This window comes from Streptomyces sp. NRRL F-5135, assembly GCF_000719775.1.
Classification (GTDB): Bacteria; Actinomycetota; Actinomycetes; order Streptomycetales; family Streptomycetaceae; genus Streptomyces; species Streptomyces hebeiensis.
The window spans coordinates 173,015-288,357 of sequence record NZ_JOHR01000009.1; the positions used below are offsets into that span (position 1 = coordinate 173,015).

The 115,343-nt window shown below is 72.0% G+C and carries 87 protein-coding genes, 4 tRNA genes and 6 pseudogenes (2 of these 97 running past the window's edge); 54 read left to right on the forward strand and 43 right to left on the reverse strand.

The window, feature by feature from the left end; all coding sequences use genetic code 11:
• The 3 genes in view from iolB to iolC are tightly spaced (at most 17 nt apart) and all read right to left on the reverse strand, a layout consistent with a single transcriptional unit that may run on beyond the window.
• Positions 1-705 carry the 5' portion of a 5-deoxy-glucuronate isomerase gene (gene iolB / locus IG02_RS0117715; protein WP_051765207.1) on the reverse strand. Its footprint begins 249 nt before the window's first position, so 705 of the gene's 954 nt are visible here — the first part of the coding sequence; the start codon lies at positions 703-705; the stop codon falls past the left edge of the window.
• A gap of 17 nt (positions 706-722) precedes the next feature.
• Positions 723-1,604, reverse strand: a complete 882-nt coding sequence (locus tag IG02_RS0117720) for a Cgl0159 family (beta/alpha)8-fold protein (protein ID WP_030748397.1) — start codon at positions 1,602-1,604, stop codon at positions 723-725.
• Positions 1,601-2,719, reverse strand: a complete 1,119-nt coding sequence (gene iolC, locus IG02_RS0117725; protein ID WP_051765209.1) for a 5-dehydro-2-deoxygluconokinase — start codon at positions 2,717-2,719, stop codon at positions 1,601-1,603. The genes IG02_RS0117720 and iolC overlap by 4 nt, the downstream gene beginning before the upstream one ends.
• A gap of 139 nt (positions 2,720-2,858) precedes the next feature.
• Between iolC and IG02_RS0117730 the strand changes: the two genes are divergently transcribed.
• A complete protein-coding gene (locus tag IG02_RS0117730) occupies positions 2,859-3,770 on the forward strand; it encodes a sugar phosphate isomerase/epimerase family protein (RefSeq protein ID WP_030748403.1) in 912 nt (303 codons plus the stop codon).
• A 133-nt stretch (positions 3,771-3,903) separates the two neighbouring features.
• Here IG02_RS0117730 and IG02_RS0117735 read toward each other — a convergent pair whose 3' ends face one another.
• Positions 3,904-6,282 (reverse strand): MMPL family transporter, encoded by a 2,379-nt coding sequence (locus IG02_RS0117735; protein ID WP_051765212.1) that lies wholly within the window; start codon positions 6,280-6,282, stop codon positions 3,904-3,906.
• 148 nt (positions 6,283-6,430) lie between these two features.
• On the opposite strand from IG02_RS0117735, the gene IG02_RS0117740 reads away from it, so the two are divergent.
• Entirely contained in the window at positions 6,431-7,132 is a 702-nt protein-coding gene (locus IG02_RS0117740; RefSeq protein WP_030748407.1) for a TetR/AcrR family transcriptional regulator, read from the forward strand.
• Positions 7,133-7,249: 117 nt separating this feature from the next.
• Positions 7,250-7,513 (forward strand): heavy-metal-associated domain-containing protein, encoded by a 264-nt coding sequence (locus tag IG02_RS0117745; RefSeq protein WP_030748409.1) that lies wholly within the window; start codon positions 7,250-7,252, stop codon positions 7,511-7,513.
• A 496-nt stretch (positions 7,514-8,009) separates the two neighbouring features.
• Here IG02_RS0117745 and IG02_RS0117750 read toward each other — a convergent pair whose 3' ends face one another.
• The 3 genes from IG02_RS0117750 to IG02_RS0117760 form a co-directional block, all read right to left on the reverse strand.
• Positions 8,010-9,308, reverse strand: coding sequence for a citrate synthase (locus IG02_RS0117750; RefSeq protein ID WP_030748413.1), 1,299 nt, complete (start codon positions 9,306-9,308; stop codon positions 8,010-8,012).
• Positions 9,309-9,579: 271 nt separating this feature from the next.
• Positions 9,580-11,787 carry an ATP-dependent RecD-like DNA helicase gene (locus IG02_RS0117755; protein ID WP_030748416.1) on the reverse strand — a complete coding sequence of 736 codons (2,208 nt, stop codon included), beginning with the start codon at positions 11,785-11,787 and terminating at the stop codon, positions 9,580-9,582.
• A 9-nt stretch (positions 11,788-11,796) separates the two neighbouring features.
• Entirely contained in the window at positions 11,797-13,248 is a 1,452-nt protein-coding gene (locus IG02_RS0117760) for an MFS transporter (RefSeq protein ID WP_078854572.1), read from the reverse strand.
• A 71-nt stretch (positions 13,249-13,319) separates the two neighbouring features.
• On the opposite strand from IG02_RS0117760, the gene IG02_RS0117765 reads away from it, so the two are divergent.
• Entirely contained in the window at positions 13,320-14,372 is a 1,053-nt protein-coding gene (locus IG02_RS0117765) for a GlxA family transcriptional regulator (protein WP_078854573.1), read from the forward strand.
• Positions 14,373-14,495: 123 nt separating this feature from the next.
• Here IG02_RS0117765 and IG02_RS0117770 read toward each other — a convergent pair whose 3' ends face one another.
• The 3 genes from IG02_RS0117770 to IG02_RS0117780 all read right to left on the reverse strand — a co-directional run bounded on the left by IG02_RS0117770 (position 14,496) and on the right by IG02_RS0117780 (position 17,913).
• Positions 14,496-15,287, reverse strand: a complete 792-nt coding sequence (locus IG02_RS0117770; protein ID WP_051765286.1) for a sugar phosphate isomerase/epimerase family protein — start codon at positions 15,285-15,287, stop codon at positions 14,496-14,498.
• A 185-nt stretch (positions 15,288-15,472) separates the two neighbouring features.
• Positions 15,473-16,765 carry a dihydrodipicolinate synthase family protein gene (locus IG02_RS0117775; RefSeq protein ID WP_234314794.1) on the reverse strand — a complete coding sequence of 431 codons (1,293 nt, stop codon included), beginning with the start codon at positions 16,763-16,765 and terminating at the stop codon, positions 15,473-15,475.
• Positions 16,762-17,913: a Gfo/Idh/MocA family protein gene (locus IG02_RS0117780; RefSeq protein WP_030748429.1), complete on the reverse strand. Its 1,152-nt coding sequence runs from the start codon at positions 17,911-17,913 to the stop codon at positions 16,762-16,764. The genes IG02_RS0117775 and IG02_RS0117780 overlap by 4 nt, the downstream gene beginning before the upstream one ends.
• A 109-nt stretch (positions 17,914-18,022) precedes the next feature.
• On the opposite strand from IG02_RS0117780, the gene IG02_RS0117785 reads away from it, so the two are divergent.
• Both IG02_RS0117785 and IG02_RS0117790 read left to right on the forward strand, forming a co-directional pair.
• Entirely contained in the window at positions 18,023-19,246 is a 1,224-nt protein-coding gene (locus IG02_RS0117785) for a LacI family DNA-binding transcriptional regulator (protein WP_030748431.1), read from the forward strand.
• A gap of 280 nt (positions 19,247-19,526) precedes the next feature.
• Positions 19,527-20,333, forward strand: coding sequence for a sugar phosphate isomerase/epimerase family protein (locus IG02_RS0117790; protein ID WP_030748434.1), 807 nt, complete (start codon positions 19,527-19,529; stop codon positions 20,331-20,333).
• 52 nt (positions 20,334-20,385) lie between these two features.
• Here the strand turns inward: IG02_RS0117790 and IG02_RS0117795 are convergent, their stop codons facing one another.
• The gene (locus tag IG02_RS0117795; protein WP_078854575.1) at positions 20,386-21,378 is read right to left on the reverse strand and encodes an EamA family transporter; all 993 of its coding nucleotides are present in this window, start codon (positions 21,376-21,378) and stop codon (positions 20,386-20,388) included.
• Positions 21,379-21,475: 97 nt separating this feature from the next.
• Here IG02_RS0117795 and IG02_RS0117800 point away from each other — a divergent pair, with 97 nt between their 5' ends.
• Positions 21,476-22,402 (forward strand): LysR family transcriptional regulator, encoded by a 927-nt coding sequence (locus IG02_RS0117800; RefSeq protein ID WP_030748439.1) that lies wholly within the window; start codon positions 21,476-21,478, stop codon positions 22,400-22,402.
• Between the two features lie 135 nt (positions 22,403-22,537).
• Entirely contained in the window at positions 22,538-24,418 is a 1,881-nt protein-coding gene (locus IG02_RS0117805; protein WP_030748441.1) for a glycoside hydrolase family 3 protein, read from the forward strand.
• Positions 24,419-24,669: 251 nt separating this feature from the next.
• Here IG02_RS0117805 and IG02_RS0117810 read toward each other — a convergent pair whose 3' ends face one another.
• The 4 genes from IG02_RS0117810 to IG02_RS0117830 all read right to left on the reverse strand — a co-directional run bounded on the left by IG02_RS0117810 (position 24,670) and on the right by IG02_RS0117830 (position 32,156).
• The gene (locus IG02_RS0117810; RefSeq protein WP_030748444.1) at positions 24,670-26,100 is read right to left on the reverse strand and encodes a S28 family serine protease; all 1,431 of its coding nucleotides are present in this window, start codon (positions 26,098-26,100) and stop codon (positions 24,670-24,672) included.
• Positions 26,101-26,233: 133 nt separating this feature from the next.
• Positions 26,234-26,599 carry a hypothetical protein gene (locus IG02_RS0117815; RefSeq protein ID WP_030748447.1) on the reverse strand — a complete coding sequence of 122 codons (366 nt, stop codon included), beginning with the start codon at positions 26,597-26,599 and terminating at the stop codon, positions 26,234-26,236.
• A 302-nt stretch (positions 26,600-26,901) separates the two neighbouring features.
• On the reverse strand, positions 26,902-30,981 hold the full coding sequence (locus IG02_RS36570; protein ID WP_063756812.1) for an ABC transporter ATP-binding protein: 4,080 nt from the start codon (positions 30,979-30,981) through the stop codon (positions 26,902-26,904).
• A gap of 305 nt (positions 30,982-31,286) precedes the next feature.
• Positions 31,287-32,156: a serine hydrolase gene (locus tag IG02_RS0117830; RefSeq protein WP_037803265.1), complete on the reverse strand. Its 870-nt coding sequence runs from the start codon at positions 32,154-32,156 to the stop codon at positions 31,287-31,289.
• Positions 32,157-32,446: 290 nt separating this feature from the next.
• On the opposite strand from IG02_RS0117830, the gene IG02_RS0117835 reads away from it, so the two are divergent.
• Together IG02_RS0117835 and IG02_RS0117840 are read left to right on the forward strand one after the other, a co-directional pair.
• Positions 32,447-33,604, forward strand: coding sequence for an acyl-CoA dehydrogenase family protein (locus tag IG02_RS0117835; RefSeq protein WP_030748452.1), 1,158 nt, complete (start codon positions 32,447-32,449; stop codon positions 33,602-33,604).
• A gap of 65 nt (positions 33,605-33,669) precedes the next feature.
• Positions 33,670-34,545, forward strand: coding sequence for an acyl-CoA thioesterase (locus IG02_RS0117840; RefSeq protein ID WP_030748455.1), 876 nt, complete (start codon positions 33,670-33,672; stop codon positions 34,543-34,545).
• A 47-nt stretch (positions 34,546-34,592) separates the two neighbouring features.
• Here IG02_RS0117840 and IG02_RS0117845 read toward each other — a convergent pair whose 3' ends face one another.
• Together IG02_RS0117845 and IG02_RS0117850 are read right to left on the reverse strand one after the other, a co-directional pair.
• Positions 34,593-35,372 (reverse strand): phosphatase, encoded by a 780-nt coding sequence (locus IG02_RS0117845; RefSeq protein ID WP_030748458.1) that lies wholly within the window; start codon positions 35,370-35,372, stop codon positions 34,593-34,595.
• 401 nt (positions 35,373-35,773) lie between these two features.
• Positions 35,774-36,361, reverse strand: a pseudogene (locus IG02_RS0117850) (TetR/AcrR family transcriptional regulator); the annotation flags it as partial.
• Positions 36,362-36,563: 202 nt separating this feature from the next.
• Here IG02_RS0117850 and IG02_RS0117855 point away from each other — a divergent pair.
• From IG02_RS0117855 to IG02_RS0117895, 9 genes and pseudogenes are all read left to right on the forward strand, one after another.
• Positions 36,564-38,180 (forward strand): carboxyl transferase domain-containing protein, encoded by a 1,617-nt coding sequence (locus IG02_RS0117855; RefSeq protein ID WP_030748463.1) that lies wholly within the window; start codon positions 36,564-36,566, stop codon positions 38,178-38,180.
• A gap of 82 nt (positions 38,181-38,262) precedes the next feature.
• Positions 38,263-40,311: pseudogene (locus IG02_RS0117860) on the forward strand (acetyl/propionyl/methylcrotonyl-CoA carboxylase subunit alpha); the annotation flags it as partial.
• Positions 40,312-40,532: 221 nt separating this feature from the next.
• Positions 40,533-41,471, forward strand: coding sequence for a hydroxymethylglutaryl-CoA lyase (locus IG02_RS0117865; protein WP_030748468.1), 939 nt, complete (start codon positions 40,533-40,535; stop codon positions 41,469-41,471).
• Positions 41,472-41,478: 7 nt separating this feature from the next.
• Positions 41,479-42,639 (forward strand): acyl-CoA dehydrogenase family protein, encoded by a 1,161-nt coding sequence (locus IG02_RS0117870; RefSeq protein ID WP_030748471.1) that lies wholly within the window; start codon positions 41,479-41,481, stop codon positions 42,637-42,639.
• Between the two features lie 269 nt (positions 42,640-42,908).
• Complete coding sequence (locus tag IG02_RS0117875; protein ID WP_030748475.1) at positions 42,909-43,742, forward strand: siderophore-interacting protein; 834 nt, start codon at positions 42,909-42,911, stop codon at positions 43,740-43,742.
• A 187-nt stretch (positions 43,743-43,929) separates the two neighbouring features.
• Positions 43,930-45,372 (forward strand): pyridoxal phosphate-dependent decarboxylase family protein, encoded by a 1,443-nt coding sequence (locus IG02_RS0117880; RefSeq protein ID WP_030748478.1) that lies wholly within the window; start codon positions 43,930-43,932, stop codon positions 45,370-45,372.
• A gap of 67 nt (positions 45,373-45,439) precedes the next feature.
• A complete protein-coding gene (locus IG02_RS0117885) occupies positions 45,440-46,780 on the forward strand; it encodes a lysine N(6)-hydroxylase/L-ornithine N(5)-oxygenase family protein (protein ID WP_051765291.1) in 1,341 nt (446 codons plus the stop codon).
• Complete coding sequence (locus IG02_RS0117890) at positions 46,777-47,400, forward strand: GNAT family N-acetyltransferase (RefSeq protein WP_051765218.1); 624 nt, start codon at positions 46,777-46,779, stop codon at positions 47,398-47,400. The genes IG02_RS0117885 and IG02_RS0117890 overlap by 4 nt, the downstream gene beginning before the upstream one ends.
• 50 nt (positions 47,401-47,450) lie before the next feature.
• Positions 47,451-49,280, forward strand: coding sequence for an IucA/IucC family protein (locus tag IG02_RS0117895; protein WP_051765219.1), 1,830 nt, complete (start codon positions 47,451-47,453; stop codon positions 49,278-49,280).
• Between the two features lie 97 nt (positions 49,281-49,377).
• On the opposite strand, the gene IG02_RS0117900 is transcribed toward IG02_RS0117895, so the two are convergent.
• Entirely contained in the window at positions 49,378-51,132 is a 1,755-nt protein-coding gene (locus tag IG02_RS0117900) for a beta-N-acetylhexosaminidase (protein ID WP_051765221.1), read from the reverse strand.
• A 235-nt stretch (positions 51,133-51,367) separates the two neighbouring features.
• On the opposite strand from IG02_RS0117900, the pseudogene IG02_RS43900 reads away from it, so the two are divergent.
• The 4 genes and pseudogenes from IG02_RS43900 to glmS form a co-directional block, all read left to right on the forward strand.
• Positions 51,368-52,063 (forward strand): annotated as a pseudogene (locus IG02_RS43900) (DUF4429 domain-containing protein); the annotation flags it as partial.
• 231 nt (positions 52,064-52,294) lie between these two features.
• A complete protein-coding gene (locus tag IG02_RS43905; RefSeq protein ID WP_107055631.1) occupies positions 52,295-52,603 on the forward strand; it encodes an SHOCT domain-containing protein in 309 nt (102 codons plus the stop codon).
• 234 nt (positions 52,604-52,837) lie between these two features.
• The gene (locus IG02_RS0117910) at positions 52,838-53,113 is read left to right on the forward strand and encodes a hypothetical protein (protein ID WP_030748496.1); all 276 of its coding nucleotides are present in this window, start codon (positions 52,838-52,840) and stop codon (positions 53,111-53,113) included.
• 89 nt (positions 53,114-53,202) lie between these two features.
• Positions 53,203-55,035, forward strand: coding sequence for a glutamine--fructose-6-phosphate transaminase (isomerizing) (gene glmS / locus IG02_RS0117915; protein WP_030748499.1), 1,833 nt, complete (start codon positions 53,203-53,205; stop codon positions 55,033-55,035).
• A 112-nt stretch (positions 55,036-55,147) separates the two neighbouring features.
• Here the strand turns inward: glmS and IG02_RS0117920 are convergent, their stop codons facing one another.
• On the reverse strand, positions 55,148-55,726 hold the full coding sequence (locus IG02_RS0117920) for an acetate uptake transporter (protein WP_030748502.1): 579 nt from the start codon (positions 55,724-55,726) through the stop codon (positions 55,148-55,150).
• Between the two features lie 211 nt (positions 55,727-55,937).
• Positions 55,938-56,459, reverse strand: a complete 522-nt coding sequence (locus IG02_RS0117925) for a universal stress protein (RefSeq protein WP_030748505.1) — start codon at positions 56,457-56,459, stop codon at positions 55,938-55,940.
• A gap of 1,593 nt (positions 56,460-58,052) precedes the next feature.
• Between IG02_RS0117925 and IG02_RS0117930 the strand changes: the two genes are divergently transcribed.
• The 3 genes from IG02_RS0117930 (at position 58,053) to IG02_RS0117940 (ending at position 60,117) form a co-directional block, all read left to right on the forward strand.
• Positions 58,053-59,273 carry a GlxA family transcriptional regulator gene (locus IG02_RS0117930; protein ID WP_030748508.1) on the forward strand — a complete coding sequence of 407 codons (1,221 nt, stop codon included), beginning with the start codon at positions 58,053-58,055 and terminating at the stop codon, positions 59,271-59,273.
• Positions 59,274-59,283: 10 nt separating this feature from the next.
• Positions 59,284-59,886, forward strand: a complete 603-nt coding sequence (orn, locus tag IG02_RS0117935; RefSeq protein ID WP_030748509.1) for an oligoribonuclease — start codon at positions 59,284-59,286, stop codon at positions 59,884-59,886.
• 158 nt (positions 59,887-60,044) lie between these two features.
• Positions 60,045-60,117: transfer RNA gene (locus IG02_RS0117940), tRNA-His, on the forward strand.
• 331 nt (positions 60,118-60,448) lie between these two features.
• On the opposite strand, the gene IG02_RS0117945 is transcribed toward IG02_RS0117940, so the two are convergent.
• Entirely contained in the window at positions 60,449-61,498 is a 1,050-nt protein-coding gene (locus IG02_RS0117945; RefSeq protein WP_030748513.1) for a LacI family DNA-binding transcriptional regulator, read from the reverse strand.
• A gap of 354 nt (positions 61,499-61,852) precedes the next feature.
• Here IG02_RS0117945 and IG02_RS0117950 point away from each other — a divergent pair, with 354 nt between their 5' ends.
• The 4 genes from IG02_RS0117950 to IG02_RS0117965 all read left to right on the forward strand — a co-directional run bounded on the left by IG02_RS0117950 (position 61,853) and on the right by IG02_RS0117965 (position 66,818).
• Entirely contained in the window at positions 61,853-63,178 is a 1,326-nt protein-coding gene (locus tag IG02_RS0117950) for an ABC transporter substrate-binding protein (RefSeq protein ID WP_030748515.1), read from the forward strand.
• A 3-nt stretch (positions 63,179-63,181) separates the two neighbouring features.
• Positions 63,182-64,222 carry a carbohydrate ABC transporter permease gene (locus IG02_RS0117955; RefSeq protein ID WP_030748518.1) on the forward strand — a complete coding sequence of 347 codons (1,041 nt, stop codon included), beginning with the start codon at positions 63,182-63,184 and terminating at the stop codon, positions 64,220-64,222.
• A 16-nt stretch (positions 64,223-64,238) separates the two neighbouring features.
• Positions 64,239-65,162 carry a carbohydrate ABC transporter permease gene (locus IG02_RS0117960; protein ID WP_078854577.1) on the forward strand — a complete coding sequence of 308 codons (924 nt, stop codon included), beginning with the start codon at positions 64,239-64,241 and terminating at the stop codon, positions 65,160-65,162.
• 234 nt (positions 65,163-65,396) lie between these two features.
• The gene (locus IG02_RS0117965; RefSeq protein WP_030748525.1) at positions 65,397-66,818 is read left to right on the forward strand and encodes a GH1 family beta-glucosidase; all 1,422 of its coding nucleotides are present in this window, start codon (positions 65,397-65,399) and stop codon (positions 66,816-66,818) included.
• A gap of 299 nt (positions 66,819-67,117) precedes the next feature.
• Here the strand turns inward: IG02_RS0117965 and IG02_RS0117970 are convergent, their stop codons facing one another.
• Positions 67,118-68,575, reverse strand: a complete 1,458-nt coding sequence (locus IG02_RS0117970) for a HAMP domain-containing sensor histidine kinase (RefSeq protein WP_030748528.1) — start codon at positions 68,573-68,575, stop codon at positions 67,118-67,120.
• Entirely contained in the window at positions 68,572-69,348 is a 777-nt protein-coding gene (locus IG02_RS0117975; protein WP_234314795.1) for a response regulator transcription factor, read from the reverse strand. The genes IG02_RS0117970 and IG02_RS0117975 overlap by 4 nt, the downstream gene beginning before the upstream one ends.
• A 78-nt stretch (positions 69,349-69,426) precedes the next feature.
• Between IG02_RS0117975 and IG02_RS0117980 the strand changes: the two genes are divergently transcribed.
• Positions 69,427-70,008, forward strand: a complete 582-nt coding sequence (locus tag IG02_RS0117980) for a hypothetical protein (protein WP_030748535.1) — start codon at positions 69,427-69,429, stop codon at positions 70,006-70,008.
• Between the two features lie 57 nt (positions 70,009-70,065).
• Here IG02_RS0117980 and IG02_RS0117985 read toward each other — a convergent pair whose 3' ends face one another.
• Positions 70,066-70,797 carry a MerR family transcriptional regulator gene (locus IG02_RS0117985; protein WP_030748538.1) on the reverse strand — a complete coding sequence of 244 codons (732 nt, stop codon included), beginning with the start codon at positions 70,795-70,797 and terminating at the stop codon, positions 70,066-70,068.
• Positions 70,798-71,024: 227 nt separating this feature from the next.
• Here IG02_RS0117985 and IG02_RS0117990 point away from each other — a divergent pair, with 227 nt between their 5' ends.
• Positions 71,025-72,527 (forward strand): alpha/beta hydrolase, encoded by a 1,503-nt coding sequence (locus IG02_RS0117990; protein ID WP_030748541.1) that lies wholly within the window; start codon positions 71,025-71,027, stop codon positions 72,525-72,527.
• A gap of 80 nt (positions 72,528-72,607) precedes the next feature.
• On the opposite strand, the gene IG02_RS0117995 is transcribed toward IG02_RS0117990, so the two are convergent.
• The gene (locus IG02_RS0117995) at positions 72,608-73,462 is read right to left on the reverse strand and encodes a spermidine synthase (protein WP_030748545.1); all 855 of its coding nucleotides are present in this window, start codon (positions 73,460-73,462) and stop codon (positions 72,608-72,610) included.
• 124 nt (positions 73,463-73,586) lie between these two features.
• On the reverse strand, positions 73,587-74,039 hold the full coding sequence (locus IG02_RS0118000) for a hypothetical protein (RefSeq protein ID WP_420707765.1): 453 nt from the start codon (positions 74,037-74,039) through the stop codon (positions 73,587-73,589).
• Between the two features lie 270 nt (positions 74,040-74,309).
• Here IG02_RS0118000 and IG02_RS0118005 point away from each other — a divergent pair, with 270 nt between their 5' ends.
• Positions 74,310-75,668 (forward strand): hypothetical protein, encoded by a 1,359-nt coding sequence (locus tag IG02_RS0118005; RefSeq protein WP_030748551.1) that lies wholly within the window; start codon positions 74,310-74,312, stop codon positions 75,666-75,668.
• Positions 75,669-75,873: 205 nt separating this feature from the next.
• Here the strand turns inward: IG02_RS0118005 and IG02_RS0118010 are convergent, their stop codons facing one another.
• Complete coding sequence (locus IG02_RS0118010) at positions 75,874-76,470, reverse strand: histidine phosphatase family protein (RefSeq protein ID WP_030748555.1); 597 nt, start codon at positions 76,468-76,470, stop codon at positions 75,874-75,876.
• Between the two features lie 215 nt (positions 76,471-76,685).
• On the opposite strand from IG02_RS0118010, the gene IG02_RS39465 reads away from it, so the two are divergent.
• The 4 genes from IG02_RS39465 to IG02_RS0118030 all read left to right on the forward strand — a co-directional run bounded on the left by IG02_RS39465 (position 76,686) and on the right by IG02_RS0118030 (position 82,138).
• Positions 76,686-77,750: a phosphatase PAP2 family protein gene (locus IG02_RS39465; RefSeq protein WP_037803412.1), complete on the forward strand. Its 1,065-nt coding sequence runs from the start codon at positions 76,686-76,688 to the stop codon at positions 77,748-77,750.
• Positions 77,635-79,032 carry a hypothetical protein gene (locus IG02_RS0118020; protein WP_420707766.1) on the forward strand — a complete coding sequence of 466 codons (1,398 nt, stop codon included), beginning with the start codon at positions 77,635-77,637 and terminating at the stop codon, positions 79,030-79,032. Before IG02_RS39465 ends, IG02_RS0118020 begins: the two co-directional genes overlap by 116 nt.
• Positions 79,032-80,693 carry a hypothetical protein gene (locus IG02_RS0118025; RefSeq protein ID WP_078854579.1) on the forward strand — a complete coding sequence of 554 codons (1,662 nt, stop codon included), beginning with the start codon at positions 79,032-79,034 and terminating at the stop codon, positions 80,691-80,693. Before IG02_RS0118020 ends, IG02_RS0118025 begins: the two co-directional genes overlap by 1 nt.
• Before the next feature lie 161 nt (positions 80,694-80,854).
• The gene (locus IG02_RS0118030) at positions 80,855-82,138 is read left to right on the forward strand and encodes an AAA family ATPase (RefSeq protein WP_051765295.1); all 1,284 of its coding nucleotides are present in this window, start codon (positions 80,855-80,857) and stop codon (positions 82,136-82,138) included.
• Positions 82,139-82,181: 43 nt separating this feature from the next.
• Here IG02_RS0118030 and IG02_RS0118035 read toward each other — a convergent pair whose 3' ends face one another.
• Positions 82,182-82,661: a VOC family protein gene (locus IG02_RS0118035; protein ID WP_030748571.1), complete on the reverse strand. Its 480-nt coding sequence runs from the start codon at positions 82,659-82,661 to the stop codon at positions 82,182-82,184.
• Between the two features lie 293 nt (positions 82,662-82,954).
• On the opposite strand from IG02_RS0118035, the gene IG02_RS0118040 reads away from it, so the two are divergent.
• The 3 genes and pseudogenes from IG02_RS0118040 to IG02_RS0118050 all read left to right on the forward strand — a co-directional run bounded on the left by IG02_RS0118040 (position 82,955) and on the right by IG02_RS0118050 (position 84,515).
• Positions 82,955-83,302, forward strand: coding sequence for a hypothetical protein (locus IG02_RS0118040; protein ID WP_030748574.1), 348 nt, complete (start codon positions 82,955-82,957; stop codon positions 83,300-83,302).
• Positions 83,303-83,501: 199 nt separating this feature from the next.
• Positions 83,502-84,101, forward strand: a pseudogene (locus IG02_RS0118045) (hypothetical protein); the annotation flags it as partial.
• A gap of 340 nt (positions 84,102-84,441) precedes the next feature.
• Positions 84,442-84,515 (forward strand) — tRNA-Lys (locus IG02_RS0118050).
• Positions 84,516-84,583: 68 nt separating this feature from the next.
• On the opposite strand, the gene IG02_RS0118055 is transcribed toward IG02_RS0118050, so the two are convergent.
• A complete protein-coding gene (locus IG02_RS0118055) occupies positions 84,584-85,267 on the reverse strand; it encodes a class I SAM-dependent methyltransferase (protein WP_199814037.1) in 684 nt (227 codons plus the stop codon).
• 82 nt (positions 85,268-85,349) lie between these two features.
• Between IG02_RS0118055 and IG02_RS0118060 the strand changes: the two genes are divergently transcribed.
• Complete coding sequence (locus IG02_RS0118060; RefSeq protein ID WP_030748581.1) at positions 85,350-85,949, forward strand: helix-turn-helix domain-containing protein; 600 nt, start codon at positions 85,350-85,352, stop codon at positions 85,947-85,949.
• A 27-nt stretch (positions 85,950-85,976) separates the two neighbouring features.
• Here the strand turns inward: IG02_RS0118060 and IG02_RS0118065 are convergent, their stop codons facing one another.
• Positions 85,977-87,269: a M6 family metalloprotease domain-containing protein gene (locus IG02_RS0118065; RefSeq protein WP_420707767.1), complete on the reverse strand. Its 1,293-nt coding sequence runs from the start codon at positions 87,267-87,269 to the stop codon at positions 85,977-85,979.
• A gap of 360 nt (positions 87,270-87,629) precedes the next feature.
• On the opposite strand from IG02_RS0118065, the gene IG02_RS38340 reads away from it, so the two are divergent.
• Positions 87,630-89,750: a putative bifunctional diguanylate cyclase/phosphodiesterase gene (locus tag IG02_RS38340; protein ID WP_030748586.1), complete on the forward strand. Its 2,121-nt coding sequence runs from the start codon at positions 87,630-87,632 to the stop codon at positions 89,748-89,750.
• 115 nt (positions 89,751-89,865) lie between these two features.
• Here the strand turns inward: IG02_RS38340 and IG02_RS0118075 are convergent, their stop codons facing one another.
• Positions 89,866-90,753: a hypothetical protein gene (locus tag IG02_RS0118075; RefSeq protein ID WP_030748589.1), complete on the reverse strand. Its 888-nt coding sequence runs from the start codon at positions 90,751-90,753 to the stop codon at positions 89,866-89,868.
• Positions 90,754-90,951: 198 nt separating this feature from the next.
• Here IG02_RS0118075 and IG02_RS0118080 point away from each other — a divergent pair, with 198 nt between their 5' ends.
• Positions 90,952-91,632: a class I SAM-dependent DNA methyltransferase gene (locus IG02_RS0118080; RefSeq protein ID WP_037803269.1), complete on the forward strand. Its 681-nt coding sequence runs from the start codon at positions 90,952-90,954 to the stop codon at positions 91,630-91,632.
• 76 nt (positions 91,633-91,708) lie between these two features.
• Here IG02_RS0118080 and IG02_RS0118085 read toward each other — a convergent pair whose 3' ends face one another.
• The 4 genes and pseudogenes from IG02_RS0118085 to IG02_RS0118100 all read right to left on the reverse strand — a co-directional run.
• On the reverse strand, positions 91,709-93,157 hold the full coding sequence (locus IG02_RS0118085; protein WP_030748596.1) for a WGR domain-containing protein: 1,449 nt from the start codon (positions 93,155-93,157) through the stop codon (positions 91,709-91,711).
• Positions 93,158-93,284: 127 nt separating this feature from the next.
• Complete coding sequence (locus tag IG02_RS0118090; protein WP_030748599.1) at positions 93,285-94,340, reverse strand: LLM class flavin-dependent oxidoreductase; 1,056 nt, start codon at positions 94,338-94,340, stop codon at positions 93,285-93,287.
• 305 nt (positions 94,341-94,645) lie between these two features.
• Positions 94,646-95,365, reverse strand: a complete 720-nt coding sequence (locus IG02_RS0118095) for an aspartate/glutamate racemase family protein (protein WP_030748602.1) — start codon at positions 95,363-95,365, stop codon at positions 94,646-94,648.
• A gap of 578 nt (positions 95,366-95,943) precedes the next feature.
• Positions 95,944-96,774, reverse strand: a pseudogene (locus IG02_RS0118100) (maleate cis-trans isomerase family protein); the annotation flags it as partial.
• A 255-nt stretch (positions 96,775-97,029) separates the two neighbouring features.
• Here IG02_RS0118100 and IG02_RS0118105 point away from each other — a divergent pair.
• Together IG02_RS0118105 and IG02_RS0118110 are read left to right on the forward strand one after the other, a co-directional pair.
• A complete protein-coding gene (locus IG02_RS0118105) occupies positions 97,030-98,025 on the forward strand; it encodes a D-2-hydroxyacid dehydrogenase (protein ID WP_051765224.1) in 996 nt (331 codons plus the stop codon).
• Positions 98,026-98,041: 16 nt separating this feature from the next.
• Complete coding sequence (locus IG02_RS0118110) at positions 98,042-99,541, forward strand: amidase (RefSeq protein WP_078854605.1); 1,500 nt, start codon at positions 98,042-98,044, stop codon at positions 99,539-99,541.
• 200 nt (positions 99,542-99,741) lie between these two features.
• Here IG02_RS0118110 and IG02_RS0118115 read toward each other — a convergent pair whose 3' ends face one another.
• The gene (locus IG02_RS0118115) at positions 99,742-100,239 is read right to left on the reverse strand and encodes a DUF3830 family protein (RefSeq protein ID WP_030748613.1); all 498 of its coding nucleotides are present in this window, start codon (positions 100,237-100,239) and stop codon (positions 99,742-99,744) included.
• A gap of 237 nt (positions 100,240-100,476) precedes the next feature.
• On the opposite strand from IG02_RS0118115, the gene ehuB reads away from it, so the two are divergent.
• The 6 genes from ehuB (at position 100,477) to IG02_RS0118145 (ending at position 104,522) form a co-directional block, all read left to right on the forward strand.
• Positions 100,477-101,331, forward strand: coding sequence for an ectoine/hydroxyectoine ABC transporter substrate-binding protein EhuB (gene ehuB / locus IG02_RS0118120; protein WP_030748617.1), 855 nt, complete (start codon positions 100,477-100,479; stop codon positions 101,329-101,331).
• A complete protein-coding gene (gene ehuC / locus IG02_RS0118125) occupies positions 101,328-102,002 on the forward strand; it encodes an ectoine/hydroxyectoine ABC transporter permease subunit EhuC (protein ID WP_030748620.1) in 675 nt (224 codons plus the stop codon). The genes ehuB and ehuC overlap by 4 nt, the downstream gene beginning before the upstream one ends.
• Positions 102,003-102,034: 32 nt before the next feature.
• Positions 102,035-102,652 carry an ectoine/hydroxyectoine ABC transporter permease subunit EhuD gene (ehuD, locus tag IG02_RS0118130; RefSeq protein WP_030748623.1) on the forward strand — a complete coding sequence of 206 codons (618 nt, stop codon included), beginning with the start codon at positions 102,035-102,037 and terminating at the stop codon, positions 102,650-102,652.
• A gap of 1 nt (position 102,653) precedes the next feature.
• Complete coding sequence (gene ehuA / locus IG02_RS0118135) at positions 102,654-103,439, forward strand: ectoine/hydroxyectoine ABC transporter ATP-binding protein EhuA (RefSeq protein ID WP_107055633.1); 786 nt, start codon at positions 102,654-102,656, stop codon at positions 103,437-103,439.
• Positions 103,440-103,605: 166 nt separating this feature from the next.
• Positions 103,606-104,364 (forward strand): IclR family transcriptional regulator, encoded by a 759-nt coding sequence (locus IG02_RS0118140; protein ID WP_030748630.1) that lies wholly within the window; start codon positions 103,606-103,608, stop codon positions 104,362-104,364.
• An 84-nt stretch (positions 104,365-104,448) separates the two neighbouring features.
• Positions 104,449-104,522: transfer RNA gene (locus tag IG02_RS0118145), tRNA-Lys, on the forward strand.
• Between the two features lie 109 nt (positions 104,523-104,631).
• Here the strand turns inward: IG02_RS0118145 and IG02_RS0118150 are convergent.
• From IG02_RS0118150 to IG02_RS0118175, 7 genes and pseudogenes are all read right to left on the reverse strand, one after another.
• Positions 104,632-105,831 carry an alginate lyase family protein gene (locus IG02_RS0118150; RefSeq protein WP_030748634.1) on the reverse strand — a complete coding sequence of 400 codons (1,200 nt, stop codon included), beginning with the start codon at positions 105,829-105,831 and terminating at the stop codon, positions 104,632-104,634.
• 88 nt (positions 105,832-105,919) lie between these two features.
• Positions 105,920-106,168: pseudogene (locus tag IG02_RS41620) on the reverse strand (hypothetical protein); the annotation flags it as partial.
• 19 nt (positions 106,169-106,187) lie between these two features.
• Complete coding sequence (locus IG02_RS0118155) at positions 106,188-106,676, reverse strand: phospholipase (protein WP_030748638.1); 489 nt, start codon at positions 106,674-106,676, stop codon at positions 106,188-106,190.
• Between the two features lie 466 nt (positions 106,677-107,142).
• Positions 107,143-107,439: a DUF4190 domain-containing protein gene (locus IG02_RS0118160; RefSeq protein WP_234314797.1), complete on the reverse strand. Its 297-nt coding sequence runs from the start codon at positions 107,437-107,439 to the stop codon at positions 107,143-107,145.
• A gap of 190 nt (positions 107,440-107,629) precedes the next feature.
• Entirely contained in the window at positions 107,630-108,220 is a 591-nt protein-coding gene (locus IG02_RS0118165) for a lytic polysaccharide monooxygenase auxiliary activity family 9 protein (RefSeq protein ID WP_030748644.1), read from the reverse strand.
• A gap of 221 nt (positions 108,221-108,441) precedes the next feature.
• Positions 108,442-110,388, reverse strand: coding sequence for an SPFH domain-containing protein (locus IG02_RS37865; RefSeq protein WP_107055625.1), 1,947 nt, complete (start codon positions 110,386-110,388; stop codon positions 108,442-108,444).
• An 11-nt stretch (positions 110,389-110,399) separates the two neighbouring features.
• Positions 110,400-111,782, reverse strand: a complete 1,383-nt coding sequence (locus IG02_RS0118175) for a peptidoglycan-binding protein (RefSeq protein ID WP_030748650.1) — start codon at positions 111,780-111,782, stop codon at positions 110,400-110,402.
• A 157-nt stretch (positions 111,783-111,939) separates the two neighbouring features.
• On the opposite strand from IG02_RS0118175, the gene IG02_RS0118180 reads away from it, so the two are divergent.
• The 3 genes from IG02_RS0118180 to IG02_RS0118190 all read left to right on the forward strand — a co-directional run.
• Positions 111,940-112,013: transfer RNA gene (locus IG02_RS0118180), tRNA-Lys, on the forward strand.
• A gap of 529 nt (positions 112,014-112,542) precedes the next feature.
• Positions 112,543-114,750 (forward strand): glycosyltransferase family 2 protein, encoded by a 2,208-nt coding sequence (locus IG02_RS0118185; protein WP_420707761.1) that lies wholly within the window; start codon positions 112,543-112,545, stop codon positions 114,748-114,750.
• On the forward strand, positions 114,747-115,343 hold the start of the coding sequence (locus IG02_RS0118190) for a kelch motif-containing protein (RefSeq protein WP_030748656.1). Its footprint extends 1,356 nt past the window's final position; the window shows 597 of its 1,953 coding nt (coding positions 1-597); it begins with the start codon at positions 114,747-114,749; the stop codon falls past the right edge of the window. Before IG02_RS0118185 ends, IG02_RS0118190 begins: the two co-directional genes overlap by 4 nt.

Below are 115,343 nucleotides of genomic sequence, written 5' to 3' on the forward strand. Positions count from 1 at the left end.
GAGGACGTCCGTGCCGCCGGGGCGGGAGGGCGAGACACGCTGGTAGCCGACCCCGCCGCGGTCGATCTCGAAGTAGTAGATCTCCTCCAGCTCGGACTCGGCCCCCGGGATGTGCTCGTCGTGCTTGTGCGGCGGGTAGGAGGACCAGTTGCCGCCGGGGGTGATGACCTCGACGGCGAGCAGCCGGTCGCAGGCGAAGCCGTCGGGCATGGCGAAGTTGTTGACCTGGCGCGAGCAGACACCCGCGCCCCGCAGCAGGACGGGAACCTCCGGCGCGGGGCCGTAGCGAGCGGGGAGTCGTCGCTCGCACTTCGCTCCTGCCAGGGCGAAGCGGCCTCCCGCACCGGAGGCGATCTGTGCGTGGGCGTCGCGGGGCACATAGGCGAAGTCGGTCGCTCCGCCGAACACGCTTCGCCTGCCCAGCAGTTCGAAGAACTCACCTTCCGTGCGCACCGTACAACCGCCCTCGAGGGGCAGGACGATCCACTCGCTGTTTCCGGTCGCCAGCGTGTGGCTGCCGCCGGGCGGGAGTTCGAGAACGCGCAGGCTGCTGTAGGCCCAGCCGGCCCGCTCGGGGTCGATGTCGAGGGCGTACGGGCCACGGGCACCGCTCCCGGCGGGCACGTAGCGGTCGTGCGGCCCGGAGGCCGGGGCGCCGGGCCCGGCCGGCCGGGCCGGTCCGCTCGGTTCATGGACGGTCGTCATGCTCTCTCCCCTACCCTTCACAGCAGTCCCACGGCCGTGTCGACGGCTCCGGCCACGTCACCGTCGACCGGATAGAGCAGCGAGCGCCCCACCACCAGCCCCTGGACGGTGGGCAGTCGCAGCGCCTTGCGCCACCTCTCGTACGCGCCCTGCTGGTCGCCCCCCGTCTCGCCGCCCAGCAGGACGGCGGGCAGCGTCGAGGTCTCCAGCACCCGCGCCATGTCGTCGGGATCCTCGGTGACGGGCAGCTTCAGCCAGGTGTACGCGGAGGTGCCGCCCAGCCCGGAGGCGATGGCTATCGACCGTGTGACGGCCTCGGCGCTCAGGTCCGTGACGAGCCGTCCGTCGGCCCGTCGGCAGATGAACGGCTCGACGAAGACCGGCAGCCGCAGCGCCGCCATGGCGTCGACGGCGCGGGCGGCGGAGTGCAGGGTGGTCAGCGAGCCGGGGTCCGCGTAGTCGACGCGGAGCAGCAGCTTGCCCGCGTCGAACCGGAGCCGGTCGAGGTCCTCGGGGCGGTGCCCCGTGAAGCGGTCGTCCAGTTCGAAGGCCGCGCCCGCGAGGCCACCGCGGTTCATGGAGCCCATGACGACGCGGTCCTCCAGGGCACCCAGGAGCAGCAGGTCGTCGAGGATGTCGGCGCTGGCCAGCACGCCGTCGACACCGGGGCGCGACAGGGCCAGACACAGCCGCTCCAGCAGCTCCTGACGGTTGGCCATGGCGGACCGGCTGTTCCCGACCGCGAGCGCGCCCCGGGCCGGGTGGTCGGCGGCGATGATCATCAGACGGCCGGTGGGGCGCAGCAGGGGCCGCCGGACCCGGCGGGCGGCGGCCTCGGCGACGGCTTCCGGGTGGTGCGCGCGCAGCCGGACGAGCTCGGCGACATCGACGCGGGTCACGCTCCGGCCTCCGGGGCGGGTCCGGCGGCCGGGGAGGTGGCCGAGGGCGCGGTCGAAGGGTCCGCGGGAGCCGGTGCGGCGGCCGGGAGCGGCGCCGCCGTTCGGGCCGGCTCCTGGACCGTTTGCCGCTCCTGGGCCGGGGGCTGATCCGGTCGCTGATCCGGGACCGGGCCGCCCGCGACGACCTGGCCGACCTCGTCGTCGTACGGCATGGCGGAGGAGCAGGCCAGCCTGGCGGCGACGATCGCGCCCGCCGCGTTGGCGTACCGCATGACCCGTGTCAGCCCCCAGCCCGCCAGTAGCCCGTGGCACAGCGCGCCCCCGAAGGCGTCTCCCGCGCCCAGCCCGTTGACGACCTCGACGGGGACGGGCGGGACCTCGGCGCGGGTGCCGTCCCGGTGGACGGCGAGGACGCCCTTCGGTCCCTGTTTGACGACGGCCAGCTCGACCCCGGCGTCGAGGAGGGCCCGCGCCGCCCCGTCCGGATCCCGCTCCCCCACGGCGACCTCGCACTCGTCGAGATTGCCGACGGCGACGGTGGCGTACCGCAGCGCCTCCGCGTAGTGGGCGCGGGCGGCGGAACCGGCGTCGTCCCAGAACATCGGCCGCCAGTCGAGGTCGAAGACGGTGGTGCCCCGGCGATCCCTGGCCCGGAGCGCGGCCAGCGTGGCGGAGCGGCTGGGCTCGGCGCACAGCCCCGTCCCCGTCATCCAGAAGACGCGGGCCGCCCTGATCGCGTCCAGGTCCAGCTCGTCCGGGTGAATCTCCAGGTCCGGCGCCTTGGGCTGCCGGTAGAAATAGAGCGGGAAGTCGTCCGGCGGGAAGACCTCGCAGAAGGTCACCGGCGTCGGGTACGCGTCGACCGGGGTCACCCAGTGGTCGTCCACCCCGAACTCCCGGAGCGCCTGGTGGAGGTAGTCCCCGAACGGGTCGCGTCCGGTGCGGGTGATGACCGCCGCGCGCCGGCCCAGCCGGGCCGCGGCGACCGCCACGTTCGTCGCGGAACCGCCGAGGAACTTCCCGAAGGCGTCGACCTGCGCCAGCGGGACCCCGGTGCGCAGCGGGTAGAGATCGACCCCGATCCGGCCCATGGTGATGACGTCGTGCGCAGGCATGCAGGCCCCTTCGTTCGACCCTTCGGTGCGACGGCCATTGCCAGGTTTAATGCTCCCGGCGGAACCCTGTCAACGCTTTGTCCTTACATTCGGACCAAGGCCTTGACACCTTTTCCGCGGGGCCGGAAAGCTGGTCGGCATGACCTCCTCCGCGCCCTCGCAGAACCGCATCCGGGTCGGATCGGCCCCCGACTCCTGGGGGGTGTGGTTTCCCGACGATCCGCGCCAGGTGCCCTGGCGGCGTTTCCTCGACGAGGTCGCCGAGGCGGGCTACGAGTGGATCGAGCTCGGCCCGTACGGGTATCTGCCGTCGGATCCCGCCCGGTTGGGCGAGGAGACCGGCCGGCGCGGGCTCAAGGTGTCGGCCGGGACGGTCTTCACCGGGCTCCACCGCGGGCCCGCCGTCTGGGAGGAGACCTGGGCGCACGTCTCGGACATCGCCGCGCTCACCCGGGCGATGGGCGCGGACCACCTGGTCGTCATCCCCTCGTTCTGGCGCGACGACAAGACCGGGAAGGTCCTGGAGGACCGCACGCTCACGCCGGACCAATGGCGCGATCTGACCTCTCAGACCGAGCGTCTCGGCCGGGAGGTGCGGGACCGGTACGGGCTGCGGGTCGTCGTCCATCCGCACGCCGACACCCACATCGACACGGAGGAGAACGTCAGCCGTTTCCTCGACGCGACCGATCCCTCCCTGGTCTCGCTCTGCCTGGACACCGGCCACTACGCCTACTGCGGCGGTGACAGCGTCAAGCTGATCGAGACGTACGGCGAGCGGATCGGCTACCTCCATCTGAAGCAGGTGGACCCGGAGATCCTGGCCGACGTCGTCGCGAACGAGGTGCCCTTCGGGCCCGCCGTGGGGCGCGGGGTGATGTGCGAGCCGCCGGCCGGTGTACCGGCGCTGGAGCCGGTACTGGCGGCGGCCAGGCGGCTGGACGTCGACCTCTTCGCCATCGTCGAGCAGGACATGTACCCCTGCCCGCCGGACAAGCCCTTCCCGATCGCCGAACGTACGCGCCGCTTCCTGCGTGGCTGCGGAGTCTGACGGCGGACACGCGATCGCGTCGCCCGTCTCGGCCGACGGGCCCGGTCCCGGACTGCCCCCGAGGACCGGCCCGCCTCCGACTCCAACTCCGCCTTCTACGCCGTCGCCCGCCCCCTGTTCCGCTCGCTCTCGCTCACCTCTTGCTCCGCGCCCCCGACTCCAGCTCCTTGCCCGGTCCGGACGTCCCTTCCGATCCCTCCGGCTCGTCCGAGCCCTGCTGCCCGTCGGACGTACCGCTTGTCTCCGCCCCTCGGCCGTCGGCCTGGGGATGACGCTCCTCCGCCCTCGGGGCGGACTCGCCCTCGCTCAGCCCGAACCGGACATGGAACCGGCGCAACGGGCCCGGCGCCCACCAGGTCGCCCTGCCGGTCAGCTTCATCACCGCGGGAACCAGCAGACTGCGCACCACCATCGCGTCCATAAGCACGGCCAGTGTGATGCCGAGCCCCAGCAGCTTCGTGCTGGTCACCCGCGAGGTGCCGATGGCCACCATGACCACCGCCAGGAGCAGGGCGGCCGCAGTGATCAGCCCTCCGGTGCGCTGGAGCCCGAACGACACCGATCGCTCGTGGTCACCGCTGCGGTCGTACTCCTCCTTGATCCGGGAGAGCAGGAAGACCCCGTAGTCCATGGAGAGCCCGAAGGCCACACAGAACATCACGACGGGCAGCGTCGTCTCTATGTCCCCCGTGGCCGTGAAGGCGAGCGGACCGGAGAGGTGGCCGTCCTGGAAGACCCAGACCACCGCCCCGAACATCGCGGTCAGGCTGAGGGCGTTGAGCACGACCGCCTGGATCGGTATCAGCACGCTGCCGGTGAGCAGGAAGACCAGGAACAGGGTCGCCACCACGATGAGGGCCAGGGCCAGCAGCAGCCGGTCCCCTATCGCGTCCTTGGAGTCGACCAGGACCGCTGCCGTACCGGTGACCGAGGTGTCGAACTCCGCCGGCTCCGCACGGATCCCCCGGACCAGGTCCTGGGCCTCCTCGCTCACGGCCTCCCCCCTGGGCAGCACCGTGAAGTACGCGTGCCCGCCGTCGCCGGGGACGGGGCCGTCGGCCCTCGCCACCCCGGGAAGGGCGGCTATCCGGTCGCGGTAGTCGGCGTACTCGGCGGGCGTCGCATCGCCCTTCGTGAGCACCTGGAGGCCACCACTGGGGTTGCCCGGGAAGTTGTCGCGGATCTCCTGCTGGACGACCCGGGACTCGGCGCTCGACGGCAGCTGCCGGTCGTCGGCCGTGCCGAACTTCACGCCCAGGAAGGGCGTCCCGAGCAGTACCAGCCCGGCCGTGGTGGCGAGGGCGAAGAGCGGGGCCCTGCGCATCACCAGCGCGGCCGTGCGCCCCCACCCCGCCCCGGGCGCCACGGCACCGGACGCCCCGGCGGCACCGGAACTGCCGTCGCCGGCCGCCCCGCCCGCACCGGTGCCCTCGCGGCCCTTGCCTCGCCCGCGGCGCAGCAGACGCCGAAGGTCCAGGGCATTGACCCGGTGGCCCAGCAGCATGAGCGCGGCGGGCAGCAGGACCAGCGCGGCGGCGGCCGCGAGCAACACCACCGCGATGCCGGCATAGGCGAAGGAACGCAGGAAGTACTGGGGGAAGACCATCATGGCGGCCAACGACACCGCCACGGTCAGCGCGGAGAACAGCACCGTACGCCCGGCGGTGCGCAGCGTGGTGCCGACGGCCGCTCTCACCTCGGCGCCCCCGGCCAGCTCCTCGCGGAAGCGGCGCACGATGAACAGGGCGTAGTCGATGGCCAGCCCGAGGCCCAGGGCAGTCGTCAGGTTCTGGGCGAAGATCGAGACCTCGGTGAGCTCGGTGAGCCCGCGCAGCACCGCGTCTGTCCCCAGGATGGCGACGACACCGAGCCCCAGCGGCAGCAGGGCGGCGACCGCGCTGCCGAAGACCATCACCAGCAGCACCAGCGTCACGGGCAGGGCGACCAGCTCGGCCCGCAGCAGGTCCTCCTGGATCGTGGTCTGCACCTCGTGCCGGATGGCGACGGGACCGCCGAACGAGACCTCCACCGGCCCCCGCTCGCCGCGGAAGGCGGGCGCTATCCGGTCCAGGGTCGCGGCGGCGGTCTTCTCGTCCCCCTCGAGCCGCGCGACGACGAGCGCTTGCCGCCCGTCCTCGGCGCGCAGCGAGGGTGCCCGGGTCTGCCAGTACGACCCGACGCCGGTGATCCCCTTCTCCGCCGCCAGCCGCTCGGTGATCCTCTTCGCCTCGGCGGCCACGGCGGGATCGTCCACGACGCGGGTCCCGCTGTCGACGAGCAGCAGCAGATTCGGCTGGGAAGCGGGGAACTCCCGCTCCAGCGCCTTGGTCGCATAGGTCGACTCGGCGTCCGGATCCTCCCAGCCGCCGCTGCTCAGCCGGTCCCCGACGCCGCCTCCCGCGAACACGGCGAGCACCGTGATCACCAGCGCGGCCAGCAAGGTCAGCCTCGGACGCGCGGTGACGAAACGGGTCCACCCCCCGAGCGGCGGCGCCGTGTTGACTTCGGACATGGTGCGGTGTCCCCTTCACCGTGACCCATGTCTCCGCACGGGTCGGCCAGTACCACATAGACTGAAAACACGAGCCATCGCTCGCAATACAAGAATGCGAGTTACCTCTCGCATTTGTCAACGGATCCAGGAAAGCCGGGGGATTGATATGCCGGAGGCGAACAGCGACGACGCCGAGGGCACGCGACGGAAGGTTCCGGACCGCGCCGCCACGACCGCGCGACCGCGCCGCCGCCAGGCGCGCGGCGAGCGCCGCATCGCCCAGATCCTCGACGCCGCGGCCACCGTGTTCTCCACCGCCGGCTACACGGGCGCGAGCACCAACGCCATCGCCCGCGAGGCGGGCATCTCCCCCGGCACGCTCTACCAGTTCTTCCCCAACAAGGAGGCCATCGCCGTCGAACTGGGCGATCAGCTGCTGCGACGCTGGCGCGCCACCTACGGCCGGGCGCTCACACCCGCCCACCTCGAACTGCCCCTGGAAGAGCTGCTGGAAGCGGTCCTGGACCCGTTGATCCGGTTCAACCACGAGAACCCGGCGTTCGGCGTCCTGATGCACGGCCCCGACGTTCCCGGAAAGATCGCGATGGACCACGCGGACCTGCACTCGTCCCTGGTCCCGCAGGTCGAGGGGATCCTGAGCGGCTACCTCTCGGAAGCCTCGCCGGCCGAGGTCTCCCGGATCGCCCGGCTCGCCTTCGCCACCTTCAAGGCCGGACTCGACCTGACCCTCTCCGTCGAGCCGGACGAGCGTGACGCGTACATCACCGAGTTGAAGACCCTCCTCTTCCGCTACCTGCAGCCGCTCGTCGAGGACTGCCGGGCGCGACCCGCCTCATCGACCTTCTAGGCTTCGTTTTTATACCCCCTGGGGGTAAAGTCGAATCCGTGGTTCGGCGCCACCGGGTTCCCGCGACCCTCCGGCGCCCCACAGCCCTCCCCAGCAACGCCCGAAGAGGAGATCACCATGGCCGCCGAGACACAGCCCGAGACCACCGACCGGACCACCTCCCCCGACCAGGTCACCACCGTCTACCGTGTCACCGGCATGACCTGCGGACACTGCGAAGGCGCCGTCGCCGCCGAGATCTCCGAGATCGGGGGCGTGACCTCCGTGCAGGCCGTCGCCGCCACCGGAGAGGTCACCGTCGTCTCCAAGGCCCCGCTGGACGAGACCGCCGTGCGCGCCGCCGTGGACGAGGCGGGTTACGAGCTGGCCGCGTCGGCCTGAGCCGTCCCGCGCCCCGTCGGTTACCAACTCTTTGCACCGAAGAGCCTTCACATGAACCACAAGACCTTCACAAAGAGATCTAGATCACATAGATTGATGGGTAACCATGAGGACAGCTCGCGAGTCTAAGAGGACGATGCCAGAGAACGTCTTGGGGGACGTTCAGCGGCATGTCAGGGGATGTCTTGGGGGACATCCCGGACAAGCGATTGGCCGGGGCACGTGCACCGGGGAGCTTTGAGCGGCCCTCCCGTACGTACCCCGGTCCGACCGCGCGAGTAGCCGTTGCTGGTTACGGCAGACGCCCGGCCCGGATCCCGTGGGGGGAATCCGCTCCGGGGATATGGAAAGCGCCCCGCTCGCCGACCCGTGGGGGGATCGGCGGCGGGGCGCTTTTCGGTGGCCCGGAAGCTCCGGAGGTGCTCGGAGACCCGGAGTACTCACAGACCCGGGGGCGCTCGGAGACCCGGGGGCTCCCAGCGGGGCTCAGAGGTGCTCAGCGACCCTCCACCGGAACGAAGTCACGCAGGACCTCGCCGGTGTAGATCTGGCGCGGACGCCCGATGCGGGAGCCGGGCTCCTTGATCATCTCGTGCCACTGGGCGATCCAGCCGGGCAGCCGGCCGAGCGCGAACAGCACGGTGAACATCTCGGTCGGGAAACCCATGGCCCGGTAGATCAGACCCGTGTAGAAGTCCACGTTCGGGTAGAGCTTGCGCTCGACGAAGTAGTCGTCGGCCAGCGCGTGCTCCTCCAGCTTGAGCGCGATGTCGAGCAGCTCGTCGGACTTGCCGAGCGCCGAGAGGACATCGTGCGCCGCCGCCTTGATGATCTTCGCCCGGGGGTCGAAGTTCTTGTAGACGCGGTGCCCGAAGCCCATCAGCTTGACGCCGTCCTCCTTGTTCTTCACCTTGCGGATGAAGGAGTCGACATCGCCGCCGGACGCCTGGATGCCCTCGAGCATCTCCAGCACCGACTGGTTGGCACCACCGTGCAGCGGGCCCCACAGGGCGCTGATGCCGGCGGAGATCGAGGCGAACATGTTCGCCTGCGAGGAGCCGACCAGGCGCACGGTGGAGGTCGAACAGTTCTGCTCGTGGTCCGCGTGCAGGATCAGCAGCTTGTCCAGCGCCGAGACCACGACCGGGTCCGGCACGTACTCCTGCGCCGGGACCGAGAAGGTCATCCGCAGGAAGTTCTCGACGTACCCGAGGTCGTTGCGCGGGTAGACGAAGGGGTGGCCGATCGACTTCTTGTACGCGTACGCGGCGATCGTGGGCAGCTTGGCCAGCAGCCGGATCGTGGACAGGTTGCGCTGCGTCTCGTCGAACGGGTTGTGGCTGTCCTGGTAGAAGGTCGACAGCGCGCTGACCACGGAGGACAGCATCGCCATCGGATGGGCGTCACGCGGGAACCCGTCGTAGAACCGCTTGACGTCCTCGTGCAGCAGCGTGTGCTGGGTGATCTCGTTCTTGAACGCGGCGAGCTCGTCGACCGTCGGCAGTTCGCCATTGATCAGCAGATACGCCACTTCGAGGAAGCTGGACCGCTCCGCCAGCTGCTCGATCGGATAGCCGCGGTAGCGGAGGATGCCCTGCTCGCCGTCCAGATAGGTGATCGCGGACTTGTAGGCGGCGGTATTGCCGTACCCGCTGTCCAGAGTCACCAGACCGGTCTGAGAACGGAGCTTCCCGATGTCGAAGCCCGTGTCACCGACGGTGCTGTCGATCACCGGGTAGGTGTACTCGCCGTCGCCGTACCGCAGAACTACCGCGTTGTCGCGTTTCTCGCTCACGTCATCCCTCACCGACGTAGTGCCTCTTCTTCGAGGTGCCCTGACTGTCTCTACCATCCCCCATTTGGCTCAGGAGAGTGCACTCGGGGTCGGCCATTTGGCCTTTTGGCGGCACTCAGTGCCGCCAGCCTGCCCATCCTGCCCCCTTCGCCCCGGGTTACGAAAGCCCGCATCACCGTTTCTTCCCAGGCTCGCACTCCGCCGGGCCCCTCGCCCCCGCTCCCCGGGACGGCCCCGGACGGCCGCAGGCGGCCCCGTGCGGCGCTCGCGCTCAGCCCGCGGCGCCCAGACGGTGGGCCAGCGCCGTACAGCGTCTGCCCGCGGAAACCGTCCGTACCGCCTGCCCGATGGCCTTGCGGGAACCGACGAGGACGACGAGCTTCTTCGCGCGGGTGACGGCCGTGTACAGCAGGTTGCGCTGGAGCATCATCCACGCGCCCGTCGTCACCGGGATGACCACGGCCGGGTACTCGCTGCCCTGCGACCGGTGGATCGTCACCGCGTACGCGTGCGCCAGCTCGTCCAGCTCGTCGAAGTCGTACGGCACCTCCTCGTCCTCGTCCGTCCGCACCGTCAGCCGCTGCTCATCCATGTCGAGGGAGGTCACCACCCCCACCGTGCCGTTGAAGACCCCGTTCTCCCCCTTCTCGTAGTTGTTCCTGATCTGAGTGACCTTGTCCCCCACCCGGAAGACCCGGCCGCCGACCCGCTTCTCCGGGAGGTCCGGCCGCGCGGGCGTGACGGCCTGCTGGAGCAGCCCGTTGAGCGCGCCCGCGCCGGCCGGCCCCCGGTGCATCGGCGCCAGGACCTGCACGTCCCGGCGCGGGTCCAGGCCGAACTTCGCGGGGATCCGGCGCGCCGCCACATCGACCGTGACCCGGCCCGCGTCCTCGGTCTCCTCCTCCACGAAGTGGAAGAAGTCGGCGAGGCCCTGAGTGAGGGGCTGCTGCCCGGAGTTGATGCGGTGCGCGTTCGTGACCACGCCCGACTGCTGCGCCTGCCGGAAGATCCGCGTCAGCCGGACCCTCGGCACGGGGCCGCCCTCGGCGAGCAGATCGCGCAGCACCTCGCCGGCGCCCACCGAGGGCAGCTGGTCGACGTCCCCCACCAGCAGCAGGTGCGCTCCCGGCGCCACCGCCTTCACCAGCTTGTTGGCCAGCAGCAGGTCCAGCATCGACGCCTCGTCCACCACCACCAGGTCCGCGTCCAACGGCCGGTCCCGGTCGTACGCGGCGTCCCCGCCCGGTTTGAGCTCCAGCAGCCGGTGCACGGTCGACGCCTCGGCACCGGTCAGCTCGGCCAGCCGCTTGGCCGCCCGCCCGGTCGGGGCCGCCAGCACCACCTTGGCCTTCTTGGCCCGCGCCAGCTCGACGATCGAGCGGACCGTGAAGGACTTGCCGCAGCCCGGGCCGCCGGTCAGGACCGCGACCTTCTCGCTGAGCGCCAGCCGCACCGCCTGCTCCTGCTCGGGCGCCAGCTCCGCGCCCGTACGCCCCGCGAGCCAGGTCAGCGCCCGGTCCCAGGCCACGTCGCGGAAGGCCGGCATGCGGTCCTCGCCGGTCCGCAGCAGCCGCAGCAACTGACCGGAGAGGGACACCTCGGCGCGGTGGAACGGCACCAGGTAGACCGCCGTGACCGGATCACCGCCCTCCGGATCGGGCACCTTCTCCCGGACGACCCCCTCCTCCTCGCCCGCCAGTTCGGCCAGGCACTCGATGACCAGGCCCGTGTCCACCGCGAGCAGCTTCACCGCGTCCGCGATCAGCCGCTCCTCCGGCAGATAGCAGTGGCCCTGGTCCGTGGACTGCGACAGCGCGTACTGAAGGCCCGCCTTGACGCGCTCCGGGCTGTCGTGCGGTATGCCGACGGCCTGCGCGATCCGGTCCGCCGTCAGGAAGCCGATGCCCCAGACGTCCGCCGCCAGGCGGTAGGGCTCGTTCCGCACGACCGAGATGGAGGCGTCCCCGTACTTCTTGTAGATCCGCACCGCGATGGAGGTGGAGACCCCCACGCCCTGGAGGAAGAGCATGACCTCCTTGATCGCCTTCTGCTCCTCCCAGGCGGCGGCGATCCGCTTCGTCCGCTTGGGGCCGAGGCCCGGGACCTCGACCAGCCTTCCGGGCTCCTTCTCGATGATGTCCAGCGTGTCCAGGCCGAAGTGTCCGGTGATCCGGTCCGCGAACACCGGTCCGATGCCCTTGATAAGGCCCGAGCCGAGATAGCGGCGGATGCCCTGGATCGTGGCCGGCAGGACCGTCGTGTAGTTCTCGCACATGAACTGCTTGCCGTACTGCGGGTGCGAGCCCCAGCGGCCCTCCATGCGCAGGGACTCGCCCGGCTGCGCGCCGAGCAGCGAGCCGACCACGGTGAGGAGGTCGCCGCCGCGTCCGGTGTCGACACGGGCGACCGTGTAGCCGTTCTCCTCGTTGGCGTACGTGATCCGCTCGAGGACCGCTTCGAGGACCGCTGGATTGGACATGACCCGACGCTACCGCCCGGCTCCGACAGCCCGTCGCCCCTGTGGACAACTCGGCGTCCGGCCCGGACGCCGCCGCACCACCAGCGCGAGCAGCGCGGCCGCCGCGCACAGCGCGCCCGACCCCGCCCACACCGGGTCGTACGACCCGAACGTGTCCCGTACGACCCCGCCGGCGCCCGCCATGAGCCCGGCCCCGACCTGGTGCGCGGCGCTGACCCAGCCGAAGACGATCGCGCTGTCGTCGCCGTGGAACTCCCGGCAGAGCGCGATCACCGGCGGGACCGTCGCCACGTCGAGGAGTCCGAAGAACACCGCGAACAGCACCAGCGGAGCCCGGACCGTGGCGCTCATCAGAAACGGCAGCACCACCAGCGAGACACCCCGCAGCACGAAGTAGCCCGCGAGCAGCCGCCGGGGGTCGAACCGGTCGGTCAGCCAGCCGGAGCCCACCGTGCCCGCCACGTTGCACACACCGATCAGCGCGAGGACCGAGGACGCCGCGGTCGCGGGCATGCCGTGGTCGTGCGCTGCGGGCGTGAAGCTGCTCCACATGACGCCGTTGGTCGAGGCACCGCACACGGCGAAGACGCCGGCGAGCAGCCAGAAGCCGCGCGTACGCGCCGCGTCCAGCAGGACGCGCACGGTGCGCCGCGCCGCGCCGCGCGCGGGGACCGGGCGGGCGGCGTCCTCCCCGTCCCCCTCCTCGGCGCCGTACGGACGCGACCCGGCACCGTACGGACGTGTCCCCGCGTCGGCCGGACGGTCCGCCATCAGCAGCCTGACGGGCGGGAGCAGGACGAGCGCGGCGAGCGCCACCGCCATCAGCGCCGGGCGCCAGCCGTGGCGTTCGACCACCCAGGAGAGCACCGGAAGGAACGCGAACTGCCCGAACACCCCGGCGGCGGTGAGCACCCCGGTGACCAGGCCACGCCGCCGTACGAACCAGCGCTGGGCGACGACCGCGGCGAACGTCGTCGCCAGCGCGCCGCTGCCGAGCCCGACCAGCAGTCCCCAGCTGAGGACGAACTGCCAGGGGGCCGTCATGACGGTGGTCAGCAGGCCGCCCGCGGCGAGGCAGGCGAGGGCGGCCGGCACGGTCCGCCGCGTGCCGAAACGATCCATCAGCGCCGCCGCGAACGGAGCCGTCAGCCCGTACAGCACCATGTTGAGCGAGACCGCGACCCCGATCGTGGAGCGCGACCAGCCGAAGGCGCCGTGCAGGGGACCGACCAGTGTTCCGGAGAGCGTGCTGAAGCTTCCCGCGGCGACGATCACCAAGGTCGCGGCGAGGGCGACCCACCAGGCGCGGTGCACCCGCGGGACGCGCCCGCGAGGGCCGTGTCCGCCGGGGCCGTCTCCGCCAGGGCCGTCTCCGCCGCGTGGGCGGGTCCCGGGCAGGGACGTTTCCGCGGTGGCCGCCTCCGTCGTGCGCGTCTCGCCTGTTGATCGCGTTGATCCCATGCACTCGACAGTGCGCCCGTCGGTTCGGCTGTTCGAGTTGCCCGACAGTCAGGACGGGAAAGAATCGGGCCATGGCAGCTTCTCGTCGTTCTCACGGTCCTCGCCATCCCGGCCGTCCCGGCCGTCCCGGCCGTCCGGGTTCCCACCGTGTCGCCGTGCTCGTCCGTCCCGGCCTGCTCCAGATGGAGCTGGGGATCGTGCACCAACTGTTCGGCAAGGCCGTGTCCGCTTCGGGCGAGCCGCTGTACACCGTGCTGACCTGCACGCTCTCCCCCGGGGCGATACGTACCGACGCGGATGTCACGGTCAATGTGGCGCACGGCCCCGAGGTGCTGGCCGAGGCGGACACGGTGATCGTGCCGACCTCGGACGAGGACTACACGCCGGGCGACGGACGGCTCGACGCGCCCCTCGCCGCCGCGCTGGGGCTGATCAGGCCCGGCACACGGATCGCCTCCATCTGCACGGGTTCGTTCGTCCTGGCCGCCGCCGGGCTGCTCAAGGGCCGGCGGGCCACGACCCACTGGCAGTCCTGTGATCAGTTCCGCGCGCTGCACCCCGATGTGCTGCTCGATCCCGACGTCCTCTATACGGAGGACGGCGATGTGCTCACCTCCGCGGGCGTGGCCTCCGGGATCGATCTGTGCCTGCACATGATCAGGAGCGACCACGGGGTGGCGGTCGCCAACGCCGTGGCCCGTACCACCGTCGTGCCCCCGCACCGGGACGGCGGCCAGGCCCAGTACATCCGCCGCCCGGTCCCCGAGCCGACGGTCTCCTCGACCCGCAGGGCGCGCGCCTGGGCCGTGGACAACCTCGACCGTCCGCTGCCGCTGCGGGAGTTGGCCGCCCTGGAGTCCATGAGCGTACGGACGTTCACACGCCGCTTCCGTGAGGAGATGGGGCTCTCACCGGCCCAATGGCTGATACGCCAGCGCGTCGAACGGGCCCGCCAGCTTCTGGAGGAGAGCGACCTCCCCGTCGACCGGGTGGCGGCCAACTCCGGTTTCGGTACGGCGGTGTCGCTCCGGCACCACCTCCAGGAGGCCACGGGCGTGACCCCGACGGCGTACAGGAGGACGTTCCGGGGGCCGGGAGAGACCGACCGGGAGGCGGCCGGATGACCGCCGGCCGCCCGGTCGGCCGTACCTCGGAACGAGTTCGCCCCGCGTCGCGTGCGTCACCACGTGCCCACCACGCGTATGTCACCGAACACGCGTCACAATGCGCGCATCACAACGCGCGCGTCACAACGCGTGTCTCACGTACCGCCGCACGACCTCCTGGAGCAGTCGCACGCCGTCCCCCTGCCACAGCCGCTCGTTGAACAGCTCCACCTCGACCGGCCCGTCGTAGCCCGCAGCCTCCACCCGTTCACGCCAGGCCCTCAAGTCGACCGAGCCGTCGCCGAGCTGGCCGCGGCCGTTCAGGACGCCCTCGGGAAGAGGCGTGGTCCAGTCGGCCAGTTGGAAGGAGAAGATGCGCTCCCCCGCGCGGGCGACGGCCGCCGGCGCGCGGTCGTCCCACCAGATGTGGTAGGTGTCCACGACGACCCCGACCTGGTCGGCGGGAAAGCGTTCGGCCAGTTCCAGAGCCTGGTCGAGGGTCGAGACCACGCAGCGGTCCGAGGCGAACATCGGGTGCAGCGGTTCGATCGCCAGGCGCACACCGCGGTCGCCCGCGTACGGAGCCAGCTCGGCCAGCGCGTCGGCGATGCTCTCACGGGCCGCCGCGAGGTCCCTGCTCCCCTCCGGGAGGCCGCCGGAGACCATCACGACGGTGTCCGTGCCGAGCGCCACCGCCTCGTCGACGGCCGCGCGGTTGTCGGCCAGCGCGGCGGCCCGCAGTTCCGGGTCCGTGGCGGTCAGGAAGCCGCCCCGGCAGAGGGTGGTGACCGCGAGGCCGGCGTCCCGCACGAGCTTCGCCGCGGCCTCGACGCCGTACGCCTGGACCGGTTCGCGCCACAGGCCGACGCCGGGCACTCCGAGACGTACGCACGCCTCCGTCAGCTCCGGCAGGGGCAGTTGTTTGACCGTCATCTGGTTGATGCTGAAGCGGGCGAGGTCGCCCGGGGCAACCAGCGCTTCCACGCCACCGTCACCGTCCACGCTCGCCCCCCCCCGGCCCACGTCCGCGTTCGTATCCGAATCCATGTCCGTGCCTGTGCCCGTGTCCGTGCCTGTGTCCGTGTCCGTGCCTGTGCCCGTGTCCGTGTCCGTGTCCGTCAATGGTCCACCCCGTACACCCTGAGAAGGGACGCCATCCGGGCCTCGGCCGCCACGGGATCGGGGAACAGGCCGAGCCCGTCAGCCAGTTCGTACGCCCGCGCCAGATGCGGCAGCGAACGTGCCGACTGGAGCCCGCCGACCATGGCGAAGTGGTCCTGGTGGCCGGCCAGCCAGGCGAGCAGGACGACGCCCGTCTTGTAGAAGCGCGTCGGCGCCTGGAAGAGATGGCGGGACAGTTCGACGGTCGGGTCGAGCAGGTCGCGGAAGCCCGCGACGTCGCCGGTGTCCAGGAGCCGGACGGCCTGCGCGGCCAGTGGCCCCAGAGGATCGAAGATGCCGAGGAGGGCATGGCTGAAACCGCGCTCGTCCCCCGCGATCAGCTCGGGGTAGTTGAAGTCGTCCCCCGTGTAGCAGCGCACGCCGTCGGGAAGCCTCCGACGCAGTTCGACCTCGCGCCGGGCGTCCAGCAGGGAGATCTTGATGCCGTCGACCTTGTCCGGGTGGTCGGAGATGACCTGGAGGAAGGTCTCGGTGGCGGCGTCCAGATCCGTACTGCCCCAGTACCCCTCCAGGGCAGGATCGAACATCGGCCCGAGCCAGTGCAGGACGACCGGTTCCGCCGCCTGGCGCAACAGGTGCGCGTACACGTCGAGATAGTCGTCCGGTGTCTTCGCGGCCGCCGCGAGGGCCCGCGAGGCCATCAGGATGGCCTGCGATCCGGTCTCCTCGACGAGCGCCAACTGCTCCTCGTAGGCGGCGCGTACCGTCCCCAGGTCGTGCGGCCCCGGCGCGAGCTGGTCGGTTCCCACGCCGCACGCGATGCGTCCGCCGACGGCTTCGGCCTCGGCGGCGGACCGCCGGATCAGCTCGGCCGCGCCCGCCCAGTCCAGGCCCATGCCGCGCTGCGCGGTGTCCATGGCCTCGGCCACCCCGAGCCCGTGCGACCAGAGATGACGGCGGAAGGCCAGCGTGGCGTCCCAGTCGACGGCGGCCGGCCCGTCCGGGCTGACGTCGGCGTAGGGGTCGGCGACGACGTGGGCCGCGGAGAAGACCGTACGGGAGGCGAGAGGCGGACCGGCCGTCGATCCACTTGCCGAGCCGCTTGCCGAGCCGACCACCGAGCCGCTCGCCGCCGTGCCGGCCGGGGCGCTCGCCGCCGTACTCGCCGAGCCGCTCGCCGCCGTACTCGCCGGGGCGCTCGCCGCCGTATCCATCAGGAACGCTGCCGGTTCCGATCGGGGGACGTATGTCCTGAATCCGCCATCGGCGGACGGGAGTCGCAGGGTCACAGAGTCAGCTCCGGTACGTCGAAGCGGCGGCCCTCCACTGACGACCGCGTGCCCAGCTCGGCGAGCTGGACGCCGCGCGCGCCCGCGAGCAGGTCCCAGTGGTACGGCGTGTCCAGCGCGACATGGCGCAGGAACAGCTCCCATTGCGCCTTGAAACCGTTGTCGAACTCGGCGTTGTCCGGAACCTCCTGCCACTGCTCGCGGAACGACTCGGTGGCGGGCAGGTCCGGGTTCCACACCGGCTTCGGCGTGGCGCTGCGGTGCTGCACCCGGCAGCGGCGCAGTCCCGCGACGGCCGAGCCGTGCGTGCCGTCGACCTGGAACTCGACCAGTTCGTCTCGGTTGACGCGGACCGCCCAGGAGGAGTTGATCTGCGCGACGGCCCCGCCGGCCAGTTCGAAGATCCCGTACGCGGCGTCGTCGGCGGTCGCCGCGTACGGCTTGCCCCGCTCGTCCCAGCGCTGCGGGATGTGCGTGGTGATGTGCGCCTGAACGCTGGTGACGCGTCCGAACAGCTCGTGCAGGACGTACTCCCAGTGCGGGAACATGTCGACGGTGATGCCGCCACCGTCCTCCGCGCGGTAGTTCCAGGAGGGGCGCTGCGCCTCCTGCCAGTCCCCCTCGAAGACCCAGTAGCCGAACTCCCCCCTTACGGAGAGGATCTCGCCGAAGAAACCGCCGTCGATGAGGCGCTTCAGCTTGAGCAGGCCCGGCAGGAAGATCTTGTCCTGGACCACACCGTGCTTGATCCCGGCGGCATCGGCGAGTCTGGCCAGGTCGAGGGCGCCGTCGAGGTCGGTCGCCGTCGGCTTCTCGGTGTAGACGTGCTTGCCCGCGGCGATCGCCTTCTTGATGGCCTCCACCCGGGCGGAGGTGACCTGGGCGTCGAAGTAGACGTCCACCGTCTCGTCCGCCAGCACGGCGTCCAGGTCGGTGGACCACTCGGTCAGACCGTGCCGTCCCGCCAACTCTTCGAGCGCGTGTTCCCGCCGGCCGACGAGAACGGGCTCGGGCCACAGCACCTCACCGTCCCCGAGGTCCAGTCCGCCCTGCTCTCGGATCGCGAGGACGGAGCGGACCAGATGCTGCCGGTACCCCATCCGCCCCGTGACGCCGTTCATGGCGATCCGCACTGTCCTGCGTGTCACGAAAGTTCCCTCCACAGAGCCGTAGCAAGCGCTTTCTACGGGGTAAAACGCTAGCCTGCGACAGCGGCCGGTACAAGGGGCCGGACCTGATCTCACCCGGAGGAGAGCGATGACAGTCACACTGTCGGACGTGGCAGCCCGCGCCCGGGTGTCGCCCGCGACGGTTTCCCGCGTGCTGAACGGCAACTACCCGGTCGCCGCCGCCACCCGCGAACGCGTGCTCCGGGCGGTGGACGAACTGGACTACGTGCTGAACGGGCCCGCCAGTTCGCTCGCCGCCGCCACCTCCGACCTGGTGGGCATCCTCGTCAACGACATCGCGGACCCGTTCTTCGGGATCATGGCGGGAGCGGCCCAGACCGAGATCGGCGGGCAGGAAGGAGCGGTCGCCCCGGAGAGCGGACGGCAGGGCTCCGCGGCGACGGGCACGGCGGGTGGTACAGCAGGCACGGCAAGCGCGACGGGCGGCACGGCGGGCAGTATGGCGGGCACCGTGGGCGCGGCAAGCCCGGTCGGCGCCGGCCGGGCGGCCGGGCGGGCGGGGAGCGAGAAGCTCGCCGTCGTCTGCAACACCGGCGGCTCGCCCGAGCGCGAGCTGACCTACCTGACCCTGCTCCAGCGCCAGCGTGCGGCGGCGGTCGTGCTCACCGGAGGCGCGCTGGAGGACCCCGGCCACATCGAGGCGATGACCACGAAGCTGGCGAAACTCGCGGACGCGGGGACGCGCGTGGTGCTCTGCGGCCGGCCGCCGCTGCCGGGCAGTGACGCGGCCGTGGCGGCGCTGGCCTTCGACAACCGGGGCGGCGCACGGCGGCTGACGGAGCATCTGCTCGCGCTCGGACACCGCAGGATCGGTTACGTGGCGGGCCCGGCGGAGCGTACGACGACCCGGCACCGGCTGGAGGGCCACCGTGAGGCCCTGGCGGCGGCGGGCGTCCCGGAGGCGCGGGACGCGCAGGGGCGGCCGCTCACGGTGCACGGTCCGTACACCCGCGACGCCGGCTACACGGCGACGCTGGAACTGCTGAGCCGGGCCCCGGAGCTGACGGCCGTGGTCGCCGCGAACGACACGGTGGCGCTGGGAGCGTGTGCGGCGGTGCGCGAACGGGGGCTGCGGATCCCGGCGGACGTCTCGGTGGCGGGCTTCGACGACCTGCCGTTCTCGGTGGACGCGGTGCCCGCGCTGACGACCGTACGGCTGCCGCTGCACGAGGCGGGGGCGCGCGCCGGGCGGCTGGCGATGGGGACGGAGGCGCCGCCGCCGGGCGGGGTGGCGACGATCGGGGCGGAGCTCAAGGCGCGGGAGTCCACGGCGGCACCTCGGCACGCGTGAGGCAGGACGACGTGCTCAGCACGCGTGGGGCAGGACGACGTGCTCAGCACGCGCGAGGCAGGACGACGTGCTCAGCACGCGCGAGGCAGGACGACGTGCTCAGCACGCGCGAGGCAGGACGACGTGCTTGGCACGCGTGGGGCAGGACGACGTGCTTGGCACGCGTGGGGCCGGGTACCCACGTGGCGGGCGGTCGGGCGCGGCACGTACCGGCAGGGTGCGGGATCACGTCGCGCCGCCCTCTTCCCTCCCGGGCCCTCGCTCAGAAAGGATCTGCGCCATGAAATTCGCCTTTTCCACCCTCGGAGTCCCCGGCCTGCCCGTCCCCGAGGTCGTCGCGCTCGCGACCGCGACCGGTTACCAGGGCGTCGAGTTGCGCGGCCATCCCGAGGAGCCCGTGCACCCGGGCATCGGAACGGCCGAGCGTGCCGCCGTCGTGGACGAGTTCCGGCGGGCGGGCGTCGAGATCCTCACCGTCGCCGGATACGTACGGGTGGCGAAGGCGGAGGGGGACGAGGAGGGCACGGACGAGGAGGCGCTGCGCGCGGAGTTGCAGGAGCTGCTGTGGCTCGCCCGGGACCTCGGCGCGGCGAACGTACGGGTGTTCCCGGGCGGCGGCGACCAGGATCCGGCCCACGCGGACGCGGTGGCGGCGCGCCGGCTGGGCGCGGCGGCGGAGCTGGCGGCGGACTTCGGCGTACGGATCCTGCTGGAGACGCACGACTCGCACCGGACGGGCGTGGCGGCGGCCCGGGTGCTGGGCCCGGTGGGACACCCACAGGTGGGGGCGTTGTGGGACGTGATGCACACGTGGCTCGGGGGCGAGGACCCGGTCACCACGCACGCGGTGCTGTCGCCGCACCTGGGCTACGTACAGGTGAAGGACATCGCCTCGGCGGAGGACAGGACACCGCTGGCCCTGGGGGCGGGCGTGCTGCCCCTGGGCGAGTGCCTGGCGCTGCTGGACGACGACAGCTGGGTGTGCTGGGAGTACGAGAAGCGCTGGTACCCCCAGGCGCGCGAGCTGCCGGAGCAGTTGGCGCCCGGCAGGGAACACTTGGAGGGCCTGATCGCCGCGTACCGCTGAGATACGGGGTGCCCGCGCCCGCCCCCGGGGCGGGCGCGGCCCCGCCCGCCCTTCAGGAGTGGCCGGCTCCTCCCGCCCGAGCCGTGGCGGCCTCCCGCTCCCGGCCTCCAGGTCCCTCGGCCTGTTCCCGCGCGCCCTTCCCCTTCGACCGGACACTCCATGACGTGAGCGACCTGAACGACGTAAGCGACGTAAGTGACGTGAGCGACGTGAGCGCCACGCCCCCGACCACCAGGGCCGCCGCGCACCAGCGCAGCGGGCCGATCGGTTCGTCCAGGAACAGCGCCGCCGACGACATCCCGAAGACCGGGACGAGCAGGGAGAACGGGGCCACGGACGAGGCGGGGTGGCGCCGGAGCAGCCAGCCCCACGCGCCGAAGCCGAAGACGGTCGTGACCCAGGCGACGTAGAGGATCACCCCCGCTCCCGTCAGGTCGATCCCCCTGATCGCGGCGGCGTCGGCGTCCGGCCCCTCGAACACCAGGGAGAGACCGAGCAGCGGCAGCACGGGCACGACCGACACCCACACCATGAAGTTCAGGGCGTCCGGCGGGGACGCCTTACGGGTGAGGACGTTCGAGACTCCCCAGCAGGCCGCGGCGGCGATGACCAGCGCGAACGCGGCCGATGACCCCGACACCCCCTCGTCCGCCGCCGCGACCGCGATGCCCGCGAGCGCGACGCCCATGCCCAGCAGCCGCGTCCCGCCCGGCCGTTCACGCAGTACGACCGCCGCGAAGAGCGCCGTGAACACGGCCTGTATCTGGAGGACGAGCGACGACAGACCGGCGTCCATGCCACGGTCCATGCCGATGAAGAGCAGGCCGAACTTGGCCACGCCGAGCGCCAGGCCCACCCCGATCACCCACTTCCAGGCGACCTTCGGCCGCCCCACGAAGAAGACGGCCGGCACTGCGGCGACGAGGAACCGCAGCGCGGAGAACAGCAGCGGCGGGAAGTGGCCGAGTCCCACCTCAATGACGACGAAGTTCACCCCCCAGACGGCGGCGACGGCAACGGCGAGAGCCTTGTGTGTGGCGCGCATACGGAGAGCATCAGCGACCGTGACCATGTAGCACCAGCGCCGACTTCTTCATGATGCAATTGAGCATTGCTTAATCACACTGAAGGAGGGGCTGACCGTGCTCGACCTGGCCCGGCTGCGCGCGCTGCACGCCGTCTCCGTCCACGGCTCCGTCGCCGCGGCGGCCGCGGCGCTCGGCTACACCCCGTCCGCCGTGTCGCAGCAGATCACCAAGCTGGAGCGGGAGACCCGTACGACCCTGCTGGAGCGGCGCGGCCGCGGGGTGGCCCTCACCGACGAGGCCCGCCACCTCGCCACCACGGCGGAGGAACTGCTCGGCATCGTCGAGCGCGCCGAGACCACTCTGGAGGAGCGCCGGGGGCAGCCCACCGGCCGGCTGGTGGTCGGGGCCTTCGCGTCCTCCGCCCGGGGGCTGCTCCCCGGTGTACTGGCCGAGCTGGCCGGGCTGCACCCGACGCTGGACATCCGGCTCAGGGAGATCGATCCGCACCTGTCCGTGGACCTGGTGGCCCGGGGAGTGATCGACCTGGCCGTCGCCCACGACTGGGACATCGCCCCGCTGCCCGCCCCCGAGGGCGTCGAGCAGGCGGTCATCGGCGACGACCTGTGCGACGTGCTCGTCCCGGCCGGGCACCCGTTCGCCGCGCGGTCGCGCGTGCGGCGGGAGGACCTGCCGGGGCAGCGCTGGATCTGCCAGCCGCCCGGCACGGTCTGTCATGACTGGCTGGTGCGTACGCTGCGCGCGGCCGGCTGCGTACCCGACCTCGCCCATCAGGCCGAGGAGAACCACACCCAACTGGCGCTGGTGGCGGCGGGCCTCGGCATCGCCATGATCCCGCGCCTGGGGCGGGGGCCGCTGCCCGAGGGGGTGCACGCCGTCGCCCTCGATCCGGTGCCGATGCGCCGGTTGTACGCCCTGTGGCGTACGGGCGCGGCACGGCGCCCGGCCGTGACGGCCACGGTGGAGACGCTCCGGCGGCACTGGCCGGCGGTGGCGACGGCGGAGACACAGGCGTTGGCGTAGACCGCACTGCCCCCGCCGCGCGACGCGTCGGCGCGTCGGCGGTCATCCCTTGACTGGCACTTACTTTCCTTATATGCGTGGGGCTTTGGAAGTTTTCTTCACTTCCCTCGCAGCGCACGGCCGGAAGGAGCACCAGTGCACGACCGGACCATCCCCAGACGCACCCTCCTCAGCGCGACCGCCGTAGCAGCGGCGGCGGTCGCCGTCACCGCCGTCCCTGCCCCCGCGTCCGCCCTCTCCACAGTCGGCCCCACCGGTCCCACCGGTCCCACCGATGCCGCCGATGCCGCCGGTGCCGCGCGGCGGGACCGCCTCCGCCGGCTCGTCTCGCGTATGAGCCTCCAGGAGAAGGTCGGCCAGGTCTTCGTCATGCGGGTGTACGGGCACTCCGCCACCGCCCCCGACCAGGCCGACATCGACGCCAACCTCGCCGAGATCGGTGTCCGCACCGCCGCGGAGCTGGTGGAGAAGTACCACGTCGGCGGCATCATCTACTTCGCCTGGGCGCACAACACCCGCGACCCGCACCAGATCGCCGGCCTCTCCAACGGCATCCAGAAGGCGGGCCTCGCCCAGCCCACCCCCGTACCGCTGCTGATCGCCACCGACCAGGAGCACGGCATCGTCGCGCGCGTCGGCAAGCCGGCCACGCTGCTGCCGGGCGCGATGGCGCTCGGCGCGTCCCGCTCACCCGCGGACGCGCGCGAGGCGGCGCGGATCGCCGGGGCCGAGCTGGCCGCCATGGGCATCAACCAGAACTACGCGCCGGTCGCGGACGTCAACGTCAACCCGGCCAACCCCGTCATCGGCGTACGGTCCTTCGGCGCCGATCCACAGGCCGTCGCCGACCGGGTGGCCGCCCAGGTCAAGGGCTACCAGGGCGCGGGAATCGCCACCGCGGCCAAGCACTTCCCCGGGCACGGCGACACCAAGGACGACAGCCACTACTCGCTCCCGACCATCCATCACACCCGTGAGCAGTGGACGGAGCTGGACGCGCCGCCGTTCCGGGCCGCGATCGCCGCCGGCATCACCTCGGTCATGACCGCGCACATCGTCGTCCCGGCGCTCGACCCCGACGAGGACCCGGCCACGCTCTCGCACCCCATCGTCACGGGCGTCCTGCGGGAACAGCTCGGCTACGACGGGGTCGTGACCACCGACTCGCTCAGGATGGAGGGCGTCCGCAAGAAGTACGGCGACGACCGCGTGCCCGTCCTCGCCCTCAAGGCGGGCGTCGACCAACTGCTCGACCCGCCCGACCTGTCACTCGCCTGGAACGCGGTGCTGACGGCGGTCAGATCCGGCGAGATCAGCGAGAAGCGGCTGGACGAATCGGTTCTGCGCATCCTCGAACTGAAGGACCGCCTCGGCCTGTTCCGCCATCCGCCCTATGTCTCCCGGACGGGCGTGGACCGGGTCGTCGGCATCCGCGCGCACCTCACCGCCGCCGACCGGATCGCCGACGCGACCACCACCCTCCTGGTCAACGAGGGCAATCTGCTGCCCCTGAGCCGGCGGCGGGAGAAGAAGGTGCTGGTCGTCGGTGCCGACCCGGCCTCGCCCTCCGGGACGACCGGGCCGCCGACCACCGTCCTCGCCAAGGCGCTGACCGAGCTGGGCTTCAGCGCGACCGCGCGGTCCACCGGTACGGCGCCGACCGCCGCCGGGATCGACCAGGCGGTCGCCGCGGCGCGCGGCACGGACGCGGTGGTCGTGGCCACGTACAACGTCTCGACGGCCAGTTCGCAGCGCACGCTGGTGAACGCGCTGGTCGCGAGCGGGGTGCCGGTGATCACGGTCGCCGTCCGCAACCCGTACGACATCGCGTACCTGCCCGGTGTCCGGGCGTCCCTGGCCACGTACTCCTGGACCGATGTCGAACTGCGCGCCGCCGCCCGGGTGATCGCCGGCCGGACCCGGCCCCGGGGGCGGCTGCCCGTACCCGTCCAGCGCGCGGACGATCCCGCGCGGGTGCTGTATCCGATCGGGCACGGGCTCGGCTACCGGTCGTAGCGGCGTGTGGAGCCGGGGTCAGGCGCATGGCGCCGCGGTCAGGCGCATGGCGCCGCGGTCAGGCGCATGGCGCCGCGGTCAGGCGCATGGCGCCGCGGTCAGGCGCATGGCGCCGGGGTCAGGCGCGGGGGGCGGGTGCGGACACGTGTGTCCGTGTGTCCGGGTGTCCGGGTGTCCGGTTGCGTCGGGGTGGTCCGCTGCCGTCGTTCTCCGGCGGCAACGGACCACCCCCGTCCCCCGCTTCCCGCGCGTTACGGCCTCAGCGTCTGACGCCGCTCCAGCTTCTGCCGGTCGAGCTGGGCGTCGAACGGTGACAGCGGCTTCGCCTTCGTCGCGTCCTTCCGCACGGCCTCCGGCGCCACGCCCGCCCAGGACAGGATGCGGGCCGTGGCCTTCGCCTGCTGGTCCGGCACCAGGCCCGCCACGTTGGCGCCGTGGTTGGCGCCCGGCGCGACGTACACATGGCTGTCGCGCGCGCCGTGCCCGAGCCGGAAGGGCTCCGCGCCCCACGGGTCGTTCTGCCCGTACACGAACATCATCTGGTTCGCGTGCCGGCGGACCCAGTTGTCGATGTCCCGCATCGCCGACGGCTCGAAGCGCATCGCGATGTCGCGCGGCACGAAGTTGCGCGGCGGCTGGTAGCCGTACCGGCTCAGGTTGCCCAGGTGCGGCAGCTTGATCGTGGGCGCGCCGAGCTGGGTGCCCGCCTGGTAGTAGTACGGCTGGTAGGTGGCCAGGCCCTGGTCGGTGTACGCGGAAAAGCCCGAGATCGTGTCGACGCTGTCGTAGATCTCCTGGTCGGAGGCGGTGGCGGCGGCCGGGATGCCGTCGCAGTCGGCGAGCAGGCTGTACTGCCAGAAGCCCCAGACGTAGTCGAGCACCGTGGCCTCGTAGGCCTTGTCGAGCGAACCGATGGTGGTGAACGTCGTGCCGTTGGCGTCCGCCCACTCCTGGAACTTCTTCTCCAGCGGCGCGCGCCGGACCAGCGCCTCGCGCTGCACCGCGTTCAGCCGGTCGCGGCACTCCTTGGTGCCGACGCGCTCGAAGAACCGGTCGTACGCCGAGTCCTCGTGGTTCACCACGTCGTTGGGCGCGACGTACGCGACGACGCCGTCCATGTCGTCCGGGTAGAAGCGCTCGAAGTAGGTGGCGGTCATGCCGCCCTTCGAGCCGCCCGTGGCCAGCCACTTCTTGGAGTAGATGCGCTTCAGCGCGGTGAATATCCGGTGCTGGTCACTGGCCGCCTGCCAGATGGTCAGCTTCGACCAGTCGGCCGGCTGCGGGCGCGACGGGGTGAAGAAGCGGTACTCCATGGAGACCTGGTTGCCGTCGACGATCCGGGTCGGCTCGCTGCGGCTCGGGTTGGTGGAGACGTTGTAGCCCCCCGTGAAGAAGACCGTGGGACGGCTGGTGTCCTTGTGCAGCAGCGTGACGCGCTGCTCGAACGTCCCCTTGGCCGGATGCCGGTGGTCCACCGGCTGGGTGTACGTCAGGACGAAGTAGCGGTACCCCTCGTACGGTTTCTCCTGGACGAGTTTCATCCCCGGGATGGCGAGGATCCGGTCCTTGATGTCGGTGGTGTCGGTGCCCCCACCGGATTCGGCGGCGGTGGCCGCACCGGCCGTGGCGACCGTGCCTATCACCAGCACGAACGACAACAGCCATCTCAGCGCCTTGCGCATTCACACTCCCCTGTGTTCATGACAGACGCCGCGAACCTAGCCCGGTCGGGAACCCGCCGCCACCCCTGACCGCCCTTCGGCCCCATGAACCGCCACGTCACAGACGCGGCGGCACGGCGTCAGCACAGGCGCGTCAGCACAGGATCCATCCCGTCGAGCCGCCCTTCCCGGACACGGCCCCCGAGGCCCGTACGCACCGGTTGAGGGCGTGCACCGTGACCGGGCCCGCCTGCCGGGTGAACGTCCCCTTGTCCACCACCGGCGAGGCACCGCGCGCCTGGAGACTGACCGACATCGTCCGCTTCGCCCCCGGCTTCTTGGCCACGGTGATCGCGCAGGCGTAGTCGCGGTTCTTGAAGACGCGCAGCTCACCGGTGGCGAAGCGCACCGTCTGCTGCGGGCGCCCGGAGCAGACGGACATCGCCTCGGCACTGCTCTGCCCCGGACCGGCCAGTACCAGGGCGCCGGCGGTGAGAGGCAGCAGGAGGCCGTACGTCACGCTGCGCGTGACGCCGTGGGCGGGGCCGCCGGTCGTGCGGCTGTCGGTCCCGGCGCGACTGAACACGTGTGCTTCCTTCTCCTGCGGTCAGTTGGGCATACGCGTGCGCGCACACCGCGCACACGTGGACACGCGGGACACGAAGGCGCACGCCTGTACGACGCGCGGGGGCCCGGAATCGGTTGCGCCGAGGCCCCGGCCGACGAGGCCGCGTCGGGGCCCCGGGGACCACGCGGTCGTCCCGCGGCCCGACGGCCCGACGGCCTGGTGGCCTGGTGACCGCGGTCACCAGGCCACCGGACTCACGACACGGCCGCCGGCTCCTCGCACAGTTCGTCGGCGGGCCGCGCCTCGCCGATGAAGCTCCGCCAGAGCTCCGCGTACCGGCCGTCCAGCGCGAGCAGTTCGTCGTGCGTGCCGTCCTCCACGACCCGGCCGTGGTCCAGGACGACCACCCGGTCCGCGCGTGCCGCCGTCGTCAGCCGGTGCGCGACGATCAGGGTCGTGCGCGCGCCGGCGCTCGGTGACGGGTGGGCGGTACGGCGGCCGGTCAGCCGGTCGGTGGCCTGGTTGACCAGCGCCTCGCTCGCCAGGTCCAGGGCCGCCGTGGCCTCGTCGAGCAGCAGGATGTCCGGGTTCACCAGCTCGGCCCTGGCCAGGGCTATCAGCTGGCGCTGGCCGGCGGAGAGGTTTCGGCCGCGCTCGGTCACCTCGTGCAGGTAGCCGCCGTCCAGCGTGGCGATCATGTCGTGGGCACCGACCGCGCGGGCGGCGGCCTCCACCTCGGCGTCGCTCGCCTCCGGGCGGCCGTACGCGATGGCGTCCCGTACCGTACCGGCGAACAGGTACGCCTCCTGCGGGACGACGCCGAGCCGGCGCCGGTAGGAGGTCAGGTCCATCGCGCGCAGGTCGGTGCCGTCGACCGCGACCCGGCCCCGCGAGGGGTCGTAGAACCGGGCGACCAGCTTGACCAGGGTGGACTTCCCGGCACCGGTCTCTCCGACGAAGGCGACGGTCTGACCTGCCGGTATCCGCAGGTCGACGCCGGTCAGAGCGGCCTCGGCGCGCTCGTTCGCAGCGGGGGGTTCCGCGCGCGCCGCCGTGTCGGACGGCTCCGGGCGCGCCGTCGTGTCGGACGCACCGGGGGCCTCCTCGGCCCGGTACGCGAAGTGCACGTCCTCGAACGTGATCTCGCCGCGCAGCGACAGCACGTCCACCGGCTCCCGGGGAGTGGCCGTCGAGGTCGGCTCGCGCAGCAGTTCCTGGATCCGGCCCAGGGAGACGGTCGCCTGCTGGTAGCCGTCGAAGACCTGCGAGAGCTGCTGCACGGGGGCGAAGAACAGGTCGATGTAGAGGAGGTACGCGACGAGCGCGCCGGTGGTCAGCGTCCCGGCCTCCACCCGGCCGGCGCCGACGATCAGCACGGCCGCCGCGGCCACGGAGGACAGCAGTTGCACGAAGGGGAAGTACACCGAGATCAGCCACTGGCCGCGCACCCGGGCCGCGCGGTAGTGGGCGCTGCGACCGGTGAAGCGCTCGACGCCGTCCTTCTCGCGCCCGAACGCCTGCACGATCCGCAGCCCCGACACCGACTCCTGGAGGTCGGCGTTGACCGCGCTGATGCGCTCGCGCGCCAGCTCGTACGCCCGTACGCTCCCCCGGCGGAAGACGACCGTGCCCAGGATCAGCACGGGCAGCGTCGCGAAGACCACGAGGGCCAGTTCGACATCGATCACGAGCAGGGCGACGAGGATGCCGAAGAAGGTGACGACGGAGACGAAGGCGGTGACGAGACCGGTCTGGAGGAAGGTCGACAGCGCGTCCACGTCGGTCGTCATCCTGGTCATGATGCGACCGGTCAGCTCGCGCTCGTAGTAGTCGAGTCCGAGCCGCTGGAGCTGGGCGAAGATCTTGAGCCGGAGCGCGTAGAGGATCCGTTCACCGGTCCGGCCGGTCCTGCGGGTCTCGCCCGTCTGCGCGGCCCACTGGACCAGCACGACCAGCAGACCGAGCGAGGCCGCCGCCCATACGGCACCGAGGGCGAGCCGTTCCACGCCCTGGTCGATGCCGTGCCGGATGAGCACCGGGAGCAGCAGGCCCATGCCCGCGTCCACGGCGACCAGCGCGAGGGCACCGAGCAGGGGCAGTCCGAACCCGCGCAGGAGACGGCGCAGTCCGTACGACTCCTCGGCCGCGACGGCGCGGGCCTCGTCCACGGCGGGGGTGTCGGTGGCCGGGGGCAGGGCCGCCACCTGGGCGAGCAGTTCGGGGGTGGCACCGGCGGTGGCGTCGAGCGCGGCGGGGTCGCGGGGGCCGGCGGGAGCTCCGTCCCGTACCCACAGGGCGGGGGTGACACCGCGCTCGGCGTCGAACTCGGCGTCGATCTCGGCCAGGAGCGCGCGGCCGTCCTCCAGGGCCCTCGCGGGCGGGGCTTCACCCGCTCGGCCGGCCCCGGCAGTGTCGGGCTTCGCGCTGTCGGCCTTCGCGCTGTCGGCCTTCGCGCTGTCGGCCTTCGAGGTACCGGGCTTCGAGGTACCGGGCTTGGTGGCCTCGACTCCGGCGGCCGCATCCGTTTTCTCGGCTTCGTCGGCTTCGTCGGCTCCGGCGGCCACGCCGGGTCCGCCGGTTTCGTCGGACGCGTCCGAGGCGTCGGGGGCGTCGGGTGCGTCGGGCTCCGTGATCAGCCGTCGGTAGAGGGCGGACCGTTCCTGCAACTCCTCGTGGGTGCCGATGTCGGTGAGCCGGCCGCCGTCCAGTACAGCGATACGGTCGGCGAGGCCGAGGGTGGAGCGGCGGTGGGCGATGAGCAGGGTCGTACGTCCGGCCATCACCGAGCGCAGCGCCTCGTGGATCTCGTGCTCCACCCGGGCGTCGACGGCCGAGGTGGCGTCGTCGAGGACGAGCAGCCGGGGGTCGGTGAGGATGGCGCGGGCCAGGGCGATGCGCTGGCGCTGGCCACCGGAGAGCGTGAGCCCCTGCTCGCCGACCTTGGTGTCGTAACCGGCGGGCAGCTCGCTGATGAAGCCGTGGGCCTGGGCGGCCCGGGTCGCGCGCAGGATCTCCTCTTCGGTGGCGTCCGGCTTGCCGTAGGCGATGTTGGCGCGGACGGTGTCGGAGAAGAGGAAGCTGTCCTCCGGTACGAGCCCGATCGCGGCGCGCAGCGAGGAGAAGGTCAGTTCCCGCACGTCATGGCCGCCGACGAGAACCGCACCGCGCGTCACGTCGTAGAAGCGGGGCAGCAGGAGGGAGAGGGTGGACTTGCCGCTTCCGGAGGAGCCGACGACGGCGACGGTCTCCCCGGGCCGTATCTCCAGGGACAGGCCGTCGAGCACGGGGCGTCCGCCCGCGTAACCGAACGAGACGTCGTCGAACTCGACCGACGCCTCGACGTCCGCCGGAAGTTCCTTCGTGCCGTCCTGAAGCGTGGGCCGGGTGTCGATCAGTTCCAGTACGCGTTCGACGCCGGCCCGTGCCTGCTGGCCCACGGTGAGGACCATGGCGAGCATGCGGACGGGGCCGACGAGCTGGGCCAGATAGGCGGAGAAGGCGACGAAGGTGCCGAGGCTGATCTGCCCCCGGGTGGCCAGCCAGCCGCCGAGTGCCAGCATGGCGACCTGGCCGAGCGCGGGGACCGCCTGGAGCGCGGGGGTGTAGCGGGAGTTCAGCCGTACGGTGCGCAGGCGCGCGGCGAACAGCGCGCGGCCGACCTCGCGGAGCTTGCCGGTCTCCTGCTCCTCCTGGCCGAAGCCCTTGACGACGCGGACTCCGGACACGGCCCCGTCGACGACCCCCGCGACGGCGGCCGCCTGGGACTGGGCGTACCAGGTGGCCGGGTGCAGCCTGGCCCGGCTGCGGCGGGCGATGTACCAGACGGCCGGCGCGACGGCCAGGGCGACCAGGGTCAGCGGCGGCGACAGCCAGGCCATGATCACAAGTGAGACGAGGAACAGCAGGACGTTGCCGATGGTCATCGGCAGCATGAAGAGCAGGCCCTGGATCAGCTGGAGGTCGCTGGTGGCGCGGCCGATGACCTGGCCGGTGGACAGGGCGTCCTGGCGGCGTCCGTCGAGGCGGGTGATCGTGCCGTACATCTCCGTACGGAGATCGTGCTGGACGTCGAGCGCGAGCCGGCCGCCGTAGTAGCGCCGTACGAAGGTCAGGGCGTAGACGACGAGCGCGGCGAGCAGCAGGAGGCCGGTCCAGACCGCGAGGGAGCGCTCGCCGGTGCCGATCACGTCGTCGATGACGACCTTGGTGATCAGCGGGACGAGGGCCATGACGGCCATGCCGCCGAGCGAGGAGCCGAGCGCGAGCAGCACGTCACGCCGGTGGCGCCACGCGTATCCGCTCAGCCGCCGGGCCCAGCCCTGCGAGGCGTCCACCGCCACCGCCGGGCCCGGTGGCGTCGAGCCTGGTGCTGTCGGACCAGGCGCCGTCGAACCACGCGCCGTGGAACCGGCCCCCGCCGCGGCTCCGGCGTCGGCCGCCGCTCCCGCTCCCGCTCCCGCATCCGCCACTGAAGCCTCCCGATCCCCCGGCTTACCGTCCTGACCTGCCGAAAGACACCAACGCGGGCCGGGACGGATTTCATCCCGCTGTAACGTTCGACGGCCGAAGACCGGTCGGGAGACCTAGGCCGGATGTGGACGGGAACGAGGCCGTCCCCGCGCGGGACCTAGGACCAGGACTACGAGGCGGCCGCGGTGAGGTCCTTGTGTACGGCTCGGGAGACGGCCTCGATCGTGTTGACGCCGTCCTGCATCGTGTTGTTGTTCTGCGTGAGCACGCTGATGCGGTAGTCGTGGCCCTTGCCGGTGAAGGCGCCGATGCTGTGGACACGCCAGCCCTGGGTATCGCGCTGGAGCCAGCCGTTCTTCAGCTCGGTGGTGGCCGAGGAGGGCGCTCCGGCCGGGACGCCCCAGCGCTGGGACGGGATGACCTTGTGCATCCGGTCCAGGATGAAGGCCCGCGACGCGTCGGTGAGCACCCGGTTCCTGTCGGTGATCAGCGACAGCAGCCGCTGCTCGTCCCCGGCGGTGATCTGGGTGAGGCCCCAGTAGCCGTCCGCGCCCGGAGTGGTGCGGGTCATCCCCGCGGCCTTCAGGAAACCGTTGACCTTCGCCGCGCCCAGTTGCTTCCACAGCTTGGTCGTCGCGGCGTTGTCCGACTTGGTGATCATGGCCGTGGCGAGACCGGTCTCACGCTTGGTCAGCGGGCGGTTCGTCTTCTGCGCGTCCCAGAGCAGGGTCGCGAGGACGGTCACCTTGACCACGCTGGCGGAGTCGTACCGCTGCGTGCCCCGCAGCGCGCAGGTGGTGCCGGTGGTGCGGTCGTCGAACGCGATCGCGGTCGTGGCCGTGCGGTTCTTGAGCGCCGCGTTGATGTCCTTGCTCAGCTTCGCGGCGAGGCCGGCCTTGCCCGAGGTACACGAAACGCCCGGCACGGCGGTCGTCGCCGACGCGGGCGTGGCGCCCGTGACCAGCGACAGGATGACGCCGCCGAGCAGGGCAGCCGAGAGCGGGCCCCGGGCGCGCCGGGCTATTCGGTGGTGAGTCAACGGTGGTTTCCCGCCCTTTTCGTGTCGGAAGGCGCACTTCTCGCCGTGCGCCGGGAGCCATGATGCATATACGTACGCTTCGGCGATATGGCTCGGCACACACTCGGCGCACTCCCGGCACACCAGTCGCTCGCGCCGGGACGGGCTGGTGGAGCCGGTTCCGGCGGCCGGGGGCGGGCGGCGGCGGGCAGGGCGGACGGCTCTGGACACCCTTGCGAACGCCCGGGTAACTTTTCCCTGAGCAAGCGCTTAATCCGTCCCGTTCGCCCGTCGCGAAGGAGCCCTCCGCCGTGCGCCGTACTGTGTACAACGAGGACCACGAGGCGTTCCGGGAGACCCTCCGCGCCTTCATCGAGGCCGAGGTCGTCCCCGTCCACGAGGAGTGGTACGCGGCGGGCCAAGTGCCGCGCGACTTCTACCACACCCTGGGTGACCTGGGGATATTCGGGATCGAGGTGCCCGAGGAGTACGGCGGCGCCGGGCAGGATTCCTTCAAGTTCCAGGCCGTCCTGTCCGAGGAGTGCGCCCGCGCGGGTGTCTCCTTCGGCGGCTCCGGCGTGCATGTCGCGCTCTGCCTGCCGTACCTGAAGGCGTACGCCACGGAGGAGCAGAAGAAGCGCTGGCTCCCCGACTTCGTCAGTGGCCGGTGCATGTTCGCGATCGCCATGACGGAGCCGGGCACCGGTTCCGACCTGGCCGGCATGAGGACCACGGCCCGGCTCTCGGAGGACGGCACGCACTACGTCCTCAACGGCGCCAAGACGTTCATCACCGGCGGTGTCCACGCGGACCGCGTCATCGTCTGCGCGCGGACCGCCGCGGCGACGGCCGAGGACCGCCGCTTCGGCATCTCGCTGCTGGTCGTGGACTCGAGGTCCGAGGGGTACGCGGTCGGCCGCAAGCTCGACAAGCTCGGCCTGCGGACCTCCGACACCGCCGAGCTGTCGTTCACCGACGTCAGGGTCCCGGTCGAGGACCTGCTCGGCGAGGAGAACAAGGGCTTCTCCTACCTCGGCCAGAACCTGCCGCGGGAACGCCTCGGCATCGCCGTCGGCGCCTACGCGCAGGCCGCCGCAGCGGTGCGATTCGCCCAGGAGTACGTCCAGGAGCGCACCGTCTTCGGCAAGCCGGTCGCCGCCTTCCAGAACACCAAGTTCGAGCTGGCCGCCTGCAAGGCCGAGGTGGACGCGGCCGAGGCCGTCGTCGACCGCGCGCTGGAGGCCCACGACCTGGGCGAGCTGACCGCCGCGGAGGCCGCGTCCGCGAAGCTGTTCACCAGCGAGGTCGCGCACCGGGTCATCGACCGGTGCCTCCAGCTGCACGGCGGCTACGGCTATATGAACGAGTACCCGATCGCCCGGCTGTACGCGGACAACCGGGTCAACCGGATCTACGGCGGGACCAGCGAGGTCATGAAGATGATCATCGCCAAGTCCATGGGGCTCTGAGCCGGATACGGAACGCGCGGATTCCGGAATCCCTGCGAACGCGGTGAGCGAGGCGCTGGACACCTATGAGTGAGGCCCTGGACACCCTGCTCGGCCTGCTCGACCTGGAGCCGGTCGAGCAGGACGTCTTCCGCGGCAGCGGCCGCTTCGGCGTCGTCCCGCGCGTCTTCGGCGGACAGGTCGCGGCGCAGGCGCTGGTGGCGGCGGGCCGTACGGTGCCCGAGGACCGTACGCCCCACTCCCTGCACGCGTACTTCCTGCGCCTCGGCGACCCCGGCGCGCCGATCGAATACACCGTCGACCGCGTCCGGAACGGGCGGTCCTTCGCCACCCGGCAGGTCGTCGCGGCGCAGCACGGCCGGCGGATCTTCCATCTGACGGCCTCCTTCCAGCGCGCCGAGGAAGGGCTGGAGCACCAGGAGGAGATGCCGGCGGCACCGGACCCCGAGACGCTGCCGACGGCCGCGGAGACACTGCCGCGGTACGCCGACCGGTTCGCGGATCCGCGCCTGGCGGACCGGGTGCTCCAGGCGTGGTCGGCGGTCGACCTCCGGTATGTGGCGGAGCCGCCGTACGGCACGGCGGGACGGCCGCGCGAGCCGCGTTCGCAGGTGTGGTTCCGTACCGCGGGGAAGCTGCCGGACGATCCGCTGCTGCACGCGAGCGTGGCGACGTACATCTCCGACATGACGCTGCTGGACCCGGTCCTGCTGGCGCACGGCAGGGGCGGCTGGGCGGTGGGGGACGTGGTCGGCGCGAGCCTGGACCACGCGATGTGGTTCCACCGCCCCTTCCGGGCGGACGAGTGGCTGCTGTACGACCAGCGGTCGCCGTCGTCCGCGGGCGGCCGCGCGTTCGCTCAGGCGCGGATCTTCACCCAGAACGGCGAGTCGGCGATCTCGGTGGCGCAGGAGGGCGTGGTCCGGGTGCCGCGCGGCTGAGGAGGGCGGAGCGCGTCACCGCCGTCGGGGCGGAGGCGTCCCGGCGATCAGATCAGCCCCGCCGCGTTCAGCAGATAGGCCGTCATCGGGTCGTAGAAGCGCGGGTCCATGACGTGGTCGTCCAGGGGGACGGTCACCTGGAGCGTGCCCTCCGCCTCGGCGAGGAACAGCGCCGGGTCGTTGCAGTCCGCGTACCCCATGGAGTCCAGCCCTCGCTGGCCCGCGCAGCCCGCCCAGCCGTGGTCCGCCACCACCAGGTCCGGTTGGGGTCTGCCCCCGCGCTCCAGGCCGTCGAGGATCGCCCGCATGGGCTCCGGGGAGTGCGTGTGCCACAGCGTCGCGCCGCGCTCCAGCACCGCCACGTCGGCGAACTGGAAGACCATGCCCTCGTCGGCCATCAGTCCGCCCGGGATCCGTACGATCTCGCAGCCCGCGGCCCGCAGGGCGTCGGCGGTCTGCCGGTGGACGTCCAGCAGCCCGCCCGGGTGGCCGGTCGCGAACAGCACGCGCTGCCGCCCCTCGGCGGCCTTGCGCAGCCGGGCGGCCATCCGCTCCAGCGCGTCGACGGTCAGTTCGGGGTCGATGGTGTCCTGACCCGCCCGGTGCTCCGGGTCGTCGCTGACACCGCACCGTTCGGCCATCACGGCGAGCACGTCCTGCTCGTCGGTCCAGCGGTCGCCCAGTTCCAGCCCGAGCCAGTAGTGGCGGTCGCCGTTGGCGAGCTTGCGGTAATGGGAGAGGTTGTTGTCGCGGGGCGTGGCGACGTCCCCGGCGATGCGCGTGCGGACGAGATGGTCGACGAGGGCGGCGCGGCTGGGTATCGGCATGCGCCCATTGTGCCGTCAGTCGCTCGCACGCCACCGCCCAGTGGCGTGCGACGCCGGCTCCGCCGCACGGCGTGCGCGGCCGTTGACGCGGCGGCGGGGTGGCGGGCGGGTCACACCGATGACTCACCGTCCGAGACGCCCGATCCTCCCGAGGCCCCCGAGACATCCGAGATATTCGATACGTTCGAGACGCCCGGGACATCCGAGGCGCCCGAGGTATCGGATGCCTCGAAGCCCTCGAGGCCCTCGGAGACCTCGTAGACACCGAGGGGCGCGTGGCCCACGGACCCTTCGCGGGCACCCCGGTCCACGGGTTCCGTACGGGCGGCCCGGCCGGCGGCCCCCTCACGCCCGCCACGCACCTTCTCGTGCGGGCGGTGGCTCTCGTGACCGTCCCCGCCCAGGGAGGCGAACGCACCATGGGCGAGCCGGCGCAGCAGGGCCTCCGTCGCCTCGCGGCCGACCGGCCCGCCGCCGTACGAGCCGAGGTGCGGCGTCGAGTTCAGCAGCCCGAACACGGCGTGGACCGCGCCGCGCGCCTGCGCCTCCGGCACGCGCGGGTACAGCTCCCGTACGACCTCGACCCACAGCTCCACGTACTGCCGCTGGAGCTGGCGCACCAGCTTGCGGTCGCTCTCCCGCAGGCGGTCGAGCTCCCGGTCGTGGAGGGTGATGAGCGGACGGTCGTCCAGGGCGAAGTCGATGTGGCCGTCGATCAGCGAGGCCAGAACGGCGGCCGGGTCGCCCTGAGCGGCACCGCGCACCCGCTTCCTGCCGCCGTCCAGCAGCCGGCCGCTGATCCCGACGAGCAGCTCGGCGAGCATCGCGTCCTTGCCCGCGAAGTGGCGGTACAGCCCCGGGCCGCTGATACCCACGGCGGCCCCTATCTCGTCCACCCCGACGCCGTGGAAGCCGCGCTCGGCGAAGAGACGGGCGGCCTGCTTGAGGATCTGCTCGCGGCGGGTCGGGGCGGCGGTCCTGGTGCTCATGGGAAATCATTCTAGACAGAGGTGTTAGCGGTCGTTAACCTGGACAGGAAGTTAACGACCACTAACGCGACGGTCCGCGCGATTCGTGCTGAATTGTGTGGATCCAACACAAATGCGGCACGAATACGGCACGAATCGTGCGGGACGGGTGCGGACGACTCGATCGCGGGACGAGAGAGACGACACAGGGGAGCCACGAGCGATGCAGCAGGCACCGGTGCTGACCAGCGCCGCGGATCCGGCGTCCGCGGCCTGGCGGGCCAACGAGGAAGCGCACGAGGAGCTGGCCGCCGAGCTGCGCGGCCGGCTCGCCGCCGCCCGGCTCGGCGGGGGCGAGAAGGCCCGTGCCCGGCACACCGCGCGCGGCAAGATGCTGCCGCGCGACCGGGTGGACACGCTCCTCGACCCCGGCTCGCCCTTCCTGGAGCTGGCGCCGCTCGCGGCCGAGGGGATGTACGGCGGGGCGGCCCCGGCCGCCGGGGTCATCGCCGGGATCGGCCGGGTCAGCGGCCGTGAGGTGGTGATCGTCGCCAACGACGCCACGGTCAAGGGCGGTACGTACTACCCGATGACGGTGAAGAAGCATCTGCGCGCCCAGGAGGTGGCCCTGGAGAACAGGCTCCCCTGCCTGTATCTGGTGGATTCGGGCGGCGCCTTCCTGCCGATGCAGGACGAGGTCTTCCCGGACCGGGAGCACTTCGGCCGGATCTTCTACAACCAGGCCAGGATGTCCGGCGCCGGCATCCCGCAGATCGCGGCCGTGCTCGGGTCGTGCACGGCCGGCGGGGCGTACGTCCCCGCGATGAGCGACGAGGCGGTGATCGTCCGGGGCCAGGGGACGATCTTCCTGGGCGGTCCGCCGCTGGTGAAGGCCGCGACCGGCGAGGTCGTCACGGCGGAGGAGCTGGGCGGCGGCGAGGTCCACGCCCGGACGTCCGGGGTCACGGACCATCTCGCGGAGGACGACGCGCACGCCCTGCGGATCGTGCGGACCATCGTCTCCACCCTCCCCGCCCGCGGGGAGCTCCCCTGGCCGGTCGAGCCGGTCGAGGAGCCCAAGGCCGATCCCGCCGGGCTGTACGGGGCGGTGCCGGTGGACTCCCGCACGCCGTACGACGTCCGGGAGATCATCGCCCGGCTGACCGACGGGTCGCGGTTCGCCGAGTTCAAGGCCGAGTTCGGGACGACGCTGGTCACCGGCTTCGCGCGGATCCATGGCCATCCGGTGGGGATCGTCGCCAACAACGGCATCCTGTTCTCCGAATCCGCCCAGAAGGGCGCGCATTTCATCGAGTTGTGCGACCAGCGCTCCATCCCGCTGCTCTTCCTCCAGAACATCTCCGGATTCATGGTCGGCCGTGACTACGAGGCGGGCGGGATCGCCAAGCACGGCGCGAAGATGGTGACGGCCGTGGCCTGCGCACGGGTGCCGAAGCTGACGGTCGTGGTCGGCGGCTCGTACGGGGCGGGCAACTATTCGATGTGCGGCCGGGCCTATTCGCCGCGCTTCCTGTGGATGTGGCCCAACGCCAAGATCTCGGTGATGGGCGGCGAGCAGGCCGCCTCCGTCCTGGCGACCGTCAAGCGCGACCAGTTGGAGGGCCGCGGCGAGGAGTGGACTGCCGAGGACGAGGAGTCCTTCAAGGCCCCGATCCGCGCCCAGTACGAGACGCAGGGGAACGCCTATTACGCGACGGCCCGCCTGTGGGACGACGGGGTGATCGATCCGCTGGAGACCCGGCAGGTCGTGGGGCTGGCGCTGACGGCCTGCGCCAGCGCGCCGCTGGGTGAACCCGGTTTCGGCGTCTTCCGGATGTGAGGCGGTCGTCACCGATGAACGGAACGCGGGTGCCGGCTGTGGAAGCGGAACCGATCGAGGGAGCGGAAGAGGGAAGGTGGGCATGTTCGACACGGTTCTGATCGCCAACCGGGGCGAGATCGCGGTCCGCGTCATCCGCACGCTGCGCGCCCTCGGTGTGCGCTCGGTCGCGGTGTTCAGCGACGCGGACGCGGACGCCCGGCATGTCCGGGAGGCCGACACCGCGGTCCGCATCGGCCCGGCGGCGGCAGCGGAGAGCTATCTCTCGGCCGACCGGCTGCTGGCCGCCGCCGTGCGCACCGGCGCGCAGGCGATCCATCCGGGCTACGGCTTCCTCGCGGAGAACGCGGCGTTCGCGCGGGCCTGCGCGGACGCGGGACTGGTCTTCATCGGCCCGCCCGCCCCCGCCGTGGAGCTGATGGGCGACAAGATCCGGGCCAAGGAGACGGTGCGCGCGGCCGGCGTCCCGGTCGTCCCGGGGTCCTCGGGCAGTGGTCTCACCGACGCGGAACTGGCCCGCGCCGCGGCCGAGATCGGCATGCCGGTGCTGCTGAAACCCTCGGCGGGCGGTGGCGGCAAGGGCATGCGGCTGGTGCGCGCGGAGGCGGCGCTCGCGGAGGAGATCGCGGCGGCCCGGCGGGAGGCGCGATCCTCCTTCGGGGACGACACGCTCCTGGTGGAGCGCTGGGTGGACCGGCCGCGCCACATCGAGATCCAGGTCCTGGCGGACACCCACGGGAACGTGGTGCACCTGGGAGAGCGGGAGTGCTCGCTCCAGCGCCGCCACCAGAAGATCATCGAGGAGGCGCCGTCCGTCCTGCTGGACGAGGCGACCCGCACGGCAATGGGCGCGGCGGCGGTGCGGGCGGCCCGCTCGTGCGGATACACGGGCGCGGGCACGGTCGAGTTCATCGTCCCCGGCGACGCCCCGGCGTCATATTTCTTCATGGAGATGAACACCCGCCTCCAGGTCGAACACCCGGTCACGGAGCTGGTGGTGTCCCTGGCCGGGGCGCCCGGTCTCGACCTGGTGGAGTGGCAGCTGCGGGTCGCTTCCGGCGAGGCGCTGCCCTTCGGACAGGACGACATCGCCCTCACGGGCCACGCGGTGGAGGCGCGCCTGTGCGCGGAGGATCCCGCCCGCGGTTTCCTCCCCTCGGGGGGAACGGTGCTGAGGCTGCGTGAGCCGCGGGGTGTCGGCGTACGGACGGACTCGGGCCTCGTCGAGGGCGCGGCGGTCGGCAGTGCGTACGACCCGATGCTGGCCAAGGTCATCGCGCACGGCCCGGACCGCGCCACGGCCCTGCGCCGGCTGTGCGCCGCGCTCGCGGAGACGGTCACGCTCGGCGTCCCGACGAACGCCGGTTTCCTGCGCCGCCTGCTGGCTCATCCGTCCGTGGCCGCGGGCGACCTCGACACCGGCCTGGTGGAGCGCGAGGCGGACACGCTGGTCCCCGGGGAGGTCCCGCCGGAGGTGTACGTGGCGGCGGCGTTGCTGCGCCAGGCGGCGGCTTCCGGCGCGGTGGGCGGGCGCCCCGGCCGTGGTCCGGCGGAGCCGTCCGACGCGGCGCGGCGCTGGGTCGATCCGTTCTCCGTGCCCAGCGGCTGGCGGCTCGGCGGGGAGCCCGCCTGGACCGTCCACCACGCGCGCGTGCCCGGGCACGATCCCGTGACGGTCCGGTTGCGCGGCGGCGCGGTGGACGCCGAGGTCCGGCTCGACGGCGGCCCGGCCGTCCCCGCCCGTCTCCTGCGCACGGGCCCGGCGGACGTGACCGTCGAGTGGGACGGCCTCACCCATGCCTTCGCCCACGTGCCGGGGCCGGAGGGCGTGTGGCTGGGCCGGGACGGCGACAGCTGGGACGTACGGGACCACGATCCGGTGGCGGACGCCCTGCGGTCGGCCGCCGGGGCGGGCGGTGTGGACGCCCTGACCGCGCCCATGCCCGGCACCGTCACCGTCGTCAAGGTGGCTGTCGGGGACGAGGTCACGGCCGGGCAGAGCCTGCTCGTCGTGGAGGCGATGAAGATGGAGCACGTCATCTCCGCGCCGCACGCGGGCGTTGTCACCGAACTGGACGTCACTCCCGGCACCACCGTCGCCATGGACCAGATACTGGCGGCCGTCGCACCCACCGCCGAGCAGGCCCCCACCTCCGAACCTGCCACCGCCACCGCCACCGCCACCGCCACCGCAGCTGCCCCTGTCCCTGAAGCTGCCGCTGCCGCTGCCGCTGCCGCTGCCGCCGAGAGTGCCCCCGTCGCCGACCGTGCCCCGACCGCCGAGGGCGCGCTCACACCCGTCGTGCCGCACGCGGGCTCGCGGGAGGACCCGAGCCCGCGGAAGGAGGAGTCATGACCGCCGGACTGCCCATGGCCGTCCCCGAGCAGGAACTGCCGCCCCGGATCCGGATCCATGAGGTGGGTGCCCGCGACGGCCTGCAGAACGAGAAGACCGTCGTACCCACCGAGGTCAAGTCCGAGTTCATCCACCGGCTCGCGCACGCCGGGCTGACCACGATCGAGGCGACCAGCCTCGTACGCCCCGACCGGGTGCCCCAGCTGGCCGACGCCGAGCGGCTGTTCCCGCTGCTCGACGACCTGAAGGGCGTCGCGCTGCCCGTGCTCGTGCCGAACGCGCGCGGGCTGGAGCGCGCCATGGCCCTCGGCGTCCGCCGGATCGCCGTGTTCGCCAGCGCCACCGAATCCTTCGCCAAGGCCAATCTCAACCGGACCGTGGACGAATCGCTGGCCATGTTCGCGCCGGTCGTCGCCCGCGCCCGCGAGGACCGCATGCACGTACGCGGTTATCTGTCCATGTGCTTCGGCGACCCCTGGGAGGGCCCCGTTCCCATCCACCAGGTGGTGCGGGTCGCCAAGGCACTGCTGGACCTCGGCTGTGACGAGCTGAGCCTCGGCGACACGATCGGTGTGGCCACTCCCGGGCATGTGCAGACCCTCCTGTCCGAGCTGAACGAGGAGGGCGTGCCGACCAATGCCCTCGGGGTGCACTTCCACGACACCTACGGCCAGGCACTCGCCAACACCCTCGCCGCGCTCCAGCACGGCGTGACCACCGTGGACTCCTCGGCGGGCGGCCTCGGCGGCTGCCCGTTCGCCAAGAGCGCGACCGGGAACCTCGCCACCGAAGACCTCGTGTGGATGCTCGACGGCCTCGGTGTGGAAACCGGTGTCGACCTCGGCCGGCTCACCGCCACCAGCGTCTGGCTGGCCGACCGGCTGGGCCGCCCCAGCCCCTCACGTACCGTCACCGCCCTCTCCCACAAGGAGTGACGCACCGATGTCCCTGGACCACCGGCTCTCCGCGGAGCACGAAGAACTGCGCCGCACGGTCGAGGAGTTCGCCCACGAGGTCGTGGCTCCCAAGATCGGCGACTTCTACGAGCGGCATGAATTCCCGTACGAGATCGTGCGGGAGATGGGCCGGATGGGCCTGTTCGGGCTGCCCTTCCCCGAGGAGTACGGGGGCATGGGCGGTGACTATCTCGCCCTGGGGATCGCCCTGGAGGAGCTGGCCCGGGTCGACTCCTCCGTGGCGATCACCCTGGAGGCCGGGGTCTCCCTGGGCGCCATGCCCGTCTTCCGCTTCGGCACGGAGGAGCAGAAGCGCACATGGCTGCCGCCCCTGTGCGCGGGCGAGATGCTGGGCGCGTTCGGGCTGACCGAGCCGGACGGCGGCTCGGACGCGGCCGGTACGCGTACGACGGCCGTCCGGGACGGCGACGAGTGGGTGATCAACGGCAGCAAGTGCTTCATCACCAACTCGGGAACGGACATCACCGGACTGGTCACGGTGACCGCCGTCACGGGCCGCCGGAAGGACGGACACCCGGAGATCTCCGCGATCATCGTGCCTTCGGGCACCCCCGGGTTCACGGTCGCGGCCCCGTACTCGAAGGTGGGGTGGAACGCGTCGGACACCCGCGAGCTGTCCTTCTCCGACGTGCGGGTGCCGGTCGCGAACCTGCTCGGCGAGGAGGGCCGCGGATACGCCCAGTTCCTGCGCATCCTCGACGAGGGGCGGATCGCGATCTCCGCGCTGGCGACCGGGCTGGCCCAGGGATGCGTGGACGAGTCGGTGGCGTACGCGAAGGAGCGGCACGCCTTCGGCCGGCCCATCGCGGCCAACCAGGCCATCCAGTTCAAGATCGCCGACATGGAGATGCGCGCGCACATGGCGCGGGTCGGCTGGCGGGACGCGGCCTCGCGGCTCACCCGCGGTGAGCCGTTCAAGAAGGAGGCGGCGCTGGCGAAGCTGTACTCGTCGACGGTCGCCGTGGACAACGCGCGGGAAGCCACCCAGATCCATGGTGGCTACGGCTTCATGAACGAGTATCCGGTCGCCCGCATGTGGCGGGACTCCAAGATCCTGGAGATCGGCGAGGGGACGAGCGAGGTGCAGCGGATGCTGATCGCGCGGGAGCTCGGTCTGACGAGCTGACACGCCCGAAGCCGCGCGCTCACGGCCGGTATCCGATCGCCCGGACGCCGGCCGCATCCGCCCGCCCGACCGCCGGTGCGACGCGCGGCGGGGCACACCCGAGGTGGGGCACACCCGAGGTGGGGCGGACGCGCGGTGGGGCGGACGCGCGGCGGAGCACACGAGTGGCGTGCACGCGCGGCAGTCCAGAGCCCCCAGGGTCGCAGATAGGTAGGTTAGGCTAACCTACCTTTGCCATCGCTGCCCCCCGAAGAAGGTGAGCCGACCCCATGACGACGGCCATGGCCGCCCCGTTCCGCTTCTTCTCCCTTCAGGTCGTCAGGACGCGGCGCGTCAGCCCGTCCATGGTCCGCGTCACCTTCGGGGGCGAGGACCTCGCCGGCTTCGCCGCCGGGGGCCGCGACCAGAGCCTGTCGCTGTTCCTCCCCCACCCCGGCCAGAGCGAGCCCGTCGTCCCGGTCGAGCACGGCGACGGATGGTGGGCCGCCTGGCGGGCGATGCCGGACGGCATACGGGCCGTGATGCGCTCGTACACCGTGCGGGAACAGCGCCGGAACCCCGACGAGGCCGACATCGACTTCGCCCTGCACGCCGACGGCGGACCCGCCTGCCGCTGGGCGGGGCGGGCCGCGCCGGGCGACCGGGTACTGGTCCTCGGACCGGCCGTCGAGGACAACACGGCCGTCCGCTTCCGGCCGCCGGCCGATGCCGACTCCGTCCTGATCTGGGCCGACGAGACCGCCCTCCCCGCGGCCTCCGCGATTCTCGAATGGCTCCCCTCCGGCATGCGGGCCGATGTCTGGCTGGAAGTGCCGCGCGGTGGCGACCGACAGCCCCTGCGCACCGCCGCGGACGCCCGGATCACCTGGCTGGTCCGGGAGGAGGGCGCGCCCGCCGCGCTCGACGCGATCCGGGCCGCCGAGCCGCGCGGCAGCGCGCCGTACGCCTGGATCGCCGGCGAGTCGGGGACCGTCAAGGCTCTGCGCCGCCACCTGGTGCACGAGCGAGGACTGGACCGGCGCCGGGTCACCTTCGTCGGCTACTGGCGACGCGGGCTGTGCGAGGAGCAGTTGCGGGAGGAGGCGACGAGGGCAACGGCGTAGACGGCGAGCACCCGCGCCCCGGACGCCGCCACGGCGGCGACCCGGTCCGCGCAAGGGGGAACGCCAGGACCGGTCCACACCGGGACCGGTCCACACCGGGAGAGGGAACTGACGGGTCGCCACATTGGCCCTTCAGTTAGGTTAGGCTAACCTAACTTCATCGACCTCACTCCCGGGAGGAACCCGTATGCGTGCGCACCTGCTCAACGACGCCACGGCGGAGCGCTACCGGCGCTCCGTCATCGAAGGAGTCGAGCGGGTGGCGGCGAAACTGACCTCGATCAGAAAGCCGTTCACCGGAGCGACGCCGGACACCCTGGCACCGCTGGTGTCCGCCGTCGATCTGGACCGCCCGCTCGGTGACGCCTCGGCCGCGCTCGACGAGCTGGAGGAGGTCTACCTGCGGGACGCCGTCTACTTCCACCACCCCCGTTACCTCGCCCACCTCAACTGCCCGGTCGTCATCCCGGCCGTGGTCGGTGAGGCCGTGCTCTCCGCCGTCAACTCCTCCCTCGACACCTGGGACCAGAGCGCCGGGGGCACCCTGATAGAACGCCGGCTGATCGACTGGACCGTCGGCCGCATCGGACTCGGCGCGTCCGCCGACGGAGTGTTCACCAGCGGCGGTACGCAGTCCAACCTCCAGGCCCTGCTGCTCGCCCGCGAGGAGGCCAAAACCGACGAGCCGGCGAATCTGCGCGTCTTCGCCTCCGAGTGCGGCCACTTCAGCGTCGAGAAGTCGGCGACCCTGCTGGGCCTGGGCCCCGACGCCGTGGTCTCCGTCCCCTGTGACCGCGACAAGCGCATGCGGACCGTAGCCCTGGCCGCCGAGCTGGCGCGCTGCCGGGACGAGGGCCTGACCCCGATGGCCGTGGTCGCCACCGCCGGCACCACGGACTTCGGTTCCATCGACCCGCTGCCGGAGGTCGCCGCCCTGTGCGCGCAGTACGGCGTCTGGCTGCACGTGGACGCCGCCTACGGATGCGGACTGCTGGCCTCCACCACCCGCCGCACGCTCCTCGACGGCATCGAGCACGCCGACTCCGTCACCGTCGACTACCACAAGTCCTTCTTCCAGCCGGTCAGCTCCTCGGCCGTGCTGGTACGGGACCGGGCCACGCTGCGCCACGCCACCTACCACGCGGACTACCTCAACCCCCGCCGGACGGTAGAGGAGCGCATCCCCAACCAGGTCGACAAATCCCTCCAGACCACCCGCCGTTTCGACGCCCTCAAACTGTGGATGACCCTGCGCGTCATGGGCGCCGACGGCATCGGCGAGCTCTTCGACGAGGTCTGCGACCTGGCGGCCGAGGGCTGGGAGCTGCTCGCCGCCGACCCGCGCTTCGACGTCGTCGTACGCCCCAGCCTCTCCACGCTCGTCTTCCGCTACATCCCCGAGCGCGTCACGGGCCCGACGCTGATCGACCGGGCCAACCTGCACGCGCGCAAGGCGCTGTTCGCCTCCGGCGAGGCCGTCGTGGCAGGTACGTCCGTGAACGGCCGCCAGTACCTCAAATTCACCCTCCTCAACCCCGAGACCACCGTGCGGGACATCTCCGCCGTGCTCGATCTGATCGCCGGCCACGCCGAGCAGTACCTGGGAGAGAACCTTGTCCACGCGTCCTGAGCGCTCCGTACCCCTCGCGCGCTCCCAACGTCCCGGCCCTCGTGAAGACGCCGGCCCGAGCGCCGGCCTGAGCGCAGGCCCGGACGGCGGCCCGGACGGCGGCCCGAGCGGCGCGTACGACTTCATCGGCATCGGACTCGGCCCCTTCAACCTCGGCCTCGCCTGCCTGACCGAGCCCATACCCGGCCTCGACGGGATCTTCCTGGAGTCCAAACCGGACTTCGACTGGCACTCGGGGATGTTCCTCGACGGCGCCCACCTCCAGACGCCGTTCCTCTCCGACCTGGTCACCCTGGCCGACCCGACCTCCCCGTACTCCTTCCTCAACTACCTCAAGGCGTCCGGACGGCTGTACTCGTTCTACATCCGCGAGAACTTCTATCCCCTGCGCACCGAGTACAACGACTACTGCCGCTGGGCCGCCGCCCGGCTGTCCTCCGTCCGCTTCGGCCGGACGGTGACCTCGGTCTCGTACGAGGAGGACACCGAGCTGTACGCCGTCCGCACCGGGAACGGCGAGACCTACCGCGCCCGTCACCTCGTACTGGGCACCGGCACCCCGCCCTACGTCCCGGAGCCGTGCCGGGGCCTCGGCGGCGACGTGCTGCACAACTCCCGCTATCTGGAAGGGAAAGCCGCCCTCCAGGCCAAGGAGTCGATCACGATCGTCGGCAGCGGGCAGAGCGCCGCGGAGATCTACCACGACCTGCTCTCCGAGATCGACACGCACGGCTACCGGCTCAACTGGGTCACCCGCTCCCCGCGCTTCTTCCCCCTCGAATACACCAAGCTCACGCTGGAGATGACCTCTCCGGAGTACGTCGACTACTTCCACGCGCTGCCGGAGACGACCCGCTACCGGCTGGAGTCGGAGCAGAAGAACCTGTTCAAGGGCATCGACTCGGCCCTGATCAACGAGATCTTCGACCTGCTCTACCGGAAGAACCTGAACGGTCCCGTGCCCACGCGGCTGCTGGCCAACACGGCCCTGGTGTCCGCCACGTACGAGGAGCCCGCGTGTGACGGAAACGGGAACGGGACATACACCCTCGGGCTGCGCCAGGAGGAGCAGGGACGCGACTTCTCGCTCGCGACACAGGGGCTGGTCCTCGCCACCGGCTACCGGTACGTCGCCCCCGAGTTCCTGGCGCCCGTGGAAGGCCGGATCCGCCGGGACGGGCAGGGCGGGTTCGACGTGGCCCGCAACTACAGCATCGACACCACCGGGCGCGGGATCTTCCTCCAGAACGCGGCCGTGCACACGCACAGCGTCACCTCCCCCGACCTGGGGATGGGCCCGTACCGCAACGCGTACATCATCCGGGAGCTGCTGGGACGGGCGTACTACCCGATCGAGAAGTCCATCGCGTTCCAGGACTTCGCGGCCCCGGAAGGCACGGCCGTATGAGCGAGCGCACCGGCGAGATCATCTTCTCGCGCACCGACGAACGGCTCGGCCTCTTCGAGGTGCGCCCCGTCGACCCGATCGCCGACGCCGAACTGCTGCACAGCTGGGTCACGCACCCCAGGGCGGCCTTCTGGCTGATGCAGGGCGCCACGCTGACCGATGTCGAGCGGGAGTACATGGCGATCGCGGCGGCCGACGACCACGACGCCTTCATCGGGCTGCACCAGGGCCGGCCGGCCTTCCTGATCGAGCGGTACGACCCGGCCGAGGTGGAGCTGAAGGGTCTGTACGACGCGCTGCCGGGCGACATCGGCATGCACTTCCTGGTGGCCCCCGTCGCCGCCGGTGAGCGGCTGCACGGCTTCACCCGGGCCGTGATCACCACGGTGATGGAGCTGCTGTTCGACGACCCGTCGGTACGGCGGGTGGTCGTCGAGCCGGACGTCCGCAACACCTCCGTGCACGCGCTGAACGAGGCCGTCGGCTTCCGGATCGTGGAGAGGATCGCGAAACCGGAGAAGGACGCGTACCTCAGCGAATGCACCCGCGAGATGTTCCGGGCGGCGTCGGCGGACGCACGATCGGCCACGCAATCAGCCGCGCAAGGAGTCACCCGATGAGTCAGATGAGTCAGATGAGCCCGATGAGTCCCGCGAGCCCGGCGAGCCCGATGAGTCCGGCGAGCCCGGCGAGCACCACCGGCCGGTCCCCCGACATCACCGCGAGCGTCTCCCACCTGACCCCGGATCTCTGGGACCGGGCGGGACGGCTGCTCATCCGCAAAGCCCTCGCGGAGTTCTCGCACGAGCGCCTGCTGACACCCGAACCGCTGGGCGGGGGCCGCTACCGGGTGCTCACTGACGCCGAGGACGTCGAGTACCGCTTCACCGCGCGGCGGTTCGCCCTGGAGCACTGGCAGGTCTCCGCCGACTCCGTCCGGCGCTTCCGCGCCGTCGACGGCGCCGAACTCCCGCTGGATCCGCTGGAATTCTTCATCGAGCTGCGCGGCGCGCTCGGGCTGTCCGCCGAGGTGCTGCCCGTGTACCTGGAGGAGATCTCCTCCACCCTCGCGGGCACGGCCTACAAACTCACCAAGAAGCCGGTGTCCTCCGCCGAGCTGGCCACCGCCGGCTTCCAGGAGATCGAGACCGGGATGACCGAGGGCCACCCCTGCTTCGTCGCCAACAACGGCCGGCTCGGGTTCGGCGTGGACGAGTACCGCGCGTACGCCCCCGAGGCGGCGCGGCACGTCCGGCTGGTCTGGCTCGCGGCCCGCCGGGACCGGGCCACCTTCAGCGTGGGCGCCGGGCTCGACTACGCCTCCCTGATCGGCGAGGAGCTGCCGGCCGCCACGCGGGAGCGGTTCGACGGGGTCCTGCGCGGCCAGGGGCTGGACCCGGACGACTATCTCCTGATCCCGGTGCACCCCTGGCAGTGGTGGAACAAACTGTCCGTCACCTTCGCCGCCGAACTGGCACAGCGGCACCTGGTCTGCGTGGGCGAGGGCGAGGACGCGTACCTGGCCCAGCAGTCGATCCGTACGTTCTTCAACACGAGCGCCCCGGCCAAGCACTACGTCAAGACCGCTCTCTCCGTCCTCAACATGGGCTTCACGCGCGGGCTCTCCGCCGCGTACATGGAGGCGACCCCGGCCATCAACGACTGGCTCGCGGGGCTGGTCGAGAGCGACGAGCGGCTGCGCGCGGCCCGCTTCTCGATCATCCGGGAGCGGGCGGCGGTCGGCTACCACCACCGCCAGTACGAGGCGGTCACCGCCAAGGGCTCCCCGTACCTGAAAATGCTGGCCGCGCTCTGGCGGGAGAGCCCGGTGCCCTCGCTCCGGGGCCGGGAGAGGCTCGCCACCATGGCGTCGCTGCTGCACACCGACCGCGACGGCGCGTCCCTCGCGGGCGCGCTGATCGCCGAGTCGGGGCTGGCGCCCGCCGACTGGCTGCGCCGCTACCTGGACGCGTACCTGGTGCCCGTGCTGCACACGTTCTTCGCGTACGACCTGGTGTTCATGCCGCACGGCGAGAACGTGATCCTCGTCCTGGAGGACGGGGTCGTCAAGCGGACGATCTTCAAGGACATCGCCGAGGAGATCGCGGTGATGGACCCGCACGCCGTCCTGCCCCCGGCGGTGGAACGGATCCGCGTGGACGTGCCGGAGGACAAGAAGGCGCTGTCGATCTTCACCGACGTCTTCGACTGCTTCCTCCGCTTCCTGAGCGTGTCGCTGGTCTCGGAGGGGGTGCTGGACGAGGAGACCTTCTGGCGCACGGTGGCGGACCGCGTCCACGCCTACCAGGACTCGGTGCCCGAACTGGCCGACAAGTTCCGGCAGTACGACCTCTTCGCCGAGGAGTTCGCGCATTCCTGCCTGAACCGGATCCAGTTGCGTGACAACAAGCAGATGGTCGACCTCCAGGACCCGGCGGGCGGTCTCCAGTTCGCGGGAACGCTGGAGAACCCGATCGCACCGTTCGCGGCACGGACGTAACAGACGCACCGCACATAACGGACGCGAGAGGAACCGGGGATCCCCAGCGGGCGGGCGCCGTGGGTGTGGCAGCACCCGCGGCGCCCGCCCATACGCGTCACTCGTCGCCGGCCCCGACCCCGTGCCCGGCCCCGTTCCCGGCAGGCCACGGCACCAGTGGTGAGCGGTAGTAGTCGATCCCGAGCGCCGTCATCCGCGGCCCCTGGGCCGCCAGCCGGCTCCGGTACCCCTCCCAGCCGTGGGTGGCGGCGGGCGACCATCCCAGCTCCGCGATACCGGGCAGCCGCGGGAAGGCCATGGACTCGAGCTGGTCGCTCGTCGCCAGTGTCTCGGTCCACAGCGGTGCCTCGACGCCGAGCACGGCGTCCTCGGGCACTCCGGCGTCCGCCAGATAGGTGGCCGGGTTCCAGTCGTACGACCGGTCCACCTCGGTGTAGCCGGCCCACGCCTGCCCCAGCGCGGTGTTCTTGTCGTACTTCATGTCCAGGTACGCGCGGTCCGCCGGGGACAGGATCAGCCGCGTCCCCTTCTTCGCCGCGGCCGCGACCTGCGCGCGCTCGGCGGCGCCCGTGGCGTCGTAGCCCCAGTACTGGGCCACGGCTCCCTCGGCCGGCGTCGCCCCGGTCAGCTGGTGCCAGCCGACGACCGTCTTGCCGTACTTCGCCACGGCGGCCTGGGCGCGCTCCATGAAGGCGACGTAGTCGGCGTGGCTGGTCGCGTGCGCCTCGTCACCGCCGATGTGCAGGTACCGCCCGGGGGTGAGCGCGGCCAGCTCCCGCACGACGTCGTCCACGAAGTCGTACGTCACCTCCTTCGACGCGCACAGCGAGCTGAAGCCGACGGCCGTGCCCGTGTAGAGCGGGGGCGCGACACCGTCGCAGTTCAGCTCGGCGTACGAGGCGAGCGCGGCGTTGGTGTGGCCGGGCATGTCGATCTCCGGGACCACCTCCAGGTGGCGGGACGCGGCATAGCTCACGAGGGCGCGGTACTGGGCCTTGGTGTAGTGGCCGCCGGGCCCGCCGCCGACCTGGGTGGAGCCGCCGTACGTGGCCAGCCGCGGCCAGGAGTCGATCGCGATCCGCCAGCCCTGGTCGTCGGAGAGGTGCAGGTGCAGTTTGTTGATCTTGTAGAGCGCGAGCTGGTCGATGTAGCGCTTGACCTGGTCCACCGTGAGGAAGTGCCGGGAGACGTCCAGCATCGCGCCCCGGTAGGCGTAGCGCGGGGTGTCGGTGATGGTGCCACCGGCGATCCGCCAGGGGCCGGGCTGCGGGGAGCGCCGCTCGACCGAGGCGGGGAGCAGCTGGCGCAGGGTCTGTACGCCGTGGAAGAGCCCGGCGGGCGCGCGAGCGGTGAGGGTGACGCCGCCGGGCCCCGACTCCAGCCGGTAGCCCTCCCGGCCCAGGTCCCGGCCGTCCTTCCCGGCGCGCGAGGCGATCCGCAGCCGGATGCCCTGGCCGCCGGGGCGGTCGGTGACCGGCAGGGCGTAGCCGGTGGCGGGCCGCAACAGCCCGGCCAGGTAGGACGCGACACCGCGTTCCTCGCGGCTGTCGGCCAGGATCCGGGTCCGCGCGCTCAGGGCGTACGGCGCGCCGCCCGGCCGGACCTCGGCGGGAGCGGGGACGACCTGGCCGAGCGGGCGGGCGGCGGAGGTGCCGGCGGAGGAGGCCGAGGCGGCGGCGAGGGCGGTACCGAATCCGGTTCCGGTGCCGGCGCGGCTGCCGACACGGCTGCCGTCGCCGTTGCCGGAGCCGGTGGAGCCGCGCTCCGGAGCGGCCGCCACGCCGGACGCGACCGCCGCGACGACCAGCAGGAGCGAACCGAACAGACGGGGCAGGGTGCCACGAGGTCTCACAAGGTTTCCCTTCGACGGACGCTGATGGGCACTTTCGACGGGTACTACGGGTACTCACGTGCGGTGCCGGACGGCGCCCGCGGTGTCGGTCGAGGATGCTCGCGGTTCCGGACGTCACGCGCGCCGACGGGCGAACGAACTGTCCCATGGGACCCGGGCGGCCCGTTCGCGGTCAAGGTGTAGACCAATTCCCACGGAATGCCGGACACCGGCGGTCCGGTGAAACAATCCCCGCATGGCGGAAATCATCCAGAAGGACGGCACCTGGACCTTCGACGGCGAGACGGTCCGCATCGTGCCGGGCAACGACAAGGGTGTGAGCCTGCTCCGCAGGACGCTCGGTGAAATCGCCGTACCGTTGGGAGCGTTGGCCGGGATCTCGTTCGAGCCGGGCCGCAAGTCCGGTCGGCTGCGGCTGCGCCTGCGGGACGGCGCCGATCCGCTGCTGGCGATCACGGGCGGCCGGCTGGACGGCGGCTCCGACCCGTACCGGCTGACCGTGGAGAACAGCCGAGCGGGCGTCGCCGAGTACCTCGTGGACGAGGTGCGCAACGCGCTGCTGCTCGACCAGGTCCCCGCCGGGCCCACGGACCGCTATCTGCTGCCGGGGCCCGCCCTGCCGATCACCGTGGGAGCGGGCGACGGGACGGTCGGGTTCGACGGCGAGCGGATCCGGCTGGAGTGGAACTGGAAGACGGAGAGCGCCAAGGCGTCCGGCGGTCCGAGGACCCTCGCGCTCGGCGACGTGGCAGCCGTGGAGTGGCTGCCCAGCGCGGGGCTGGAGAACGGCTATCTGCGGTTCCTCGTGACGCGGGCACCCGCGTCGACCCCGCCGAAGTACGACCCGAACGCCGTGGAGCTGTGGGGCTTCAAGAAGGATCCGCTGATGGCTCTCGTGGGTGCGGCGGTGGTGGCGCGGCTGCCGCACCCGTACGGGACGGGCTCGACACCGGTCACGGGCGCCGACGGCACCCGCCCGGTGCTCGGCACGGCCCCGGGGCCGGCGGGCGGCACCACCGGACACGCCACGGCCGCCACGGGCGGCGCCGCCGTACCCGGCACCGGGACGGCGGGGACCCGCGCGGCACCGCCCGGGACGGCCCGGCCGGGCGACGAGACCGCCGGGACCCACACCCCCGCAGGCACAGGCACAGGCACAGGGATGGGCGCGAGTACGGGCGCGGGCAGCGCCACCGTCGCCGGGCAGCAGGCCGGAGCGCCCGCCGCGTCCGGCACCACCGGGTACGAGGCGACCGGAGCGCCGTCGGCCGAGGCCCTCGCGGGCGCGAAGACATCCCTGGCAAAGCCACCGGCCGACTCGGCCGCGGCCGCCGCCCCCGCCCCCACCGGCGGGGACGACCCCGACGCCCTGCTGCGCCGCCTGCGGGAGCTCGGCGAACTGCACCAGGCGGGGATCCTGACCGCCGAGGAGTTCAGCGCGGCCAAGCAGGCCGTGCTGCGCCGGCTCTGACCGCTCCGACCGCCCTCCCACCGACCGCCGCTCGGCCCTCCGTCGCTCGGCTCTTCCGCCCCGCCGCTGCCCGGCCGCTGCTCCGCCGCTCGGCCCCTCCACACCTCGGCCGTAGCCTCCCTCCTCTCACCGAAACCTCACTCGGCTCTTATCCAACCCCCGAAAAGAGGCATCCCCTGCCCGATTCCGGGCAGATTTCTTGCAAACTGCCCCGCGTACCCGCAATATCAACGGGTGCTCGAACGCCGCGCGTCCCACGACGACCTCATCGACCATCTGGTCCGCAGCACCTCGCTCCAGCGAGGTGAGGCCGCCCGGGTGGTGCTCGACGTACTGGCGTACTTCGACGAGACGACCGAGGAGTTCGTCCGCCGCCGCCACCGGGAGATCCAGTCGGGCGGCGGCACGAACGCGGAGATCTTCGAGCGGATCGCGGCCGAGCTGCCGCACCGGGCGGTGGCGCCTCCGGAGCTCACGCTCCGGCAGCTGCGCCGGATCGTCTACGGCTGATCCGCGCCGGCCGACGTGCCCGGCCGGCGCTCCCGCCCGACGCACTCACCGGCCGGGCACACAACGTTCATCGCGAGGAGTAGGACCATATGTGCGGAATCGTCGGATACATCGGCAAGCGTGACGTGGCTCCGCTGCTGCTGGAGGGCCTGCAGCGGCTGGAGTACCGCGGGTACGACTCCGCCGGCCTGGTGATCACCGGAAAACCGGCCGCGGGCAAGACATCGGCCACGCTCAAGATGGTCAAGGCCAAGGGCCGCGTCCGCGATCTGGAGGCCCGGGTCCCCAAGCGCTTCGCGGGCACCACCGGCATCGCGCACACCCGCTGGGCCACCCACGGCGCCCCGAGCGACGAGAACGCCCATCCCCACATGGACCCCGAGGGCAAGGTCGCCATCGTCCACAACGGGATCATCGACAACGCCGACGAGCTCCGGACCAAGCTCGTGTCGGACGGCGTGGTGTTCCTCTCGGAGACCGACACCGAGGTCGTCACCCATCTCATCGCCCGCTCCCAGGCCCCCACGCTGGAGGAGAAGGTCCGGCAGGCCGTCCGCACGATCGAGGGCACGTACGGCATCGCCGTGATGCACGCCGACTTCCCGGACCGCATCGTCGTCGCCCGCAACGGCTCGCCGGTCGTGCTCGGGATCGGCGAGAAGGAGATGTTCGTCGCCTCCGACGTGGCCGCGCTGGTGTCCCACACGCGCCAGGTCGTCACGCTCGACGACGGTGAGATGGCGACGCTGAAGGCCGACGACTTCCGGACGTACACGACGGAGGGCTCCCGCACCTCGGCCACGCCGACCACCGTGGAGTGGGAGGCCGAGTCGTACGACATGGGCGGCCACGACACGTACATGCACAAGGAGATCTCGGAGCAGGCCGACGCCGTGGACCGGGTACTGCGCGGCCGGATCGACGACCGGTTCTCCACCGTGCACCTGGGCGGTCTCAACCTGGACGCCCGGGAGGCGCGCGGGGTGCGCCGGGTCAAGATCCTCGGCTGTGGCACCTCGTACCACGCGGGCCTGATCGGCGCGCAGCTGATCGAGGAGCTGGCGCGGATCCCCGCCGACGCCGAGCCGGCCTCCGAATTCCGCTACCGCAACCCGGTCGTGGACCCGGACACGCTCTACGTGGCGGTCTCGCAGTCCGGTGAGACGTACGATGTGCTCGCGGCGGTGCAGGAGCTGAAGCGCAAGGGCGCGCGGGTCCTGGGCGTGGTCAACGTCGTCGGCTCGGCGATCGCGCGGGAGACGGACGGCGGGGTGTACGTGCACGCGGGCCCGGAGGTCTGCGTGGTGTCCACCAAGTGCTTCACCAACACCGTGGTCTCGTTCGCGCTGCTGGCCCTGCACCTGGGGCGGATCCGCGACCTGTCGGTGGCGGACGGCAAGCGGATCATCGAGGGGCTGCGGAAGCTGCCCGCGCAGATCTCCGAGATCCTGGCGACGGAGGACGACATCGCGAAGCTGGCACAGGAGTACGCCGGCGCCAACTCGATGATGTTCATCGGCCGGGTGCGCGGCTATCCGGTAGCGCTGGAGGCGTCGCTGAAGCTGAAGGAGATCTCGTACATCCACGCGGAGGCGTACCCGGCCTCGGAGCTGAAGCACGGCCCCCTCGCGCTGATCGAGCCGGCGCTGCCGACCGTGGCGATCGTCCCGGACGACGAGCTGCTGGAGAAGAACCGCGCGGCGCTGGAGGAGATCAAGGCCCGCAGCGGCCCGATCCTGGCGGTGGCGCACGCGCCGCAGGAGAAGGCGGACCACACGATCGTGGTGCCGAAGAACGAGACCGAACTGGACTCGATCCTGATGGGCATCCCGCTCCAGCTCCTCGCCTACCACACGGCGTTGGCACTGGGCCGGGACATCGACAAGCCCCGCAACCTGGCGAAGTCCGTGACCGTCGAGTAGTCGAACAGTCGAGCAGCGGATCGCCGTCGGCCTTCCCGGTGGACATCCATCGGGAAGGCCGACGGCCGTTACGCCCCGGCTGTCACACGCAGGCCGTCACACACGCAGGCCGTCACGCCCCGGCCGTCACACCCTGGGCGGCGGCACGCCGGCGCGGCAGCGGCAGGGGCCAGTCGGCGAGCGCGGCGGTCGCCCCGTACCAGGAACAGAGCCCCGCCATGGCCGCGAACCAGCCACCCGCCCGGACGGCGCCCGCGCTGCCGGCGAACTGACCGACGGCGAGCAGCAGCAGGGCCACGGCGAACAGTCCGTACACACACTGGACGACGGGCCCGGCCGCCGCGGAACCGGCGGTCAGGCTGACCACCAGCAGCGCCCACAGGACCAGGAAGAGACCCGCCGCCTGCGCGGACATCTGGTGCCCCACGCCGGTGCCCCAGGTGAACCAGAAGGCGCCGAGCCCCGCGAAGGCCGTGCCCGCGAACGCGTCACCCGCGCGGAACTGGAACAGCCCCGCGACGAAGAGCCCGATCCCGCCGACGTACAGCGCGAGGGAGACCGCCGCGACCGCCGTCACACCGTGTATGACGCCGGTGTGACCGATTCCGAAGGCGAGCAGGGTCAGTCCGAGGGCGAGATGGCCGAGCACCCACGTCGATGTGGCGCTTCCCCCGGAGACGGCACGGTCCACGGCGGGCTCCCTTCCTGATGTGCGGTCACGTTGTGTCCCAGCGGCGGAGTTCCTACCCCCGGCGGGCGCGTGGTGCACCGCTCGCACGAGTGAATCCCCGCCGCTGACAATGGAGTTGACATGTACTCAGGAAACGAAGTCGGGCCGAGGAACCGGAGAAGCCGGACAGCGCGGCGTGCCGTGCGGGCCCTACGGAATCCCTACGGAATCCCTACGGGATCACTACGACGGGGCGCTGCGCGCGGCGTGCGAGGCGTCCGGCCACCGAGCCGAAGATGCGCCCGACGACGCCGCTCGTGGAGCCGACGACGATCGCGTCCGCCGAGTACTCCTGGCCGACCTCTTCGAGCTCGTGGCAGATGTCGCCGCCGCGCTCGACCAGGATCCAGGGCACCTCGGCGAGATAGTCGGCGCAGGCCAGTTCCAGGCCGAGAACCTCGGTGCGATGGTCGGGAACGTCGACGAACACCGGGGGCTCGCAGCCCGCCCAGACGGTGGTCGGCAGCCGGTTGGCGACATGGACGATGATCAGACCGGAGCCGAGGCGCTTCGCCATGCCGATGGCGTACGCCAGGGCCCGTTCACTGGAGGTCGAGCCGTCGAAGCCGACCACCACTCCGTGCCGGAAGGCGGGATCGCAGGAGGCACGCCTCTGCTCCGCCGCTCGCAGGCCCGACAGGGGGTCGGCTACCCGTTTGCGGTCTGCGGGTTCAGGGATTTCGTGACCGGCCATTGGTGTCTCGGCGAGGGAAGTCCTTTGATGAAGGAGGACAACTGGCGTGACGGGCGGAGCTGTGTCCGGGAATCATCTTCCCAAGCCCGTACCCCAAAGGGTACGGCGACACTCCTCTCATACCCAGAGACAGCTGCCCCACACGCGGCGTTCCAGGGAGCATGCACGAGGCCGCCCCGTATGGCAATGCCGGTTGGCAACTACAGCTGTCCCATGGCCGCCGCACGAGCCGCGCGACGGCTGCGCCGCCGCCCGCCGACTGTCGGCCGCCGGTCACGCGGCCGTCCCTCACCGGCCACTCGAAGCGCTTTGGCCACATGCGGCTCAGCGCCCCGCGCATGGAGGCGGAACAGCTGCGGGCGGAGCGGAGCCCGGCGCGAAAAGGGGCGCGAGCGGGCGGCCCGGCCAGGCGGCGCGCCGAAGGCCGCTCCGGCCGTCCCGAAGGCCGCGTCGAGGCCGCTCCCGGCCGAGCCCGGCTCCGGAAACCATGCCCGGGCGGCGAGGGGCGCGGGACGCGCCGGGGCGCGTAGTCCCGCTCCGGGACGACGCGTGACCCGGGCGCGAGCCCCGGCACGGGCCGTCCCAGGACCGCTCTCGGAGCCATCGCCGCGCGGGGCCGGGCGCGGGCGGAGGCCGGCAGGGCCTCTCCGCGGCCCTGGAAGCCCGGACCTCCCCTTCCCCTCCCCCGGAGCCCGGCGGGTGCCCGGAGGCCCGCCAGAGACTCCGCACGGGCCGCCCACGGCCCTCACGCCCTCACGGCCCCGCCGGCCGGCGGGGCACCGGCACCGGCACCGCCACCGCCACCGCCACCGCCACCGACGAATCCGCTGGCGCGTTGACCGGCTCGCGAAACCGCCCCCGGCCCGGAAAGGCACAGCGACGGCCGCACCCCGTCCCGGCCCCGTACGGACACCGGACACCGGACACCGGCCGACCCCGTACCGCCCCTCCGTTCCGCCGAAACGAACCGGCCCCTTGAACCGCCGATCATTGGTCCTGACCACTCGCCGAAGCCACTATGGCCCGGGATCTCGCCCCCACCTCGGGCACTGCGCTACACGCGGGCGCGCGATGGAGGGCGCGTATGCGTGGAACGTACGGAACGTCCGGAAGCCGGCGGTCGCAGAACCGGCCCTGGCCGGACCCGGCCAGACCCAGGGCGCGCTCCGGGGCGCGCATACGGCAAAGTAGTGCGCCGGGGGATTTTGAGCGTCACACAAACGCACCCATCACTTTTCAGCCAACTTCCCTCGGGGGGAGAACCGTTGGTGAAATGGCCTGTCAACCCCCTTGCCACCAGGGAAGAAAGGACCAATACGGCCGTCCGCACCCTACGGGGACGGGCCATGCCTGCGAGGCCCACTTCCACTCGGGGCCCACGAGTGGAACGCTTCGTGATCGAATGCTTCGCGCCAAGTTGCCTTGTCGACATAGCGGCGGATGGAGAACTTGTCACGCCGACACCACGGAACACAGTAGATTCGATCATGAGTATCGAAGGCTGGGGACCCGTGCAAAACCGAGGGGAATCGTGCAGGAGCGAGAGGCCCGACAAGAACGGGGAGACGAGAACACCGAGGGGGGCTTAGCGCCATGAGCCAGGACTCCACTGCCGCACCGGAGTCAGGACGGAAACTGTCCGGGCGTCGCCGCCGGGAAGTTGTCGCCGTGCTGCTCTTCAGCGGCGGCCCCATCTTCGAGAGCTCCATCCCGCTCTCCGTGTTCGGAATCGACCGCCAGGACGCCGGGGTTCCCCGCTACCGCCTGCTCGTCTGCGCCGGGGAGGACGGACCGCTGCGTACCACCGGCGGGCTCGAACTCAGCGCGCCGTACGGGCTGGAGGCGATCAGCAGGGCGGGCACGGTGGTCGTACCGGCGTGGCGGTCGATCACATCACCACCACCACCGGAGGCGCTGGACGCTCTGCGCCGGGCGCATGAGGAGGGCGCGAGGATCGTCGGGCTGTGCACCGGCGCGTTCGTGCTCGCCGCGGCCGGCCTGCTCGACGGCCGGCCGGCCACCACCCACTGGATGTACGCGCCGACGCTGGCCAAGCGCTATCCGTCCGTCCACGTGGATCCGAGGGAGCTCTTCGTCGACGACGGCGATGTGCTCACCTCGGCAGGCACAGCGGCCGGAATCGATCTGTGCCTGCATATAGTCCGGACGGACCACGGCGCGGAGGCCGCGGGCGCGCTCGCCCGCAGGCTGGTCGTACCACCGCGCCGCAGCGGCGGACAGGAGCGCTATCTGGACAGGTCTTTACCAGAGGAAATCGGCTCCGACCCGCTCGCGGAGGTCGTGGCCTGGGCGCTGGAGCATCTGCACGAGCAGTTCGACGTGGAGACGCTGGCGGCCCGCGCGTACATGAGCCGTCGCACCTTCGACCGGCGGTTCAGGTCGCTCACCGGGAGCGCGCCGCTCCAGTGGCTGATCACCCAGCGGGTGCTCCAGGCACAGCGGCTGCTGGAGACCTCCGACTACTCGGTGGACGAGGTCGCGGGCCGCTGCGGCTTCCGCTCACCGGTGGCGCTGCGCGGGCACTTCCGGCGGCAGCTCGGGTCCTCGCCCGCGGCGTACAGGTCCGCCTACCGGGCCCGGCGCCCGCAGGGGGACCCGATGCCACCGGGGGTGATGGAGTCGGTCGTACCGGCCCAGGCGTCCGTGCACTCCCGGCGGACGGCGGCGGCCTCCAGCCCGTCCGGCGGGGCCTCGGCCTCGTCGACGGTGCCGGACCACGGCAAGCTGGGGACCGACATGTACGCGACAGGTCCCGGCCGTCCTGGCCTGCCCGGTCAACGGAGCGCCCCGTAGGGTAAGCCGTATGAACGATCGAATGGTGTGGATCGACTGTGAGATGACCGGGCTCTCGCTGACGGACGACGCGCTCATCGAGGTGGCCGCGCTGGTCACCGACTCGGAGCTGAACGTGCTCGGCGAGGGCGTGGACATCGTGATCCGCCCGCCGGACGCGGCGCTGGCGACGATGCCCGAGGTGGTGCGGCAGATGCACACCGCCTCGGGCCTCCTCGACGAGCTGGCCGGCGGCACCACCCTGGCCCTCGCCGAGGAGCAGCTCCTGACATACGTACGTGAGCACGTCAAGGAGCCCGGCAAGGCGCCGCTGTGCGGCAACACGGTCGGTACGGACCGCGGCTTCCTGCTCCGGGACATGCCGGAGCTGGAGGCGCACCTCCACTACCGCATCGTCGACGTCTCCTCGATCAAGGAGCTGGCCCGCCGCTGGTACCCGCGGGCCTACTACAACAGCCCGGAGAAGAGCGGCAACCACCGCGCGCTGGCGGACATCCGCGAGTCCATCGCGGAGCTGCGCTACTACCGGGAGGCGGTCTTCGTCCCCCAGCCGGGCCCGGACTCGGACGCGGCCCGGCAGATCGCGGCGAAGCACGTCCTGCGCGCGGAATGAGCCCGGCGCGGGCGCGGAGCGGGTACGGGAACGGCCCCGCCCGCGCCGCCTCCCCCGAGGCCGCCCGGCCCCCGCACCGCCCCGGGTAACGGGGGAGCGAGCACCCTCGCGGACCCTGTACACTTTTTCTCGGCCGGTCGGAAGAAGGACCGGTCGTGGTGGGTATAGCTCAGCTGGTAGAGCACCTGGTTGTGGTCCAGGATGTCGCGGGTTCGAGTCCCGTTACTCACCCTTGGTGATCGCCCCCGTGGCCGCGAGAGCGGCACGGGGGCGATCGCGTTCCCGGGCACCACGGGCCGCCGGCCGACGGCCGCCCCGCCTCGGTTGCCGACGGGGCCGTCCCCGGACCGACGGCCGCCTTCGCCCTCGTACTCGTACGCTCTCTTGCGTCAGCCGTTGCGTCGATCGCGCCTCCGGACACACCAGCCCGGCCCACGGCACCGCCGGAAGTCGGCACGCCGGGCACAGGGGCACAGCGGGGAGGCCGTCGGCGGGGCCGCCCACACCCCGGGCCCGGCGCTCCGGGCGTCAGGACGGCTCCCGTATCCGGACGGCTCCCGCGTCAGGACGACTCCCGTACCACCAGTTCCGTCGGGAGCACCAGGCTCCGCCGGGCCGGCTCGGCCGCTTCCGCGCGGGCGGCGATGTCCGCGAGGACCAGCTGGGCCATCGCGCGGCCCATGTCCTCTATCGGCTGGCGGACGCTGGTCAGCGGCGGGTCCATGTGGTGCGCTATCGCCGAATCGTCGAAGCCGACCAGCGCCACGTCGTCCGGGACGCGGCGGCCCGCCGCGCGGAGGGTCTGGCGGGCGCCCGCCGCCATGACGTCGGAGGCGGCGAAGACGGCGTCCACGTCCGGCCGGCGGTCCAGGAGGTCGCGCATGGCGCGGCGGCCGCCCTCCTCGGTGAAGTCGGCGATCTCCGTCAGGGAGTCGTCCGGGGCGCGGCCCGCCTCGGCGAGGGCCCGGCGGTAGCCGTCGAGACGGCAGGCGGCCCCGTAGACGTCCAGCCGGCCGGTGATCGTGGCGATCGCCGTACGGCCCCGGGCGAGCAGGTGCGCGACCGCCGTACGGGCGCCCTCCGCGTTGTCGGAGTCGACCGAGAGCAGGGGTTCGGCCGCCGAGCGGCGGCCGCTGATGACCGTGGGGATGCCGAGCTGGGTCAGCAGTTCGGGCAGCGGGTCGTCGGCGTGGACCGAGACCAGCAGCACCCCGTCCGCGCGGTGCGCGGCCAGGTACTGGGCCAGCCGGCGGCGTTCGCGCTCGCCGCCCGCGAAGGTGAGCAGCAGTTGCATCCCGCTGTCCGACAGCGCCGCCCCGACGCCCCGGACGATGTCGGAGAAGTACGGTTCCGCGAAGAACCGCGTCTCGGACTCCGGCACCACCAGGGCGATCGCGTCGGCACGGTTGGCGGCGAGCGCGCGGGCCGCCCGGTTGGGTACGTACCCCAGTTCGGCCACCGCCGCCTCGACCGCCGCCCGGGTCGCCGCGCTCACCCGGGGCGAGCCGTTGATCACCCGGGAGACCGTGCCCCGGCCGACGCCCGCCCGGGCGGCCACCTCTTCGAGCGTGGGCAGCTTCCCGCCGCGCGGACGCAGTCCTCGCGTCACCATCCCTACCTCCCCCATCACACTCGCGGACCGTGTCGTACGGGCACGGCGCCACGCGACCGGATCCGGCCACACGGACGAGCTTATTCCGCTCTCTCCGTGCGCCGTTCACCCTCCACCGTCGACGCACAGTCGTAAATCCAACAAACAGATAACCGACTCTTCTCCGGCCTGTCAGGTCCCTTGACACCCCATCAGCGACCGGCGACCCTTCAAGACATCACTTATGGGAGCGCTCCCACCGGTAGTTACCCCTACATGCCCCGCACACTTCCCGACCGTACTGTCCCCTGATCAACGACAGGGAAAACGGCCGCAGTTGGCCGAAGCGGTACGTCGGTGCCTCAGGAGGTCGTCATGCGCACACGTATCCGTTCGCCACGCCGGGTGGCGGTCCTCGCGACCGTCGCCGCGCTCGGGGCCGGCCTGCTGGCCGGCTGCGCCGACGACGGCGATTCCTCGGGCCCCTCCGGCGGCACCGACGCAGGCGGCAAGACGAAGATCACGGTCGGCGTCTTCGGTGCCTTCGGCCTCAAGGAGGCCGGCCTTTACGACGAGTACATGAAGCTGCACAAGAACATCGTCATCGAGCAGACGTCCATCGAGCGCAGTGAGAACTACCGCCCCCAGTTGCTCACCCACCTCGCCAGTGGCAGCGGGCTGGCCGACATCCAGGCCATCGAGGTCAACTACGTCGCCGAGATCACCGAGACCCAGGGGGACAAGCTGGTCGACCTCGGCAAGGCCGAGGGGGTGAAGAAGGACAACTTCCTGCCGTGGAAGTGGGCGCAGGGCACCACCAAGGCCGGCAAGACCGTCGGGCTCGGCACCGACGTCGGCCCCACCGGTATCTGTTACCGCAAGGACTACTTCGAGCAGGCCGGACTGCCCACCGACCGGGAGGCCGTCGGCAAGCTGTGGGCCGGCGACTGGCAGAAGTACCTGGAGGTGGGCAAGCAGTTCAAGTCAAAGAACGTCAAGGGCGCCACCTTCGTGGACGCGGCGTCCGGTGTGATGAACGCGATGCTGGGCAGTAGCGCCGAGCGCTTCTACGACAAGGACGGCAAGCTCGTCTACAAGACGAACCCGGCCGTGCGCGACGCCTGGGACACCGCCGCGGCCTTCTCCGAGGCCGGACTGACCAGCAAGGTCCAGCAGTTCACCCCGCCTTGGGACCAGGCGTTCGCCAACGGCCGCTTCGCCACCGTCACCTGCCCGCCCTGGATGCTCGGCTACATCCAGGACAAGGCCGGCGACGCGGGCAAGGACAAGTGGGACGTCGCCCCCGCACCCAAGCCCGGCAACTGGGGCGGCTCCTTCCTCTCCGTGCCCGAGGCGGGCAAGAACAAGGAGGAGGCCACCAAGCTGGCGGTCTGGCTGACCGCCCCCGAGCAGCAGGCCAAGCTGTTCGAGAAGCGCGGCAGCTTCCCCAGCGCGCAGGCCGTCTACTCGCTGCCCCAGGTCTCCGGCGCCAAGCACCCGTACTTCGCGAACGCGCCGATCGGGCAGATCTTCACCGACGCGGCCAAGGGAGTGCCGGTCCAGCCCGTCGGCCCCGGCGACCTGGTGATCTCGCAGAACATCAGCGACGTCGGCATGCTCCAGGTGGACCAGAAGGGCGTCTCCTCCGAGGACGGCTGGAAGGCCGCGACCAAGGCCATCGACAACGCGCTGGACAAGTGACCGATGACCAGCAGTGACGCACGTATCGCCGCGCCCGCCCGGAAGGGGGGCGCGGCCCTCCCCCGGGCCGGGGGCCCGGCCGGGGGCGGCGCGGCGCCCGGCGGCGCCCCCGACCCGCGCGAGGACCGCCGCCGGGCCCGGCGCAGCCGCTGGTACCGCCGCGACGTGCGGTGGAGCCCCTACGCCTTCATCGCGCCGTTCTTCGTCTTCTTCCTGGCCTTCGGCCTCTTCCCGCTGCTCTACACCGGCTGGGCCTCGCTGCACCGGGTGGAGCTGACGGCCCCCACGGACATGGAGTGGGTGGGCCTGAAGAACTTCGCCCGGCTGATGGGTGACGACTTCTTCTGGAACGCGCTGAAGAACACCCTCACCATCGGGCTGCTGTCCACCGTGCCCCAGTTGCTGATCGCGCTGGGTGTGGCGCACCTGCTCAACTACAAGCTGCGCGGCTCGATGTTCTTCCGGGTCGCCGTGCTCACGCCGTACGCCACCTCGGTGGCCGCGGCGGCCCTGGTCTTCGTGCTCCTGTTCGGCCGTGACTACGGGATGATCAACTGGGCGCTGGGGCTCGTGGGCATCGATCCCGTCGACTGGCAGAACGGCACCCTGAGTTCGCAGATCGCCGTCTCGACGATCGTCATCTGGCGCTGGACCGGCTACAACGCGCTGATCTACCTGGCGGCGATGCAGGCGATCCCGGCAGATCTGTACGAGTCGGCGGCGCTGGACGGGGCGTCACGCTGGCAGCAGTTCGTCCATGTGACGATCCCGTCGCTGCGGCCCACGATCCTGTTCACGGTGGTGGTCTCGACCATTGGCGCCACCCAGCTCTTCGGAGAACCGCTGCTGTTCAACGGCAACGCGGGCGCGACGGGCGGCGGGGACCACCAGTTCCAGACGCTCGGGCTCTACCTGTACGAGCAGGGCTGGGTGAACCTGCACCTCGGCCGGGCCTCCGCGATCGCCTGGACCATGTTCCTGATCCTGCTGATCATCGGCGCGGTGAACTGGCTCGTCGGCCGCCGTCTCCGCAAGAACGCGTAAGGAGCGCTGAGGAGAGATGGCGACGACTTCACACTCCGCCGCACTCGCCGAAACCGGGACCACCGGGGCTCAGGGGCCCGTCGGGAAGTCCGGCGGCGGGAAGAAGAAGGGAGCCGGCCGGCAGTTGCACGCCGGGCGGTTCACCTACGCCGTGCTGATCGTCTTCACGATCGGTTCCCTGTTCCCGCTGGTCTGGACGGCGATAGCGGCCTCCCGGAACAACACCAGGCTGGCCCAGACCCCGCCGCCGTTCTGGTTCGGCGGAAACCTCTTCAAGAACCTCGAGATCGCCTGGACCGACGCCAACATGGGCAGCGCGCTGCTCAACACGACGATCGTCGCCGGGTCGATCGCCCTGGGCACGGTGCTGTTCTCGACCCTGGCCGGCTTCGCCTTCGCCAAGCTGCGCTTCCGGTTCAAGAACCTGCTGTTGCTGCTGGTGATCGGCACGATGATGGTGCCGCCGCAGCTCAGCGTCGTACCGCTGTACATGCTGGTCGCCGAACTGGAGTGGACCGACCAGCTCCAGGCCGTCATCCTGCCCACCCTGGTCAGCGCGTTCGGTGTGTTCTTCATGCGCCAGTACCTGATCGGGGCGCTGCCCTCCGAGCTGGTCGAGGCGGCCCGGGTGGACGGCGCGAGCAGTCTGCGCGTCGTCTGGCACGTGGTGTTCCCGGCGGCGCGGCCCGCGATGGCCGTGCTGGGCATGCTCACGTTCGTGATGGCCTGGAACGACTTCTTCTGGCCGATCATCGCGCTCACCCAGAACGGCAGCCCCACCGTGCAGGTGGCGCTCACCGGCCTCGGCCGCGGTTACATCCCGGACCAGTCGGTGATCATGGCCGGAGCGCTGCTGGGCACGCTGCCCCTGCTGATCGCGTTCGTACTGTTCGGCAAGCACATCGTGGGCGGCATCATGCAGGGCGCGGTCAAGGGCTGATCCCATGGCCGCCGAAGGGCTCGGTCCGGGCCCGTAACGCCGGGCCGGGCCCGCGACCCCGGGCCGGGCCCATAAGCCCGGGCCGGTCGTACGCCTGGTCGGGCCCGTAGCCGCACGGGCGCTCTCGGGCAGCGGCCGGCCGAGGGCCCGGCCCACCCCCCGGCCGGGCGCCGCGCCCCTCGCCACCGTCGCACCACCCCACCCCCCATCCCTACGGTCAACAGGAGCTGCACCATGTCCGACACCTTTCCGCCCGGCTTCCTGTGGGGCACCGCGACCGCCGCGTACCAGATCGAGGGCGCGGTACGGGAGAACGGCCGTACCCCCTCCATCTGGGACGTCTTCAGCCATACACCGGGAAAAACCGAGAACGGCGACACCGGTGACACCGCCGTCGACCACTTCCACCGCCGCGCCGAGGACGTCCGGCTGATGGCCGACCTCGACGTGAACGCCTACCGGTTCTCCGTCTCCTGGCCCCGCGTCCAGCCCACCGGCCGGGGACCGGCCGTCCAGCGCGGCCTCGACTTCTACCGCGAACTCGTCGACGACCTCCTCGACCACGGCATCGAGCCCGTCCTCACCCTCTACCACTGGGACCTCCCCCAGGAGCTGGAGTCCGCGGGCGGCTGGCCGGCCCGCGAGACCGCCCAGCGCTTCGCGGAGTACGCGCGGCTGGTCGGCGAGGCACTGGGCGACCGCGTGACGCGCTGGACCACCCTCAACGAGCCGTGGTGCAGCGCCTTCCTGGGCTACGCCTCCGGGGTGCACGCCCCCGGCCGTACGGACCCGGTCGCCGCCCTGCGCGCCGCCCACCACCTCAACCTCGGCCACGGTCTGGCCACACAGGCGCTGCGCTCCGTGCTCCCGGCGCGCGGCCAGGTGTCGGTGAGCCTGAACCCGTCCGCCGTGCGCACCCTGACCAACTCGCCGGAGGACCTGGACGCCAAGCGGCGCGTCGACGCCCTGTCGAGCCGGATCTTCACCGGCCCGATGCTGACCGGCGCGTACCCCAAGGACCTCTTCGCGGACACCGCCCGCCTCACCGACTGGTCCTTCGTACAGGACGGCGACACGGCCACGATCCGCCAGCCGCTGGACTCGCTGGGCATCAACTACTACCAGCCGACCGTGGTCTCGGCCGCGACCGGCGAGGCCGGCGCCCGGCACGACGGCAGCGACGGCCACGGCGCCAGCGAGCACTCCCCCTGGCCCGGCGCCGACTCGCACGTCGCCTTCCACCCGGCGCCGGGCGAACTCACCGACATGGGGTGGTCGGTGGATCCGAGCGGGCTGTACGACCTGCTCATGCGGTACACGCGCGAGGCGCCCGGCCTGCCGTTGATGATCACCGAGAACGGTGCCGCGTACCCGGACAAGCCGGCCGCCGACGGCTCGGTCCACGACCCGGACCGGATCCGCTACCTGCACGGCCACGTCTCGGCGGTACGGCGCGCGATCACGGACGGGGCCGACGTCCGGGGCTACTTCCTCTGGTCGCTGCTCGACAACTTCGAGTGGGCGTACGGCTACGGCAAGCGCTTCGGCGCGGTGCACGTGGACTACGAGACGCTGCGCCGCACACCGAAGTCGAGTGCGCTGTGGTACGCGCGGCTGGCCGGTACGGGAGTGATCCCCGAGGTGCCGATCGGCTGAGCCGATCACCTGATCGCCTGGACGGATCGCGAGCGGGGCACTGGTGCCGGGGAGGCACAGGTGCCGGGAGGGGCACAAGGTCGGGCCGGGGAGGGGAGGGCCGGGCCGGGTGTCCCGCGCGAAGCGGGCCGTTCAGGAGAGCTTCCGCCCCGGCCGGGTGGGGGGAATGTGAGACCGGCCGGGACGGAAGCGAGGGGCCGAGCGAGCAGCCCGTGTGACCTCACGTTAGCCCTTCCGACCCGGGCCGCACTCGGACAAAGCGGCTGTTCCGGGCGGGAGTTGATGTTCTTATGGCGGCCTTAAGGAGCCCATCGGAATCGTTTAATGAACGCCCGCCGACGGCCCCGCCGCAGCCGGTGGCCGGGCCTTCCGTCCGGGCCGCGCCACCCGTCGAGCCCGATCCAGATCCGTACCTCGGTGCCCCCGAGCACCGAACGCCCGATCCGTACGTCCCCGCCGGTCGACTCGGCCACCCGGCGCACGATGTCGAGGCCGAGCCCGGTCGACCCCTCCTTGTCACCGCTGTTGCCGCGCTCCAGCGCGGCACGTGGGTCGGCGATGCCGCCGCCCGCGTCCGAGACCAGCACGATCACCGCGTCCTCGGCGTTGTGCACGTCGACGGAGAAAGCCGTGCCCTCCGGTGTGTGGCGGAAAACATTGCCGAGCAACGCGTCGAGCGCGGCGGCCAGTTCGGCCCGGGCGACCGGAATGCGCACCGGCCGGCCGACGCCCGCGACACGTACCGTACGGCCCTCGTCCTCGGCCAGCGCGGACCAGAAGTCCATCCGCTCCCGGACCACCTCCGAGACGTCGCAGCCGGCGCCCGGGCCGGGCGCGGCCGTCTGGGGCTTGGCCTCCCGGGCGGTGCGGATGATCGTGTCGACCTCCCGCTCCAGCTGCTCGACGGCGGCCCTGGTCTGCTCGGCGGCCGGGCCGTCGCCGAGCGAGGCGGCGTTGAGCCGCAGCACGGTGAGCGGGGTGCGCAGGCGGTGCGACAGGTCCGCGGCGAGTTCGCGTTCGTTCGCGAGAAGCTGGACGACCTGGTCGGCCATGGAGTTGAACGCGACCGCCGCGGAACGCAGTTCGGCGGGGCCCTCCTCGGGCACCCGGACACCGAGCTTGCCCTCGCCGAGGGCGTGCGCGGCGCCCGCGAGCCGCTGGGCCGGCTCGACCATCCGTACGCCGAGCCGGTCGGCGACGGCGACCGAACCGACGACCAGCGCCACCCCGACGCCCGCGAGCACCAGCCAGGCGGTGGTGACGCCGTTGGTGACCTCGTTCTCGGGTACGAACATCTCCACGACGGCGATCCGGCCGGAGCCGAGCGCCGTCGGCTGGAGCACCGCGGAACCGCCCGCCACCTCGGCCAGCGAGGCCCGGCCCAGCCGCTGCACGTCGCGCACGTCCCGCTCGGCCGCCCGGCCGCGGCCGATGTGGAGGGACGGGCCGGCCCGGTCGTCGAGCCGGTCGTCCGGTCCGTCGCCCTCCCCGCCGCCCTCCCCGTCGCCCGGCCCGTCGGCGGCCGGGAGGTGCACCGCCATCCGCCCGGCGGAACCCGTGGAGGCGATGGCCCGTTCCAGCTCGTCGCGGTCGGTGGTGATGGAGAGGGTGGGACCGATGGCGGCGGCCTGGCGCTCGGCGTTGGTGAGGGCCCGGTCCCTGGCCATCTCCTTGACGACGAGACCGAGGGGGAAGGCGAAGGCCACGACGACCATGACGGTGGCCGCCAGGGCCACCTTGACCACGGCCCATCTCATACGGCGGGCCCGCCGGCCGGAGGCGGGAACGGGGACGGAGGCGGGAACGGCGCCGGGGGCGGGGACTGCCCCGCGGGCGGCTCCGGCGGGGGCGGCTCCAGCTTCACCCCGACCCCGCGCAGCGTGTGCAGGTAGCGCGGACTGGCCGCCGTCTCCCCGAGCTTGCGCCGCAGCCAGGACAGGTGGACGTCGATGGTCTGGTCGTCACCGTACGACTGCTGCCACACCTCGGCGAGCAGTTCCTTGCGCGGTACGACGACGCCGGGCCGCCCCGCCAGGAAGGCCAGCAGGTCGAACTCGCGCCGGGTCAGCTCCAGTGCCACGCCGTCCAGTTCGGCCTGGCGGCGCAGCGGGTCGACGGCGAGTCCGCCGACCCGGATGACGCGTGCGTGCGAGGCGCTCTCGGCGGCGCCGCGTGCCCGCCGCAGGACCGCCGCCATCCTGGCCGACAGGTGTTCCACCGAGAACGGCTTGACCAGGTAGTCGTCCGCCCCGTCGTTGAGCAGCCGTACGATCTCCGTCTCGTCGTCCCGCGCGGTGGCGATGATCACGGGCACGTCCGTGATGCCGCGCAGCATCTTCAGCGCCTCCGCCCCGTCCAGATCGGGCAGCCCGAGGTCGAGGATCACCACGTCGAACGGGACGTGCGCGACCTCGCGCAGGGCCTCCAGGGCGGTGCCGACACTCCGTACGGTGTGCGACGCCTCGGTCAAGTGCCTGATGAGGGCGGAGCGCACGAACTGGTCGTCCTCGACCACGAGCACACTGGGCATGGGCGGCACCGTACGCCATCCGGCCGGTCCGCGGGGTCCGTGGGACAGCGGAGGCGCGAGTGGTGCACTATGGCCCCGATGCGCACTGGACTCGTACACGCTCTGGCATGGACGCTCGCCACGGGCGCGGCGGTCACGCTGTCGTGGTGGGGGGTCCACACGGTGATGTCCGGCACGGCCTACGATCCGCCGCGCGCGCTTCCGCTCCCGTCGGCGGCCGAGGTGAGCCCCATGGCCTCCTCGACGCACCGCCCGGAGAGCCCGGCACCGACCGCGCGCCCGCCGGGCCCCTCGGCGTCCGCGGACGACCGGCGGAACGACGACGCCGACAACCGCCCGCCCCGCTCACCGAGTTCGTCGGCGCGGGCGTCGGAGAACCCGCCGCGCGACCGCCCGGACGAGGAGCCGGGCGCGGCCTCCGCGCAGGGCGGCGCCGACGGCGAGGTGAAGAGCTACGAGGTCGAGGGCGGGCGGGTCGTCTTCGACATCGGGGAGACGTCGGCGGAACTGGTCTCGGCGACGCCGGAGGCGGGCTGGCAGATGCAGGTGTGGACCCAACCGGCCTGGATCCGGGTGACGTTCACCCGGGACGGCCGGGAGGTGTCGGTGTTCTGCACGTGGAACGGGCATCCGCCGATGGTGCAGTTCGACGAGCGCTGAGCCCGGCGTCCCCGCGCCCGGCACCGTCACGTTCCGGCGTCCCCGCGCCCGGCGTCGTCACGTTCCGGCGGCTTCGTCCTCCGCGAGCAACGCGTGCAAGCGTCGCAGGACGTCGAGCTGGGCCTCGTTGTAGAACTCGACCAATGACTGCACGACAACCGACTGGGTGACCGCCCCACTCCGACGGGAGGAAGCCTCCAGGTCACTCAGGATCGGATGGTCCTCCCGCTGTTTGCGGACTTCGGGCGCGAGGCGTCGCGCGAGCTGCCGCCGCACGTCCTCGGGCGCGTCCGCGGGGAGGGTCTCGAACCGCGCGCCCACATCGCTGCGAGGCTCCGAGAACTGCTTCTGGAGCGCGGACATCGCCGAGGGGGTGAGAATGCTGGAGTACGCCACCAAGAAGGATCGCTGTCCCTCCGGCAGGTCGTCGGCGAGTGCCTCGAAGTCCGCCGGCAGGTCGATCGAGCCCCGGTTGTCCAGGATCGCCGCCAGTTCCCGTCGCGTCCGCTGCTGGCGTTCGATGCTCGCCGCGAGTTCCGCGTCCAGGGCGCGCAGGATTTCCTCCGCCCTCTCGTCGGCGGCCTCGACCGTGGGGACGTCGGACAGCGGCAGGCCGAGGCCGACCAGCCTGCGGATGCGCAGCAGGCGGACCAGGTGCGTGACGCCGTACCGCTTGTAGCCGTTGGCCGCTCGTTCCGGCTCGTCCAGCAAGCCGATCTTGTGATAGTGCCGGACGGTTTTCAGTGTCGTGCCGGCGAGTTCGGCCAGCTCACTCGTGCTCCACGCCACCGGCGGGCCCTTTCCTGGGGGTGCTCCGTTCCTCATCACCGCCGGTGTCCCGCCGCCGGTCGGCCGGCGGGCTCGGCTCCGCGAAGGGGATCCATTCAAGACCATGCCCCTGGGGCATGGTCAACCCGCGACCTCTTACCCGGGCGGGACCGTGTTGACCATGCCCTCGGGGCACGGAGTGAGATGGCGACGACCACAGCCGTGAGACGGGGATGGGGAGACGTGACATGAAACGACAACACGGTATTGGCCGGAGCTCGGTCCTGGCGGTCGTCCTCGGCCTCGGCGGCTCGCTGCTCGCGGCACCCGCCGTGGCGGACGGGCCGCGGGCACCGCAGGTGCGGTGGGGCGCCTGTCCCGAGGACGTGGTGGCCGAAGCCGCTCCGACGACGCTGCAGTGCGGCACCGTGTCCGTGCCGGTGGACTACGCCGACCCCGGGGGCGCCCGGATCGACCTCATGATCTCCCGGCTGGCCCGCACGGACCCGGACAAGCGGCGCGGCATACTCATGCTCAACCCCGGCGGCCCCGGCGGGTCGGGGCTGGCGCTGTCGGCGCAGCTGGTGTCCCTGGGCCTGCCCAGCAGCGTCACCGACAGGTACGACGTGATCGGGATGGACACCCGCGGCATCGGGCACTCGGCACCGGTGAGCTGCGGGTTCACGGACGACAGCCCCTACATCGCCAACGTTCCGCCCTACGCGGTCGACGACGCGGCGGTCACCGCGCGGGCGAAGGTCGCCGAGCAGGTGGCCGAGCAGTGCGCGCGCAATGACCACGACGGCCGGCTGCGCCGGATGACGACGGCGAACACCGCCCGCGACCTGGACCGGATCCGGGCCGCGCTCGGCGAGGAGAAGACCAGTTACCTGGGCTACTCCTACGGCACGGCACTGGGCGCCGCCTACGCGTCGATGTTCCCCGGGCGCTCCGACCGGATCGTGCTCGACAGCAACATCGGTGACACCCACCTCGACCGCGACGGCATGCGCCGCTACGCCCTGGGGGTGGAGCAGACGTTCCCGGAATTCGCGAAGTGGGCGGCCGCACGGCACGACGACTATGGCCTGGGCCGCACTCCCGCGGAGGTCCGCGCGACCTACTTCGCCCTCGCCGAGCGGCTCGACAAGGCTCCGACGGAGGGCTTCGACGGCGGCCTGTTCCGCCAGCTCACTTTCGCCTTCCTGTTCAACGAGGCGCAGTACCCCAAGCTGGCCGAGCAGTGGCGGGCGCTGAACAGCGGCGACGACGCGGCGCTGCGCCGCCTGCGGTCGGAGAACGCCACGGCGAGCGGGGCGCCGTCACCGGCAGACAACCCCTTGTCGGTGTTCGCGTCCGTGACCTGCAACGACGTCGAGTGGCCCGAGGACGTCGACACCTATCGGCGGGGTGTCGCCGAGGACCGCGAGCGCTACCCCCTGTTCGGCGCCGCCGCCGCCAACATCACGCCCTGCGCCTTCTGGACGAAGGCCGAGCGACCGGTCGCGATCAACGACGACGGACCGCGGAACGTGCTGATCGTGCAGAACCTGCGCGACCCGGCGACACCGCACGAGGGCGGGAAGCTGCTGCGCCAGAAGTTCACGGACCGGTCCCGGCTGCTCAGCGTCGACGCCAGCGGACACGGCGCCTACGTCATCAGCGGCAACCCCTGCGCGTTGAACACCACCACGCGCTTCCTCGTCGAGGGCAAGATGCCCGGAAAGGACACGCTCTGCCCCGCGTCCTGACCAGCTGACCAGCTGACCGGCCGGCGGAGCGGACGGTGCACCATGTCCGCTCCGCCGAACGTATCCGGCTCAGGGACCCCTCAGTCGAACGCGCCGGCCGGGGGCGCGGGGGACGCCTTCGCGGTCGCGTCCCGTACGGCGACGGCGCCTCCGGTGAAGTCGGCGAGCGCCCGGCCGTGTTCGACGCGGCCCGGGTGCGGATCGCTCGCGACGCGGCGGGTGAGCTCGGCCACGGGCAGCTCCCGGTCCGAGGCGACCAGCACCGCGTTGCCGAAGCGCCGGCCGCGCAGCACGGCCGGGTCGGCGACGAGCGCGAGCCGTTCGAAGGCGGTGCCCGCGGTGGCGACCTGTCCGCGCAGGTGGCCGAGCGGCGGCCCGTCGGCCAGGTTGGCGGCGTACCAGCCGTCCGGGGCCAGGGCCCGTCGTACGTCGTCCAGGAATTCGGCGCTGGTGAGGTGCGCGGGGGTGCGGGCGCCGTCGAAGACGTCGGCGATCACCAGGTCCGCCCAGCCGTCCGGCACCTTGGCCAGCCCGGCGCGGGCATCGGTGGACCGGACGCGGATGCGCGCGTCGGCGGCCGGGGGCAGCCACTCCCGTACGAACCGGACGAGCCCCGCGTCCACCTCCACCACCTGCTGGGTCGAACGGGGCCGGGTGGCCGCGACGTACCGGGCCAGGGTGAACGCCCCGCCGCCGAGGTGGACGACGCGCAGCGGACGGCGGGCGGGGGCCAACAGGTCGACGACATGGCCGAGCCGGCGCTGGTAGGCGAACGAGAGGTGGGCGGGGTCGTCGAGGTCGACGTGCGACTGCGGCGCCCCGTCGACGAGCAGCGTCCAGGCCCGGCGCCGGTCGGGGTCGGGTATGAGCTGGGCGACGCCGGTGTCGACGTCCTGGGCCGCGGTGGGGGCGGCGCGGCGGGTGTTCTTGGCCACGGTGCCATTATCCGGGGGCGGGAGCCGTGCCCGGCGCGGGCGGTTCCCGTCCCGGCCTCCCGACACCGGTCTCCCGGCACCGGTTCCTCACCTCGGTTCCGGCGTCGGTCCCGGTACCGGCCCCCTACCGGCGGCCCTCATGGCCCCCGTCCGCCGCCTCGATCAGCCTCGCCGCCTCCCCCAGCGCCTTCCTCAGCATCGCCGGATCCGTCACCTTCCCCGCCGTCTCGGGCGGCAGCAACCAGCACGAGCGCACCCACAGGCCCCGGCCGTTCATCCGGGTACAAGCGCTGCCCGGGAGGTCCCAGGCGGCCGCCGTGCCCGGGGGAACCAGGAAGCCGACGGTGTCACAGAGGTCGTCGAGCAGGACGGGGCCGACCTCGGGGGCGGCGGCGCGGCGGAGGATGTCGACGGCCTCCAGGCCCTGCCGGACGGGAACGGTCACCAGATCACAGGGCTCCTCGTCGTCCGCCCGCGCGGGACCCGCCTCCCGGCCCGGCGCGTGCCGGTCCGCCGTCCGTGCGGCGCGGCCGCCTTCCGCACCGGCCACCGACTCCGACTCCGACTGCAACTCCAACAAGGGGACCCTCCTCGTCGAGCACGGACGCGTTGAAACGACAGACGCGTTGAAACCTGCGGAGACACGGTCGAGCGGCGTCTCCGCACGGTTCAACGGCGGGGCGGCGTCAACGGCTACGGCGGCACGCCGCCGCAAAGGATGGCAGTTCATGGCAGATCACGGGTGAGATATCCGGTTTTGTGGGCAAACCCTGGGTAAACGGCCCGTCACACCCGGTACGTTCGTGCCCGCCGGAACAACGGCTGTACCAGGAGAGGGCTCTCGGCCATGGCGTCATCTCGGTCAGTTCCCAATCTCGCCTTCCGTCGGCTGCGCGCCCAGCGGTCGCCGGGGGAGTTCGCCGCCGCCGTGCGCAGGGCCGCGCGGGAGATCGGTGAGCAAGTCGCCTGCGACGCACGTTATATCGGACGGGTGGAGGCAGGCGAGATCCGCTGTCCCAACTACGCGTACGAACGGGTCTTCCTGCACATGTTTCCCGGACTGACCCTGAGGGACCTGGGTTTCCTGCCACGGGAGCAGGTACGCGGCAGAGCCGCCCGTACCCCTGCCCCCGCCCCGGTCCCGGCGACGAACCACACCGGCGACACCAGCGAGGAGAGCGACGTGTTGCGTCGCGCATTCATGACGACCGGCCCCGCCACCGTGGTGGCCGTGTCCCTGGGCCTCGGCGGATCCGCCGAGGCCGCCGTTCCCGGCCCCCGCGAGGCGGGCTCACGGCGGGTCGGCGAGGCCGAGGTCAGCGCCGTCGAGGAGGCCGTACGACGGATCCGGCTGCTCGACGACCGACACGGTGCCGACGGGCTCTACCGGCAGGCGGCCCAGCCGCTGCGCGCCGCGTACGCGCTGCTGGACGCCGGCACCCCCACCCGCCGGTCCACCGCCGAGCGGCTGCACACCGGCGCCGGCGAGCTGTCCATCTCGGTCGGCTGGCTCGCCCACGACTCCGGCCGGTTCGACGACGCGCGCTCCCACTACGCCGAGGCGCTCGCGACGGCGCGCGTCGCGAACGACCCGGCGGTCGAGGCACACGCCTTCGCCAACACCTCGTTCCTGGCCCGGGATTCGGGCCGGTACCGGGAAGCGGTACGCGCCGCCCAGGCGGGACTGCGGGCCGCCGCGCAGCTCGGCTCGTCCCGGCTGCTGGCGCTGCTCTCCCTGCGGGAGGCCGCCGGGTGGGCCAAGGTCGGCGACCGGGCGGGCTGCGAACGGACGCTGGCCCGGGCCATCGCGTACTTCGACCGTGGCCCGTCGGACGCGGATCCCGAGTGGATGTCCTTCTTCGGCGAACCCGAACTGGAGGCGCAGAAGGCGCTCTGCCACGCCGCGCTCGGCGACGCGCGGCGGGCGGCCCGCCACGTGTACCGGGCCACCGCCCTCCAGGACCCGCACTTCGCCCGCAACCTCGCGCTCTATCGCGCCGAGCTGGCCACGAACCTGGCCCGCGCGGGCGCGCCGGACGAGGCGGCGACGGCCGGACACCAGGCGCTGGACCTCCTGGACCAGGTGCAGTCGTCGCGCATCCACACGCGGCTCGCGGCAACGGTGCGCGCGCTGCTGCCGCAGCGGCGGCTGCCGGAGGTGGCGACGTTCCTGGAGCGGCACGCCGCGACGGACCCGCGCGCGTGACCGCGCGCGCACACGCATAAGCCGGACACGCGGGAGCCGGACACGCGGAAGGCGGACACGGAGAGGCCGGACACGCGTCATCCGGAGACGCACCAAGCGGTACGGCGGAAGGGCGGTACGGCGGAAGGGCGGTACGGCGGGGCGGTCAGCGGTCGGCGGCCTGCCGTCGGACTGCCGTCGCCGGTCAGCGGCCGGCGGCCGGCCGTCAGACCTCCAGATGCGCCGTGTCGTTCCACACCTCGATGGCCGGGCTCCCGTACGCCCAGCCCAGGACCGACAGCGACGTGGGCGCCAGCCGGATGCGCGCCGCGAAGGAGATGTCCTCGCCCAGCCAGCGCGCGCCGATCGCGCGCAGGATGTGGCCGTGCGCGAAGACCAGCGCGTCCCGGTCCGCCGATCGCGCCCAGGCGACGACCTCGTCCGCGCGGGCGGACACCTCCGCCAGGCTCTCGCCGTCCGGGACGCCGTCCCGCCAGATGAACCAGTCCGGACGGTCCGCCGTGATCTGTGTCGGTGTCATGCCCTCGTACGCGCCGTAGTCGAACTCCATCAGCGCGTCCCACGCGTCCGCCCGCTCCCCGAAGCCCGCCAGCGCACAGGTCTCGCTCGCGCGCGCCAGCGGGCTGGTGCGGATCTCCGCGTAGGCGAGCCCGGACCAGGGAGCGCGGTGCAGCCGTTCCCCGAGCAGCTTGGCGCCCCGGCGGCCCTCCTCGAGCAACGGTATGTCCGTCCTGCCGGTGTGCTGTCCGGACAGCGACCAGGCGGTCTGGCCGTGCCGGGCGAGCAGGATGCGCGGTGCCATGGAGGGCTCTCCCTGAAAGTTCACAACTGATGCCGCCCCATCATCGCGCACCTGAACGAAGGCCGGCCTTTCGGGGGCAACCGCGGGCGGAATCCCGGCGTCCCACTCTCCGTCGGCCGATGCTGTCGAACGGGTGTCCCGGAGACACCCGGGCGAAGGCCCCGAGGACGTACGCCGTACGGTTGAACGCCGGCCCAAAGCTGTATGAACTCACGATGGAGACCGCCCGGATGCCGTTGCCGTACAGCGCCAGCGCCGCCGCCAGCCCCACGCCGACCGCGGGACACCGGCCGCGCTGGTGGGCGGAGCTGCCGCTGGTTCTCGTGATCTACGCCGCGTACTCGGCGGTCCGCCTGCTGGCCGGCGGTGACGTGTCGACGGCCGTCGAGCACGGGCTGGCGATCCTGCGCGTGGAGCAGGCGCTCTTCCTCAATCTGGAGCACCCGCTCAACCGGCTGTTCACGAGCACCCCGGCCATCGGCATACCCGCCGACTTCCTCTACGCGGCGCTCCACTACGTGGTCACCCCGGGCATCCTCGTCTGGCTGTTCCGCCGCCGGCCGGACGTCTACCGGAGCGCCCGCGTCTGGATCCTGTGCGTCACGGTCCTCGGCCTGGCCGGTTTCGTCCTCATGCCGACGTGCCCGCCCCGGCTGCTGGCCGCGGAGTACGGCTTCGTCGACACGATGGCGCAGTACAGCGCGTACGGGTGGTGGGGCGGCGAGGCGAGCGCCCCGCGCGGTCTCGGCGGGATGACCAACCAGTACGCGGCGATGCCGAGCCTGCACGTCGGCTGGGCGGTGTGGTGCGGCGTCATGATGTGGCGGTACGCCCGCACGCCGCTGGTGAAGTGGCTGGGGGTGGTCTATCCGCTGGTCATCACGGTGGTGGTGATGGGGACGGCGAACCACTACTTCCTGGACGCGGTGGGGGGTGCCGCGGTGGTGGTGCTCGGAGGGCTGCTGGTCAAGCCCGTGACGCGGGCTGCCGACCGCCTCTGGGGAGCACGCGTACGCGAGCGGCGCGCACGGTCCGAGGGGCGGCTCTCCGACGCGCTCGGCGCCGCTCCCGAACCCGGCGCGGCGCCGGTGACCGCGCCGTTCCCGACCCGTCCCGCCGCCATTGTCAGCGGCGGATGCGAGACTTCGGCGGGTGAGCGATTCCCTGGGCAGCGGACCCGCGCCGGCACCCCCACCGGCACCGGCGGCACGGCCGGTGCCGGAGCCGAGGACGCCGTCGGCGCCCCTTCCGCAGACGACACTCCGGCGACGGCTCGCTGAGCTGCGCGGGCCGACCCTCGCGCCGCATCCCCTCGATGCCCGCGCGCTGGCGGCCCTCGCGGCCAACCCGGGCTGCCGACGACGGGCGCTGCTGGACAGCGCCGGGGTCGACAAGGGGGCGCTCGCGTCGGCGCTGGGCGCGCCGGCGCCGTTCGGACAGTCCCAGTTCGCCTTCATGCGGGGGAACGCGTTCGAGGCCAAGGTGAAGGCCGACGGCGGTACGGAACTGCTGCGGCTGCTGGTGGAGCGGCTCGGCGGCACGGAGCCGCCGCCCGGTCCCGGCGCCGCCGCCACCCCCGATCTGTCGGCGTCCGGGCCGGAGGGACGGGTGGCCCGTACGGCCCTGGCGTTGCGCGAGGCCACCGGGTCCGGGGGCTGGACGCTGCTGGACCATCCCCTGCTGGCGCTGGAGGTGGCGGGCTCGCCCGCGTATCTGGAGCCGGACGCGGTGGTGGTGCGCCCGGACGGGCGGTGGACGGTCGTGGAGATCAAGTCCTTCCCGATGATCGACGGCTCGGCCGACCCGTCGAAGGTGGGCGCGGCGGCGCGGCAGGCGGCGGTGTACGTGCTGGCCCTGGAGCGGGTCGCCGCGCGCACGGCGGGCGCGGAGGTGGCCGACCGGGTGCTGCTGGTCTGTCCGAGGGACTTCTCGAACCTGCCGACCGCGTCGGTCGTGGACGTGCGCAAACAGCTCTCCGTGACGCGTCGGCAGCTGGCGCGGCTGACCCGGATCGAGGACATCGCGGACACGGTCCCGGAGGGCACGACCTTCGACCTGGAGCACTGCTCGGGCGACGAGCTGACGGCGGCGGTCGACTCCGTCCCCGCCTCCTACGCGCCGGAGTGCCTGGCGGCCTGCGAGCTGGCCTTCCACTGCCGCGCCCGGTCCCGGGAGGCGGACGCGGTGGAGGCGCTGGGCCGGGGCGTACGGGGCGAGCTGGGCGGCCTGACGACGGTCGCGTCGGTGCTGGCGGCGGCCCACGGGGAGTCGGGGGACCCCCGGGACCCGACGGTGGCGGCGCTGCGCAGGGCGGCGGAGCTGCGGGCGGAGGCCCTGGCGAGCGCGGCGGCGGCCCCCGGGCGCACCGGAGGAGGGGACGGCCGGGACGGCCCGGGGCCGGCCGGGAGCCTCTCGGCGTGCGAGGCCGCGTCGACGGGCGGGACCAGTTCGTCCGGCGCGACCACCACAAGCACCCGCACTCGCTCTCGCGCCGGCACCGGTGAAGCGGCCGCGACCGGCCACGGCCATGGCCGGTCCGCCTCGGCCCGGACGGAGTCCTGATGTCGTTGATCAGCACGCTCGCCCGGATGGAGGCCGTCGCGAGCGGCAGCGCGCAGCCGCTGGCCACGGTCCGGCACCGGCGGATCTCCGACCGGCCCCTCGTGCTCGTACCGCTGACGACCGCCGGCGAGGCCGGGGCACCGCTCGGGGCGCTCGTCGGGACCGAGCGGGACGCCCCGCGGCTGCTGACGGTCGCCCAGCCCCGCGACCGCGACCTGCGGTTCGCGTTCCTCGGCGAGCTGGCCGAGGCCGTCCTGCCGTACCTCGACGAGTACGCCGACGCCGTGGAACCGGCCGAGCGGTCCGAGGCCGACCCGGAGACCGGCAAGCGCGTCAAGGTCACGGTCGAACTGTGCGCGGACGCGCCGCAGATCGTCGTGCCCAGCCGGCCGGGGATCGACTTCGTACGGCTGCTGGGGCGTTCGATGCGGTTCCGGCGCACGGCCGAGGAGGACCCCGACGCCGCGTACCCCGCCCCGCCCCGCGTCCCCCTGCTCGGCCGCTGGCTGACGCACTACGGCGAGCGCGCCCGGGTGCCCGGTTCCTCGCTGCTGCTCGCGGCGACCGACCTGCTGAACCGGCACTGGGCGACCGGCCAGTCGAGCCTGGAGGACCAGCACCTCGGCGCGCTGCTCGCCTGGATCGACCCGCCGGGGTCGCTCAGCGGCGCCGACGCGGCGCTCCACGCGGAGCTGGACCGGGACCCCGCCGGTCAGCTGGTGTGCCCGCCGGCCGGACCGGCGACGGACCCGGCGTTCGACAACAAGCTGCTCGCCCCGGCCGTCGAGGCGTACGACCGCGCCCGCCAGGCTCTCGCCGCGGCGGAGGACGGGCCCCGGGCGGAGGAGCGGCTCGCCCGGCTCACCGCCGCCGAGCACGCGATCCGCGCCCTGCTCGCGGACGTCATGCGGCCCACCTGGGACTCGGTCTGGCACGCCCTCGACCTGCTGCGGGAGCTGCCGGAGGGCGGGCGGGTCGCCGACCGCTGGACCCGCGACCGCTGGTCGTTCACCGGCCACCGCGACCGGGTGCGGGCCGGGGAGCCACCTCAGCCCCGCCACGACGACGCGGTGACCGCCGCGCAGAAGCTCGCCTCGCGCGAGAGCGCCCAGGGCCAGTTGGAGGCGCAGGAGGCACTGGACGATCCGCTGGTGCTCGCGGGCCGCAGGCTGTCCGGTGAGGCGTTCCTGAGCGAGGTGACGGAGGTGGTGATGGCGTACAGCGAGAGCAGGCGCCCGAGCCCCCGCCCCCTGGTCACCGTCCGCACCGACGACCGGCCGCAGCTGGGCGAGGGCGTGAAGGTGTACCGCTCGCTGGACGGCAAACCGCAGTCCGCCGAGTTCGTGCGGTACGAGGAGGACGGCTCGCCGGTGCTGCGGCTGACCGACCGCATGGGCCGGGCCAAGGATCCCGCGCCCGGCTCGGTGCCGGAGAAGGGCGACCGGATCGCCTGGACGCTGTTCGAGCACGACCAGCGCGGCGGGCCGAAGCTGCCGGACCCCGAGGACACGCCCTGGACCCACGGCGGCCCGCCGGGCGCGGACGGGACGCCGGGCGTCGGCGCGCCGGACGGCTCGGGGGCGGCACGCGGTTCGTACGGCCGTACGGGAACCGACGCGGCCGTCGGCCCCGACCCCATGACCGAGGAGGACTTCCTTTGACCGCGCCCGCCACTCACGGCCCCGACCCCGCGGGCCGGTCGGCCGACGGTCCGAACGCCGGTCCCCCGTCGGCCGGCGGCCGGTCATCCGGCTCCGCCGGACCCGACGACACGGCCGCCGGCTTCGACCCCGGGGCCGCCGCCGGCCGGGCCACCGACGCGATCCTGCGCGACACCCTCCACGGCCCGCACCGCGGCGTCGTCGTGGACTCCCCGCCCGGCGCGGGCAAGTCGACGCTCGTCGTGCGGGCGGCGCGCGAACTGGCCGCGGCCGGGCGGCCCCTCATGGTCGTCGCGCAGACCAACGCGCAGGTGGACGACCTCGTCGTGCGGCTCGCCGAGAAGGACCCGGAGCTGCCCGTCGGCCGGCTGCACAGCAACGACCCCGATCCCTACGACAAGGTGCTCGACGACCTGCCGAACGTCCGCAAGTCCGCGAAGGCCGCCGACCTGACCGGGCTCGACATCGTCATCTCGACGGCCGCGAAGTGGGCGCACGTCCAGGGCGTCGAGCCCTGGAGCCACGCGATCGTGGACGAGGCGTACCAGATGCGCTCGGACGCGCTGCTCGCGGTCGCCGGGCTCTTCGAGCGCGCGCTGTTCGTCGGCGACCCCGGCCAGCTGGACCCGTTCAGCGTGGTCGGCGCGGACCAGTGGGCGGGGCTGTCGTACGACCCCTCGGCGAGCGCCGTGTCCACGCTCCTCGCGCACAACCCGGACCTCCCCCAGCACCGGCTGCCGGTCTCCTGGCGGCTGCCCGCGTCGGCGGCGCCGCTGGTGTCGGACGCGTTCTACCCGTACACGCCCTTCCGCAGCGGTACGGCGCCCGGCGAGCGGACCCTCGCCTTCGGCGTGCCGTCCGACGGCTCGGGCCCCGACCGGGTGCTGGACGAGGCGGCGGAGTCGGGCTGGGGGCTGCTGGAGCTGCCCGCCCGCCGTACGCCCCGGACGGACCCCGAGGCGGTACGGGCCGTGGCCCTGGTCGTACGGCGGCTGCTCGACCGGGGCGCGGCGGCGACCAGCGAGCGCTCCCCCGGCCCGCGGCCGGTGACGGCCGACCGGATCGCCGTCGGCACGGCCCACCGCGACCAGGCGGCGGCGGTCCGTGCGGCGCTCGCGGAACTGGGCGTGAGCGGGGTCGCCGTGGACACGGCGAACCGGCTCCAGGGCCGGGAGTTCGACGTCACCGTCGTGCTCCACCCGTTGTCCGGGCGGCCGGACGCGACGGCGTTCCACCTGGAGACGGGACGGCTGTGCGTCCTCGCCTCCCGGCACCGGCACGCCTGCGTCGTGGTGTGCCGGGCCGGCGTGTCGGAGCTGCTGGACGAGCACCCCTCGACGGAGCCCGTCCAGCTCGGGGTCACGATCAAATTCCCGGACGGCTGGGAGGCGAACCACGCGGTGCTGGCGCGGCTGTCGGAGCACCGGGTGAGCTGGCAGCCGTAGGCGGTACGAGCCGCCCCGGGCCCGGGGCGGCTCCGTTCGTTCGCTACTCGCCCTCGTAGGCCGCGCGGAGGGCCGCGATGTCGAATTTGCCCATCGTCATCATCGTCTCCGTGGCCCGCCTCGCCTTCTCCGGGTCCGCGTCGGCGATCATGTCGATGAGCGCCTCCGGGACGACCTGCCAGGACACGCCGTACTTGTCCTTGAGCCAACCGCACGGGCCCTCCTCGCCGTCCTCGCCGAGCGCGGTCCAGTAGTGGTCCACCTCGTCCTGGTCGGCGCAGCGGATCTGGAACGAGACGGCCTCGTTGAACGTGAACTCCGGACCGCCGTTCAGCCCGACGAACTTCTGCCCGTTGATCTCGAACTCCACGACCAAGACGGAGCCGACCTCCCCGGGCCCGGCCTCGTTGTAACGGGTGATGCGGCCGAGCCGGGAGTTCTTGAAGATCGAGATGTAGTGGTTCGCCGCTTCTTCCGCCTGTCCGTCGAACCAGAGACAGGTGGTGAATCCTTCGGTGACCATCGGTACCTCCGTCAGCCGTTGTCGTTGTCACGGGTGCAGCGGGGCGCGGGCGCGCTTCCTGCCACTGTCGACCGGTGCGGGCCCGGAAACTCATCGGTGGCCGCGGGCGTCCGCGGCGTCCACTTCCCGCTCCCGCGCCGCGCCCGCACGCCCCGCGCCCCGCGCGGCCCGCGCGCACGCCGGAGACCGCACGCCCCGAAGGCCCCCTTGCGGCGGGCGGGACAATGGAAGGTGGCCCAAGTCGGCCGGTACGCGCACGAACAGCACGAGAGCACGAGCAGGAGGACACACACATGGCGGATCCCGAGCGGAGCGAGCGGCGGCTCAGGCCCGCGCCGCTGCTCTTCGAGCCCTCGGAGGCGGTCGCCGACCCCGAGCACTTCTTCGACCTGGAATCGATCGAGGACCCCGCGGAGCTGCTGGCCAGGGCGACCGAGCTGACGCTCGCGTTCCGGGCGGCGACCGACCGGGCCGTCGAGTTCCAGGCCGTCGCCGCCGCCCAGCTCGCCGATCCGCGCCGCTTCGACCGGCTCACGACCGCGGACATCGCGCAACGCGCGGAATGGACCGAGGACTATGCCAAGAAGATGGTCGAGTTCGGCCGGGACCTGCTGCGGGGCAACGGCTTGGCCGACATCTAAGGGGAGCCCTCAGTGCCGCGACCGGTGAGGTCTGCCCGTCGAGGAGCGGCGCCGGTTACCCGGTCGGCGGCCTGGGCCGGACACCGTACCCGTATGGCATATGCCGAGGGCGGGGCAGGTTACTCCCTCTCGCCCCGGTCTGCCGCGCTTTCCCCGAAGTACCGAGAGAGGAACCATCCCTCCCGGTACACCTGACGTCATGAGCGCATGGTTACGAGATGAAGACCCGTTGAGCCCAGGAGCCGGCGACGACGCGTGCCGCGCCGGTCTCCTCGGCGCCCCGTGGGAGGCGGCCCGGCACCTGACCGCGCGTGTCACCCCGGCGGGCGCGGACTGGCTCGCGTCCGCCGGTGCGGCTCCCGGCGCCACGCTCTCCGGCTGGGCCGCCCGTCCCCGCACGCCCGGCGTCCTGCCCTGCGGTACGGCCTTCGACGTGGTGAGCGCGCCCGCGGTCTTCGGCCGGCGCATGCTGGACCACCTGTGGTTCGACGGTCCGGGCTCCGGCCCGGTCGCCACGCACCGCGGCCGTACGCTGCTCTTCGCCACGCCCGGTACCGCCCAGCGGCTGCCGTCCCTGCTCTCCTGGGAGGAGTGGGGCGGCTCTGGTCACGGAGGCCGGGACAACGTCCTGCCGGCGCTACTGTGTCATGGCACGGGCGACGCCGTGACCGTACCGCCGCTCGCGCCCGGCGCCCCGTCGGGGCCGCGCTGGGTGGTGGCACCCGACGTCCGCCACCCCTGGCTGCCCGGACCGGACGTGCTGCTCTGGGCCTGTGTACGGGCGGCCCGCGCCCGGAGCGGAGAACACAGGGAACACGGAGAACGCGAAGAACGGGGCCCGCGCGGCGACCGGAGTCCGGGCCGCGGTACGAGCCCGGCCGGACCGACGGCCTCCGCCGGCCCCGTACCGCGCCCGGCCACGCCTCCCGCGCACTCACCCGCGCCCCCGTACGCAGGGCCGGGCCGGACCGCGTACCCCTCCCCCACGTGGCGGACGGCACAGCTCCGGGCCCGGTGACCACCCTTCCGCCCGCTCCCACGGTCACCGCTCCGACCAGCGGGAACGCCCCCGGTTCCGGCCTGCGGACAGCGATTTTTCTCCATGCCGATCCGGGTGCTAATGTCTACGACGTCAGCAGGCGCCGCTAGCTCAGTTGGTTAGAGCAGCTGACTCTTAATCAGCGGGTCCGGGGTTCGAGTCCCTGGCGGCGCACAGACGAAGGGGAGCCCCCTCGCACACGCGAGGGGGCTCCCCTTTTTTCGGTCACCCTCGTTTTTCGGTCACCCTCGCCGTCTGGTGGCGCGCACGACGACGTCGTGGAGGGGGACCGTCCGGCCCCCGCCGCCGGTGAGCGTACGGCGGTGTTCTTCGGCGGTGACGATCTCCCACTCCGTGCCGTCCACGCGCGCGGTGATGGCCGCGGAGGTGACCGACGCTTCGGCGGGAGGGTGGTGCCCGTGGCCGGCGGAGTCCGGGGCGTGCGGGGTGGACTCCGGGGTGTGCAGGTGTCCCACGATGAGCAGCGTGCCGCCGGGAGCCACCCAGTCGGCGATGCGGTCGTAGAAGTCCAGCTGGGGCATCGCCGGGTGGGCATAGTGGGTCATGACCAGGTCGAATCGCGTGTCCGGGTGCCAGACGCCCAGGTCCGCCGCCACCCACCGCACCCGCTCGGAGGCCCCGCTCGCCGCCGCTCGCCGGGCGGCGCGCGCGAGGGCCTCGGACGAGATGTCGGCCGCGGTGACGTCCCAGCCGTGGGAGGCGAGCCAGATCGCCTCGGCACCGGCACCGCACCCCGCGTCCAGCGCCGTGCCCGGTGTCAGCCCGCTGACCTCACGGGCGAGGTACGGGTTCGGCGGGTTGCCGCCCATCGATCCCGGGCCCTCGGCTCGCCCCTCCTGCCAGTGCCGCTCCCAGAAGTCCTTGTCGAAGCCGTGCGCCACAGGTCGTCCTCCCTCGTCGTACATGTGCGTTCCCCGGTTGGTTCTCGATGGTGCTGACGGGGGAGGCGAATACGCAAACGTCGTTGCCGAATGGCAAAATGGCCGGATGGACGAAGCCATCGACCGCACTCTTGACGCTGTCGGAGCGAGGCTGAAACGTCTTCGGACGCGTCGGAACGCCACGCTGGCCGACCTCGCGGCGGAGACCGGCATCTCCATCAGCACCTTGTCCCGGCTCGAGGCGGGTCTGCGTCGTCCCACGCTGGAGCAGCTGCTCCCGCTCGCCCGCGCCCACGGGGTCACGCTCGACGAGCTCGTCGACGCGCCGCGGACCGGCGACCCCCGCGTCAACCTGCGTCCCATCCCCTGCGGCGACGGCTCGGTCGTCCTGCCGCTGACCCGCAGGCCCGGCGGGATCCAGGCCTACAAGTTCGTCCTCCCGGCCGGAAGCGACGGCGCCGAACCCGACCCGCGCACCCACGAGGGCTACGACTGGGTCTATGTCCTCAACGGAACGCTCCGCCTCGTACTCGGCGAACACGACCTGGTGCTCGGCCCCGGGGAGGCCGCGGAGTTCGACACGCGCACCCCGCACTGGTTCGGGGCCGCCGGCGCCGGTCCCGTCGAGTTCCTGAGCCTCATCGGCAAACAGGGCGAACGCGCGCACGTCCGCGTGGCACCGGGGCGGGGCCGGGCCGAGCGGTGAAGCCCGGGGGCCTCGCCGGCCCGCCCCTCACACGCCCGGCGTGATCTTGACCGTCCAGGCGCCCGCCGGCGTACGGTCCGAGACCTCCACCCGCGTCCCTTCTCCCGGCCGCTCCCCCGGCACCGTGAACGTCTCGCCCACCCCCAGCGGCGCGTCCGCCAGCGGCGGGTACACCGACCGGTCCCAGCAGGCCCGGCTGCCCGGGTGGGTGTCCACCACCTCGACCGGACCGCCGCCCGAGGGCACCCGGCCGCGCACCCGGTAGATCAGGACGCCCTCCTTGCAGGTGTGGAGATCGTTGCCGGTCGCGGCGCGCGCCTCGACGGCGAGGGCCGTGTCCTCGCCGGTCCTGACGACCGCCAGCCTCGTGCCCGTACGCCGGCCGGCGACGGGCGGCGCGGCCACCGGCTCCAGGGTGAGCAGGCTCGGGCCGGACGCCGCCACGCACCGCACCTGCCGCCGGTCCAGCCAGCCCAGCTTCCACTTGTGCCAGGCGAGGAGATCGGGCGCCATCCCGAACTGGCTGCCCATCACGTCCCAGTCCCCGACGTAGGTGTCCCAGTCCCCCTTGCCGTCGGTCGGCCGGTGGTAGAGGTCGGGCAGGTCGAAGATGTGCCCCGTCTCGTGGGCCAGCACGTTGCGGTCCGGCGGATGGCGCTCGAAGACGGTGACGACGCGCCGGATGTCCGTCCCGTCCGCCCGCATCGGCCGGTCGAAGTTGACGACCTTGGTGGCGTCGGAGTCGACCCCCGGCGCGTCCGGGTCGGCCACCAGGTACACGAGGTCGTAGCGGGAGAAGTCGACCGAGGGGTCGGCGGCGGCCAGCGCGTCGCGCAGATAGGCCGTGCGCCGGGCGGGCTCCCAGTCGCGGCGCATCCCGTAGGCGGTGGACGCGCGCGGCATCGGCAGCCATCGGAGCTGTGGGTGGGGGTGAAGGGTGAAGGCCCCGTACGACGCCCGCTCGTAGAACCGGCTGGTGGCCGGGAAGTGGTCGGCCACCAGTTCGGCCGGGTCGGACCGGGGCGTCGAGTCGGGGAAGGAGAGGAAGATCATGACGGCGTCGAGGGAACGGACCGGGCGCGGGTAGGCCTTGTTCCAGGTGGTGAGGCCGAGGGAGTGGTGGGCGGCGGTACGGGGCAGGGCGCACGGCCCCTCGGAGGTCGCCTCCGCGGCGGGCCCCGCCACCAGGGAGGTGGCGGCGAACGCCAGGAGGGAGGTGACGGCGGCGGCGAACCGGCGTGGACGCGGGCGTTCCGCCCCGCCGCCCACCGGCGTACGGCCGGGCGGCAGCACGCCGCCGGGCGGCCGGGCGGTCGGCACCACGCCCCCGAGCGGCTGCGGACGCTCCACATCGACCTCCGGCCAGGGAATGGGGGGACACCTTCCCCACCCTGTGCACCGGGGCTGTGAACCGTCCTGTTTTGGCGCCCCATCCAGGTGAGACTCGCGCCCCGCGCCCGCGCTCCACGCATACAGGACATGTCACAACCGGTCTAAAGCGAACAATCTCAGGCCACGGTCGCGCAAAAACGTTCGCGCAGTGACCGTCGCCACCGGCTACGGGCCTGTTCCGGGGGGCGGAGCTGGAATGGCCGCCCGGCCTCCCTCTATGATCGGCACACTTTCTCCGGCCGACCGACACCCCCCATGTACGACACGACTGCACCGCGGGAGCGATCCGTGAGCGGAACCTCCGAAGGGCCGCATCCTGCGACGGTCGCCACGTCCGGCACCGTGGAACCGCCGGCCGTCCCGTCCTCACCCCCGGCCGCGCCGGACGCCGGCTCGTTCCCGGAGCGTCATGTCACCGGCACGACCGCCGCCGAGTCGCACGACTACCGCGCCGCCTTCCGGACCGCCCAGCTCGCCATGGCCGTACTCGACCGCGAGGGCACGGTCCTGGGCGCCAACGAGGCGTTCGGCGCGCTCCTCGGCGCCGAACCCGGCACGCTGATCGAACAGGACGCGGCCGACCTCGTCGACCTCGCCTCCGACCGCCGCACCTGGCACGCCTACCGCGCGGTCCTCGACAGCCGCCGCGCGCGCTTCCGCTGCACGCGCCGCCTCAAGCACACCGACGGGCGCACGCTCTGGGCCGAGGTCACCGTCTCACCGCTGCCGGAGAGCGGCACGGTGCTGCTGTCCATCGCGGACATCAGCGACCGGCGCGACCTCCAGGCGCGGCTGCGCCACCTCCAGATGCACGACCCGGTGACGCGGCTGCCCAACCGCACGCTGTTCTTCGAACGGCTCACGGCGGCGCTGGAAGGCACGTCGTACGAGCGTGGCCGGACCTACGACCGCGGCCGGGCCTACGAGCGCGGCCTGCCGTACGGCGAGCAGCACCGCGGCGAGGGGCCCTACGGCCATGGCGCGTACGGCGACAGCAGACCGTACGAGACCGACAGACCGCACGAGGCGGACAGGCCCCACGCCGACAGCGGACCGTACGGGGGCGGCAGACCCCGCGGCACGAGACCGTACGACCCCGCCCACGCGCACGCCGATACCGACGCCGAGGCCGACGTGTACGGTCCCGGCCACGGCGGAACGGGGCGGATCGGCCTCTGCTACCTCGACCTCGACGGCTTCAAGGCCATCAACGACACGCTTGGCCATCGCGCCGGGGACCAGCTCCTCGCCGCCGTCGCCACCCGGCTCACCGAGTGCGCCGACCACGACGGATACACCCGCAGCGGCGGCCATCTGGTCGCCCGGCTCGGCGGCGACGAATTCGCGATCCTCGTCGAGGACTCCACCGGCACGGAACAGCTCGCGGGGCTGGCCCGCTCCGTCCTGGCCGCGCTCCAGCGGCCGTTCGACCTGGGCGGGCAGCGGCTCGCCGTCTCCGCCTCCATCGGTGTGGTGGAGCGGGCCGTGGCCGGCACCACCCCGACGGGTCTGATGCAGGCCGCCGACACCACGCTGTACTGGGCGAAGGCGGACGGCAAGGCCCGCTGGACCCTGTTCGACCCGGAGCGCAACGCCCACCGGATGACCCGTCAGGCGCTCACCTCGACGCTGCGGCCGGCGGTGGAGCGCGAGGAGTTCACGCTCCAGTACCAGCCGCTGGTGGGGATGGCCGACGGGGTCGTACGAGGGGTGGAGGCGCTGGTGCGCTGGAACCACCCGCAGTTCGGCACGCTGTCGCCGAATCGGTTCATCGGCATCGCGGAGGAGGACGGTTCGATCGTCCCGCTCGGGCGGTGGGTCCTGCGGACGGCATGCCGTCAGGCGCGGCAGTGGCAGCGCGACCACCCGGACACCAAACCGCTGTTCGTGAGCGTCAACGTGGCCGTGCGACAGGTCTGGGACTCCGACCTGGTCGCGGACGTCGCCGAGATCCTGGCGGAGACCGGGCTCGCCCCGTACCTGCTGCAACTGGAGCTGACGGAGTCGGCCGTGATGGGCTCGGCGGGCCGTCCGCTCCAGGCGCTCCAGGCCCTGAGCGACATGGGCGTACGGATCGCGATCGACGACTTCGGCACCGGCTACTCGAACCTCGCCTACCTCAGCAGGCTGCCGGTCTCGGTCCTCAAGCTGGACGGTTCGTTCGTACGGGGCTTCCGTTACGACGAGGGAGTCCACCCGAGCCCGGCCGACGAGACGATCGTGGAGGCGATGGTCCAGCTGGCGCACCGGCTGGGGCTGACGGTCACGGCGGAGGGCGTGGAGACCTCCGGGCAGGCGTCACGGCTCCAGCGGATCGGCTGCGACACCGGGCAGGGGTGGCTGTTCTCGCGCCCCGTGGCGCCGGAGCGGATCGCGGAGATGATCGCGGTGCGCCCGCCGAACGTCTGAGCGCCCGTGAGCGCCCGCTCAGACGCCCGGCGGCGCGGTGCGACGTGAGTCCGCGCGGTGCGACGAGAGTGGGCGCGGTGCCCACGGGGCCCGGCGTGGTGTGACCTGGCCTCCGTCAGAGGCCGTAGCGGCTCTTCAGGTGGCGCCAGAAGTCGCGGTACATCCACTTGTCGAACTCGGTGATGCGGTCGGCGGTCCCGGCCTGCATGAGGAAGCCGCCGACACCGGTCGGCGTCCAGTCGTAGAAGTCGTCCAGCCCGTAGGTGTGCCCTATCTCGTGCAGGAGGATGTGGATGTTGTCCTGGTTGCGGGCGCCGAGCATGTACTCACTGCCGATCCGCTGTCCCCAGTCTCCGCCCGCGCCGCCGCCGAAGCCCTTGGTCAGCCACAGCGACTGGTCGTAGTGGCGGGCCGCGCCACCGGGGCACTTGGAGTAGTCGCCGTCCTGGTGGAAGAACCGCCCGCAGTCGGGCGCGCACTGCGGTGCGCCCTCGCCGATGATGTTCGTGTAGATGTCGACCGAGTTGTCGGTCCACTGGAGCGTGGAACGGTTCCTGACCGCCCAGCCGACGATCTTGACCGGGACCGTGGCGTACGGGAAGCCCTCGAAGCCGGCGACCGAGTCGATCCACTTCTTGGACTGCCGCTGGAGGGCGGTGTGGATCTCGTCCCGCATCTGGGCGGTGACCGGCTGGTCGCTGTCCCAGCGGACGCAGTAGTTGAGGGTGCCCCTGTTGGCCATCACCTGGTCCCAGCCGTAGTTCTTGAAGCCGTACAGGTTGGGGTACGTCGACTCGACGTGCCGCCAGACCTGGTCCAGCGGCTGGACCAGATTGCTCGGCGGGTTCCAGGCGGCGGCCACGGCCGGGGCGCCGGAGGCGGCGGTGCCCGTAGTGGTGGCGGTGGCGGCCGGCGCGGCGAGGGCGGGCCCGCTGAACCCGATCAGGGAGAGGGCCCCGGCCGCGACGGCGATCACCGCGGAGCGGAGTGGGCGTAAGAACATGGCGGCTCTTCCTCCTGTGAGTGGGGGGTACGGAGCCGACGTCGGCCCGTGGAGCAGTCCTCGGTCCGCCGCGCTGTCACGCTGTCACGCTGTCACGCCGGCTCACATCCCCTTGTCTCCGCCGCGCTCCCAAAGGTTGCCCCGCGCCCGCGGAATCTCCCGGCGGCGACGCCGGGCGGGGGGCTACTGTCCTCGGTCATGACCGATCCTTCCTACCTCCGCACCACCAGGGCGGGCTACGACGCCATCGCCGTCGAGTACGCCGAGGCCTTCGGCCGGGCGCTGGAGGCCGACACCTGGGGGCGGGCGATGCTCGGCGTCTTCGCCGAGCTCGTGATCGCCGACGGCTCCGGCCCGGTCGCCGACCTCGGCTGCGGCCCCGGCCGCCTGACGCCGCACCTGAACGAGCTCGGCCTGGACGTCTTCGGCGTCGACCTGTCACCCGCCATGATCGAGGTGGCCCGGGGCGCCCACCCGCACCTGCGGTTCGAGGTGGGGTCGATGTCCGCCCTGGACATCGCGGACGGAGCGCTCGGCGGCATCGTCGCCTGGTACTCGGTCATCCACACTCCACCGGAGGCCGTCCACGAGCTGTTCGACGAGTTCCACCGCGTGCTGGCCCCGGGCGGCCGCCTGCTGCTCGCCTTCCAGGTGGGCGACGGGATCTTCCACCTGCCCACGGCCTTCGACAAGCGGACGGACCTCGACTACCACCGCTGGATGCCCGACCGGCTCGCGGAGCTGCTGGAGAAGGCCGGGTTCGAGATCGGCGCCCGGCTGGAGCGCGCCCGCGAGAGCGGGGAACGCACCCCCCAGGCGTACCTCCTGGCCCACAAGCCGGCCACACCCGCGGACGATGCCGAAGGCACCACCTCCTGATCCTCGTGCCTCACGCCTCGCGTCGTACGGGTACGGGCGCCCCCGCCCGTACCCGTCAAGTCCGACGGCCCGGCCCTCAGACCAGGCGCCTGATCTCGCCCCGTACCCGGTAGAAGCCGGCCTGGGCCGGGTGCAGGGCGTCCACGACGTAGCGGGTGCCCGCCTCGCGTATCGCCCGCGGGAACTGGACGTTCCACGTCGGCTCGTAGCCCTCCGAGACCACGTGCACGCGCAGTCGCCCGCCGTCCTGGATACATTCCACGACCACCCCGCCGGCCGCGTCGGAAGAGACCGACGACACCGACGAGACCGCTTGCACGGTCGTGGCCGGGGTGTATGTGGGCAGCGCCGCCGCCGACTTGATGTCCACGGGCACCGGGACCGAGCCCTGCTCCGCCGCCCGGATCGCGGCGTCGCTCGCGTCCACGCACAGCAGCGCGCCGGACGTGGTGACCATGTACAGCTTCTCGTCCAGGTACTGCATGGACAGCGCCGAGCCGTCGCCCGTGCCCAGCTTCCACAGCCGGGTCCCGTCCGCCGCGAAGCAGTAGACCGAGGAGGAGCTGTCCCCGGCGAAGACGAAACGGCCGTCCGGCGCCGTCGCGCAGGAGTACACGGAGGCGTCGCAGCGGTACGTCGCCTCGATGGTGCCCCTCGTCTTCGACAGCCGCTGGACGACGTTGTTGGACATGCCCGCGTACACCGAGTCGTCCTCCTGCCAGCCGAACAGCACCGCGCCCTTGGTCGGGGTGTGCCACAACTCCGCCGAGCCGCCCGCCTCGTAGGCCGTCACGCCCTCGAGGTGCCCGTGGTAGACCGCCCTGCCGTCCGACCGCACCATCCAGCCGTACCGTCCCGTCGACTTGCGCGCCCACTGGTGCTCGTCCTCGTGGTCGATGACCGTGAGACCGCCGTCGTGGTCGGACACGCTCAGCACGCCCTCGTGGATGTCCAGCCAGAAGATGTCGACATCCGCCGCGATGTCGTAGGCGGCGTGCGGCAGTTTGGACGACAGGTCGTACACCTTGCCGTCGTCACACCCCGCGTAGATCCAGAAGTCGTCCGCCACCAGGCACTTGACACCGTTCGGGAGCTGGTAGCGGGCCAGGACCTCGCCGCCGTGGCTCAGCGTGTAGACGTCCCCCTCCTGGTTGCCCACCCAGCAGCGGTCCTCGTCGATGTGGATGCCGAACGCCGCGGATCCCGTCCGGAACCGCCAGAGCACGGGCGCGACACGGCGGGCCGTGGACGGCGCCGAGGTGACCTGGCGGCGGGTCACCGGACGGGCCGCCCGCTGCCCCTGGACCGCCGGGGCGTAACCCTTGCGGACCTTCTCGCCGATCTTCTTCTGCGCCGCCGCCTGCGCCTTGGCGACGGTCGGGAAGGACGAGACCTGGGTCTGACCGCCCGCGCCGATCCGCCCGTAGCGCACCGAGACGACCGTCCCCTCCACGGTCACCTCGTAGAACTTGTGCGCCCCGCCGCCCTCCTGGGACAGCTCCAGGTACGTCGTCGCACGCGTCATGACAGACCTCTCCTGTTCCGGGAGCGGCTTTCCGTCCGCGCCGCCTCCCACTACGAACACGCTAGGAGACGGCACTGACAATCGGCCCTCGGACAGCCGCGGAAGTGGAGCCCCTGGGTCCCGGGGCTCAGCCCTCCGTCGGCAGGCCGTACGCGTCGGCGATCAGGTCGTAGCTGCGTACGCGCAGGTCACCGCCGTGCGCGTTGGCGGTGATCATCAACTCGTCGGCTCCGGTGCGCTTCTGAAGGTCGTTCAGGCCGTCCCGTACCGCGTCCGGTGTGCCGTGGACGATGTTGCCGAGCCACGAGTCCACGAACTCCCGCTCCATCGGGCTGAACCGGTACGCCTCGGTCTCCTCCGGCGTGGGGACCAGCCCCGGGCGGCCCGTGCGCAGCCGCACCATCGACAGCGCCCCGGTCATCACCTGCCGCCGGGCCTCGTTCTCGTCCTCGCAGGCCAGCGCCGCGACACCGATCAGGGCGTAGGGGGCGTCGAGCACCGCGGAGGGCCGGAAGGAATCGCGGTAGAGATCCAGCGCCGGGATGGTGTTCTGCGCGGAGAAGTGGTGGGCGAACGCGAACGGCAGCCCCAGCATGCCGGCCAGCCGCGCGCTGAAGCCGGACGAGCCGAGCAGCCACACCGGCGGCCGGCCGGTGGGCCCCTGGACCGGTCCGGGCACCGCGTGGATACGGGAGTACGGGTGCGCGTCCGGGAAGTCGTCGTCCAGGAAGCGGATCAGCTCGGCGAGTTGCTCGGGGAAGTCGTCGGCGCCCTCGTTCAGCCGGTCCGTACGCCGCAGGGCGGCGGCCGTCGCGCCGTCGGTGCCGGGCGCGCGGCCCAGTCCGAGGTCGATCCGGCCCGGCGCCAGCGCCTCCAGCGTGCCGAACTGCTCGGCGATCACCAACGGCGCGTGGTTGGGCAGCATCACGCCGCCCGAACCGAGCCGGATGCGGTCGGTGTGGGCGGCGAGGTGGGAGAGGATCACGGCCGGGGAGGACGAACCGACCCCGGGCATGGAGTGGTGCTCGGCGATCCAGTGCCGCTGGTAGCCGCGGCGTTCCGCGAGCCGCGCGAGGGCGACGCTGGTGCGCAGGGCGTGGCCGGCGGTGGAGCCGCTGCCCACCGTGACCAGGTCCAGTACGGACAGGGGTACGGGAGCGGAGCCGTACGCGGTGCCCCGGATCCCGTCCCTCGCCTCGGTCGTCGCGTCGGTCGCACGGCCGGTCGCCGGGTCGGCGGTGGTTCGGCCCGCCCCGTCCGGAGCGGCCCGCCCGGTCCGGACGGCCGGATCCGCCGCCGTGTCCGTGTCCGGATGCGCGCCCGTCGCCCCTCGGCTCTCGTCGTCCACCGGTCAAACCCTCCCGCGTATGGCGTCACGTGTCGCCACGCCCAACAGGAGGGCATCTCCGGTTATTCCCCGCCACCACTCACCGACGGCACTCGGCCGGCCACAGGGCCCCATCCACCTCGCGTCACGGACGGCGGGTGTCACGGACGGCGCGCGAACAGCGTGCCCAGCTTCGGCGCCCACGCGCGCCGCTCCGCCAGCCTCAGCCCTTCCCAGACCGTCACCTGGTTCGCCGTGAGAACCGGCTTGCCCAGTTCCTCCTCCAGCGCCGGCAGGTACGCCGCCGTGTGCAGGGCCGTGTCCGGCATCAGCACGGCCTCCGCGTCCGGATGGTCTCCCGCGCGGGCCAGTGCGCGCACCTGGTCCCACTCCCAGGTGCCCACCTCGGCGGCGGTGATGATCCCGCTCGCCCGGTCGGCGACGACCTCGATGCCCGCCTCCTTGAGGAAGGCGACGAAGTGGGCCGTGACATCCTCCGGATAGGTCGCGGCGACGGCCACCCGCCGGGCGCCCAGCGCCTGCGCGGCGTGGGCGAAGGCGAACGACGTGCTCGACGCCGGCAGCCCCGCCGCCAGGGCCAGGGCGCGCGTCTGCGCGTGCGCGCCCTCCCATCCGTAGACGAAGCTTCCGCTGGTGCAGGCCCAGACGACGGACTCGGCACCGGCCAGCCGGAGCTCCTCCACCCCCGCCGCGAGCCGTGCGTCCGCGCCCATCTCGAGCAGCGCGTCGACGCGGTGGGCGTCCTCCCCGATGTCCGTGTGGACCACCTGCAGCCTGATGTCGCTGCCGAAGAGCATTTCCATGCGCGGGTAGTCGTCCTCGGCGGAGTGTCCGGGGTAGAGGAAGCCGACGGTGGTCATGTCCATCCTTCCGTGTCGTCCGGCAACGGTGGCGGCTCTTCCGCCGAAGACTCCGACGTCGCCCGGTCCTGCCCCGGACCCGGTCCCTGCCCCGGGCCGTGCCCCGGAGGGAGCGGGCCGAGGGGGGCCACGGGCGTGACCGGTCCGCCGGGGAGCACCGGCGGGAGGGCCCGCACCCACGGCAACGGTTCGAACGGCGGGCGGGCGTCACCCGGCGGAGGGGGATCGACCGGCGCCACCGGTCCGGTCGGCGGAATCGGTCCGGCCGCCGACGGACCCACCGGCCCGACCGCGCCCACCGGATCCACCGTGCCGACCGCTCCGGCCGGCGGATCGGCGGCTCCGTACGGTTCCGCCGTGCCGAACGGCTCGCCCGGTCCCAGCGCCTCCCCGGTCCCGAAGGTGTCTCCGGTCCCGAACGTGTCCCCGGTCCCGAACACCTCGACCGCCCCCAGGGGCTCGAACGACTCCACGGGCCCCAGGGACTCCACCGGGACGACCGCGTCGATCGTCTCCATGGCGTCGAGGGCGTCGAGCCGGCCGTCCGCCATGACCCGGTCGTCGGCCACGATCCGCTCGCCCGCGACCCGGTCGTCGTCCGCCAGCAGCGGCTCCACCGAAGGTCCCGGCAGCACGGGCAGCACCGGCGGCACCGGCAGCACCTCGCTCGCGAGCGGCCGGTCGAGCAGCAGCCCCTGGTACGGACCGACCGCGTGAGCCCCGAGCCTGCGCAGCGCCGCCCACATCGTCACCTGATTGGCGGACAGCACCGGCATCCTCAGCTCGGCCTCCAATTGCGGGATCGCGTCGTACGTCGGCAGGTTCGTACAGCTGATGAAGAGCGCGTCGGCCGCCCCGACGACGGCCTGCCGCGCCATGTCCACGACCGAGCGGTACGGCACCTTCCAGATGTGCCGGGTCAGCCCCAGAAAAGCGCGACCCGTGACCGTTACCCCCACTTCCGCCAGGTACTCCTCCAGTGACTGGGTGACCGACTCCGTATAGGGCGTCACCAGCGCGATCCGGCTCGCGCCCAGCTCCTCCAGGGCCTCGACCAGCGCCCCCGACGTGGTCACCGAGGGGACCTCGCCGGCCCGGGTCATGGCCTCGCACATGGCCCGCTCACCGGCCGCTCCGCCGACGAAACTCCCCGACGTGCAGGCGTACGCGATGACCTCCGGCTCGGACGCCCCCAGGGCCCGCACGGCCTCGCCCAGGGTTTCGTGCTCGCTGACCAGCCGCGCCAGGTCGAGGGAGACCTCGACCGGCACAAAAGGGGTTCGCGTCACGCGCAGCGAGATTTCGTCGGGCACCCACCGCCACAATTCGCGGTCGAGTGCGAAATCGAACGGAGCGACCACGCCGACACCACGCTGCGGCTGCGGCCCGCCCAGAAAGGAGACTTCCATGTCTTGCCCCCTAATCAAGCCCTTGTTGACGACGGTAGGAGCCAGGTGCGAGCGTGGTCAATCGGCCCATCTCATGTTGCACGGAATTTGCCTCCGGGAAATGCCGGGGCATCGTCGTACCAAGGGATTCGCCCCGGGCCCGATCGGATACCGGCCCCGGGAGTGGCCTGATCGAACCGGCGGACCCACCTGGCCCGGCCCGGTCCCCGCGGCCCGGCCTCCGGCGGGCTCAGCCCCGGCAGAAGGGTGCCCCCCATGCCTGAACCGTCCTCATCATCCGTGTCGTCCGCGTCATCCGTGCCGTCCGTGCCCACGCTCCTCGTCCTGAACGCGGATCCGCCGCCCCGGCTCGGCCGGCTCACCGGCCGCGCCCATGTCCGGTACGCCGACGAGAGCACCCTCGCCGCGCAACTCCCCTCCGCCGACGCCCTGCTGGTCTGGGACTTCACCTCCGACGCGGTACGCGACGCCTGGCCGGGGCCCGGCCCCCGGCCCCGCTGGGTGCACACGGCGAGCGCGGGGGTGGACCGGCTGCTCTGTCCCGAACTGATCCACTCCGACACCGTCGTGACCAATGCCCGGGGCGTTTTCGAGGAGCCCATCGCCGAATACGTGGCGGGTCTGGTCCTCGCCATGGCGAAGGACCTTCCCGGCACCCTGGAGCTGCAGCGCCAGCGCCGGTGGCGGCACCGCGAAGGGCTGCGGGTCGCGGGCAGCCGGGCGGTCGTCGTCGGCGCGGGACCCATCGGCCGGGCCATCGCCGCCACGCTGCGCGCGCTGGACGTGACGGTCGCCGTCACGGGCCGTACCGCCCGCCCGGGGGTGCACGCGGCCGATCAGCTGGACCAGTTGCTGACCCGCGCCGACTGGGTGATCTGCGCGGCTCCGCTCACCGGCGCGACGCGCGGGATGTTCGACGCGCGGCTCTTCGGACTGATGCAGCCGTCCGCGCGTTTCGTCAATGTGGGCCGCGGCCAACTCGTCGTCGAGCCGGATCTGATCGAGGCGCTCACCAAAAGGTGGATCGCGGGAGCGGCCCTCGACGTCTTTGAAGCGGAACCTCTGGATCCGGAAAGTCGCCTGTGGGACGTGCCGAGTTTGATCATTTCTCCGCACATGAGTGGCGACACGATCGGCTGGCGTGACCGGCTGGGCGAACAATTCGTCGACCTGTATGAACTTTGGGCAGCTGGAAAGCCCCTTCCGAACGTGGTCGACAAGAAACGTGGGTACGTGCCCATGCATGACTGATCACATGCGGCGCCCCATGACTGATCAACCCACGAGTGATCACACGTCCCCGGCCGGACCGGCCGACCCGACAGGCCCGGCCGCCCCGACAGGCCTGACCGGCCTGGCCGGCCTCACCGCGCGGCAGCTCCTGGCCGGCTACGAGAGAGGGGATTTCTCCCCCGTCGACGCGGCCCGCGCCGTCCTGGAGCGGATCGAGGCGGTGCAGCCGCTGGTCAACGCCTTCGTACGCGTCGACTCCGAGGCGGCGCTGGCGCAGGCCGAGGCGTCGGCGCGGCGGTGGCGCGCGAACGAGCCGCGGGGACTGCTGGACGGGGTGCCGGTGTCGGTGAAGGACCTCTTCCTCCAGCGCGGCGGCCCGACGCTGCGCGGCTCCAGGACCATCTCGCCCGGAGGTGCCTGGGACGAGGACGCGCCGGCCGTGGCGCGGCTGCGCGAGCACGGCGCCGTGCTCGTGGGCAAGACGACCACCCCGGAGTTCGGCTGGAAGGGGGTCACGGACTCACCGCTGGACGGGGTGACGCGCAATCCGTACGACCTGTCCCGGACCTCGGGCGGGTCCAGCGGCGGCAGCGCGGCGGCGGTGGCGCTCGGCGCGGCGCCGCTGTCGATCGGGACGGACGGCGGGGGCTCGGTCCGTATCCCAGCCTCCTTCTGCGGCATCTTCGGTCTCAAACCCACGTACGGGCGCGTACCGCTGTATCCGTCCAGCCCGTTCGGCACGCTGGCGCACGCCGGTCCCATGACGCGGGACGCGGCGGACGCCGCCCTGCTGCTGGACGTGATCAGCGGCGCGGACCGGCGCGACTGGTCGCAGCTGGCCCCCGCGCCGGCGGTCGCGGCGGCGCTCACCGCGGCCCCGGGGGACGCCGGCGCGCTGGTCAAGGGGGTGCGGGTGGCGTACTCCCCCTCCTTCGGCGGCCAGGTGGCGGTCCGCCCGGCGGTGGCCGCGGCGGTGCGGCGCACGGCGGAGCGGCTGGCGGAGCTCGGCGCGTACGTCGAGGAGGCCGACCCGGACATCACGGACCAGGTGGAAGCCTTCCACACCCTGTGGTTCAGCGGCGCGGCCCGGGTGGTGCAGCCGCTCGGGGCGCGGGCGCGGAAGCTGCTCGACCCGGGACTGCGGGAGATCGTGGCGGCGGGCGAGCGCTACAGCGCGCTGGACTACCTGGCGGCCGTGGACGCGCGGATGGAGCTGGGCCGGCGCCTCGGCCGCTTCCACGAGTCGTACGACCTGCTGGTCACGCCGACGCTGCCGATCACGGCGTTCGAGGCGGGCGCGGAGGTCCCGCGAGGGTCGGGGTACCGGCGCTGGACGGGCTGGACGCCGTTCACGTACCCCTTCAACCTGACGCAGCAGCCCGCGGCGACCGTGCCGTGCGGGGTGGACGAGGCCGGGCTGCCGATCGGGGCGCAACTGATCGCGGCGCGCCATGCCGATGTCCTGGTGATGCGGGCGGCCCACGCGCTCTACGAGTCGGGAGCGGCCCAGGTCCCGCCCCCGACGGGAGGCTGACGGAACGCCTGCCCGTCGGAGCCCGGGAGGGCCCGTGGCCGCGTCCGCGGTGTCGGGCCCACGCGGCCCGGCAGCGCCGTTCCGGGACTTCCGGTTGCCTGTGGCCCCGCCGGAGCCGGCCCGGCGAGGCGCCCCGTCGGGGCCCGCTCGAGCCGGCGGTCGCGGCTCCCGCCCGGCTACGGCCGCGCCTACGGCCGCGGCTACGCCCGACGGAAGCTGAGCGTCTCCCCCACCGCGCCCGCGCGCCAGAGGTCCTGGCACGCGTCGGCCATCTCCTCCAGGCCCTCGACCACCGAGCCCCAGACGATGCCGGGGACCCAGCCCATGTCGCCGTTGATCAGCAGGTTGTTCCGCTCGTAGAAGAGGGCGAGGTCCACGACCGTGCGCCGGCCGCGCACGGCCTTCTCCTCGTAGCCGTACGACGCCGTGCCCAGCTCCGTCTCGGAGAAGGTGAAGTAGCACAGGTCCCCCGGGATGGGGGTCACGGTCGGGTTCTCCAGCGGGGGCTCCTCGGCCGCGAAGGCCGGGAACAGCGCGTAGATCTCATTGCGGGCGTACTTGGCGTGGTACACGTCCGAACCCAGTGGCAGCGCCTCCCACACCGCCGCGCAGGTGACCGGAGCCCGGTCATCGAGGAGTTTCGCGGTACAGCTCACGCCGCGCTTGTCCAGTGACACAGTCACGAATCGGTCGGTCATCTCCTCATGGTCCTCGCCTGGCGCCATGCGTCAAGGGAGCGCAGGATCAGGAATGTGCCGTGCCGCACCCACGTCAAGGCCCAGGCCGAAGATCGGCTCGAAATGATGGGCATAAGACGCGTGGAGTCGGGTAGCCGCGCGCCCATGGCTCCACCACCAGAGCACTACAAGAGAAGAACGAAGAATCAGCCGAATACGCCGAACACACCACACGCGCCAAGCATCCCGAATCGCCTCATGGGCAGACGCTCTCTGCTCCTGGGCACGGCCGCGCTGGGCGCCGCGGGGGCGCTCGGCGCCGCCGGTTGCGGCCGGGTCCCCTCCGGCGACACGCTCGCCCGCCTCAAGTCGCAGCGCACCGTGCGGCTCGGCATCGCGGGCGAGGTCCCCTACGGGTACATCAACGACCAGGGCGAGTTCACCGGCGAGGCCGTGGAGCTCGCCAAAGTGATCTTCAAGCGTCTGGGCATCGGCTCCGTGCAGCCCGTGGCCACCGACTTCTCCTCGCTCATACCCGGCCTGAACTCACAGCAGTTCGACGTCGTCTCCGCCGGGATGTACATCAACGAAGAGCGCTGCCGGCAGGTCATCTTCGCCGACCCCGAGTACCAGATGCTCGACTCGTTCATCGTGCGCAAGGGCAACCCCAAGGGGCTGCACTCCTACCAGGACGTGGTGCGCACCAAGGCGAAGATCGCCACCGGCACCGGCTACGCGGAGATCGACTACGCCATCGCCGCCGGTGTCCCCGAGAAGGAGCTGGTGATCCTCCAGGATCCCGTCGCCGGCCTGAACGCCGTCGAGTCCGGCCGCGTCGACGTCTTCGCCGGTACGGCGCTCACCAGCCGCAACGTGGTGAAGAACAGCCGCAGGGCCGAGGCCACCAAGCCTTTCGCGCCGATCGTGGACGGCAAGAAGAAGATCGACGGCGGCGGTTTCGCGTTCCGGCCCACCGACACCGGCCTGCGGGACGCCTTCAACGTCGAGATCCACAAGATGAAGAAGAACGGCGAGCTCTTCCGCATCCTCCAGCCGTTCGGCTTCACCAAGGCCGAGATGACCACCCTCACCGCAGAGGAGCTGTGCGCATGACAGCGGGCCTCTGGACACACTGGGTGCTCCCCGGCATCTGGATCACCCTGCAACTCACCCTGTACAGCGCCGCCCTGGCCACCGCGGTCGCCTTCACCGTGGGCATGGCCCGCACCCATCGCTCGCGCGTCGTCCGCTTCCTCGCGGGCTTCTACACCGAGGTCTTCCGGGGCACCTCGGCGCTGGTGCTGATGTTCTGGCTGTTCTTCGTGCTGCCGAGCCTGTTCGGCTGGGCGCTGGTCCCGATGTGGGCGGCCGTCCTGGCGCTGGGGCTGTCGTACGGGGCGTACGGCGCCGAGGTCGTGCGCGGGGCGCTCAATTCCGTGGCCCCGGCCCAGCGCGAGGCCGGGATCGCCCTGAACTTCACCCGCTGGCAGCAGATGCGGCTGATCCAGCTGCCGCAGGCGGTGCCGGAGATGATCCCGCCGTTCAGCAACCTCCTCATCGAGCTGTTGAAGGGCACCGCGCTGGTCTCCCTGCTCGGGGTGGCCGACGTGTCGTTCGCCGCGTACCTGGTGCGCCTGGCCACCCAGGAAAGCGCGCAGATCTACTCGGTGACCCTGGTGATCTATTTCGTGATCGCCTTCGTCCTCGCCCGTGGAATGCGGTCCGTGGAACGCAGGACCAAGGCGGGTATCGGTATCACCGCGACTCCTGGGGGTGCCCGGTGAAAACCTGGGACTGGTCCGCCGTCGCGGACTTCATGCCGCGTTTCCTGGACGGCCTGCTCGTCACCCTCCAGGTGCTGGTGCTCGGCTCGCTCCTCTCCTTCACCCTCGGATTGATCTGGGCCATCGGGTTCCGGGCGCCGACGCGTTTCATCCGCTGGCCGGTGCACGCCGTCACCGAATTCATCCGGAACACGCCGCTGCTGGTGCAGCTGTTCTTCTTCTTTTTCGTCCTGCCCGAGTTCGGTGTGCAGTTCTCGGCGCTGACGACGGGCACGATCGCCATCGGCGTGCACTACTCGACGTACACCGCCCAGGTCTACCGGGCCGGTATCGAGGCGGTGCCGCCCGGCCAGTGGGAGGCGGCCACGGCGCTCAGTCTGCCGACCGGCCGGACCTGGACGGCGGTGATCCTGCCGCAGGCGATCCGGCGGATCGTCCCGGCGCTGGGCAACTATGTGATCTCGATGCTGAAGGACACTCCGCTCCTCGCCGGGATCAGCGTGCTGGAAATGCTCCAGCAGTCGCGACTGGAGAGCGCGGCCACCTTCCAGTACACGGAGCCGCTGACCGTGGTCGGTGTCGCTTTCATCCTCATCGCCTATCCGGCTTCTCTTCTCATGCGAGCCCTGGAGCGTCGTCTTGTCCGCTGACATCACACCACCGAAGACCGCGGGTGACCCGGCCGCGAAGCACCTCCCGGACGGTGAGCTGATCCGATTCGACAGAGTGACGAAGCGGTTCGGGAAGAACACCGTCCTGGACAATCTCTGTTTCTCGGCCAGGCCCGGAAAACACGTCACCCTGATCGGCCCGTCCGGCTCGGGGAAAACGACGATCCTCCGGCTGCTGATGACCCTCGTGACACCGGACGAGGGCACCATCACCATCGACGGGGAAAACCTCTACCCCGCCGACAGAAGGCACGTGCGCGAAGTGCGCAAGAACATCGGCATGGTGTTCCAGCAGTTCAATCTCTTCCCCAACATGAACGTCCTGCGCAACATCACCGAGGCGCCGGTCCGGGTCCTCGGGCTCAGCCGGGACGAGGCGGAGGAGCGCGGCCGGGAACTGCTCGACATGGTCGGCCTCGGCGACCGCTGCGCCGCCAAGCCCACCCAGCTCTCGGGCGGCCAGCAGCAGCGGGTCGCCATCGCGCGGGCGCTGGCGATGCGGCCGCGGATCCTGCTGCTGGACGAGGTCACCTCGGCGCTGGACCCCGAGCTGGTCGCCGGGGTGCTCGACGTGCTCAGGGACATCGCCCACACCACGGACATCACCATGCTCTGCGTGACGCACGAGATGAATTTCGCCCGCGACATCTCGGACGACGTCCTCATGTTCGACTCCGGAAAGGTGATCGAGTCCGGCCCGCCGGAGAAGATCTTCACCGACCCGGAACAGGAACGTACCCGCGAATTCCTGAGCGCGGTGCTCTGACCTCCCCATACCGCGAAGTAGTGTGCCGCTGGCATATGCCAGCGCGATGCGGCCCAGCGTGCGGCGCCGGGCCGCATCGTCTTCGCCGCCCGACGGCCACCCCGCGAACGGCCCATGACGGCTATCGTGGGCTCGAGCTTGCGGTCACAACCTGCTGGGGGGAACCGTGGTGCTGAAGCCGGATTCGACGGCGCCGTTCCACTCGGCGCGTCATGTCCTGCGCGTTCTGGAAGCCGTGTCCCAACACGGCGGCGGGGTCACCGAGGCACGGATCTCCCGGGAGAGCGGACTGCCCGCCGCCCACCTCGCGCCCCTGCTCGCCACGCTCCGCCGCGAGGGGTACGTGGAGCGGCTGGCGGACGGGGCGTACGTGGCGGGCGACTCCCTGGCCCTGCTGAGCTCCGGCGCCGCGGGCCGGCAGGCTCTCGCGGCCAGGCTGGAGACCACGCTGCACGAGCTGCGCGACTCGGTCGGCGCCGCCGTCTACCTCAGCCGCTACATCGACGGCGAGATCAAGGTGACCCAGATCGCGGACAGCCCGCTGACCCCCGCGGTCAACGAGTACGTGGACTTCCGCTCCACGGCCCACGCGAGCGCGATCGGCAAGTGCCTGCTGTTCCAGCTGGACCGGAACGGCCGCCGGGACCATCTGGCCCGCCACAAGATCGCCCGGTTCACCTCCCGGACGATCACCAGCGAACGTCTGCTGCTGTCCCGGCTGGACAGCCAGCCGCCGACGGTGCCCGTGCTCGACCTCCAGGAGTACGCGGTGGGCACGGTGTGCGCGGCGGTCCCGCTGACCGCCGGGGCGGCGGTCGGCTGCCTCGCGCTCTCGCTCCCGGTCGAGCACGCGCACCGGCTCCGCGCGGCGGCGGAGACCCTGCACCGGCGGGCCGCGCCGATGGCGCTCTCGCTGACGCTGTAGCGGCTCGCGGCGCTGCTCGGGACCGCCGGACCGGCTGTGGTCCCGAGCACCCCCGCGGGCCGGGTATGATTTTCCGGTCAGCAGGCGCCGCTAGCTCAGTTGGTTAGAGCGGCTGACTCTTAATCAGCGGGTCCGGGGTTCGAGTCCCTGGCGGCGCACGTGCGATCATGTAGCTGACCTGGGCGTTCTCGGTTTCCGAGAACGCCCTTCGGCGTGTGGTGAGCCCGTACGGGACAGGTTCGGGCCGGCGGGGGCGCCGGCCCGGTATCAGTACGGGTTGTCGGCGTGCGTGAGAGTCGTCCAGGCGTTGAAGTAGTTGTCCGTACCGGACGGCCGGTGCGCCTCGGTGTACTTCTGGGTGTTGGTCATGGCGATGCCGAGGCGGTTGTGGAGCGCGTTGAAGCCGACCTCCGTGACCCGGCCGAGACCCTTCTCGACGGAGCCGCCGCACAGCCAGGACGGCACGGCGGTGCCGTTCTCGTAGGACGTGTGGAAGCCCAGCGCGTGGCGCAGCCGCTCCCGGATCTTCGGATAGAGGTCCTGGCCCTGGATGCGGCTGGTTTCCGCGACGTCCGCGAGGGAGGCGAGGCCCCAGCCGGTGTGCCCGAAGTCGCGGCAGGTCTCCTGGGCCAGGCCGTCGGTGAACGTACTCTGGCCCTGCCAGTACTTGATGATCTCGGCGCTGGTGTCGATGCCGCTGCCCGCGGGCGGCTCGGGCAGGTCGCCGTCGCCCGTCAGGTAGACGTACGCCGGGACCCGGGCGAGGAACGTGCTGACCGCCTTGTCGTAGGCGGCACGGTCCTCGATGAAGACCGAGATGCCGATGGCCGCCTCGGTCATGACCAGTTCCCAGTTGCCGTTCTTGGTCGCCGCGCCGTTGATCACCTCGGGCAGGTACACGTCGCGCAGCATGGTCGCGAAGCGGCCGGCGTTGGGCCAGCCACCGTCGTAGGTGTACTTGATGATCTCGGCGGCGCGCGGCCAGGTCGCCCCGGACCAGCCGCTCTGCAGCGGAGCGTTGCTGTTGGTGTGATCGGTGATGGTCGCGGACCAGGCGTCCATGATCTCGATCGACTTCTTGGCGTACCTGCTGTCCCGGGTGAAGTACCAGGCGAGCGCGTCGGTGTAGGCCGCTATCGCGTCCTGACGCTCGTCGGTGCAGCCGTAGTTGGGGTTGGACGACGAGCCGCACTCCACGACGGCCCGCGGCTTGGCGGTGCGCGACAGCGAGGCGTAGGAGCTGGCCATCATGGAGTCGTAGGCGGCCTTCCAGGGCTGTTGGCCGGCTTGCGCCTTCGACCGGGCGTGGTCGAGCTGGGCCCGGCTCACCAGCACCCCGGGGTGGGTGAAGGCGGCCGGTGCGGCCGTCGCCCGTGGGGCAGGACCGGTGAGCTGAAGGCTCAGCAGACCGGCCAGCAGGACGAGAACGCCAAGAACACTTAACCGCACGGTTCTGGTTCGTGTCATCCGATGACCTCTCTTCACGAATGAGAACGCAGTTCCCGATATCGACCGAATCGGTCGGCCTGGACGATAGGGACACTTCGCGAACATGTCAATACATCGGATGTGTGGCGCACTGGAGACCCGACAGCCGGGTGGCCGGCCCGGGCCCGGCCCCCTCGTGAGTGGAGCCCGGAGCCCGCCAGAACCGGTCGACGGCACGGTCGCGCTGCTGCCCGCTCATGCCCGGTCCCTGGTCGGTCACATGGAACTCGACCAGGCCCCCCGGGACGCCCGGGGGGGGGTTCCCCACCACGGTGGCCAGGGTGATCGTGCTGTGCGGCGGTACGAAGCGCAGCGCGTTGTCGAGTACGGGCGGCTCAGGTGACGGACCGCGAGCCGTCCACCATCGGGGTCACGCCGAAGATGTCCACCGCGTGGTAGTACGTCCACGCCGTGGCGTCGCAGGACGCCTTCGAAGCGCCGGAGTACGCCGAGCACACCCGCTTCAGGTCGGCGTAGAAGGCGGAGTCCAGCCGTGCTTTGTTCGCGTCGAACTGGCCGGCCGCCTTGTAGTTGCGGTAACCGAAGTCGTGGCGCGCGCAGGCGGTCTGGAAGGGGAAGCCGAAGGGGTTGTCCGGGGAGGAGGAGCAGTAGTCCGTGGACCAGTCGAAGCCGTAGGCGGTCCAGGCTCCCTGGTTGCCGCGGGCGGCGAGCCAGGTGTTGTAGCTGGCGGCCGACTCCTGCGTCCAGTTGCTGAGGACCTGCGGCTTGTCGGCGGGGGCGGCCGCCGCCTGACGTGCTGTCAGCAGCGTGGCGGGCAGGGCGAGTATCGCGGCGGCGAGCGGAATTGCCAGGCGTCTGCGCATGACGGAACAGCCTCCGTGAGGTTGGTGGGGGGAGACGCTCGGGCCCGGGGCGGCCGGAGCGTCCTCAGCGTGAACTGCCTTGCTGTCGCTGGGGTCTACGCGCGATGACCGGTACGGAAATGGTCCCCCACATCCCGGCACCGACAAACCTTTTAGGCGCGAACACGTCTACGAAAAACCTCAGTTGGAGGCCGACATGTGGTAGGGCGACGCACATCTGTCGCGTATCTTCACCGCTCGCACCCGGGCGGTCGACACGGAAAGGGTGTACGGGGCGAGGCGGCACGCACGGGGGACGACCAGGGACGCCAGGGGGACGTCCGGGACGCCCGGGAGGGCATACGGGCAAGGGCGGAAATCAGCCCCGGGCCCAAGAGGACCCGGGGCTGATCGCGGCCGGACCGTACGCCCCCGGAAGGGACGTTCACGTCCGGGCCGAGTGGGGCTTTGGCCCGCGCGGCGACGCTCAGCCGCTGAGCGCGGCGGCCACGGAGAGGAGTACGGCGAAGAGGATGAGGTCCACGATGCCGAGGACGATCCCCGCCTTGGCGAGGCCGGCCTTCCCGCCGGAGGGCGGCGCCTGCTTCTGCCCGAACATGCCTAAGAGGATCGCGATCGGCCCCAGGATCGCGGGAAAGGCGAACAGCCCCACGATTCCGCTGGCCAGAGAGGCGATCGACAGGCCGTTCGCGCGGGACCGAGAGGTCGAGGCCGTGGAGGAGTTGCCGTAACCGAGCATCCGATTCTCCCGAATCTCGTTCATGTCGCTTCATTTCTCGTCATGTTCACTTGTGAACTCTCTTCTGCCCGCGATGAGGAAGACCACTCGGCGGGACGGACGAGCCGCGGAACGACAAGCGGCGCGCCGGGCCGGGAGAGGCTCGGCGCGCCGGCGGGACGCGGTGGCCCGGGCGGCGTGGCGCGGCGGTGCCACGCCGCCCGGTGTCCGGACGTCAGAACTGGACGTCGGAGCAGGAGTAGAAGGCGTTCGACGTGTCGGCGATCGTCCACACCGCCACGATCACGTGCCGCCCCGAACGCGACGGCAGCGTGCCCGAGTGCGAGAGCGTCGCCGGCGGCTGTGCGTTGTTGTACGGCACGGTCAGGAACGGCTGGGTGTCCAGGGACGCACGGGTGATCTTCTGGGACGGGTTCCACCCGCTCTTGGTGAGGTAGTACTTGAAGTCACTGGTGGCGTGGCGGGCGGTGAACTGCCAGCGGAACGAGAAGTTCTGGCCGCTCGACACCTTCGTCGTGGGCCAGCCCGTGCCACCGCGCGGGTCGTCGAGCTGGCTGAACCGGCTGTTGCCGCCGGCGCAGATCTGCCCGTCCGCGGGGCCTCCGGCCGGGAAGCCCTTGGGCCCCTCGACGCTCTGGGGCTCCCACTGGATGTCGCCGCAGTTGGTCACCGTGCCGTTGGCACAGAGCTTCTGCCGGCTCAGGGGTGAGTCGGTGTAGCCATGGCTGCTCGCGCTTCCGGTGGCGAGCAGGGAGGCGCCCGCCACGGCGAGGCCGACGACGGCCGCGCCCATCTTCTTTCGCATGCTTCGCTCCAGAGAACGTGGGGAGTTCGGTGAGCTGTGTGGTGCACGCGTGCGGGGGAACCCCGGGGTGGTGGCGGCGCTGCGGTCTAGACCAAGTCCCAGACTATGGCCAGCGGTTAGGCATGTCCATAACAAACACACCAGCGGTCGGAAGCCGGTCACAGAGGCCCACCGGCCGGTCGCAGAGGCCCACCGGCCGGTCACACGGGCTCACCGGCCGGTCACACGGGCTCACCGGCTCCCTGCCGCCCGGTGTAGAAGGCGATGGTCAGGTCCCTCACCAGCGCCTTGCGCTCATAGTCGTCCAGTTCGACCAGCCCGCGGGAGGTCAGCCGGCCCACGGTGTCGTCCACCGCGTCCACCACCGAGGTCAGCACGCTGTCGCGGTGTTCGGCGTCGATGGCGGCGATCCGGCGCCGCTGCATCACGGCGGCGAGTTCCGGCGCGTACTCGATCCGCGTGGGCTGCGCCGAGAAGACGTCGATGCCGACGGGCTTGCACTCGGCCGCCAGGATCCGGGACAGCTCCGCACCGAGCCTCTCGGCGTCGCGCAGCGTCGCCGCGTCCGAGTGGAAGGCGTCGGCGGGCAGTTGGGAGAGCACCCGCGCGAGTGCCGCCTCCACCTGCTCGCGCAGGTACTCCTCGTGGTCCTCGACCCCCAGGACCGCACGCACGGTGTCCCGCACCCGCCAGACGACGAGGACGACGACCCGCAGCGCGGTGCCGTTCGCGTCGACGGCGGGCATGGGCTCGCTGCGCCAGTGCCGCAGCCGTACGTCCACCAGGTGGCGCAGCAGCAACGGGCTCATCCACACCAGCCCCGTACGGCGCACGCTGCCCCGGTAGCCACCGAAGAGCGTCAGCACCCACGCCTGTCCCACCTCACCCCGCGCGAGGCCGCCGAACGTGAGGAGCAGCAGGACCGCTCCGAGCCCGAGCACAGTCCACTGCGCGGGGCCGAAGCCGTGGTACGGCCGGGCGGGCAGATGGAGCGCGTCGGCGACGACGCCGGGGACGGCACCGGTCCACCAGAGCACGGCCGCGCAGCCGAGCAGGACGAACACCCCGGCGCACACGGCGAGCAGCCCGGGCAGCACGGGCCCCGGCCGCTCGGCCAGTCCGGAGTCCACGACCGGCACGCCGCGCGCCGAGCCGGAGCGGGGCGCGGCGGGTCGCGGGGAAGCGGGGCGCGGAGGGGTGGAGCGCGGGGAATCGGGGCGGGAGGCCATGCGCGGGGAGGCACCGGCGGGGGCCGGCGCCCGCTGCACTCGGGGCGCTTCCCTCTCCCGGTCGTCGCCACCGCCCAGGCCGCCCTCGCCACGCACGCCGCGTCCTTGTGCGCCACGGCTTTCCGCGCCCTGGCCCGGTGCACCGTCGCCGCGTCGCCCGGCTCCCGGGGGAACGTCGTCGCGGAAGAGGAGGTGAACGGGGATCTCCTGGGTGGACCCCGCCACGATGAGGGGGCCGCGCCGCGCCGTCTTCTCCCCGCCGGGGGGCGGGCCGTCGGTGCCGGCCGACGGGTACTGCCGGGCGGACGGCCGGGAGGACGGCTGGGGCACGGACCCTCGTGAACCGTCCGGTCCCCGGGCCTCCTTGGCAGCGGAGCCCCCCGCGATCGGAGTGCCCTCCAGGGCAACGGTGTCCGCGCCGGTGGCCTCGGGCCCGGATACGGGTTCGGGGACGGGTCCGCGCTCGGAAACGGGACCGGGTTCGGGGACGGGTTCGGCGGTCTCCGCGTCGGCGGCCTCGTTCCGGGCGAAGCCGTCCCTCGCCTCCGGGGCGTCCCCGGCGGCGGGTCCGCCACGATCGGCGCCGCCCCGGTCCGGCCCCGGCACCGGCACCGGCCCCGTACGATCGCCGCCGCCCTGTCTGCCCGATTCGCCGGCCGGACGACCCTCATGGCCCGAGTCGCTGTCCGAGCCGGGGCCGGCGCCCGGGCCGGCGGCGCCCGGACCTGCTGCCGCGTCGGCCGCCTCCCGGTCGTCTCGGCCGGCGCCCCCGGCCTCGTCCGGCACCATCCGCGCCGCCCCGTACGGGGCGGGCCGGGCGGCAGGCCGTTTCACCTGCCGGACGGGGCGCGCGCCACGGGCCGCGTACGCGTAGTCGGTCGGGGCGGGCACGGGCCGGGTGCCCGTTTCGTCGCCCGGCTGCGGGGCCGTCGTCGTCATCCTTGCCTCCGTCATGCGAAGAGTCGCCGCCAGGTGTGGGGGCCGGGGTAGCCGTCGGCGTCTGAACCGCGCCAGCCCTGGGCGCGCTGGAAGTCCCGGACGTTGCGCCGGTCGGCCTCGGTCCAGCGCCTCCCCGGGCCGACGGCGTAGTGCCTGCCGAAGCCCTTCCTCACGAGCTGCTCACCGAGCTGTTCGACGTGCGTGTTCGCCCGGCCGGGCCGGAAGTGGCCGGCCCCGGGGAAGCCGGGTGCCGGGTGCGCGCCCTGGCCGTTCCCCCGCTCGTCCGGCTCGGCGGCCGGGATGTCCTTGCCCAGCCCGTTCACCAGGTACAGCCAGGTCGTCGGGCCCGGCAGACCGTCCGCGTCGGAACCGCGCCAGCCCTGCGCGCGCTGGAACGCCTCCGTCGCCCGCCGGTCCGACTCGCTCCAGCGCGGCCCCGGGCCGACCTCGTAGAAGCGCTTCCCGCCGCGCTTGACGAGCATCTCGCCGAGCTGGGTCACGTACGCGTTGTTCGCACCCGGCCCGAAGAACTCCTCGCCGGGGAAGACGGCCGGTACGCCCTCGCCGGGGTTCTTGCCGTCGGGGTCCGCGACGACGCCCCTGTAGCGGTACGGCACGTAGCTGTCGGAGTTGCTCCAGTACGCCATGGGCGTGGCCTGGGCACGCGCGTGCGGCTTGGTCTGCTCGTACGCCAGGTAGTAGGAGTGCGTGTAGTCGGCCCAGCCGCCGAAGAGCGTGACGTGCGACCCCTTGGTCGGATTCTCCGGGTTGTGGAAGAGCAGCATGTCCCCGGGCTGGAGTTCCTCCCGCTCGATCCGTTCGCCGAACTTGGCGAGGCTGCCCGTCCATTCGTTGCTGCCGAGGTTCCAGGCCATGGAGACATATCCGGAGCAGTCCTGGCGGTACCCGTCGGACCAGTACGTCTCCATGCTGTACGGCACCTCGGCGTTCACCCACACCTTGGCCCGGCTGATGATCTCCGCGCGGGTGATCTTGTTGGTCTCGGCCTCGTGGGGGCCGGAGTCGGGGCGGGGTCCCGGCAGGGGCCGGCCGTAGAGGGGAGTGCTGTCGCCCTGCGGGCTCGTCGGCCCCTGGTCGCCGGGCGGCGCGTCAGGACCGGCGTCACCGACGGCACGGGCGACGTCGGCCCGTGCGGCACCGTCGGCGCGGGCGACGTCGGCCTCCACCGCCGCGGCCACTCCCGCCGCGCCCGTCGCGCCGAGCGCGACCCCCGCCGCCGTGACCGCGACCAGCGCACGCCGGGCGCCGTGCGCGGCCCGGTGACCGCCCGCGCTCACCGGCAGGCCCCTGGCCAGCTCGCGCCGCCGCCGCCCGCACCCGGCACAGGGGCAGTCGGGAGCGGGCTCGTACTCCTCGAAGACCGGGACGGTCATACGATCCTCTCCACAAAAAATCGGCATTGTCACACGAGACTGAATGAAGCGCATTTTTACGTATCAAAGGGACGAAAGGACAATGCGACAGGCCGCAGCTACCACCAATTGGTCGGAGGCACCCTCGCCGGTCGGGTAAAGTTGTCCAGGTCAGCAGGCGCCGCTAGCTCAGTTGGTTAGAGCAGCTGACTCTTAATCAGCGGGTCCGGGGTTCGAGTCCCTGGCGGCGCACGCATCGCGAAGAAGCCCTCTCACTCCACGTGAGGGGGCTTCTTTCGTGTCCGACGACGCGGTACGCGCACCCGCCGGCCCCACGCACCCCCGAGCACACTCCACACGCCCCCGCCGTACGTCATCACAGGATCGCCATGACCCTCACAGACACCGCGCGACCGCCAAAGCATCCGTCACACCAGCCGCTCAAAGCACCCAAACAGCTGGTAAACGTCCTTTTTCTTCCTTGCGATCCCGGCAGCGGTCGGACAACCTAAGCTGAGCCCATTGACCCAATGGGGCATGCGGTCCGAACAGTTGGACGCGATGCGAGGGAATGCCCCCATGGTCGTCAGGTGGGGCAGGGGGACCCGGTTCACGCATAGCGGCCGTCCGCGGCCTCATGCAACCGGATGGCCGCTGTCCGCCATCTCCATGAGGACGGCGCTCGCAAGGGACACCGTCCGGGCCGATGGCCGAGGGGTCATCCGGGCGGAAACGATCGATTCAGTCAGCACGCCGCTCGCGTGCGTGCAGGGGGATGGACATGACGTCTACGCCAGACGGCGCCCGGCAGGACAGTGATGTCACCCGGACCACCCAGCTCCGGATTCCCTCCCAGCTGAGAAACGCCGCGCAGCGGCAGCGGGCCCGCAAACAGGCCCCCCTGCCCAAGTACGACTACGAGCACTACAGCCGGCTCGCCGGCCCGCTCACCCAGCCCGACCCGACCGAGCCGTACACGGTGCGGTACCGCTCGCTGCTCTCCCAGGAGACGCACCGGATACGCGCCGCGCTGCTCCTCGGAGCGGCGCCGCTGCTCTCGCTCGGCCTCTTCGTCTGGCTGATGCAGCCCCAGCACTGGACCGAGCGCGACCCGAACCTCAAGAACGACACGCTCCTCGTCCTCGACATCATCATGCTCGTCTCCATCGGACTGATCGAGCTGTTCCGCACGATGAACGTCCTGTCGAACGCGCACGCGACGCTCGTCGCGCGCGACCCCGTACCCGTCGTACCCGAAAACGGAACCCGGGTCGCCTTCCTCACCTCCTTCGTGCCGGGCAAGGAGCCCCTGGAGATGGTGACGAAGACGCTGGAGGCGGCGGTGCGGATCCGGCACCGCGGCGTGATGCACGTATGGCTGCTGGACGAGGGCGACGACCCGGCGGTGAAGGCGGTCTGCGCCCGCCTCGGCGTACGCCACTTCTCCCGCAAGGGCATAGCGAAGTGGAACCAGCCCAAGGGCGCGCACCGGGCCAAGACCAAGCACGGCAACTACAACGCCTGGCTGGAGGCGCACGGCGGCGACTACGACTACTTCGCCTCCGTCGACACCGACCACGTGCCGCTGCCCAACTACCTGGAGCGGATGCTGGGTTACTTCCGCGACCCGGACGTCGGTTTCGTCATCGGCCCGCAGGTCTACGGCAACTACGACACGTTCGTCACGAAGGCCGCCGAGTCGCAGCAGTTCCTCTTCCACGCCCTGATCCAGCGCGCGGGCAACCGCTACGGCGCGCCCATGTTCGTCGGCACGAGCAACGCCGTCCGGATCTCCGCGCTCAAGCAGATCGGCGGTCTGTACGACTCCATCACCGAGGACATGGCGACCGGTTTCGAGATGCACCGTCACCGCAACCCGGCGACGGGCAACAAGTGGCGCTCCGTCTACACCCCGGACGTGCTGGCCGTGGGCGAGGGCCCCAGTGCCTGGACGGACTTCTTCACCCAGCAGCTGCGCTGGTCGCGGGGCACGTACGAGACGATCCTCAAGCAGTACTGGAAGGGCTTCACCACGCTGCCGCCCGGCAAGCTCTTCAACTACACGATGATGATCATCTTCTACCCGATGTCGGCCCTCAACTGGATCCTCGCGGCGCTGAGCTGCGCGCTGTTCCTGGGCATGGGCGCCTCGGGTGTGCAGATCGACCCGGCGATCTGGATGATGCTGTACGGGAACGCCTCGGCCCTCCAGATCGGCCTCTACATCTGGAACCGCCGGCACAACGTCTCACCGCACGAGCCGGAGGGCTCCGGCGGCCTGGCGGGGATGGCGATGTCCGCGATGTCCGCGCCGCTGTACGCGCGTTCGCTGACGGACTCGGTCCTGCGCCGCAAGAGCTCCTTCGTGGTGACGCCGAAGGGCGACTCGTCCAGCCCGGACACCCTCTTCGGCACGTTCCGCATCCATCTGTTCTTCATCCTGGTCTTCGGCGGTTCGCTGGTCGCGTCCTTCGTGTTCGGCCACGACCACCCGGCGATGATCACGTGGGCGACGCTCGCCATGCTGATCACGGCCGCGCCGATCCTCATCTGGCGCTGGGGGATGCGCCAGGAGAAGAAGAACACCAAGCGGAAGCGGGGCGCGCACCGGGGCGGCGGTGCGGGGACGCAGCCCGGCGCCATGGCGACGCCGCAGGCAGCGCAGGCGCGACAGACCCAGCAGCTCCCCCAGCCCCAGCAGTTCCAGTCGGCCCAGCAGGCCGAGCAGACCCCGCAGTTGCAGCAGACCCAGCAGTTCCGGACGACTCAACCGCTTCCGCAGGCGCCGGGGGCCGACCCGACGGCGGACTCCTTCGTCGGCCCGATGGCGGGAGTGCCGCTGAGCGTCCCGTACCGCAAACCGGCCGCGCGGACGGCCCGCCCGATGACCGACTCGACGGCCGGTCCCGCCACCGGACGCGCCCGGCACGCGGCGCCCGACGATCCCGATCAGACAGCCCAGATTTCCCTTGGGGGACCTAAGCAATGAGCGCCATTCCCGTCCGGCAGAACCACCGCAAGAACCGTGCGCGCCGGCTCGCGATCGGCGCCGCGGTCGTGGTCGCGGTGGCGGGGATGAACGGGCCCGCGCTCTACCGGTTCAGCTCGGAGCAGTACCACGAGTACAAGATCAACCGCCCGGACTACAAGGCGGCGAACGGCCACTGGGGCTTCCTGGACGTGCCGGCGAAGTTCAAGATCAACTCGATCCACGCCTCGCTGCTGCACACCGGCAAGGTGCTGCTGATAGCCGGCTCCGGGAACAACCAGAAGAACTTCGACGCGGGCAAGTTCGAGTCGATCCTCTGGGACCCCAAGGACAACTCGTACAAGATGATCCCGACGCCCAAGGACATGTTCTGCTCCGGGCACACCCAGCTCCCTGACGGGAACCTGCTGGTGGCGGGCGGTACGAAGCGGTACGAGAAGCTCAAGGGCGACGTCACCAAGGCCGGCGGACTGATGATCGTCCACAACGAGGACCCGGACAAGCCGATCACGCTGCCCGCGGGCACGATGTTCACCGGCAAGGAGAACGGCAAGACGTTCGTCTCCAAGGACCCGGTGCTCGTGGAGAAGGCG

Excerpts from the sequence above, each read along its gene's own strand:
- iolC (WP_051765209.1), bottom strand. The coding sequence starts at position 2,719 with ATGCCTGCGCACGACGTCATCACCATGGGCCGGATCGGGGTCGATCTC.
- IG02_RS0117730 (WP_030748403.1), top strand. The coding sequence starts at position 2,859 with ATGACCTCCTCCGCGCCCTCGCAGAACCGCATCCGGGTCGGATCGGCC.
- IG02_RS0117735 (WP_051765212.1), bottom strand. The coding sequence starts at position 6,282 with ATGTCCGAAGTCAACACGGCGCCGCCGCTCGGGGGGTGGACCCGTTTC.
- IG02_RS0117740 (WP_030748407.1), top strand. The coding sequence starts at position 6,431 with ATGCCGGAGGCGAACAGCGACGACGCCGAGGGCACGCGACGGAAGGTT.
- IG02_RS0117745 (WP_030748409.1), top strand. The coding sequence starts at position 7,250 with ATGGCCGCCGAGACACAGCCCGAGACCACCGACCGGACCACCTCCCCC.
- IG02_RS0117755 (WP_030748416.1), bottom strand. The coding sequence starts at position 11,787 with ATGTCCAATCCAGCGGTCCTCGAAGCGGTCCTCGAGCGGATCACGTAC.
- IG02_RS0117760 (WP_078854572.1), bottom strand. The coding sequence starts at position 13,248 with ATGGGATCAACGCGATCAACAGGCGAGACGCGCACGACGGAGGCGGCC.
- IG02_RS0117765 (WP_078854573.1), top strand. The coding sequence starts at position 13,320 with ATGGCAGCTTCTCGTCGTTCTCACGGTCCTCGCCATCCCGGCCGTCCC.
- IG02_RS0117770 (WP_051765286.1), bottom strand. The coding sequence starts at position 15,287 with ATGACGGTCAAACAACTGCCCCTGCCGGAGCTGACGGAGGCGTGCGTA.
- IG02_RS0117785 (WP_030748431.1), top strand. The coding sequence starts at position 18,023 with ATGACAGTCACACTGTCGGACGTGGCAGCCCGCGCCCGGGTGTCGCCC.
- IG02_RS0117790 (WP_030748434.1), top strand. The coding sequence starts at position 19,527 with ATGAAATTCGCCTTTTCCACCCTCGGAGTCCCCGGCCTGCCCGTCCCC.
- IG02_RS0117795 (WP_078854575.1), bottom strand. The coding sequence starts at position 21,378 with ATGCGCGCCACACACAAGGCTCTCGCCGTTGCCGTCGCCGCCGTCTGG.
- IG02_RS0117810 (WP_030748444.1), bottom strand. The coding sequence starts at position 26,100 with ATGCGCAAGGCGCTGAGATGGCTGTTGTCGTTCGTGCTGGTGATAGGC.
- IG02_RS0117840 (WP_030748455.1), top strand. The coding sequence starts at position 33,670 with ATGAGTGAGGCCCTGGACACCCTGCTCGGCCTGCTCGACCTGGAGCCG.
- IG02_RS0117845 (WP_030748458.1), bottom strand. The coding sequence starts at position 35,372 with ATGCCGATACCCAGCCGCGCCGCCCTCGTCGACCATCTCGTCCGCACG.
- IG02_RS0117855 (WP_030748463.1), top strand. The coding sequence starts at position 36,564 with ATGCAGCAGGCACCGGTGCTGACCAGCGCCGCGGATCCGGCGTCCGCG.
- IG02_RS0117865 (WP_030748468.1), top strand. The coding sequence starts at position 40,533 with ATGACCGCCGGACTGCCCATGGCCGTCCCCGAGCAGGAACTGCCGCCC.
- IG02_RS0117870 (WP_030748471.1), top strand. The coding sequence starts at position 41,479 with ATGTCCCTGGACCACCGGCTCTCCGCGGAGCACGAAGAACTGCGCCGC.
- IG02_RS0117875 (WP_030748475.1), top strand. The coding sequence starts at position 42,909 with ATGACGACGGCCATGGCCGCCCCGTTCCGCTTCTTCTCCCTTCAGGTC.
- IG02_RS0117880 (WP_030748478.1), top strand. The coding sequence starts at position 43,930 with ATGCGTGCGCACCTGCTCAACGACGCCACGGCGGAGCGCTACCGGCGC.
- IG02_RS0117890 (WP_051765218.1), top strand. The coding sequence starts at position 46,777 with ATGAGCGAGCGCACCGGCGAGATCATCTTCTCGCGCACCGACGAACGG.
- IG02_RS0117895 (WP_051765219.1), top strand. The coding sequence starts at position 47,451 with ATGAGTCCGGCGAGCCCGGCGAGCACCACCGGCCGGTCCCCCGACATC.
- IG02_RS43905 (WP_107055631.1), top strand. The coding sequence starts at position 52,295 with ATGGGCGCGAGTACGGGCGCGGGCAGCGCCACCGTCGCCGGGCAGCAG.
- glmS (WP_030748499.1), top strand. The coding sequence starts at position 53,203 with ATGTGCGGAATCGTCGGATACATCGGCAAGCGTGACGTGGCTCCGCTG.
- IG02_RS0117925 (WP_030748505.1), bottom strand. The coding sequence starts at position 56,459 with ATGGCCGGTCACGAAATCCCTGAACCCGCAGACCGCAAACGGGTAGCC.
- IG02_RS0117930 (WP_030748508.1), top strand. The coding sequence starts at position 58,053 with ATGAGCCAGGACTCCACTGCCGCACCGGAGTCAGGACGGAAACTGTCC.
- orn (WP_030748509.1), top strand. The coding sequence starts at position 59,284 with ATGAACGATCGAATGGTGTGGATCGACTGTGAGATGACCGGGCTCTCG.
- IG02_RS0117945 (WP_030748513.1), bottom strand. The coding sequence starts at position 61,498 with ATGGTGACGCGAGGACTGCGTCCGCGCGGCGGGAAGCTGCCCACGCTC.
- IG02_RS0117950 (WP_030748515.1), top strand. The coding sequence starts at position 61,853 with ATGCGCACACGTATCCGTTCGCCACGCCGGGTGGCGGTCCTCGCGACC.
- IG02_RS0117955 (WP_030748518.1), top strand. The coding sequence starts at position 63,182 with ATGACCAGCAGTGACGCACGTATCGCCGCGCCCGCCCGGAAGGGGGGC.
- IG02_RS0117960 (WP_078854577.1), top strand. The coding sequence starts at position 64,239 with ATGGCGACGACTTCACACTCCGCCGCACTCGCCGAAACCGGGACCACC.
- IG02_RS0117965 (WP_030748525.1), top strand. The coding sequence starts at position 65,397 with ATGTCCGACACCTTTCCGCCCGGCTTCCTGTGGGGCACCGCGACCGCC.
- IG02_RS0117970 (WP_030748528.1), bottom strand. The coding sequence starts at position 68,575 with ATGAGATGGGCCGTGGTCAAGGTGGCCCTGGCGGCCACCGTCATGGTC.
- IG02_RS0117975 (WP_234314795.1), bottom strand. The coding sequence starts at position 69,348 with ATGCCCAGTGTGCTCGTGGTCGAGGACGACCAGTTCGTGCGCTCCGCC.
- IG02_RS0117980 (WP_030748535.1), top strand. The coding sequence starts at position 69,427 with ATGCGCACTGGACTCGTACACGCTCTGGCATGGACGCTCGCCACGGGC.
- IG02_RS0117990 (WP_030748541.1), top strand. The coding sequence starts at position 71,025 with ATGAAACGACAACACGGTATTGGCCGGAGCTCGGTCCTGGCGGTCGTC.
- IG02_RS0118005 (WP_030748551.1), top strand. The coding sequence starts at position 74,310 with ATGGCGTCATCTCGGTCAGTTCCCAATCTCGCCTTCCGTCGGCTGCGC.
- IG02_RS0118010 (WP_030748555.1), bottom strand. The coding sequence starts at position 76,470 with ATGGCACCGCGCATCCTGCTCGCCCGGCACGGCCAGACCGCCTGGTCG.
- IG02_RS39465 (WP_037803412.1), top strand. The coding sequence starts at position 76,686 with ATGGAGACCGCCCGGATGCCGTTGCCGTACAGCGCCAGCGCCGCCGCC.
- IG02_RS0118025 (WP_078854579.1), top strand. The coding sequence starts at position 79,032 with ATGTCGTTGATCAGCACGCTCGCCCGGATGGAGGCCGTCGCGAGCGGC.
- IG02_RS0118035 (WP_030748571.1), bottom strand. The coding sequence starts at position 82,661 with ATGGTCACCGAAGGATTCACCACCTGTCTCTGGTTCGACGGACAGGCG.
- IG02_RS0118040 (WP_030748574.1), top strand. The coding sequence starts at position 82,955 with ATGGCGGATCCCGAGCGGAGCGAGCGGCGGCTCAGGCCCGCGCCGCTG.
- IG02_RS0118055 (WP_199814037.1), bottom strand. The coding sequence starts at position 85,267 with ATGTACGACGAGGGAGGACGACCTGTGGCGCACGGCTTCGACAAGGAC.
- IG02_RS0118060 (WP_030748581.1), top strand. The coding sequence starts at position 85,350 with ATGGACGAAGCCATCGACCGCACTCTTGACGCTGTCGGAGCGAGGCTG.
- IG02_RS0118075 (WP_030748589.1), bottom strand. The coding sequence starts at position 90,753 with ATGTTCTTACGCCCACTCCGCTCCGCGGTGATCGCCGTCGCGGCCGGG.
- IG02_RS0118080 (WP_037803269.1), top strand. The coding sequence starts at position 90,952 with ATGACCGATCCTTCCTACCTCCGCACCACCAGGGCGGGCTACGACGCC.
- IG02_RS0118085 (WP_030748596.1), bottom strand. The coding sequence starts at position 93,157 with ATGACGCGTGCGACGACGTACCTGGAGCTGTCCCAGGAGGGCGGCGGG.
- IG02_RS0118095 (WP_030748602.1), bottom strand. The coding sequence starts at position 95,365 with ATGACCACCGTCGGCTTCCTCTACCCCGGACACTCCGCCGAGGACGAC.
- IG02_RS0118105 (WP_051765224.1), top strand. The coding sequence starts at position 97,030 with ATGCCTGAACCGTCCTCATCATCCGTGTCGTCCGCGTCATCCGTGCCG.
- IG02_RS0118110 (WP_078854605.1), top strand. The coding sequence starts at position 98,042 with ATGACTGATCAACCCACGAGTGATCACACGTCCCCGGCCGGACCGGCC.
- IG02_RS0118115 (WP_030748613.1), bottom strand. The coding sequence starts at position 100,239 with ATGACCGACCGATTCGTGACTGTGTCACTGGACAAGCGCGGCGTGAGC.
- ehuB (WP_030748617.1), top strand. The coding sequence starts at position 100,477 with ATGGGCAGACGCTCTCTGCTCCTGGGCACGGCCGCGCTGGGCGCCGCG.
- ehuC (WP_030748620.1), top strand. The coding sequence starts at position 101,328 with ATGACAGCGGGCCTCTGGACACACTGGGTGCTCCCCGGCATCTGGATC.
- ehuD (WP_030748623.1), top strand. The coding sequence starts at position 102,035 with ATGCCGCGTTTCCTGGACGGCCTGCTCGTCACCCTCCAGGTGCTGGTG.
- IG02_RS0118150 (WP_030748634.1), bottom strand. The coding sequence starts at position 105,831 with ATGACACGAACCAGAACCGTGCGGTTAAGTGTTCTTGGCGTTCTCGTC.
- IG02_RS0118155 (WP_030748638.1), bottom strand. The coding sequence starts at position 106,676 with ATGCGCAGACGCCTGGCAATTCCGCTCGCCGCCGCGATACTCGCCCTG.
- IG02_RS0118160 (WP_234314797.1), bottom strand. The coding sequence starts at position 107,439 with ATGAACGAGATTCGGGAGAATCGGATGCTCGGTTACGGCAACTCCTCC.
- IG02_RS0118165 (WP_030748644.1), bottom strand. The coding sequence starts at position 108,220 with ATGCGAAAGAAGATGGGCGCGGCCGTCGTCGGCCTCGCCGTGGCGGGC.
- IG02_RS37865 (WP_107055625.1), bottom strand. The coding sequence starts at position 110,388 with ATGACGACGACGGCCCCGCAGCCGGGCGACGAAACGGGCACCCGGCCC.
- IG02_RS0118175 (WP_030748650.1), bottom strand. The coding sequence starts at position 111,782 with ATGACCGTCCCGGTCTTCGAGGAGTACGAGCCCGCTCCCGACTGCCCC.
- IG02_RS0118185 (WP_420707761.1), top strand. The coding sequence starts at position 112,543 with ATGACGTCTACGCCAGACGGCGCCCGGCAGGACAGTGATGTCACCCGG.